General features: G+C 71.5%; 106 protein-coding genes and 3 pseudogenes. 59 read left to right on the forward strand and 50 right to left on the reverse strand.

Annotated elements, in window-relative coordinates; genetic code table 11:
- The first annotated feature begins 304 nt into the window (after positions 1-304).
- Positions 305-1177, forward strand: coding sequence for an oxidoreductase (locus ABZ470_RS16635; protein WP_362911908.1), 873 nt, complete (start codon positions 305-307; stop codon positions 1175-1177).
- 67 nt (positions 1178-1244) lie between these two features.
- Here ABZ470_RS16635 and ABZ470_RS16640 read toward each other — a convergent pair whose 3' ends face one another.
- On the reverse strand, positions 1245-1655 hold the full coding sequence (locus tag ABZ470_RS16640) for a RidA family protein (RefSeq protein ID WP_362911909.1): 411 nt from the start codon (positions 1653-1655) through the stop codon (positions 1245-1247).
- A gap of 79 nt (positions 1656-1734) precedes the next feature.
- Between ABZ470_RS16640 and ABZ470_RS16645 the strand changes: the two genes are divergently transcribed.
- The gene (locus ABZ470_RS16645; RefSeq protein WP_362911910.1) at positions 1735-2106 is read left to right on the forward strand and encodes a helix-turn-helix domain-containing protein; all 372 of its coding nucleotides are present in this window, start codon (positions 1735-1737) and stop codon (positions 2104-2106) included.
- A 426-nt stretch (positions 2107-2532) separates the two neighbouring features.
- On the opposite strand, the gene ABZ470_RS16650 is transcribed toward ABZ470_RS16645, so the two are convergent.
- Complete coding sequence (locus ABZ470_RS16650; RefSeq protein ID WP_362911911.1) at positions 2533-3144, reverse strand: deaminase; 612 nt, start codon at positions 3142-3144, stop codon at positions 2533-2535.
- An 89-nt stretch (positions 3145-3233) separates the two neighbouring features.
- Between ABZ470_RS16650 and ABZ470_RS16655 the strand changes: the two genes are divergently transcribed.
- Genes ABZ470_RS16655 through ABZ470_RS16665 form a run of 3 tightly spaced genes read left to right on the forward strand, consistent with a single transcriptional unit; the run spans position 3234 to position 4543 of the window.
- Positions 3234-3569, forward strand: a complete 336-nt coding sequence (locus ABZ470_RS16655) for a metalloregulator ArsR/SmtB family transcription factor (RefSeq protein WP_362911912.1) — start codon at positions 3234-3236, stop codon at positions 3567-3569.
- Entirely contained in the window at positions 3566-4066 is a 501-nt protein-coding gene (locus ABZ470_RS16660; RefSeq protein ID WP_362911913.1) for an SRPBCC family protein, read from the forward strand. Before ABZ470_RS16655 ends, ABZ470_RS16660 begins: the two co-directional genes overlap by 4 nt.
- A 15-nt stretch (positions 4067-4081) precedes the next feature.
- Positions 4082-4543 (forward strand): VOC family protein, encoded by a 462-nt coding sequence (locus tag ABZ470_RS16665; RefSeq protein WP_362911914.1) that lies wholly within the window; start codon positions 4082-4084, stop codon positions 4541-4543.
- Between the two features lie 91 nt (positions 4544-4634).
- Here the strand turns inward: ABZ470_RS16665 and ABZ470_RS16670 are convergent, their stop codons facing one another.
- Positions 4635-6419: a DUF4132 domain-containing protein gene (locus ABZ470_RS16670; protein WP_362911915.1), complete on the reverse strand. Its 1785-nt coding sequence runs from the start codon at positions 6417-6419 to the stop codon at positions 4635-4637.
- Between the two features lie 163 nt (positions 6420-6582).
- On the opposite strand from ABZ470_RS16670, the pseudogene ABZ470_RS16675 reads away from it, so the two are divergent.
- Positions 6583-6756: pseudogene (locus tag ABZ470_RS16675) on the forward strand (alpha/beta fold hydrolase); the annotation flags it as partial.
- Between the two features lie 144 nt (positions 6757-6900).
- Here the strand turns inward: ABZ470_RS16675 and ABZ470_RS16680 are convergent.
- A complete protein-coding gene (locus tag ABZ470_RS16680) occupies positions 6901-8700 on the reverse strand; it encodes an alpha/beta fold hydrolase (protein WP_362911916.1) in 1800 nt (599 codons plus the stop codon).
- A 120-nt stretch (positions 8701-8820) separates the two neighbouring features.
- On the opposite strand from ABZ470_RS16680, the gene ABZ470_RS16685 reads away from it, so the two are divergent.
- Positions 8821-9378 carry a helix-turn-helix domain-containing protein gene (locus tag ABZ470_RS16685; RefSeq protein WP_352013372.1) on the forward strand — a complete coding sequence of 186 codons (558 nt, stop codon included), beginning with the start codon at positions 8821-8823 and terminating at the stop codon, positions 9376-9378.
- 406 nt (positions 9379-9784) lie between these two features.
- Here the strand turns inward: ABZ470_RS16685 and ABZ470_RS16690 are convergent, their stop codons facing one another.
- Entirely contained in the window at positions 9785-10375 is a 591-nt protein-coding gene (locus tag ABZ470_RS16690) for a hypothetical protein (RefSeq protein WP_362911917.1), read from the reverse strand.
- 138 nt (positions 10376-10513) lie between these two features.
- Between ABZ470_RS16690 and ABZ470_RS16695 the strand changes: the two genes are divergently transcribed.
- Complete coding sequence (locus tag ABZ470_RS16695) at positions 10514-11257, forward strand: class I SAM-dependent methyltransferase (RefSeq protein ID WP_362911918.1); 744 nt, start codon at positions 10514-10516, stop codon at positions 11255-11257.
- A 161-nt stretch (positions 11258-11418) separates the two neighbouring features.
- On the opposite strand, the gene ABZ470_RS16700 is transcribed toward ABZ470_RS16695, so the two are convergent.
- From ABZ470_RS16700 to ABZ470_RS16720, 5 genes are all read right to left on the reverse strand, one after another.
- On the reverse strand, positions 11419-12273 hold the full coding sequence (locus ABZ470_RS16700; protein WP_362911919.1) for a serine protease: 855 nt from the start codon (positions 12271-12273) through the stop codon (positions 11419-11421).
- 32 nt (positions 12274-12305) lie between these two features.
- Entirely contained in the window at positions 12306-13790 is a 1485-nt protein-coding gene (locus ABZ470_RS16705; RefSeq protein WP_362911921.1) for an alpha/beta fold hydrolase, read from the reverse strand.
- Between the two features lie 191 nt (positions 13791-13981).
- Positions 13982-14194, reverse strand: a complete 213-nt coding sequence (locus ABZ470_RS16710) for a hypothetical protein (protein ID WP_362911922.1) — start codon at positions 14192-14194, stop codon at positions 13982-13984.
- Between the two features lie 37 nt (positions 14195-14231).
- Entirely contained in the window at positions 14232-15821 is a 1590-nt protein-coding gene (locus ABZ470_RS16715; protein ID WP_362911923.1) for a multicopper oxidase family protein, read from the reverse strand.
- Positions 15814-16227 (reverse strand): hypothetical protein, encoded by a 414-nt coding sequence (locus tag ABZ470_RS16720; RefSeq protein ID WP_362911924.1) that lies wholly within the window; start codon positions 16225-16227, stop codon positions 15814-15816. The genes ABZ470_RS16715 and ABZ470_RS16720 overlap by 8 nt, the downstream gene beginning before the upstream one ends.
- A 107-nt stretch (positions 16228-16334) precedes the next feature.
- On the opposite strand from ABZ470_RS16720, the gene ABZ470_RS16725 reads away from it, so the two are divergent.
- Positions 16335-17213 (forward strand): LysR substrate-binding domain-containing protein, encoded by an 879-nt coding sequence (locus tag ABZ470_RS16725; RefSeq protein ID WP_362911925.1) that lies wholly within the window; start codon positions 16335-16337, stop codon positions 17211-17213.
- Here ABZ470_RS16725 and ABZ470_RS16730 read toward each other — a convergent pair.
- On the reverse strand, positions 17188-17811 hold the full coding sequence (locus tag ABZ470_RS16730; protein WP_362911926.1) for an SRPBCC family protein: 624 nt from the start codon (positions 17809-17811) through the stop codon (positions 17188-17190). The two genes, ABZ470_RS16725 and ABZ470_RS16730, sit on opposite strands and share 26 nt — an antisense overlap.
- A 143-nt stretch (positions 17812-17954) precedes the next feature.
- On the opposite strand from ABZ470_RS16730, the gene ABZ470_RS16735 reads away from it, so the two are divergent.
- The gene (locus tag ABZ470_RS16735; RefSeq protein ID WP_362911927.1) at positions 17955-18602 is read left to right on the forward strand and encodes a TetR/AcrR family transcriptional regulator; all 648 of its coding nucleotides are present in this window, start codon (positions 17955-17957) and stop codon (positions 18600-18602) included.
- On the opposite strand, the gene ABZ470_RS16740 is transcribed toward ABZ470_RS16735, so the two are convergent.
- Positions 18568-19899 carry an MFS transporter gene (locus ABZ470_RS16740; protein WP_362911928.1) on the reverse strand — a complete coding sequence of 444 codons (1332 nt, stop codon included), beginning with the start codon at positions 19897-19899 and terminating at the stop codon, positions 18568-18570. The two genes, ABZ470_RS16735 and ABZ470_RS16740, sit on opposite strands and share 35 nt — an antisense overlap.
- A gap of 57 nt (positions 19900-19956) precedes the next feature.
- Here ABZ470_RS16740 and ABZ470_RS16745 point away from each other — a divergent pair, with 57 nt between their 5' ends.
- On the forward strand, positions 19957-20883 hold the full coding sequence (locus ABZ470_RS16745; protein WP_362911929.1) for a LysR family transcriptional regulator: 927 nt from the start codon (positions 19957-19959) through the stop codon (positions 20881-20883).
- On the opposite strand, the gene ABZ470_RS16750 is transcribed toward ABZ470_RS16745, so the two are convergent.
- The 4 genes from ABZ470_RS16750 to ABZ470_RS16765 all read right to left on the reverse strand — a co-directional run bounded on the left by ABZ470_RS16750 (position 20861) and on the right by ABZ470_RS16765 (position 24879).
- The gene (locus tag ABZ470_RS16750; RefSeq protein ID WP_362911930.1) at positions 20861-21700 is read right to left on the reverse strand and encodes a pentapeptide repeat-containing protein; all 840 of its coding nucleotides are present in this window, start codon (positions 21698-21700) and stop codon (positions 20861-20863) included. The genes ABZ470_RS16745 and ABZ470_RS16750 overlap by 23 nt on opposite strands.
- Before the next feature lie 76 nt (positions 21701-21776).
- Positions 21777-22946: a serine hydrolase domain-containing protein gene (locus ABZ470_RS16755; protein ID WP_362911931.1), complete on the reverse strand. Its 1170-nt coding sequence runs from the start codon at positions 22944-22946 to the stop codon at positions 21777-21779.
- Between the two features lie 203 nt (positions 22947-23149).
- Positions 23150-23536, reverse strand: a complete 387-nt coding sequence (locus ABZ470_RS16760) for a hypothetical protein (protein ID WP_352013387.1) — start codon at positions 23534-23536, stop codon at positions 23150-23152.
- Positions 23537-23679: 143 nt separating this feature from the next.
- On the reverse strand, positions 23680-24879 hold the full coding sequence (locus ABZ470_RS16765) for an alpha/beta hydrolase (RefSeq protein WP_362911932.1): 1200 nt from the start codon (positions 24877-24879) through the stop codon (positions 23680-23682).
- Between the two features lie 110 nt (positions 24880-24989).
- On the opposite strand from ABZ470_RS16765, the gene ABZ470_RS16770 reads away from it, so the two are divergent.
- Together ABZ470_RS16770 and ABZ470_RS16775 are read left to right on the forward strand one after the other, a co-directional pair.
- The gene (locus tag ABZ470_RS16770) at positions 24990-26126 is read left to right on the forward strand and encodes a histidine kinase (RefSeq protein WP_362911933.1); all 1137 of its coding nucleotides are present in this window, start codon (positions 24990-24992) and stop codon (positions 26124-26126) included.
- Positions 26123-26770, forward strand: coding sequence for a response regulator transcription factor (locus ABZ470_RS16775; RefSeq protein ID WP_352013389.1), 648 nt, complete (start codon positions 26123-26125; stop codon positions 26768-26770). Before ABZ470_RS16770 ends, ABZ470_RS16775 begins: the two co-directional genes overlap by 4 nt.
- 86 nt (positions 26771-26856) lie before the next feature.
- Here the strand turns inward: ABZ470_RS16775 and ABZ470_RS16780 are convergent, their stop codons facing one another.
- The gene (locus ABZ470_RS16780; protein ID WP_362911934.1) at positions 26857-28032 is read right to left on the reverse strand and encodes an FAD-dependent oxidoreductase; all 1176 of its coding nucleotides are present in this window, start codon (positions 28030-28032) and stop codon (positions 26857-26859) included.
- Positions 28033-28172: 140 nt separating this feature from the next.
- Between ABZ470_RS16780 and ABZ470_RS16785 the strand changes: the two genes are divergently transcribed.
- From ABZ470_RS16785 to ABZ470_RS16805, 5 genes are all read left to right on the forward strand, one after another.
- Positions 28173-28778, forward strand: coding sequence for a TetR/AcrR family transcriptional regulator (locus ABZ470_RS16785; RefSeq protein ID WP_362911935.1), 606 nt, complete (start codon positions 28173-28175; stop codon positions 28776-28778).
- A 58-nt stretch (positions 28779-28836) separates the two neighbouring features.
- The gene (locus ABZ470_RS16790; protein ID WP_362911936.1) at positions 28837-30078 is read left to right on the forward strand and encodes a GNAT family N-acetyltransferase; all 1242 of its coding nucleotides are present in this window, start codon (positions 28837-28839) and stop codon (positions 30076-30078) included.
- Between the two features lie 166 nt (positions 30079-30244).
- The gene (locus ABZ470_RS16795) at positions 30245-31078 is read left to right on the forward strand and encodes a maleylpyruvate isomerase family mycothiol-dependent enzyme (protein ID WP_362911937.1); all 834 of its coding nucleotides are present in this window, start codon (positions 30245-30247) and stop codon (positions 31076-31078) included.
- Positions 31079-31192: 114 nt separating this feature from the next.
- A complete protein-coding gene (locus ABZ470_RS16800; protein WP_352013394.1) occupies positions 31193-32059 on the forward strand; it encodes a universal stress protein in 867 nt (288 codons plus the stop codon).
- Positions 32056-32538, forward strand: a complete 483-nt coding sequence (locus tag ABZ470_RS16805) for a CBS domain-containing protein (protein WP_362911938.1) — start codon at positions 32056-32058, stop codon at positions 32536-32538. The genes ABZ470_RS16800 and ABZ470_RS16805 overlap by 4 nt, the downstream gene beginning before the upstream one ends.
- 3 nt (positions 32539-32541) lie before the next feature.
- Here the strand turns inward: ABZ470_RS16805 and ABZ470_RS16810 are convergent, their stop codons facing one another.
- Positions 32542-33012 carry a hypothetical protein gene (locus ABZ470_RS16810; RefSeq protein WP_362911939.1) on the reverse strand — a complete coding sequence of 157 codons (471 nt, stop codon included), beginning with the start codon at positions 33010-33012 and terminating at the stop codon, positions 32542-32544.
- A gap of 867 nt (positions 33013-33879) precedes the next feature.
- Between ABZ470_RS16810 and ABZ470_RS16815 the strand changes: the two genes are divergently transcribed.
- Positions 33880-36294, forward strand: a complete 2415-nt coding sequence (locus tag ABZ470_RS16815) for an ATP-binding domain-containing protein (RefSeq protein ID WP_362911940.1) — start codon at positions 33880-33882, stop codon at positions 36292-36294.
- A gap of 8 nt (positions 36295-36302) precedes the next feature.
- On the opposite strand, the gene ABZ470_RS16820 is transcribed toward ABZ470_RS16815, so the two are convergent.
- The 3 genes from ABZ470_RS16820 to ABZ470_RS16830 form a co-directional block, all read right to left on the reverse strand.
- Positions 36303-37940 (reverse strand): ABC-F family ATP-binding cassette domain-containing protein, encoded by a 1638-nt coding sequence (locus ABZ470_RS16820; protein ID WP_362911941.1) that lies wholly within the window; start codon positions 37938-37940, stop codon positions 36303-36305.
- Positions 37941-38216: 276 nt separating this feature from the next.
- Entirely contained in the window at positions 38217-39470 is a 1254-nt protein-coding gene (locus tag ABZ470_RS16825) for an FAD-dependent monooxygenase (RefSeq protein WP_362911942.1), read from the reverse strand.
- Positions 39471-39601: 131 nt separating this feature from the next.
- A complete protein-coding gene (locus ABZ470_RS16830; protein WP_362911943.1) occupies positions 39602-40489 on the reverse strand; it encodes a universal stress protein in 888 nt (295 codons plus the stop codon).
- Between the two features lie 405 nt (positions 40490-40894).
- Between ABZ470_RS16830 and ABZ470_RS16835 the strand changes: the two genes are divergently transcribed.
- The 5 genes from ABZ470_RS16835 to ABZ470_RS16855 all read left to right on the forward strand — a co-directional run bounded on the left by ABZ470_RS16835 (position 40895) and on the right by ABZ470_RS16855 (position 45108).
- Positions 40895-41545 carry a CBS domain-containing protein gene (locus tag ABZ470_RS16835; RefSeq protein ID WP_362911944.1) on the forward strand — a complete coding sequence of 217 codons (651 nt, stop codon included), beginning with the start codon at positions 40895-40897 and terminating at the stop codon, positions 41543-41545.
- A gap of 42 nt (positions 41546-41587) precedes the next feature.
- On the forward strand, positions 41588-42448 hold the full coding sequence (locus ABZ470_RS16840; RefSeq protein WP_362911945.1) for a universal stress protein: 861 nt from the start codon (positions 41588-41590) through the stop codon (positions 42446-42448).
- Between the two features lie 149 nt (positions 42449-42597).
- The gene (locus ABZ470_RS16845) at positions 42598-43467 is read left to right on the forward strand and encodes a universal stress protein (RefSeq protein ID WP_362911946.1); all 870 of its coding nucleotides are present in this window, start codon (positions 42598-42600) and stop codon (positions 43465-43467) included.
- A 46-nt stretch (positions 43468-43513) separates the two neighbouring features.
- On the forward strand, positions 43514-44419 hold the full coding sequence (locus ABZ470_RS16850; RefSeq protein ID WP_362912145.1) for a universal stress protein: 906 nt from the start codon (positions 43514-43516) through the stop codon (positions 44417-44419).
- Between the two features lie 23 nt (positions 44420-44442).
- Positions 44443-45108, forward strand: coding sequence for a DUF305 domain-containing protein (locus tag ABZ470_RS16855; protein ID WP_362911947.1), 666 nt, complete (start codon positions 44443-44445; stop codon positions 45106-45108).
- A gap of 157 nt (positions 45109-45265) precedes the next feature.
- Here the strand turns inward: ABZ470_RS16855 and ABZ470_RS16860 are convergent, their stop codons facing one another.
- The 7 genes from ABZ470_RS16860 to ABZ470_RS16890 all read right to left on the reverse strand — a co-directional run bounded on the left by ABZ470_RS16860 (position 45266) and on the right by ABZ470_RS16890 (position 52347).
- A complete protein-coding gene (locus ABZ470_RS16860; protein WP_352013405.1) occupies positions 45266-45814 on the reverse strand; it encodes a hypothetical protein in 549 nt (182 codons plus the stop codon).
- A 5-nt stretch (positions 45815-45819) separates the two neighbouring features.
- Positions 45820-46269 carry a hypothetical protein gene (locus tag ABZ470_RS16865; RefSeq protein ID WP_352013406.1) on the reverse strand — a complete coding sequence of 150 codons (450 nt, stop codon included), beginning with the start codon at positions 46267-46269 and terminating at the stop codon, positions 45820-45822.
- A gap of 40 nt (positions 46270-46309) precedes the next feature.
- Entirely contained in the window at positions 46310-47089 is a 780-nt protein-coding gene (locus ABZ470_RS16870; RefSeq protein ID WP_362911948.1) for a hypothetical protein, read from the reverse strand.
- Positions 47090-47114: 25 nt separating this feature from the next.
- Positions 47115-47606, reverse strand: coding sequence for a hypothetical protein (locus ABZ470_RS16875; RefSeq protein ID WP_352013408.1), 492 nt, complete (start codon positions 47604-47606; stop codon positions 47115-47117).
- A gap of 48 nt (positions 47607-47654) precedes the next feature.
- A complete protein-coding gene (locus ABZ470_RS16880; RefSeq protein ID WP_362911949.1) occupies positions 47655-49196 on the reverse strand; it encodes a hypothetical protein in 1542 nt (513 codons plus the stop codon).
- Positions 49193-50767, reverse strand: a complete 1575-nt coding sequence (locus ABZ470_RS16885) for a pyridoxal-dependent decarboxylase (RefSeq protein WP_362911950.1) — start codon at positions 50765-50767, stop codon at positions 49193-49195. Before ABZ470_RS16885 ends, ABZ470_RS16880 begins: the two co-directional genes overlap by 4 nt.
- Positions 50768-51762: 995 nt before the next feature.
- Entirely contained in the window at positions 51763-52347 is a 585-nt protein-coding gene (locus tag ABZ470_RS16890; RefSeq protein ID WP_352013411.1) for a TetR family transcriptional regulator, read from the reverse strand.
- A 96-nt stretch (positions 52348-52443) separates the two neighbouring features.
- Here ABZ470_RS16890 and ABZ470_RS16895 point away from each other — a divergent pair, with 96 nt between their 5' ends.
- The 3 genes from ABZ470_RS16895 to ABZ470_RS16905 all read left to right on the forward strand — a co-directional run bounded on the left by ABZ470_RS16895 (position 52444) and on the right by ABZ470_RS16905 (position 54279).
- Positions 52444-53271: an SDR family NAD(P)-dependent oxidoreductase gene (locus ABZ470_RS16895; RefSeq protein WP_362911951.1), complete on the forward strand. Its 828-nt coding sequence runs from the start codon at positions 52444-52446 to the stop codon at positions 53269-53271.
- 208 nt (positions 53272-53479) lie between these two features.
- A complete protein-coding gene (locus tag ABZ470_RS16900) occupies positions 53480-53815 on the forward strand; it encodes a metalloregulator ArsR/SmtB family transcription factor (protein WP_352013413.1) in 336 nt (111 codons plus the stop codon).
- Positions 53812-54279: an SRPBCC domain-containing protein gene (locus ABZ470_RS16905; RefSeq protein WP_362911952.1), complete on the forward strand. Its 468-nt coding sequence runs from the start codon at positions 53812-53814 to the stop codon at positions 54277-54279. The genes ABZ470_RS16900 and ABZ470_RS16905 overlap by 4 nt, the downstream gene beginning before the upstream one ends.
- Before the next feature lies 1 nt (position 54280).
- Here the strand turns inward: ABZ470_RS16905 and ABZ470_RS16910 are convergent, their stop codons facing one another.
- The 5 genes and pseudogenes from ABZ470_RS16910 to ABZ470_RS16930 all read right to left on the reverse strand — a co-directional run.
- The gene (locus tag ABZ470_RS16910) at positions 54281-54418 is read right to left on the reverse strand and encodes a hypothetical protein (RefSeq protein ID WP_362911953.1); all 138 of its coding nucleotides are present in this window, start codon (positions 54416-54418) and stop codon (positions 54281-54283) included.
- A 99-nt stretch (positions 54419-54517) separates the two neighbouring features.
- Positions 54518-54955 carry a hypothetical protein gene (locus ABZ470_RS16915; RefSeq protein WP_352013416.1) on the reverse strand — a complete coding sequence of 146 codons (438 nt, stop codon included), beginning with the start codon at positions 54953-54955 and terminating at the stop codon, positions 54518-54520.
- Between the two features lie 117 nt (positions 54956-55072).
- The gene (locus ABZ470_RS16920) at positions 55073-55894 is read right to left on the reverse strand and encodes an NAD(P)H-binding protein (protein ID WP_362911955.1); all 822 of its coding nucleotides are present in this window, start codon (positions 55892-55894) and stop codon (positions 55073-55075) included.
- A gap of 13 nt (positions 55895-55907) precedes the next feature.
- Complete coding sequence (locus ABZ470_RS16925) at positions 55908-56225, reverse strand: hypothetical protein (protein WP_362911956.1); 318 nt, start codon at positions 56223-56225, stop codon at positions 55908-55910.
- 126 nt (positions 56226-56351) lie between these two features.
- Positions 56352-56468 (reverse strand): annotated as a pseudogene (locus ABZ470_RS16930) (TetR family transcriptional regulator); the annotation flags it as partial.
- A gap of 275 nt (positions 56469-56743) precedes the next feature.
- Between ABZ470_RS16930 and ABZ470_RS16935 the strand changes: the two are divergent.
- Entirely contained in the window at positions 56744-57508 is a 765-nt protein-coding gene (locus ABZ470_RS16935) for a methyltransferase domain-containing protein (RefSeq protein ID WP_362911958.1), read from the forward strand.
- Between the two features lie 73 nt (positions 57509-57581).
- Here ABZ470_RS16935 and ABZ470_RS16940 read toward each other — a convergent pair whose 3' ends face one another.
- A complete protein-coding gene (locus tag ABZ470_RS16940) occupies positions 57582-58325 on the reverse strand; it encodes a hypothetical protein (RefSeq protein WP_362911960.1) in 744 nt (247 codons plus the stop codon).
- Positions 58325-58687, reverse strand: a complete 363-nt coding sequence (locus ABZ470_RS16945; protein ID WP_362911962.1) for a hypothetical protein — start codon at positions 58685-58687, stop codon at positions 58325-58327. Before ABZ470_RS16945 ends, ABZ470_RS16940 begins: the two co-directional genes overlap by 1 nt.
- Before the next feature lie 166 nt (positions 58688-58853).
- Here ABZ470_RS16945 and ABZ470_RS16950 point away from each other — a divergent pair, with 166 nt between their 5' ends.
- The 10 genes from ABZ470_RS16950 (at position 58854) to ABZ470_RS16995 (ending at position 69522) form a co-directional block, all read left to right on the forward strand.
- A complete protein-coding gene (locus ABZ470_RS16950; RefSeq protein ID WP_352013422.1) occupies positions 58854-58976 on the forward strand; it encodes a hypothetical protein in 123 nt (40 codons plus the stop codon).
- 320 nt (positions 58977-59296) lie between these two features.
- Positions 59297-60886, forward strand: coding sequence for a YcaO-like family protein (locus ABZ470_RS16955; protein ID WP_362911964.1), 1590 nt, complete (start codon positions 59297-59299; stop codon positions 60884-60886).
- 26 nt (positions 60887-60912) lie between these two features.
- Positions 60913-61989: a hypothetical protein gene (locus ABZ470_RS16960; RefSeq protein ID WP_362911966.1), complete on the forward strand. Its 1077-nt coding sequence runs from the start codon at positions 60913-60915 to the stop codon at positions 61987-61989.
- Positions 61986-63242, forward strand: coding sequence for a hypothetical protein (locus ABZ470_RS16965; protein ID WP_362911968.1), 1257 nt, complete (start codon positions 61986-61988; stop codon positions 63240-63242). The genes ABZ470_RS16960 and ABZ470_RS16965 overlap by 4 nt, the downstream gene beginning before the upstream one ends.
- On the forward strand, positions 63239-64222 hold the full coding sequence (locus ABZ470_RS16970) for a TylF/MycF/NovP-related O-methyltransferase (protein WP_362911970.1): 984 nt from the start codon (positions 63239-63241) through the stop codon (positions 64220-64222). The genes ABZ470_RS16965 and ABZ470_RS16970 overlap by 4 nt, the downstream gene beginning before the upstream one ends.
- A gap of 5 nt (positions 64223-64227) precedes the next feature.
- Complete coding sequence (locus tag ABZ470_RS16975; RefSeq protein WP_362778970.1) at positions 64228-65256, forward strand: hypothetical protein; 1029 nt, start codon at positions 64228-64230, stop codon at positions 65254-65256.
- 3 nt (positions 65257-65259) lie between these two features.
- Positions 65260-66000 (forward strand): class I SAM-dependent methyltransferase, encoded by a 741-nt coding sequence (locus tag ABZ470_RS16980; protein WP_362778972.1) that lies wholly within the window; start codon positions 65260-65262, stop codon positions 65998-66000.
- An 11-nt stretch (positions 66001-66011) separates the two neighbouring features.
- Positions 66012-67232 (forward strand): MFS transporter, encoded by a 1221-nt coding sequence (locus ABZ470_RS16985; protein WP_362911972.1) that lies wholly within the window; start codon positions 66012-66014, stop codon positions 67230-67232.
- Positions 67229-68359 (forward strand): hypothetical protein, encoded by a 1131-nt coding sequence (locus ABZ470_RS16990; RefSeq protein ID WP_362911974.1) that lies wholly within the window; start codon positions 67229-67231, stop codon positions 68357-68359. The genes ABZ470_RS16985 and ABZ470_RS16990 overlap by 4 nt, the downstream gene beginning before the upstream one ends.
- A complete protein-coding gene (locus tag ABZ470_RS16995; protein WP_362911976.1) occupies positions 68356-69522 on the forward strand; it encodes a hypothetical protein in 1167 nt (388 codons plus the stop codon). The genes ABZ470_RS16990 and ABZ470_RS16995 overlap by 4 nt, the downstream gene beginning before the upstream one ends.
- On the opposite strand, the gene ABZ470_RS17000 is transcribed toward ABZ470_RS16995, so the two are convergent.
- The gene (locus ABZ470_RS17000; RefSeq protein ID WP_362911978.1) at positions 69492-70724 is read right to left on the reverse strand and encodes a hypothetical protein; all 1233 of its coding nucleotides are present in this window, start codon (positions 70722-70724) and stop codon (positions 69492-69494) included. The genes ABZ470_RS16995 and ABZ470_RS17000 overlap by 31 nt on opposite strands.
- Positions 70721-71317 carry a DUF2087 domain-containing protein gene (locus tag ABZ470_RS17005; protein ID WP_352013433.1) on the reverse strand — a complete coding sequence of 199 codons (597 nt, stop codon included), beginning with the start codon at positions 71315-71317 and terminating at the stop codon, positions 70721-70723. The genes ABZ470_RS17000 and ABZ470_RS17005 overlap by 4 nt, the downstream gene beginning before the upstream one ends.
- A gap of 82 nt (positions 71318-71399) precedes the next feature.
- Between ABZ470_RS17005 and ABZ470_RS17010 the strand changes: the two genes are divergently transcribed.
- The 5 genes from ABZ470_RS17010 (at position 71400) to ABZ470_RS17030 (ending at position 75984) form a co-directional block, all read left to right on the forward strand.
- Positions 71400-72383 carry an aldo/keto reductase family protein gene (locus ABZ470_RS17010; RefSeq protein ID WP_362911980.1) on the forward strand — a complete coding sequence of 328 codons (984 nt, stop codon included), beginning with the start codon at positions 71400-71402 and terminating at the stop codon, positions 72381-72383.
- Between the two features lie 162 nt (positions 72384-72545).
- Positions 72546-72887, forward strand: coding sequence for a TetR family transcriptional regulator (locus tag ABZ470_RS17015; RefSeq protein WP_362911982.1), 342 nt, complete (start codon positions 72546-72548; stop codon positions 72885-72887).
- Between the two features lie 33 nt (positions 72888-72920).
- On the forward strand, positions 72921-73454 hold the full coding sequence (locus tag ABZ470_RS17020) for a PadR family transcriptional regulator (protein ID WP_362911984.1): 534 nt from the start codon (positions 72921-72923) through the stop codon (positions 73452-73454).
- Positions 73451-74191, forward strand: a complete 741-nt coding sequence (locus ABZ470_RS17025) for an ABC transporter ATP-binding protein (protein WP_352013437.1) — start codon at positions 73451-73453, stop codon at positions 74189-74191. The genes ABZ470_RS17020 and ABZ470_RS17025 overlap by 4 nt, the downstream gene beginning before the upstream one ends.
- A 26-nt stretch (positions 74192-74217) precedes the next feature.
- Entirely contained in the window at positions 74218-75984 is a 1767-nt protein-coding gene (locus ABZ470_RS17030; protein WP_362911986.1) for an FtsX-like permease family protein, read from the forward strand.
- Between the two features lie 13 nt (positions 75985-75997).
- Here ABZ470_RS17030 and ABZ470_RS17035 read toward each other — a convergent pair whose 3' ends face one another.
- Positions 75998-76855 (reverse strand): SDR family oxidoreductase, encoded by an 858-nt coding sequence (locus ABZ470_RS17035; protein WP_362778990.1) that lies wholly within the window; start codon positions 76853-76855, stop codon positions 75998-76000.
- A gap of 85 nt (positions 76856-76940) precedes the next feature.
- Between ABZ470_RS17035 and ABZ470_RS17040 the strand changes: the two genes are divergently transcribed.
- From ABZ470_RS17040 to ABZ470_RS17060, 5 genes are all read left to right on the forward strand, one after another.
- Complete coding sequence (locus ABZ470_RS17040; RefSeq protein WP_362911988.1) at positions 76941-77726, forward strand: helix-turn-helix transcriptional regulator; 786 nt, start codon at positions 76941-76943, stop codon at positions 77724-77726.
- Between the two features lie 65 nt (positions 77727-77791).
- Complete coding sequence (locus ABZ470_RS17045) at positions 77792-78319, forward strand: PadR family transcriptional regulator (RefSeq protein WP_352013441.1); 528 nt, start codon at positions 77792-77794, stop codon at positions 78317-78319.
- Positions 78316-79032 carry an ABC transporter ATP-binding protein gene (locus ABZ470_RS17050; RefSeq protein WP_362911990.1) on the forward strand — a complete coding sequence of 239 codons (717 nt, stop codon included), beginning with the start codon at positions 78316-78318 and terminating at the stop codon, positions 79030-79032. Before ABZ470_RS17045 ends, ABZ470_RS17050 begins: the two co-directional genes overlap by 4 nt.
- The gene (locus ABZ470_RS17055) at positions 79029-81323 is read left to right on the forward strand and encodes an FtsX-like permease family protein (RefSeq protein WP_362911992.1); all 2295 of its coding nucleotides are present in this window, start codon (positions 79029-79031) and stop codon (positions 81321-81323) included. The genes ABZ470_RS17050 and ABZ470_RS17055 overlap by 4 nt, the downstream gene beginning before the upstream one ends.
- Positions 81320-83668, forward strand: coding sequence for a penicillin acylase family protein (locus ABZ470_RS17060; RefSeq protein WP_362911994.1), 2349 nt, complete (start codon positions 81320-81322; stop codon positions 83666-83668). The genes ABZ470_RS17055 and ABZ470_RS17060 overlap by 4 nt, the downstream gene beginning before the upstream one ends.
- Here the strand turns inward: ABZ470_RS17060 and ABZ470_RS17065 are convergent.
- Positions 83628-84857, reverse strand: coding sequence for an erythromycin esterase family protein (locus tag ABZ470_RS17065; protein WP_362911996.1), 1230 nt, complete (start codon positions 84855-84857; stop codon positions 83628-83630). The two genes, ABZ470_RS17060 and ABZ470_RS17065, sit on opposite strands and share 41 nt — an antisense overlap.
- Positions 84858-84903: 46 nt before the next feature.
- Here ABZ470_RS17065 and ABZ470_RS17070 point away from each other — a divergent pair, with 46 nt between their 5' ends.
- Complete coding sequence (locus ABZ470_RS17070) at positions 84904-85278, forward strand: alpha/beta hydrolase (RefSeq protein ID WP_362911998.1); 375 nt, start codon at positions 84904-84906, stop codon at positions 85276-85278.
- Positions 85279-85350: 72 nt separating this feature from the next.
- Positions 85351-86637, forward strand: a complete 1287-nt coding sequence (locus ABZ470_RS17075) for a serine hydrolase domain-containing protein (protein ID WP_362912000.1) — start codon at positions 85351-85353, stop codon at positions 86635-86637.
- Here ABZ470_RS17075 and ABZ470_RS17080 read toward each other — a convergent pair.
- A complete protein-coding gene (locus tag ABZ470_RS17080; RefSeq protein ID WP_362912002.1) occupies positions 86625-89816 on the reverse strand; it encodes a BTAD domain-containing putative transcriptional regulator in 3192 nt (1063 codons plus the stop codon). The genes ABZ470_RS17075 and ABZ470_RS17080 overlap by 13 nt on opposite strands.
- Before the next feature lie 410 nt (positions 89817-90226).
- On the opposite strand from ABZ470_RS17080, the gene ABZ470_RS17085 reads away from it, so the two are divergent.
- The 3 genes from ABZ470_RS17085 (at position 90227) to ABZ470_RS17095 (ending at position 94478) form a co-directional block, all read left to right on the forward strand.
- Positions 90227-90385, forward strand: a complete 159-nt coding sequence (locus ABZ470_RS17085) for a hypothetical protein (protein WP_352013449.1) — start codon at positions 90227-90229, stop codon at positions 90383-90385.
- A 92-nt stretch (positions 90386-90477) separates the two neighbouring features.
- A complete protein-coding gene (locus ABZ470_RS17090) occupies positions 90478-91260 on the forward strand; it encodes a cupin-like domain-containing protein (RefSeq protein WP_362912004.1) in 783 nt (260 codons plus the stop codon).
- Positions 91257-94478 carry a lantibiotic dehydratase gene (locus tag ABZ470_RS17095; RefSeq protein ID WP_362912006.1) on the forward strand — a complete coding sequence of 1074 codons (3222 nt, stop codon included), beginning with the start codon at positions 91257-91259 and terminating at the stop codon, positions 94476-94478. Before ABZ470_RS17090 ends, ABZ470_RS17095 begins: the two co-directional genes overlap by 4 nt.
- On the opposite strand, the gene ABZ470_RS17100 is transcribed toward ABZ470_RS17095, so the two are convergent.
- On the reverse strand, positions 94414-95055 hold the full coding sequence (locus ABZ470_RS17100; protein WP_362912008.1) for a class I SAM-dependent methyltransferase: 642 nt from the start codon (positions 95053-95055) through the stop codon (positions 94414-94416). The two genes, ABZ470_RS17095 and ABZ470_RS17100, sit on opposite strands and share 65 nt — an antisense overlap.
- Before the next feature lie 501 nt (positions 95056-95556).
- Here ABZ470_RS17100 and ABZ470_RS17105 point away from each other — a divergent pair.
- Together ABZ470_RS17105 and ABZ470_RS17110 are read left to right on the forward strand one after the other, a co-directional pair.
- Positions 95557-96168, forward strand: a complete 612-nt coding sequence (locus ABZ470_RS17105) for a PDZ domain-containing protein (protein ID WP_362912010.1) — start codon at positions 95557-95559, stop codon at positions 96166-96168.
- A gap of 133 nt (positions 96169-96301) precedes the next feature.
- A pseudogene (locus tag ABZ470_RS17110) lies at positions 96302-96526 on the forward strand (Tn3 family transposase); the annotation flags it as partial.
- A gap of 181 nt (positions 96527-96707) precedes the next feature.
- Here ABZ470_RS17110 and ABZ470_RS17115 read toward each other — a convergent pair.
- The 4 genes from ABZ470_RS17115 to ABZ470_RS17130 form a co-directional block, all read right to left on the reverse strand.
- Entirely contained in the window at positions 96708-97061 is a 354-nt protein-coding gene (locus ABZ470_RS17115; RefSeq protein WP_362912012.1) for a VOC family protein, read from the reverse strand.
- A gap of 307 nt (positions 97062-97368) precedes the next feature.
- A complete protein-coding gene (locus ABZ470_RS17120; RefSeq protein ID WP_362912014.1) occupies positions 97369-98553 on the reverse strand; it encodes a hypothetical protein in 1185 nt (394 codons plus the stop codon).
- A gap of 506 nt (positions 98554-99059) precedes the next feature.
- Positions 99060-99191, reverse strand: a complete 132-nt coding sequence (locus ABZ470_RS17125) for a hypothetical protein (protein WP_362912016.1) — start codon at positions 99189-99191, stop codon at positions 99060-99062.
- Between the two features lie 265 nt (positions 99192-99456).
- The gene (locus tag ABZ470_RS17130) at positions 99457-99942 is read right to left on the reverse strand and encodes a MarR family transcriptional regulator (RefSeq protein ID WP_362912018.1); all 486 of its coding nucleotides are present in this window, start codon (positions 99940-99942) and stop codon (positions 99457-99459) included.
- Positions 99943-100182: 240 nt separating this feature from the next.
- On the opposite strand from ABZ470_RS17130, the gene ABZ470_RS17135 reads away from it, so the two are divergent.
- Positions 100183-101376, forward strand: a complete 1194-nt coding sequence (locus ABZ470_RS17135; RefSeq protein WP_362912020.1) for an MFS transporter — start codon at positions 100183-100185, stop codon at positions 101374-101376.
- A gap of 830 nt (positions 101377-102206) precedes the next feature.
- Here the strand turns inward: ABZ470_RS17135 and ABZ470_RS17140 are convergent.
- Together ABZ470_RS17140 and ABZ470_RS17145 are read right to left on the reverse strand one after the other, a co-directional pair.
- On the reverse strand, positions 102207-103472 hold the full coding sequence (locus ABZ470_RS17140) for a hypothetical protein (protein ID WP_362912022.1): 1266 nt from the start codon (positions 103470-103472) through the stop codon (positions 102207-102209).
- Between the two features lie 222 nt (positions 103473-103694).
- Positions 103695-103913: a hypothetical protein gene (locus ABZ470_RS17145; protein ID WP_362912024.1), complete on the reverse strand. Its 219-nt coding sequence runs from the start codon at positions 103911-103913 to the stop codon at positions 103695-103697.
- A 181-nt stretch (positions 103914-104094) separates the two neighbouring features.
- Between ABZ470_RS17145 and ABZ470_RS17150 the strand changes: the two genes are divergently transcribed.
- Both ABZ470_RS17150 and ABZ470_RS17155 read left to right on the forward strand, forming a co-directional pair.
- Positions 104095-104499 (forward strand): hypothetical protein, encoded by a 405-nt coding sequence (locus ABZ470_RS17150; RefSeq protein WP_362912026.1) that lies wholly within the window; start codon positions 104095-104097, stop codon positions 104497-104499.
- Positions 104500-104662: 163 nt separating this feature from the next.
- Positions 104663-107842 (forward strand): S8 family serine peptidase, encoded by a 3180-nt coding sequence (locus tag ABZ470_RS17155; protein WP_362912028.1) that lies wholly within the window; start codon positions 104663-104665, stop codon positions 107840-107842.
- A 434-nt stretch (positions 107843-108276) separates the two neighbouring features.
- On the opposite strand, the gene ABZ470_RS17160 is transcribed toward ABZ470_RS17155, so the two are convergent.
- Positions 108277-109155 (reverse strand): TIGR02569 family protein, encoded by an 879-nt coding sequence (locus ABZ470_RS17160; protein ID WP_362912030.1) that lies wholly within the window; start codon positions 109153-109155, stop codon positions 108277-108279.
- 210 nt (positions 109156-109365) lie between these two features.
- Positions 109366-110307 carry a pyridoxal-phosphate dependent enzyme gene (locus ABZ470_RS17165; protein WP_362912032.1) on the reverse strand — a complete coding sequence of 314 codons (942 nt, stop codon included), beginning with the start codon at positions 110305-110307 and terminating at the stop codon, positions 109366-109368.
- A 396-nt stretch (positions 110308-110703) separates the two neighbouring features.
- Here ABZ470_RS17165 and ABZ470_RS17170 point away from each other — a divergent pair, with 396 nt between their 5' ends.
- On the forward strand, positions 110704-110979 hold the full coding sequence (locus ABZ470_RS17170) for a hypothetical protein (protein ID WP_362912034.1): 276 nt from the start codon (positions 110704-110706) through the stop codon (positions 110977-110979).
- 138 nt (positions 110980-111117) lie between these two features.
- On the opposite strand, the gene ABZ470_RS17175 is transcribed toward ABZ470_RS17170, so the two are convergent.
- Positions 111118-111795, reverse strand: a complete 678-nt coding sequence (locus ABZ470_RS17175; protein ID WP_352013472.1) for a hypothetical protein — start codon at positions 111793-111795, stop codon at positions 111118-111120.
- Between the last annotated feature and the right edge of the window lie 305 nt (positions 111796-112100).

Consider the following 112100-nt stretch of genomic DNA (forward strand, 5'->3'; position numbering starts at 1 on the left):
TGCGGGACTGGTCGGCCCGGTAGAAGCGTAGGAACGCGCTCATTCCGGTGTCGGCGATGAGTCGGCTGCGGCCGATGACGACCGGCTGCGGCTTCTGGCCTTGGGGCGCGCGGCCAGGAACGCGTTGTACTCCATCTTGGCCCGCGCTCTCTGGGCGGCCTTCGTCGGCTTCGTCGATCTCGCCCTTTCGCCTTTGGGAGAGTTACGCACTTCAGGGTGCCTACTTTCCTATGGGAAGTAGCTCTCCAATACTCGTCCGGAGGGTTGAAAACGCCACCCACGGCGATAAGCGAAAGGCACAACGATGAACGCGGCGACCGCATCACTTCCCGGCGGCACCTGGACACTGGGCAACGCGACCATCACCCGGTTCGGTTACGGCGCGATGCAACTCGCCGGCCCGGGGGTCATGGGGCCTCCCGCCGACCACGATGGCGCCCTGGCGGTATTGCGCGCGGCCGTCGCGGCCGGTATCACCCACGTTGACACCAGCGGCGCGTACGGACCGCGCGTCACCAACGAACTGATCCGTGAGGCGCTGCATCCCTACCCGGAGTCGTTGTTCATAGCCACCAAGGTGGGGGCGAACCGAGACGCGCAAGGCGGCTGGCCCACGGCCCGGCGGCCCGAAGATCTGCGCAAGCAGGTCCATGAGAACCTCCGGTCTCTCGGGGCCGAGACCCTCGACTTGGTCAACATGCGCATGGGTGATGCCGAAGGCCCTAAGCCTGGTTCGCTCGCCGAGGCGTTCGCGACGCTCGTCGAACTCCAGCGAGAGGGTCTGATCCGTCACCTCGGGGTCAGCAACGTCACCACCGAGCAGGTCGCCGAGGCCCGCGGTATCGCTCGAATCGTCTGTGTGCAGAACATGTACAACCTCGCCCACCGCCACGACGACGACCTCATCGACAGGCTCGCCGCCGCCGGCATTGCCTACGTGCCGTTCTTCCCGCTGGGGGGCTTCACGCCGCTACAGTCCGATGCGCTCTGGAGGGTCGCGGCGCGGCTTGGGGCGACGCCGATGTCGGTCGCGTTGGCCTGGCTGTTGCAGCGCTCACCGAACATCCTGCTCATCCCCGGCACATCATCGGCAGCCCATCTGAGGGAGAACATCGTCGGTGCCGGGCTCTCCCTCTCCGGTGAGGATGTGGCGGACCTGGAGAGCATCGGCCGCTGAACGCCATGTTGACCGGTTCGTGCCGTGCGTGGCCGTGCGGTGGCCGGGCACGGCTGCGTGCGCCGGATCAGTCGAGCAGTGCGGTCGCCTCGACCTCGACGAGGACGTCCGGCTCGAAGAGGTGGTCGACGCCGATGAGGGAGGCCGGGGGCATGGGGAGCCGAAGGCCGATCTCCTCGGCGACGGTCTCGACTCCGGCCATGAGGTCGCCGATCTTCTCCGGGCTCCACCGGGTCACATAGAACGTCAGGCGCAACACGTCCGCGAACGAGGCGCCTGCGCCGGTCAGGCCGGCGGCGGTGTTGCGCAGGGCCTGTGCGACCTGTCCGGCCAGATCGCCGGGGGCCACCGGGGTTCCGTCGGCCTGTCGGGCGACCTGCCCGCTGACATGGACGTGTGTGGTGCCCGTGCCGACGGCGACATGGTGGTAGGGGGTGGGCTGGAGCAGGCCTTCTGGGGTGAAGTGCTTGATGGTCATGGCTGTTTCTCCTTGTCAATGTAGGTATCTGTAAGCTACCTAGTAGGAGAAAGGCACTTCAACGAGACCAGGTTTCACCATGGATACCGACGGCGAGCTCCGCATCGACGCCCCGCACCGCGAACTCCTCGATCAGGTGCTCGACAAGTGGTCCCTCGGTGTGCTCAACGAGCTCTGTGAACGCCCCTGCCGCTTCAACCAGCTGCGCCGGGCCATGCCCGCGGTCACGCAGAAGTCGCTGACCACGACTCTTCGCCGCCTGGAGCGTAATGGGGTGATCGAACGTGAGGTTCTCTCCACGCGGCCGGTGGCTATCGTGTATCGGATCACACCGCTCGGCAAGACCTTGCGGCAGCCCATCGACGTCCTGCTGGCCTGGGCGTCGGAGCACATGCCCGCCATCGAACACGCCCGCGACGCCTTCGACATGCGTGAGGACGCGGGCCTGTGAGACCTGTGTCCCGGCTCTGTTCGGGTCGGTGGCCGATGTCCTGGCGGGGTGGGCGGGGATCGGAGCCTTCTCTGCTGCCGGGTGGGTACTCCCGAGGGTATGGCGTATCCACGGCTCGCCTCGGCGCGGTGATCGTCGGTTCCGCGGGGTGAGATGTGCCGTCGGGTCATCGACGCCGTGACCGGCCTGCTGGAGCGGAAGGAGTTGTGCGGCGGCTGGGACGGCGTGGTGGAGTTCGGGCCGGCTGTCCCGTCCTTTGCTCGCTGGTGTGGCATGGCGCTCTGCCGCCTTGCCGGGTCAAGGCACGCATGATCGGTTGTGCGGCGTTGCTTTGCGGCTGGTGGCATGGGCCTGAGCGGGGGGCCTATGTGATCGGTCGCTGGGGCGGGTCGGTTGGCGGTCGGCGACAGAGGCGGATCTCTTGCATTACGCCGGTGTCCGGGGCGTGCGGCGATAGATCATGTGAGTCACACCGATTCCCTCGATGATCTCCGCCTGCTCGAAGCTGATCGGTGCTGTGGCGTTGAGCCCGGCCAGCACAGGCGTGCCGCCGCCGAGTACCACCGGCACGACGTCCAGCCGCAACTCGTCGAGCAGGCCGGCCTTCAGCGCGTCGGCCGCGGTGCCGCCGGGACCGACGCCGACGTCGCAACGCCCGGCCACCTCGCGGGCTCGCGCGATCGCGTTCTCCACGCCGTCGCCGACGAACGTGAACGGTGTCGTCGCCGTCCAGTTGGACGGTGGTGGGCGGTGGCTGACAACAAACACCGGTACGCCGCCCGGGTGCCGCCCGTTCCAGCCCGCGGTGAGGTCGAACAGGTTCCGGCCGATGACACAGGCTCCGAGCGTCTCCTGGAGTCGGCGCAGGTAGCGGGCCGTTGCCTCGGAGGTGCGGTAGGTCAGCCGGTCCGGATCGGCCGTTGGCGTGGCCACGGGGCCTGCCGTGCACCAGGCGAACAGCTTGTCGAAGCCCGACTGGCCGGGGCCGGAGATGTACCCGTCCAGCGAGACCGACGCCTGTGTGAAGACCTTTCCCATGGTTGCCCCCCAGAGCGTCTGCGACTTTGACAAAGCTGGACGCTAGCACATATAAAACCATCAGGTTATGGAACCGGAGGGTTATGGAAATGGTTGCAAGCGACAGGCTGGACGCGACGTTCGCGGCGCTCGCCGACCCCACCCGCCGGGCCATCCTGGCCCGGCTCGCGGCGGGTGACGCCACGGTCACCGAGCTGGCCGCGCCGTTCGCGATGAGTCAGCCCGCCGTCTCCAAACATCTGCGCGTGCTCGAACGGGCGGGCCTGATCAGCCGCGGCCGCGACGCACAACGCCGGCCATGCCGGCTGGTGGCCGAGCCGCTCAAGACGGCCACGGACTGGCTGGCCGACTACCGCGACTACTGGGAAGCGAGCTATCAGCGACTGGATGCCTTGCTGGACGACCTGCAGGACGGCAAAACGTGACCTCCCCCCACCCCGGCCTCGGGCTGCACGTCGTCGCGTCCGGGGCCACCGGCCTCGTCCTCACCCGGACCTTCGCCGCTCCCGCGCCGCTGGTCTTCGCCGCGCTCACCGAGCCGGAACTGCTCCGCCGCTGGTACGGCGCCCGCGGCTGGCAGCTCACCGTTTGCGAGGTCGACCTACGCCCAGGCGGTGTCTGGCGGTTCGTCTCAACAGGGCCGGGTGGCTCCGAGATGGAACTACACGGGCTGTTCCGTGAGGTCGTGCCGCCTGTGCGCCTCACACAGACCGAGATCCACCGTGACTGGGCCGACGGCGCGGCACTGGTCACCACCGTTCTGGACGAGACAGACGGACACACCACCATGACCGTCACCGCGCAGTACTCCTCGCCCGAAATTCGCGACATGGTCGTGCGCAGCTCCATGCAACGCGGCGCCGGCGAAGGATACGACCGCCTCGCCGCTGTACTCGCCACACTGCCACCACACCTCCCCTGACGAAAGGCACCATCCATGACCGACGCATCCGCACCAGTCACCGAGATCCCGACCGACCTCGGGGAAGTTCCCGAGGACTCCGGCAACCCGCCTGTGCCCCCTGGCACGCTGCTGCTGGAACTCGTGCCGGTGCCGACCACCGACATCGAACGGGCCAAGGCCTTCTACCAGGACCAGCTCGGGTTCCGTCTCGACGTCGACGTCAACCCCAAGCCCGGTGTCCGCGTCGTCCAGCTCACTCCTCCCGGTTCGGCATGCTCGATCACGCTCACCGAAGGCCTGTCCACACTCGACATGCCCCCAGGAACTCTGCGCGGTCTGCACCTCGTGGTGGCCGACATCGAGGCATCGCGCGCTCAACTCCTCGGGCGTGGCGTCGAGATCAGCGAGATCGAGGACTCCGGCGGCGTGCTCTACGCGTACTTCGCCGACCCGGACGGCAATACCTGGTGCCTTCAGCACATGCCCTGGCGCTAGTGGGGCGTGTGGTTGCTCGACGACTTCGACAGCCCGGGCGCCTGGCCAGGTGGCTGGACGACGTGCCCGTCGTGTTGGTGCCGCATGACTTCTAGTGCCAATATCCGTCGTAATAATCAACCAGGTGCTGGGCGTCCGGGCCGGCCGAAGCGGCGGCGACTGTGAGGTCGGCCTCCCGGAGGATCTCCGACCGCACCCGTGGCGGCACCGACGCCGCGGGCACCTTCTGGCCGTCGCGGTGGAAGGTCATCGGGTTGGTCGCGCACAGCGCGTCCAGGTCCCAGCCCTCGTCGGACATGCCCTCGACGACGCGCAGGAGCCAGCGGGCCTGCCAGCCCGCGAGGTCGCGCACCACCTCGCCCTGCCCCTCGTGACAGTCGTGCTCCCAGTAGCCGATCGACACGCCGGTCCATCCGTGCCGGATCAGTTCCGTCCGGGCCAGGTCGTAACGCACGACGTGACCGGCGACACGGTCCGGCTCTTTCACGTACACCTCGCGGAGGACTTGTTCGAACGGCTGCGCCAGACCCGTCTCGCGCCACGCACTCACCTCCTCGGCGCTTGCGTCGGCCGGGTGCCACAACGTGACAGGGCCCTCGGGGTGGTACCCGGCCAGTTCCCAGCCGTCGACGGTTCTGACGGGCAGGCCAGAGGGGCCGCCGGGGGTCCGCCACACCAGGGTGCGTGCGTCGGGGCCGGTGACGGGGTGGTCGAGGAGATGTTCACCGACCTCACGCCAGGTCCATTCACGCTGGTGGATGAGCGCCTGCTCCAGGCGGTGGCGCGCGGCCGTGTGCGCCTGCTCGACCTCTCTGGGCGTGGCGGCGGTGGCGGGCAGAGCGCGGTCGAGGAACTGGTCGCGGGTCAGCGCCGCCGCGTCGGCGAGCGCATCGAGTGCGCGAGTGGCGTTCTCCTGTACGGACGCCGCCCGCACCCGCGCCTGAATGAGCGCCAGCGGTGTGACTGTCTCGGGCCCGCCCCGGCGGGCCAGCACGCCGACAGCCCCGTTGGCGACGGTCTCGCTGCGGCAGCTGGAGCCGGGGCCGTCGTGGCCGGTGCCGCAGGTGACGGCGGCGTCGGCGAGCAGCGACGGGACCCAGGGTTCGTCAATGACCTCGCAGGTCCAGATCAGGCCGCGCGCCATCGAAACGGTCTGGCCCTTCAGGAAGCGGTCCTCGCTCCAGCTGATGTCGGCGTGATGGCAGACGAACGGGCCGCCCCGGTAGGCGGCCAGGCGGGTGACCAGCTCGTGGACCAGGGTGACGGCCTCAGGAGTGAGCAGGTCGCAGACGACCCGCAACCAGCCGTCGCCTGGGGCCGGTGTGTCAGCGGTGGCCCAGTGACGTAGCAGCGGCAGCATTCCGGCCAGGCGGAGGCCGTACTCCTCGGCCAGTATCGTGGCGAAGGGGTCGGCCTCCCCGATCACGTTCCTGACCGCACCGTCTGGGCCGTCTTCGGTGAGCAGGCTCTCCAGGAGCGGCTGGAGCTCTCCGAGGTCTGTCAGGTGGCCGAACAGGTCGCGGCGCTGTTGCGGATGGAGCAGGTGGGCGGCCGACAGCGGGATCCGATAGAGCTCCTCGTGGCGGGTGTGGCCTTGGCGGGCCCAGTATCCGGCGCGTTCGGCCAGGTTCCAGGCGTCGCCGGGAGTCCAGTCGACGGCGCGCGCGGCCACGGTGCGGACCAGGCGCAGGACGCGCTCGTCGTAGTCGTGGCCGCCCTGCGGGCTGAGCCAGAGCTTGGTGTGGGCGTAGGTGCCGTAGAGGCGCCAGTCGGTGTCAGGGCCGGGGTCGAGGCCCTGCTCGGTGAGGGCGTCGAAGCGCTGGTAGGCCTCTTTGGTAGCCGGTTCCAGATGGTCCCAATTTCCCGCGTACGTCACCTGGTGATCGTAGTCGCACGATGAAGGACCGCCGGGACGGTGGCCAGGTCGTCGCGGTCGTCCAGGAGCATCACCGTCGCACTGAGCCTGTCCCAACAGCCGGGCCGGCCCCGCAGACGCCCCCGCGATCGTCCTGCTGCACGGCTACCCTGCCAGCTCGTTCGTGTTCCGCGAACTCATCCCGCTGCTGGCCGACCGTTACCATGTCATCGCGCCGGACCACCTCGGCCTCGGCCACTCGGTCTCCCCTTTCGCGGGGGAGTTCGCCTACACCTTCGACGCCCTCGCCGAACTCACCTCCGGACTGCTCGAACATCTGGGCCTTGACCGCTACGCCCTCTATGTCCAGGACGACGGCGCCCTCATCGGATGGCGTCTCGCGCTCCGGCACCCCGATATGCTGCCCGGCCCCCGTGGCCGTGGTCTTGGGCGGCGGCTTCGTGCGTTCTTGCACCTGTCGTGGAGTGGCAGGGTGAGGGGGTTACCGGGTGGGGATTCGCACGGTGAACGGTTCGTTGTCGAGTTCGCCGTGGACTTCGGTCTGGTTTTCTGCGCGGAAGGGCCGCCAGCTCAGCGACAGGCGGTTCCCGGACGCGGTGGTGAGGGCCGCGGTTGCGGTTTTCGGGTTGAGGCGGATGGTTCCGGAGACCTGGACGTCCTTGACGTACCGGACCTGGTGGAGGGTGGTCGGCCCGCCTTCGGTTCGCAGGATGCGGCCGCCGCGCAGGCCGGGTTCGGTTTGGGGCGCAGGGGTGAGGGAGGTCGGGTTGAGGGGTGCGATCGCGTCGGCGGCTGTCGCGAAGGCCGCTGCCACGGTCCGGCGTCGCCTGTCGCTCAGTTCGTGGCCGTACGGCATGGCCAGCTCGCGTGCCTGTGTGGGGAAGTCGCCGAGCAGCCGGTAGTTCTCCGCGGTGCAGTCAGGGTGCGCCGGCGTGGTGGGGTCGGCGATGAAGGAGCGTAGGACGCCCTGCAGGCATGCGCCGAGCGGGTTGGATCCGAACAGCTGGCCGTGGCCTCCGAAGGGCACGGTGTAGGCGTGTCCCCTGGGGTGGCGGGCGGCCACGGAGGTGGCGTCGAGCGGGGAGGTGTCGGAGTCGAACTGGCCGCTGATCGCCAGGACGGGGACGTTCGGCCGGTTGCCGGTGACCGGCGGGCTCTGGCGTGGGGTGGGCCAGTGGGCGCACTGTCGCGTCCAGTCGGCGACCGGTCCGGTGACTTCGGAGGGCCGGTAGGGCGCGTAGAGGTGGTGGCGTCGCGCGTAGGCGTTGAGTTGCCGGAGGCGTTCGGCGGTGGGGGCGTCGCGGTCGAAGGGAAATCCGGTGTCGCCGCAGTAGTAGGTGAACAGGGCCGGTGCGGGGGATCTGTCGGGCGGGGGCGGTGTGGCGCGGTTCATCAGGCGGCGCAGTGGGGCCGGGTCGTCTTTGAGGTAGGCGTTCGCCGCGGCCAGGGTGGATCTGGCGTCGGGGTTGGCGGCGGCGGTGAGCAGGTGGCCGGTCTGGCCGATGGGTAGCTTCGGGTCGGGCTGGGCGCGGAGTCGTTTCAGTAGTTCGTCCCACAGGGCGGCCGGGTCGGGGTTGTGCCTGGCGCAGGCGGGTGAGCGGCGGCACGCGTTTCGCAGGGCTTTGAGGCCCAGTTTCTGCTGGTTGCGGAAGCCCTGTTCGGCGTAGCCGTCCTCGCCGGTGCCGATGACGCTTTCGAGGAACATGGCGCGCAGGTGCTTGGGGAAGCGGGTGGCGTAGGCCTGTCCGAGCAGTGTGCCGTAGGAGGATCCGACGAAGGTGACGTCGCGGACGCCGAGTGCGGCTCTGACGGCGTCGAGGTCGGCGGCGGCCTGGCCGGAGGTGAAGAATCCGCCCCTGTCGCCGATCTGGTGCGCGCACGCTTCGATCGTGTTCGGCCGGGTGATGTCGAGCCCGCGGCATGACAGCGGCGAGGATTCGCCGAATCCGCGTGGTTCGACCATGAGGATGTCGACCCGGTCGGACAGCGGTCCGAGCAGTGTCTTGGCGAGCCCGGCGTAGGAGGGGTCGAGTGGTCCGGGGCCGCCGCCGTTGGCGATCGCGGTGGTCAGGGGTGGGCGGCTGCGGTCGCCGCGGGGGATCCACAGGTAGGCGACGGAGATCTTCTCCGCGCCGGGGTTCGACCAGTCGAGGGGGACGCGGAGTTCGCCGTGGCAGGGGGTTGTCGCTTCTGCGCATGAGCGGGTGTGCGCCGCGGGGGTGGGCAGCAGGGCGGTCAGGGTCGCTCCGGCCGCAAGGAGGGCCTTCCAGGCGAGGTTCATGAGTACACAATGACTGTGCACAATGGATTGTGCAAACGGGTTGTGCACTGTTGGGGACGTCCGGCCAGGTCAGGGCGGCGAAAGTTGCACAACGGATTGTGCACAGCTAGTTTGTCGACCATGGTTGGAGAGCCCGCGCGTCATGAGGTCACCGACCTGGAGGCTCTGACGTCGCTCACGCACCCCCGGCGGCGGCGCATCCTCGACCACCTCTACAAGCACGGGCCCGCGACGTCGGCCACGCTCGCCCGCGAGCTCGACCTCAACACCGGTGCCACCAGTTACCACCTGCGTGAGCTGGCCAAACACGGCTTCGTCGAGGAGGCGCCGGCAAGGGGGCACGGGCGGGAGCGGTGGTGGCGCTTCGTCATGGCCGACTTCCGGTTCCCCCGGCGCAGCCGGCAGGACGCCAAGACGCGTGCCGTGCTGGACGAGATGAACACGCGGGCGTTCGCCGCCGACATCCAGCAGTTCCAGCAGGCTCTGGCCGACACCTCAGGCCAGGATGGCTGGGACGACGCGTTCCCTTACTCGCGGGGGAGCATCCGCGTGTCGCTGGGCCGGCTGGAGGCGTTCTTCGAGGAGTACGTGGCGCTGCTGATGAAGTACTCGGGCGAGGAGCCGGACGAGGACGCCCGCACCGTCAACACCGTGTTCATGGCCTATCCCGACGTGTGAGCGGACGCCGGGCGCCGTGAGCCCCAGGCGAGCGGCCTTGGCAGGGATCCCGGCGCGATGCGCGAGCACCCCCGATCGGTGTTCGGTGACGGGCCAGGAGAGCCCGTACGGCGGTGCGGACCGGCTCGCCTGGGGACTCGGCAGCCGGTGGCGAGAGCGCGCCCGGCGCGCTCGTCTCCAAAGGCACGGCCTCGTCCTGGCCGACGCCGAGTGCGGCGGCACGGCATCGGCGGACGATGAGATCGCTCCGGCCGTGCGGGGCGCCGGTCGGCGTGCGCCGCAGGCGAGGGGTTTCCGGTGCTCCCAGGTGCGGCTCGAACGGGGCCGGCGGATCGCGCCGGTCGGCATCGTCGTCAGGACGGCGGCCAGCGCTTCCTCCAAGCCGGCCGGTGAGCCGGTCACCGCGTCAGGGGAGGCGGACGCCGGCGACGATCTTTTTGAGGTCGGGGACGAGCGGTGTGCTGGCCATCACGGTGATGACGGTTCCTTCTCGTTCGATCCAGCCGACGTACCGCCCGTCGCCGAGCGCGCCGTCGCCTTGCTTCGTCAGTGCTCGACGGCCGCCGATCGTCGTGGTCTTCGCGTCTTCGGTGAAGGTTCCGTAGGTCACGGGGAGGCGCTTCAGGTCGGTGAGTCTCCTGGCGTCCGGCCAGCAGAGCACGCGTACCCACAGGCTGCGCTGCTTGGGGTCGGCGTTGGCCCGGTTGTCTCCCCACTGGTAGCCGTATTCGGTGACGCCGTTGTGCCTGCCGGCCACCACTCCGCCGTAGGTGAAGCCTTTGGGGATGTAGCCGATGCGCACGCCCTTGATGGCTCCCGCGCCTCTGGCGGGTTTGTCGATCCTGGAGTCGTGGGAGCGTTTGATCTCCGCCTTGCTCGGGGTGGGGCAGGCGGTGGTGTTCCCCGCGGCGGCGTGGGCGGAGGGGCCGGTGAGCAGCGTCGCGGCGGAGGTCGCGGACAGGGCGGCGATCGTGAGTGCCTTCGTGATTGTGTTCACGTACGGATTGGATGCGGCGGGCGGGCCGGAGGTTCGCGGTCTTCTGAAGTGTTTCGAGTGCCGCCTCCGGCCGGTGTCCTCCGGGGTCGGGCCGGAAATGTGTGGTCTCGTCTGTGGGGGATGGGACAGATTGGTGCCATGGAACGTCAGCTCATCAGTCATCTCGCTCATCGTGACCACCCCATCGCCGCGCCGGTCTCCGGCGCGCAGGTGACCCGGCTGTTGCGCCGGGCCCGGTTGCCCGAGGGGGCGAGGATCCTGGACCTCGGCTGCGGCGAGGCGGCGTGGACGTTGCGTGCGCTCGCACTCTACGAGGACGCGACCGCCGACGGCGTCGACATCTCCGCCGACGCGCTCAAGGCGGCCGAGGGGCACGCCGAGGTCCAGGGCGTCTGGGAGCGTGTCCGGCTGCACGAGAGGCCGGCTGCGGATTTCCCGGTGGCCGAGCGCTACGACCTGGTGATCTGCGTCGGGGCGACGCACGCGTTCGGGGGTCTTGGCCCGGCCGTCGAACGTGTTCGGCGCTATCTGCGGCCGAACGGGCTGGCGCTCGTCGGTGAGGGGTTCTGGGAGTGCGCGCCGACGCCGGAGGCGCTCGCCCGGCTGGGTGCGGAGCCGTCGGAGTATTTCGACCTGCCGGGTACGGTCGCCGCCGCCGAGTCCGCTGGTTTCGACACGGTTTACGCGTACACCAGCGACCTGTCGGAATGGGATGACTACGAGTGGTCCTGGACGGGGACGTTGCTGCGCTGGGCCAATGAGAACCCCGGCCCGGACGCCGAAGCGGTCCGGGCGGCCGCCCTGGAGCATCGCGCCATGTGGCTGCACGGTTACCGGGGGGTTCTGGGCTTCGTCACTCTCCTGCTTCAGCGAACAGGCTGACCGCCGGGCCTGACCGGTTTCTTCCGGCGCCGCCGTCGTCGTCTCTGCGCGCTTCGGGTGCGCGGCCCTTGGCCGTCCGGCCGGCCAAGGGCCGCATCAGGGCCGCATCAGGGCCGCGCCAGGGCCACGTCGTGGGTCGCTCGTGGCCGCTCCGCGGCCCGTCAGGCGTCCGGAGCCGTGTGGGGATCCGCGGATCGCGTGCCCGGCCTGGGCAGCGTGCAGCCGGGGCGTTCCAGGTCGAGTTCGTTGCCCGCTGCCACGCAGGCGGCGAGCTGGTAGGTCTGGGTTCCGTAGGAGGCGCCCTTGCGCACGCTGACGGCGCCGTCGCGGTTCATCTCGCAGGGGTTGTCCAGCGTGCATCGGCGGCCGTCGCGGTTGCTGGTGTTGTTGATGCCGACGACCTTGCCGCTTCCGGCGTCGACGATCGGGGATCCGGAGGTGCCGGGGCCGGTGTCGCACCGCGGGGTGTAACGGATGACGTCCTTGGTCATGTAGCCCACCTCCAGCACCCGGTAGACCAGCGTGTCGATTTTGCACGAGAAGATCTTCTTCGTGCCTGCGGAGATCACCCGGATGTCCGTGCCCGGTGCGGGACGGTCCGTCGACATCGTGAGCGGCCGGAGGCGGTGGTCGCGTTCCAGTTGCCGGTAGGTGGTCTCCAGCCGGTACAGCGCGATGTCGGTGCCGGTCATGGTCACGTAGACGGCTCTGGCCGCGTGCAGGGTGACCGCCGGTTCGCCTTCGCGGCCGAGCAGGTCGATCAGGAGATGGGACGGCTGGTCCACCAGGGCCTCGTCCGGCACCGGCCACGCGCCCTCGTAGCAGTGCCCGTTGGTCAGGACGAGGGCTTTGTCGTCGGCCGTGGTGGCCGGGGCCCGTACCAGTGATCCCGAGCAGCCGCCTGCGACGGCGGTGCCGGTGAAGTCCGTGGCCGCCGCCTGGGCGGAGGGCGTCGGCAGGGTGAGGCTGAGGAGGATGGCGCTCAGTGTCGCGCCGATTCGCCGGAACGTGCGCATCGTGGGTCCGTTCGTGGGAGGGGTCGCGGTCGTCACGCGCCGGGACAGGTGCCCGTGGCGGTGCGGCCGGTGCGGAAGAAGTCGATCACCTTCGAGGCGCAGGGCAGCCGGCGCAGTGAGGCGTGCGCGCCGTCCTGGACGGTCAGCAGTGTCCCGCCGACGGCTTTCCACGCCTCAACCGCCCACGCGTACGGTGTGACGTCCTCGTCGAGGTGGCCGGACAGTTGCAGCGGGCTGGTTCCCCTGACGGGTTTCCACGGGCGTGCGGGCCATGGCCACTGCCCGCACCAGCCGCTGCGTTCGAAGTAGCCGCCGGTCGCGGGGAAGGTGGTCTTCCTGGCCTGCGCGGCCGCCCACATCTGTTCGAAGTCGCGGCCGCCGACGCCTTCGTTGCAGAAGATCGCCTGGTACTGGATGAGGTTCAGGCCCAGGGAGGTGTCGTCGAAGCCGAACGTCTTCGCGGGTCCCGGGCCGGGGGACGCGGACAGCGGGACGCCGCCTTCACGGACGGTGGCCAGGTCTCTGGCGGAGGAGACCCAGCTTCCCGGTCCTCCTCCGAGGAGTTGGCTGACCCATTCACCGTTGATCACGGTGTTTTCATCTATTTTGCGGGGTTTGCGGTGGAGTTTGTCACGCAGCGTGAATATGGTCTTGCGGACCATGGCGTCGGTCGTCCCGAAGTGGTACTCGGTGTCGTGCCGGGCCAGCCACGGGACGAACGCGGTGAAGCGTCTCTCGTTGAGCGCGTCCGCCGAGGCGTCCATGGCGGCCAGGTCGATGACGGGCGGCATCACCGAGTCCACCCACATCGCGTTCACCCTGTCGTCGAACAGTGACCGGTAGTTCAGGCCCACCGCGGTGCCGAAGGACACCCCGTAGAAGTTGATCTTCGATTCGCCGAGGGCCGCGCGGATCGCGTCGACGTCGCGCGCTATGTTCGTGGTGGTCAGCTGCCGGACGAAGCCGGGGTCCTTGGCGGCGCACCGCTTGTTGTACGCGGCGTCCTGGTCGAACGCGGCCCTCGCCTGCGCCTTGGGGGAGGTGGCGGACGTGGCGGACGGCGGGTCCCCCCAGTCACATTTGATCTTGTCGCTGTAGCCGACGCCTCTGGGGTCGAACCCGATCAGGTCGTGGTCGGCGGCCAGCGTGCCGAGCCCGCCGGCGGCGTACGTCGCCGGCGCGTCGATGTTGGTGACGCCGGGGCCGCCGGGACTGATGACCAGCACACCGCGGCGCCTGCCCGGGTCGGTGGCCTTGATCCTGCTCACGGCGATCTTTATCTTCCGGCCCTGCGGGTTGGCGTAGTCCATGGGAACCGTCAGCGTGGAGCATTCGGTCCTGGTGTCGCCGGCGACGGGCCAGTTCTTGGCCGCCTGGGCGCATTTCCGCCAGGTCAGAGGTCCTTCGGCGGCGTGGGCGCCGGCCGCGCCGGCGGTTGCGAGGCTCGCCAGGCCGGTCAGGCACGCGATCGCCACGGGTGTCAGGCGTTTGCCCGGTAGTGCACGGATGCTGAACACGGTCGAACCTTTCGACGGTCCTGCCCGCGCCTCCGAACGCGCGGGGCACGCCTTCGGGCGCACGCCGCCCACCCTGGGGGGCGAAGATCTCCACGCCGCAGCGGCCTCGTATCGGTGACCGCGCGGCCGTGTATCGGCCGTGTATCCGCGCAGGGCGTCGTCCCCCGCGGTGAGCCGGTGAGGCTCGATTCCTAGGGGAGAGTCACCTGGTGGAGGACGTGGTCGCCGGCGGCGGCCCGGCGGCGCGGCAGCCGTACGGACAGGCCCTCCCCGAGGCGGTAGACGACGTTGTCCCAGCCGTTGGCGACGAGGGTCAGCGGGCCCTCCAGGTCCGGGTGCTGCAGGCGGATCAGGCGGCGGACCAGGTCGTCGTCGACGTCGGTCTCGGCCGCGGGGGTGTTCACCTCGCAACGATAGTCACGCCCGCGGCCTGCGCGCGGGTCAGACGATTTCGAGGTTGGCCATCATCGCCATGTCCTCGTGTTCGGCGTTGTGGCAGTGGAAGAGGTAGCGGCCCCGGTAGCCGTCGAAGCGGGTGATGATCTCCACCGCCTCGCCGGGGCGCAGGGAGACGGTGTCCTTGAGGCCCGCGTCGTGGGGCAGCGGCGGGCGGCCGTTGCGTGAGAGCACCCGGAAGCCGACCAGGTGGAGGTGGACGGGGTGGTGGACATCGGCGATCAGCCGCCAGATCTCGACGTCGCCGAGGCGGACGGTGACGTCGGAGCGGGCGGGGTCGAAGGGGAGGCCGCCGATGAGCCACCCGTGCCCGCCGTGCGTCCGCCCGGCGCGGAAGGAGAACTCGCGGGTCACGGCGGCGTCCGAGGGGCGCCAGGACGGCAGGTCGGTGGACAGGACCGGGGGGAGGCGGCTGTCGTCGGTCGTGGCGCGGGTGATGTGGAAGGCCATGACGTCGCGGGTGCGGCCGGTGCCGAGGCGGTTGAGAAGTCTGACGCGGCTGCCGACCGGCAGGCCGGTGAAGTCGACGACGACGTCGTAGCGTTCGGCCGGGGCGACGGGAAGGGCGTGATGGGTGACGGGGGCGGCGAGCAGTCCCTGGTCGGCGCCGATCTGGACGAGGGGGAGGCGGCGCCCGGTGTCGGTGACGGCTTCGAGTTCGTAGTGGCGGGCGTTGGAGGCGTTCAGGACGCGCAGGCGGTGGCGGGCGGTGTCGGTTTCGTGGACGGGCCAGGGGGCGCCGTTGACAAGGATGACGTCGCCGAGGACTCCGGCGAGATAGGGGTCCCGTACGCCGGGCCGCAGGCGGAGGGTGGGATCGAGGGAGGGGTAGGTGAGGGTGCCGTCGGCGGAGAAGGCGCGGTCGGTGATCATGAGGGGGAGTTCGCGGGCTCCGGAGGGCAGGCCGAGGTCGTCCTCGGCGTCGTCGCGGATGATGTGCAGCCCGGCGAGGCCGCGCCAGATGGCCGGGGCGGTGAAGTCCATGCGGTGGTCGTGGTACCACAGGAGGGCGGGGCGCTGGTCGAGGGGGAAGGTGTAGTCCCGGCTCAGCCTGGTGACGGCCGCCCGCGGGTCGTGCATGGTGTGGGCGCCCGCGTCGTGCGCGGCGTGCGTGGTCTGCGGCCAGTGCGCCGGCAGGACGAGGTCGGTGGGGTATCCGTCGGACTCCGGGGCGGTCCGCCCGCCGTGGAGGTGGACGACGGTCGGTACGGGCAGGGCGTTGTGGTGGGTCACGGTGACGGGGCGGCCGCGGCGTGACTCGATGGTGGGGCCGGGGAAGGTGCCCTCGTAGGTCCACAGCGGGGTCCTGACGCCGGGGAGGATCTCCGCGGTCGTCTCGCGCTGGGTGATCTCGTAATGGTCGGTGCCGCCGGAGGCGCCTGCCGGGGCCAGCGTGGCGGGGACGGGCAGGGGCACCCGGAAGGGCGGCGGCAGCGGCAGGGCGCTGCGCAGTTCGGTGCCGGTGACGGCGGGGCGGCGGGCGAGGGCGGCCGAGGTCGCCAGTCCGGCGGCGGCGGCGAGGCCGAGGGTCCCGCCGATGCCCAGGAGCCGCCGCCGGGTGATGTCGTCAGGCATGGCGGACGGTCCGTGGCCGGGGGCCGGTGAGGGGGCGCAGCCACAGGGCGACGAACAGGACGGTGAGCGCGGTGACGGTGATGACCCCCAGGGGGATGTGGAGCCACAGCGCGCCGTCGAGCCCGGCGAGGTACTGGACGGTTTCGGCGGCGACCACCGCCGTGGTGGCGAGGAAGGGCCAGGCCCGGCGCAGCCGTATCCAGGCCGTGAGCGCGGCGATCATCTGCAGGTAGCCGATGGAGGTGACGACGTCGGCGCCGATGGCGTGCAGGTGGAGGCTGTCGTAGTCGCCGGTGAGGTAGGTTCCGGCGAACACCGGCTGGCCGATGATCGCCACGGTGTGCGCGCCGGCGAGGACGCGCAGTGCCCACCCCGTGGGGGTCGTCCGAGGCACGGTTTCGGTCATGGGGTTTTTCTCGTTCTGTTCGCGGGGGTCTTGGCGCCCCCGAAACTATGGGCTGCGGGTTATCCTGTCCAAGATCAATATTGCTATGGTGTTATGCCTTGGGGGGCATGATGGAGCTGAACGCGCTCAGGCAGTTCCTGGTGGTGGCGCGGCTTGAGCACCTGAGCCGGGCGGCGGAGGAGCTCCGCGTCGCCCAGCCGTCGCTGAGCCGGACGATCGCCCGGCTGGAGGGAGAGCTGGGCGCGTCGTTGTTCGATCGCAGCGGCAGGCTCCGGCTGAACGACGCGGGCAGGCTTTTCCGCGGGTACGCCGAGCGGTGCCTGGGCGAGCTGGAGGCGGGCAGGCGGGCGGTGGCCGAGGCGGCCGGTGAGGGTCTGGGCGCCGTACGGCTGGCGTCGGAGACGTTCCTGACCCTCACCGGTCCGCTGGCGGCCTACAAGCGGGCCCATCCTCGCGTCGAGACCGAGCTTCGCTGGATGCCGGCCGAGGACATGGGGCGCCATCTGCGGGCCCGGGAGGTCGACCTGTGTGTGGCCTCGCAGCCGATCCACGCCGACGGGCTGGAGTCGGCCCGTCTGCTGGAGGAGGAGGTCGGGCTGGCGGTGCCGTCCGGCCATCGGCTGGCGGGGCGCGCCTCGGTCGGGATCGAGGAGCTCGCCGGGGAGTCCTTCGTGGCCGCCCGCGGTGGGCACTGGCAGCGGCGGCTGCTGGAGCGGCTCTTCGCGGCCAGGGGGCTCACGCCGAGGGTGGCCTGTGAGGCGGACGAGTCCGGCGCGATCGCGGATCTGATCGGCGCGGGGCTCGGCGTGGGGCTCGTCCCGGCTTTCGCGCGGAGGGCCGTGTGGAGTGTGCCGCTGGTGTGGATCGCGGTCGACAGCCCCGACTGCCGCCGCACGCTCACGTTGTTCTGGGCGGCCGACGGTCATCTGTCGGGCGCGGCGCGCCTGATGCGTTCGGCGATCACCGGATGGGACTGGGCGGGGTGACCCGGTGCCTCTCCGCGGTGGTCTTCAGGTCGCGCAGCCAGGCTTGCAGGCCCGCGCCGAGGATCGCGGTCGAGGTGGGGACGTCGGCTTCGACCTGGGGGCCGGTCCAGGTCTCCTCGGTGTGGACGCGGACGCCTCCCTTGACCCTGGTGAAGGTCCACAGGTGGGTGCCGCGGTCGATGCGCACGCCGTCGCCGACGGCGGGCCCGCTCCACAGGATGCAGGTGTCGCGCTGGATCCGCCGGACGGTGGAGGTGATGCGCAGGACGGTGGCCGGGGTCGAGGCGGTGGCGGGGGCCGGGGTGGTCCACCGGAAACGCGAGCCCGCGCGCAGGGGGCCGGGGTCGAGGCGTTCGGCGGTGAGGACGGGGGCCTGCCAGCCGGGCCAGCGCTCCACGTCGGCCTGGAGGGCGAAGACCCTGCTCAGGGGTGCCTTGATGAGGATGTCGGCCTGGTGGCGGATGCGGGCGGCGGGGTCGAGGCCCTCTCCCCGGCAGTGGGGGGCGGGGCCTGGCTGGGCGGCCACGGCGGGGGCGCCGCCCGCCAGCAGGAAGGTGACGGTGAGCGGGACGGCGAGGACGGCGAGAGCGCGGGACACGGGTTCCTCCGAACCGGATAGAGGTACGTGCTTTCGTTAGAAGTTATAACCAAGCCGCGAGGAGGGTGTCAACGGGATTCGTGATAAGTTCTAACTATCCCTTGATGGTGTAGCCCTGTCGGTGGGGCGGAAAGGCGGAGGCCTTGGCGGAGACGGACGCGAAGAGCCCCAGGGAGCGCTACCGCGCCCAGGTGCGCGCGGAGATCAAGGAGTGCGCGTGGGAGCAGATCGCCACGGCGGGGGCCTCCGCGCTCTCGCTCAACGCCATCGCCAAACGGATGGGCATGAGCGGGCCCGCCCTCTACCGCTACTACGCCGGCCGTGACGAGCTGATCACCGAGCTCGTCGGCGACGCCTACCGGAGCCTGGCCGACACCCTGCGCCCGCTCTCCGAGGCGGGGGCCGGGCTGGAGGCGCTGGCGCACGCCGTCCGCGGCTGGGCGCTCGCCGACCCCCAGCGTTACCTGCTCATCTACGGCACCCCCGTGCCCGGCTACCACGCGCCCGGCGACATCACGGTCATCTCATCGCAGATCATGGGAATGCTGCTCGACGCCTGCGCGGAGTCCGTGCCGGACGGCCCGGCGGCGCCGTTGGAGGAGCACCTGGCCGGCCACCGCGGATGGGCCGGTGCTCACCCCGCCCCGCCCGCCGTCCTGCACCGGGCCTTGGTCCTGTGGACCCGGCTGCACGGCGTCCTGTCCCTGGAACTGGCCGGGCACTTCGCGGGGATGGGGTTCGATCCCGGCCTGCTCTTCACCGCCGAAGTGGACCACCTGCTGGGGCGCTGAGCGCGCGCGTGCCCGCCCTGAGCCAGCCCACCACGGGCGCCGCGCCCGCCGCGACGCACAGTGCCACGGTCACCAGGCCCGCCCGCAGGCCCGAGGTGGCCAGCGCGGTGCCCATGACCGCCACGCCCACGGCGCTGCCGAGTTCACGCGCCGCGCTGTTGAGCCCGGAGCCGAGCCCGGCCCGCCCCGCGGGCAGCCCGGCCATGATCTGGGTGGACAGCGCGGGCAGGGCCAGCCCCATGCCCGCGCCCACCAGGACCAGCCCGGCGGCGTAGAGGGGGTAGGGCAGGGTCGTCGCCCAGGCCAGCCACCCCAGCCCGGCCACCACGGACGCCAGGCCGCCGGCCACGGCGGGCAGCGTCGGCGCCCGCCGCCCGGACAGCGCGACCATGGGGATCACGAGGGGCAGGATGGCCAGGCCCGTCACCATCGGTGACAGGCCGCGCTCCTCCTGCAGGAAGCGGGCGTTGACGAAGAACAGGGCGAAGAGCCCGAAGAACAGCACACTCACGCCGAGGGCCCCGGCCCGCAGCTCGCGCCGGGCGAAGAGCCGGGGGTCCAGCAGCGGGCGGGGGATCCGCAGCTGGTGCAGGACGAATCCCGTGAGCACGACGGCGGCGGTCGCGAAGGCGCCCAGGACGACGGCGGACGTCCAGCCCGCCTCCGGGCCCTCGATGATGGCGAAGACCAGGGCCAGGCAGCCCAGGACGAGCAGGCCGGTGCCCACCGGGTCGACGGCGGCCGCACGGCGGGGCTGACGCGGGACGAGCAGGCCGGTGACCCCGGCCAGCAGCAGCGCGAGCAGGGCGGGGACGGCGAAGAGAGCCTGCCAGGGCAGGTATTGGATGATCAGCCCGCCACCGACGTTGCCGACGACCCCGGCGGCGCCGCTCGCGGCGCTCCAGAGGCCGACGGCGTGGGCCCGCCGCTGCGGCGGGTGGGAGGCCACGGTGATGGACAACGAGGCGGGCATGATCATGGCGGCGCCCGCTCCGCTGAGCGCGCGGGCGGCGATCAGGGCACCGGTGTGCGGGGCGAGGGCGGCGGCGAGGCTCCCGGCGGCGAAGACGGCCAGGCCCGTCAGCAGCACGCCCTTGCCGCCGAGACGGTCCCCGGCCGCCCCCATCGGGATCAGTAAGCAGGCGAAGACCAGGACGTAGGCGTCGACGATCCAGACGAGCTGACTCTCGGTGGGGTGCAGGGCACCGGTCAGGGCGGGCAGGGCGAGATTCACCGCGGCGACGAGGGAGACCACGAGGACCGACGCGGCGCACATCACGATGGAGGTTCGATTCACGAGGCCACGGTAAAAAGACCCATACCTAACCTCAAATGCATATTTATCATGAGATATATGCGCCAAACGCAACCAAGTCTGGACCTTCTCATCGCCCTGGACGCCCTGCTTGAGGAGTGCAGCGTCTCCGGGGCCGCCCTGCGGCTGGGACTGTCCGAACCGGCCATGAGCCGCACCCTGGGCCGGATCCGCCAGGCGATGGGCGACCCCGTCCTGGTCAGGTCCGGTCAGCGGATGGTTCCCACACCGCGCGCGCTGGCCGTGCGGGCCGAGGTGCGCGGCCTCGTCGAGGGGGCGCGGCGGGTGTTCACACCCGCCGTCTTCGAACCGGCCACCCTCAGGCGCGACTTCGTCGTCCTGCTGTCGGACGCGGTGGCCACCACCGTCTGCGCCCCCCTGCTGGCCTGCGTCGGCGCCGCCGCGCCGGGGATCCGGCTGCGGTTCGTCCCGGAGGGGCACGGCGACCAGCGGGCGCTGCGCGAGGGGACGGCCGACCTGGAGATCGCGGTGATCTCCGACCCCTCACCGGAGACGCGTGTCGAGCCGCTGGTCGACGACCACGGGGTGGGCGTCGTACGGCCGGGCCACCGGCTGCTCGGCTCCCCGGTGACCCCGGAGCGCTTCGCCGCCGCCGAGCACGTCGTCTCCTCCCGCCGGGGCCGTACGGCGGGGCCCGTCGACACGGCGCTGGCCGAGCGGGGGCTGCGGCGGCGGATCGTCGGGTCGGTGCCGACGTTCACCGCCGTCCTGCTGGCCGTACGCGGGTCCGACCTGGTCGGCATGGCGCCCGCCCGCATGTCGGCGCCCATGATCGACGCCCTGGGGCTGGTCACCTTCCCGATCCCGCTCGACCTGCCGGAGATGGCCGTCTCACAGGCCTGGCACCGGCGTCACGACGCCGATCCGGCGCACGCCTGGCTGCGCGGGCAGGTACGGGCGCTGTTCCCCCGGGGGGAGGTCCTCACCAGTGGGCGGGACGGGTGAGGGAGGCGGGGACGCCGGTGGCCGCGTCGCCCTTGGCGGCGTCGAGCTGGGCCTGGGTGAGGAAGATGCTCCCGGCGAGGTCGGCGCCGCGCAGGTCGGCGCCGCGAGTGTCGGCCCCGGTGAGGTCGGCCATGGTCAGGTTCGCGCCGCGCAGGTCGGCGCCGATGAGGTAGGCGCCGCGCAGGTTGGCGCCCCTGAGGTCGGCCCCTTTGAGTTTCGCGCCGATGAGGTCGGCGCCCCTGCGGTCCCTGCGGGGGCCGGGGACGTTCGCGCGGGCGAGCTCACTGGCCCGCTGCAGGAGGGGGTTGACCTGCGTGCGCCGCGCCATGACGTCGGTCCGCGCGAGGACCTCCGGAGACTCCCGGGTGAGCGCTTCGAGGGCGGCCCGCGCCTCGGTGAGCGCGTCGCGGACGGGGGCGGTGCCGGGGAGCGCGAGGGCCTGCGTCAGGTACCACAGCAGTTCGTGCAGGTCACGCATGACGGGGAAGACCTCGAACATCCGCCTGGCCGTACCGGGGGAGGAACGCCAGTCACGCCCGCCGAAGGTCACCTGGGAGACCCGCTGCCCGGCGCCGAAGCAGTCGTAGACCGTGCAGCCCGCGAAACCCCGCCGGCGCAGGGAGGAGTGGATGCCGCAGCGGAAGTCGGCGCCGAGGTTGGGGCAGGGCTGGTGCGCGGGCTTGTCGATGGCGAAGTCGGAGGAGGCGGAGAAGGCCGGGACGGTGCAGCACAGGGCGAAACAGCTCGCGCAGTCGGCGCGCAGATCACGCGGGTCGGTCGGGGTCGTAGGGCTGGGATGAGCGTGGTCGCCGGACAACGTGCTGTGTTCTCCCCTGTGAGATGTCGCCTCAGGGCACCTTAGCCGACCCGGCGAAGGGCCCGGGCCGGGCCGCTCAACGACCGGCGGGATCGGCGGGGGAGTTCGCGGCGGCGTGCAGGGCGTCGAGCAGCCGCAGCGGACGCCGGTCGGGGCTGGGCGCCGACCGGAGCTGGTTGGTGGCGTAGGAGAACCCGACGCGTTCGGCCGGCCAGGCGGCGTGGCGCGAGCCCCCCATGCCGGCGTGCCCGAAGGCGTCCGGTGCCGGGCCGAAGATCGCCGCTGCGGTCTGCAGCTCGAAGCCGGTCCCGTAGGCCATGGGGCTGTTCCAGAGGGGCTCGATGCCGTGCCTGAGCAGCCTGCGGCCGTTTTTGAGGGTGGTCTCCTTCAGGACGCGGATGCCGTCCAGTTCGCCGCCGCGCGCCATACAGGCGTAGAAGCGGGCGAGGGAACGGGCGGTGCCGTGGGCGCCCGCCCCGGGCAGCTCGGCGGCCCGGAAGCCGGCACTGTTCCACAGGGCGGGGGCGTCGGGAACGGAGATGGGGTTGCGGGCCAGGTCGCGCAGCGGGTCTCCGGTCGGGGGCGCGTCGGGGTCGGCGAAGACGAAGCCGGGGGCGACGTGCGTGGTGGCCACCCGGTGGTGGTGCTCGCGGGGCACGCCGATCCAGACGTCGAGGTCCAGGGGGCGGGCGAACTCCTCGGCGAAGAAGGTGCCCGCGCTGCGGCCGTCGACGCGGCGGATGAGCTCGGCGGCGAGCCAGCCGTAGGTCAGGGGGTGGTAGACGAAGGCGGCACGGGGGTCGGTGAGCGGCTCCTGGGCGGCCAGCAGGGAGGCCATGAAGACCGGGTCCAGGAACTGGCCGGTGGTGAAGCTCTCCCGGACGCCGGGGAGCCTGGCCTGGTGCGACATGATCTGGGTGACCGTGATGGCGGCCTTGCCCGCGGCGGCGAACTCGGGCCAGTAGCGGGCGGCGGGGGCGTCGAGGTCGAGCCGCCCGCGCTCGGCCAGCAGGAGCACGCAGGCGGCGATGAGCCCCTTGGCTCCGGAGAACACCAGCTGCAGGGTGTCGCGCCGCCAGGGGGCGCCGCTGTCCGGGTCGGCGCTGCCGCCCCACAGGTCGGCGACGAGCCGCCCGTCGTGGTAGGCGGCGAACGCGGCGCCCACCTCGGCGGAACCGGTGAAGTTACGGGTGAAGGCCTCGGCGACGCCTTCGTAGCCGGGGGCCGTGAAGCCGTTGACGTTCATGGGTGCGCTCGCTTTCCCGGGCATGTGCCGGTGGAGTCTCTCGCCCAGGCGGCACGCATAGATTGCGGTGATCAGTGCATTTCGCCCGTTATGTTATTAGATCGGTTGATCTCGCCCCGCTCGACGGAGACGCTGACCGCCGACCGGCCAGGTTGCGCCCCCGGGGCTCGGCCATGTGATCCGAGCCCCGGACGGCTTGTGGCTCAGCAGAGGACGTTGACGCCCGTGACGAGGTTGCCGGGGTCCAGTGGCCGGCTGGACCAGGGCTGCACGCGGTCCCATCTCTGGTCCGCGTAGATGACGTCGAAACCGTTTCCGTGGGCGCTGCCCCGCCTGTAGTGGTCATTGATCGTGTGATAGCCGCAGCCGTCCACGTTCCACCACGACCCGCCCGCGCCCTGGCGTCCGCCCGAGAGCTCGATGCACGCTCGTCCCGCGTCGCATCCGCGTGCCCAGTACCCGCCGCCGACGGCGGCCTGAGTGTGGGGGGCGGGGGCGGCCAGGGCCGGGGTGGTCAGGGCGGCCAGGGTCAGGCCGCCGGTGCTGACGACGGTGACCGTGAAGGTGACGATCCTGCTGCCGATGCGCATGTGAACCGCTTTCCTTGAGATGTTCCCGGTGGGGCTGGTGTTGCCGCTTGGGATCCTGCAGTAAACGGCTGTTCGCCGTCTGTATCCGACCGGCTACTTTCGGCTATCGGCCCGTCCGGTGTGGTCTCGGGGCACCGGGCCGTCTACCAGATCCTCACCTCGGGAAAATCTCCCGACGGCCTGTCCAGCAAGGGCTGGCGCCTGCCCTTGAGGTGCAGGTCGAGGAAGGCGGTGACGTACCTCCGGGTGATCGTGACGGCGCGTTCGCCGTCGAGGGCGGCCCCGGGCAGCCCGAGCTGCGGCTGGAGCACCGCGTAGTCGGCGAAGCTCATGTGCTCGGCGCCGGTCACGGTCAGCCAGCGCTTCCAGCCGCCGGTCACGTGCGGCCAGAACTCCTCCCATGAGGAGTCCCGGCCGCCCGCTCGCGGCTGGTGCCTCGGGTTGCCGACCATCATGAAGGGCTTGTCCAGCGGCCGGGCCGGCGTCCTGGGGTTGTAGGTGCCGTCGAGGTTGACCGCGGCCTTGATCCGCCTGGAGACGGCAAGCAGGTGGGCGGCGCTCTGGCCGCCGGCCGAGTGCCCCACCATCGCGATGTTCCGCTCGTCGATCAGCCGGTTCCAGCGTTTGCTCCTGCTCAGCCGGTCCAGGACGAACTCGGTGTCGGCGGCCCTGACCCGGGCCACCTTGGCGCCGGTCTCGGCGGTCTGCCCGGCCTTGCCGGCCTCGAAGGTGACGGTCCGCCCGTCGGGGAACGTGGTGGCCACCGACTCGTAGGTGTGCTCGATCCCGGCCACCAGGTAGCCACGGCTGGCGAACTCCTCTGCCAGCGACGTCATCGTCGCGCGGGGCAGCGACATGCCGGGCGACAGGACCACCAGAGGCCATCCGCTCTTGCGTCTCAGCGCCGGGGCGTCGGCGCGGGCGTGTGTGGTGGTCCTGGCGAGGGTGTCGGCCGGTACGCCGTCGAGCTGCGGCACCGCCCTGATGATCAGTTCCGATTCCCGCGGCGTGACGTAGGGGGCGAGCCTGCCGCCGCCCCTGCGCGCCGGGTACCAGACGGAGACCATCAGTTCGCGTACGTCCCGGCCGGTGACCCAGGGGTCGGGGCGGCTGGAGTCGATCAGGTGCAGGTTCGTCTCGCCCACCGGATAGGCGCCGGTCGGCGCCGGGAGAGCGGGCACCGGGGAGGCGGGCACCGGGGAGGCGGGCACCGGGGAGGCGGGCACCGGGGAGGCGGCCGAGGGCGGGGCCGTCACGGGCGTGGGAGCCCCGGCCGGGGGCGCGCTCAGGGGCGCCGGTGAAACGGAGAACGCGAGCACGCTCGCGGCCAGCATCTTCTTCATGCGGTCAACCGTGCCGCGCGGCCCCGCCGTACGGTCCCCGGCGAACGTCACACGGCGTCTGCGACTTTCGTAGGGGGTGTCCCGTCCGGGCGGGCTTGTAGCCTCTCACCATGATTGACCGGGCATCGAGGATCGTCGACCGGGCCGCGCCCTGGGCGCTCGGCGTGGCGGTGTTCCTGCTGTCCATGGCGGCGACGGCCGGTTCGATGGGGGTGCGCTCGGCGCTTCCCGTGCCGGTGCTCACGGCCGTGGCGGCGTGCTGCGGTGTGGCCGCGGCCTTCGCCAGGCGGTGGCTGTGGCCGCTGGCCGCGGCGGGCGCGCTGTCCTACGCGTGGCTGGTGATGTGGCCCGCCGCCGTCGCCGCCTCGTACTACGCGGGCACGCGGCTCGGCCGCCGCGGCCTGTGGCTCTACGCCGGTGGCGCGGTCGCACTGCAGGCGCTGGGCGGGTTCGTGTCGCACCGGAGCGAGGGGTATCGGGCGCTGGTCGCGGGCACGGTCGTCAACGTGCTGGTCCTGGGCGGCGCCATGGTGGGGCTGCCGCTGTTCGCCGGGCTGTGGGTGCGCGCCAGGCGGCAGGTGTTCGACGCGATGCGTGAGCAGTCCGAGCAACTGCTGCGCGAGCAGGTGCTCCGCGCCGGCCAGGCACGCGACCAGGAGCGGGCCCGCATCGCGCGGGAGATGCACGACGTGGTCGCCCACCGGGTCTCCCTGATGGTCCTGCACGCGGGCGCGCTGGAGGTCAACGCCCCGGACGCCCGTACGGCGGAGGCCGCCGCGCTGATCGGCGGAGTGGGCAGGCAGGCGCTGACGAACCTGCGGGAGGTGCTCGGCGTGCTGCGCTCATCCGATCCGGTACGCGGCCCGCAGCCCACGCTGGCCGACCTGGACCGGCTGCTCGACCAGTCGCGGGCCCTGGGCATCGTGGTCAGCCGCCACGACGAGGGCGAGGCACGCCCGCTTGCGCCGACCGCCGAGCGCACCGCCTACCGGGTGGTCCAGGAGGCGCTGACCAACGTGCACAAGCACGCGGGCGGCGCCGAGACCGAGGTTCACCTCCACTACCGGGCCACCGAGCTGGAGGTCCTCGTCCGCAACCGGCCCTCCACGGCGGACGGCGGCCTGCCCGGCTCCGGATGGGGCCTGGTCGGGCTGCGTGAACGCGTCGAACTGGTCGGCGGCAGGCTGGAGGCGGGGCCGCGGGCGCAGGGCGGCTTCCAGGTGCTGGCCGGGATCCCCACGGCATGATCCGCGTGCTGATCGCCGACGACGAGGCACTGGTCAGGGCCGGGCTGCGGATGATACTTGAGGCGGCGGGCGACATGGCGGTCGTCGGCGAGGCCTGTGACGGTGACGAGGCCGTGGGCGCCGCGGCCCGGCTCAGGCCGCACGTCGTCCTGATGGACGTGCGCATGCCGGGCACCGACGGGCTGAGCGCCGCCGCCCGTGTGCTCGCCGCCCCCGAGGCGCCCAAGGTGATCATGCTCACCACGTTCGACCTGGACGACCACGTCCACGAGGCGCTTCGGCTGGGCGCCGTCGGCTTCCTGCTCAAGGACACCCCGCCGCGTGATCTGGCGGCCGCCGTCCGTACGGTCGCGGCGGGGCAGGCCATGTTGTCCCCCACGGTCATCAAGCGGCTGATCGGCTCGTTCGTCGACAGGGCTCCCTCGCGGGCCGAGTCCGCGCGCGGGCGGCTCGCGGCGTTGACCGCCAGGGAGGAGGACGTGATCAGGGCGGTGGCGCGCGGCCTGTCGAACGCCGAGATCGGGCGGGAGCTACGGCTGACGGAGGCGACGGTGAAGGCGCACGTCAGCCGGGTGCTGGCCAAGCTGGGCCTGGCCAACCGGGTGCAGGCGGCCATCCTCGTCCACGACGCCGGCCTCGGCTGACCGGCGCGGCATCCGAAGACGAACCCCCGGTCGCCGGTTCCGCGAGACGACCCTCGGCACCGTCCTTCCCCGTCCTGACGCGGCGTTCACCCGACGACGACGGCGGGGTCGTGGCCGTGGAGCCAGGCGGTGCTCCTGTCGTAGAACAGCGGCAGGAACAGGCGCATGGCGGCGGCCTGCGCCCGGCGGGCCACGGGGCCGGCCTTCTTGGCCTCGCGGTTGTCCTTGGCCGCGCCCAGGAGCCTGGTGACGCGGGGCCTGCGGGCGGCGTCGTAGCGGGCCAGGGCCCCGGGAACGTCCGACGGGGCCCGGCCGCGCAGCGCGGCGGCCAGGACCAGGGCGTCCTCGACGGCCATGGAGGCCCCCTGGCCCGCGCCCACCGGGTGGGCGGCGTCGCCGATGAGGACGCTGCGGCCGCCGTGCCAGGTGGGGACCGGGCCGAGGGCGTGCATGAGCACGGTGGGGTGGGTGCCGACGGCGGCGGCCAGGACCGCCGAGGGGACCGGCTCGCGCCGGTACAGCGCGGCGGTCTCACGTAGCCATCCGGCGCCGGCTTCGGCGGCGTCGTCGAGGCGGGGCTGTCGCGGGTCGGCGATCTGGGCCGACCACCACACCGTGCCGTCGCCCGCGGCCAGGTGGATGAAGGCCCCGTTGCGGGCGAAGGTCATGTTGAAGACGCCGGGCTCGACACCCAGGCCCCGCGCGTCGGCGGAGACACCGGACACGCAGTACAGGCCGGCGTAGCGCGGGCGCGGCGCGGCCGGGTCCAGGACGCCGCGCACGAGCGACCAGATGCCGTCGGCGGCCACGAGCAGGTCGGCGCTGTCGCGGCGGCCGTCGAGGAAACCGGCGGTGACGGCCCCGGGGGCCTCGGTGACGCCGGTCAGGCGCTCCCCGGTGACGATCTCCGCGCCCGCCTCGGCGGCCGCGGCGCGCAGGGCCTCCACCAGGGCGCCGCGCATCAGGGTGACGCTGTGCAGCGGGTCGTCGCCGCGACGGCCCCGGGGGACGTCGCCGAGGAGCCTGCCCGAGGCCGACCACATGCGCTGGCGGGGCAGGGCGACACCCAGGCGCTGGACCCGGGGCAGGCAGCCGAGGGCCTCCAGGCCGCGCAGCCCGTTGGCGGCCAGGCTGATGAAGGAGCCGACGTCGCCCGCGGGGTCGGCGTAGGCCTCGTACACGGTCACCTCGGCGCCGATGTGACGCAGGGCCAGGGCGGCGGCGGAGCCCGCGACGCCCGCTCCGATCACGATGACACGCATCGTCAACCTCCGAATGCTCATTCACTGAACTTTGATTCACTGAATCTGAATTTGGTGAAAGTGTGTTCGGTAGGATGACCGCTGTCAACCCCGCCCGGAGAGGGCGGGCGGGAAGACGGCGGAGCGTGACGGTGGCGGGTGTGCGCAAGGCGAAGGCGGCCGAGACGAGGGCGGCGCTGCTTGAGGCCGCCAGGAGACTGTTCGCCGAGCGCGGCTTCCTCAACACCAAGATCACCGACATCGCGGCGGCGGCGGGACGCTCGGCCGGCTCCTTCTACGAGCACTTCGCCGACCGGGAGGAGTTGCTCGGGGCACTGCTGGCCGAGATGGAGGACAGCGCCGACCGGGAGGTGGCGCGCGCCGGCCATCCGCGCGAGCACGACCTGACCGACCGCGACCAGCTGCGCGAGCACCTGCGGATCGCCTGGAGCGTCTTCCGCGAGCATCGGGCCGTCATGGTGGCCCTGTTCCAGTCCCGCGTCGGCGCGGGTCCCGGCGACGGCCGGGCATGGGACGACCTGATCTCCGAGACGGCTGTCTTCCGCCACCACCTGGAGTATCTGCGCGAACGCGGCCACCGGCTGCCCGGCGACCCCGAGCTGGTCGCGGCGGCGATGGGCGCCATGCTCGGCATGCTCGGATACTCGATGCTCACCCGCGCCGAGCCCGTCGGCGACGACACGGTCGTCGACACCCTCACCGACCTGCTGCTGTACGGCCTGGCCGGCCCCGCCGGGACACCCTGAGGCCGTACCCCGGGAAAAGCGGTCGCGCCGCGGCGCCCCGATCCGTTAGACAGGTCCGGTGTCCGACACCTACCCGATCCGTCCCGTCACCGGCGAGGAGTTCGAGACCTGGGCCCGGGTCGTCTCCGACACCTACGGTGAGGACCGGACCGAGGAGGACCTCGCCGTCGAACGGTCCGCGACCGAGCTGGAACGCACCCTCGCCGCCTTCGACGAGGGCCGGATCATCGGCGGCACCGCGGCCTGCACCCGTGTGCTGACCGTTCCCGGAGCCGTGCTGCCGACGGCCGGGATCACCTGGGTCGGCGTGACCCCCACCCACCGCAGGCGCGGCGTCCTGACCTGCCTGATGCGCAGGCAGCTCACCGACCTGTACGAGGGCGGCGGCGAGCCGATCGCCGCGCTGCGCCCCTCGGAGGCCCCGATCTACGGCCGGTACGGCTACGGCCCGGCCTCACGCGGAGCCCTGCTGCGCTGCGAGAAACGCTCCATGGCCTTCCTGCCGGGCACCGACTTCGGGGACGGGCGGATCCGGCTGCTGGAACGGGACGAGGCGCGGCCCCTGGTCGAGGAGGTCTACGAGCGCGTCCGCCCCGGCGCCGTCGGCTGGCCCGACCGCCCCGGCAACTGCTGGGACATACGGCTGGCGGACGGCCCGCAGGACCGGGAGGGCGCCACCGCCCTGCGTCACGCCGTGCACCGCGAAAGCGGCGGCCGGGCCGACGGATACGCCCTCTACCGGATCAAGGACGGGCACGGCGACGGCGGGCGCGCCGTACAGGTCGTGGAACTCGCCGCGGTCACCCGCCAGGCCTACGCCGCGCTGTGGCGTTTCCTGGCCGGGATCGACCTGGTGCCGTGGATCGAGTACGAGGGGGCGGCCGACGAGGCCCTGCCGTACCTGCTGGCCGACCCCCGCGCCGTGCGCGCGCACGAGGTGGACCGGCTCTGGGTGCGGCTCGTCGACGTCGCCCGGGCGCTGGCCGGACGGCGTTACGCCCTGCCGCTTGAGGTGGTGCTGGACGTGCGCGACGACTTCTGCCCGTGGAACACAGGCCGTCTGCGGCTGTGGGCCGAGACCGGGACGGCGGGCTGCGAGCGTACGGCCGCCGCCCCCGACCTGCGCCTCACCCCCGCCGAGCTGGGCGCGGCCTTCCTCGGCGGGACGACCCTGGAGACACTGGCCCGCGCCGGGCGCGTCGAGGAGTTGCGGCCCGGTGCGCTGGCCCGCGCGTCGGCGGCCTTCCGGGGCGCCGGGGAGCCGTTCTGTCCCGGGGGCCCGGCCTTCCCTGCTTTCTGAGCACCACCGTCGCGACGGCCGCGCCGCGCCGCCGTGACGTGGGTGCGGGCCGTCATGGCGGCACGGTCGATAGCTTTGCGTCACCGAACGGACGCACAGAGTGCCGATAAGGATCGCGGCACGGGCGTCCGGACGGCCCACCGCAGGCGACCAGAAAGCGACACCCATGAACAAGCCGACCCCCTTGGGCGGCACCGCCGTCCACGAACCGGTCCCGCTGGGCCACGACCGCCACTGCGCCGAGATCGTCGCGCAGACCGACCAGCTCAGGGCGGTCGTGGCGGGGGCGGACCTGGCGGCCGCCGTGCCCTCCTGTCCCGACTGGAACCTCGCCCAGCTGCTGCGGCACGTCGGGTACGGCCACCGCTGGGCCGAGACGATCGTGCGCACCAGGGCCACCACGCCACCTCCGGACACGGAGCTGCGTGACCTGCCCGCCGACACCGGACAGGACCCCGCGGAGATCGACGCCTGGCTCGCCGAGGGCGCGCGGCTGCTGGCCGACACCCTGCGCGAGGCCGGGCCCGACGCGCGGACATGGGTGCCCGTAGAGATGGAGACCTCGGGATTCTGGGCCCGCCGCTTCGCTCACGAGACCCTCGTGCACCGGGCCGACGCCGCCCTGGCCGCCGGGCGGGACTTCACCGCCGGGCGGGAGGTCGTCGTCGACGCCCTCGACGAGTGGATGGAACTGGCGTCCCTGCCGCAGATGCTCGACGTCAACCCCAGGCAGCGCGAACTGCTCGGCCCCGGCCGCACCATCGGCCTGCACGCCACCGACACCGGGCCGTCTGCCGGGACGGAGTGGCTGGTCGACCTCACCGGCGACACCGTCACCTGCCGCAGGGGTCGCGGGGCGGCGGCCGTCACCCTGCACGGCCCGCTGACCGCCCTGCTGCTGGTCGTCTACCGCCGCCGCCCCGCCCGAGGCGGCGGCGTCGAGATCCTCGGCGACGAGCGGCTGCTCGACTTCTGGCTGGACCGCGTCGGCTTCGGGTGAGCCGCGGGGCCCTGCGGCGCCGGCGGGCCGGAAGTCCCTCACGGTCGGGTCTTTCGGCCGCTGCGCCCACCGGGGCCGAAGCGGTCGGATGGAGGAGGGAACCGAGGAGGAGACATGACAGCACATGTAGTGGTGGGCGTGGACGGCTCGCCCGCCTCACAGGCCGCGGTCGAGTGGGCCGCCGACGACGCCGTGCGCCGCGGACGCCCGCTGCGGATCGTTCACGTGTGCGCGCCCTGGATCTACGACATCCCGCTGCAGACCCCGCCCGGATTCCGCGACTCGATGACCGAGTACTGCCAGGAGATCCTCGACACGGCGCTCGCCCAGGCCCGCTCGCACGCCCCCGGCCTGCAGATCGAGACCGTGCGCGAGCGGGGCAAGGCCGGCGAGGTCCTGCGGCGCGAGGCCGAGGACGCCGAGGAGGTCGTGGTGGGCAGCCGGGGACTCGGCGGGTTCACCGGACTGCTGCTCGGGTCGGTCTCGCTCGCCCTGGCCGGTCACGTCGCCGCCCCGGTCGTCGTGGTCAGGAAACCCCGCAGGCACGTCCACGACGAGATCGTCGTCGGCCTCGACGGCCCCCCGGCGCCGGAGGCGGTCTTCCGGTACGCCTTCGAGGAGGCCGTGATGCGCAAGGCCGTCCTGCACGTCGTCCACACGGTCCAGACCCCCGTCCTGGGGCCGTACGCCGAGGCCTACACCTCGCTGATCGACGACGCCTTCGTCACCGAGAAACGCGTGGCCGCCGAGACGCTGGAACCGTGGCGGGAACGCTACCCGCAGGTCGAGGTCAGGCGGACGGTGGTCATCGGGCACCCGGTCGCCGTCCTGTGCGAGGCGTCGCAGACGGCCGACCTGCTCGTCGTCGGCTCACGCGGGCTGGGCAGGGTCGGCGCGGCCGTGCTGGGCTCGGTCAGCCACGGCGTGCTGCACCACGCCCGCTGCCCCGTCGCCGTCGTACGTCCCAGGGGTGAGGCATGAACGACATCGCCGTCCTGACCGTCGCGCAGATCATGAGCCGCACGCTCGTCGCCGTCCCGCCGGACGAGTCGCCCCTGCTGGCCTGGGAGATCATGCGCCGCGCCGACGTCCACCACCTGCCGGTCGTCGACGACACCGGCCGCCTGTACGGCGTGCTGACCCGCGAGGACCTGGCCGCCCACTGGTCCGGCGGCCCGATGGAGCAGTCACACGTCCACGTCCGCGCCCTGGTGGCCGGGCGCCGCTGCCCGCGCACCACACTCGGCGCGAGCCTGGCCGACGCCGCCGCGGCCATGGTCGGCGCCGGGGTGAACGCGATCCCGGTCCTGAACGACTCGGCCAGGCTCGCGGGGATGGTGACCGTCACCGACGTGCTGCGGGCCGTGGCGGGACTCCTCCCCGAGCACCAGGAGCCACCGGAGCTCATGACGGGCATGTTCCGCCTGGTACCGGTGCTTCCCCGGGTCCCGGCCCGCTGACGTCTATCCGCCGGAGGTCACGGTCGCTCCGGGCAGTGACTCCTTCCTGACCTCCGGCGGGCCGACGACGGCGTTGAGGCCGCCGCCGTAGATCTGCGCGGACGCGTTGCCCTCGACGGAGGGTTTCGACGTCTGCCCCTTGACGGTGATCAGCATCCTGGTGGGGGTGCAGACCAGGATGAAGGTGCTCTCGGTGGAGACGGTCGTCGCAGGTTCAAGCGGCCCGGAGAATCCCTCCTCCCGCATCAGATCCCTGGAGGACCTGGTCATGTCGCTGCTCATGCTCCAGTCGGCTTCCATGTCCTTGCTGGAGCCGGCCAGCCCGCACTGGCCTGAGGGATGGATCCACGCGGTCAGCTTGTGGGAGCCGACCTTGATCCGCGCCAGTACCCGGTCCGCCCCCTCGGGCAGTTCCCCGTCGTCGGGCAGGCGCTTCAGCTTGGCCAGCGGCCACTGGGCCGGGTCCTTCAGCACCGGGTCCGCAACCGGTGCCGAGCACGCTCCGAGGGCCGATAACACCAAAAACCCCGCTAAAGCACGCGAAAGACGATCGATCACTGCGATTCCCCGTTCGTAATGACTCAGTCGATTTTGAGTCTAGGGATCTCGCCTGACACGTGAGCGTCACGCGCCCCGTGAGAGGTCTCCGGCGGTCACCGTGGCAATCGGATCAGCCCAGCGGGGCCGGGGCGGGACCTCCCCGGTGGCCACCCGCGTGTCCGCTGGAGGGCCATGGTCAGCGCGGGGCCGGCAGGGGAGCCCGGCGGGCGTGGGTGGCCTGCGGGACGGCCAGGCAGGTTCCGGTGAGCGCGAGGGCCGCGGCCGTACGGCGCAACGGGGCCAACGGGGCCATGGAAGACAAGAGAGGCACGACTCTTCCTCGTCGTAACGGTACGGAGGTGGCCTGGCGGCCACGGTCGGAACCGTACGAGCGCACCGGCCGCCGGGACGACGACGCGGACCCCCCCAACCGTTGGCAGGGTCCGCGCCGCCGCCGGCGGTCGCGTTCGGGGAGCGGCTGGGAATTCGAAAAGCGGCAATGTGTTCTGCGCTTTTCCTGGAAGCGCAAAAACCGTAAGCGGTGTTAATTGCGTGGTATAATGTTAACCGGCCTTTTCTGGGTGGCTTTGAATTGCGTTTTCCCTGCTTTTGGCGCGGGAAGCGGAACCTCCGCCACGGACGTCGCCGCCCAGGCCACAGCCGCCTCCCTCTCAAGGCGATCGACGGGGTTCCCCGCGGCTCGCATTTATGGCTGAAGCGTGCGAACCTGTGGGGCGCACCCCGAGGATTCCCCGGTGCCGAACCCCGTCCCCTGGCCTTGGAGCAGTCTTGTCCTCTTCCGTGCCGGTGCAGTCAGAGCAGTCAGAGATCGAACGCGAGCAGGCCTACCTGGCCATGCTGCACTCCCAGGTCGACATCCACCGTGAGAAACTCGCGCGGGAACTGGCCGAGGTGCTGCGCGAACCGGCGGAGACGGCCCAGGCCCAGGCCGAACGCGGCGCGGCGGTCGGCCGTCTGAACCGGAGGCTGGCCGCCTTCGACGCGGCCGAGCACGGACTGTGCTTCGGCAGGCTCGACTCGGTCGACGGCGGCCGCCGCTACCTGGGCCGCATCGGGGTGCGCGGCGCCGAGGAAGACGAGGAGCCGCTCCTGATCGACTGGCGGGCGCCCGCCGCGCGCGCCTTCTACACCGCGACCGCCGCCGCCCCCCAGGGTGTACGGCTGCGCCGCCACCTGCACACCCGGGAGCGCAGGGTGGTCCGGGTCGACGACGAGCTGCTGGACGGCACCGCCCCCGCCCCGGCGGACATGGAGCTGTGCGGGGAGGCCGCGCTGCTGGCGGCGCTGCGGGCCGAACGGACCGGCCGCATGCGCGACGTCGTGGCCACCCTCCAGACCGAGCAGGACCGGATCATCCGCTCCCCGCACGCCGGGGTGATGGTCGTGCAGGGAGGCCCCGGCACCGGCAAGACCGTCGTCGCCCTGCACCGCGCCGCCTACCTGCTCTACAGCCACCCCCGGCTGGACGAGCGCGGAGTGCTGGTGGTCGGCCCGAACCCGGTGTTCCTCAGCTACATCAGCCAGGTCCTGCCCGGCCTGGGGGAGACCAGTGTGCTGCTGTCCACGGTGGGGGAGCTGTTCCCCGGCGTCACGGCCCTCGAACGGGAGGACGCCGCGGTCGCCGAGGTCAAGGGACGGCTGGTGATGGCCGAGGTGCTGGCCGCCGCCGTACGGGCACGCCAGGCGGAGGTGGGCGGGCCCGTCGAGGTGATCGTCGAGGGCGAGCCGCTGAGCCTGGAGCCGGAGCTGCTGATCGACGCGGCCGAACGGGCCCGTGCCGACGGGCTGCCGCACAACCTCGCCAGGCCCGTCTTCTGCCGGATCGTCATCGAGGAGCTGGCCCGCCGCATGGCGGGCGTGGTCGCCGGGATGGAGGAGCAGATCGAGGCCGACCTGGCGGGCCGGATCGACTCCGCCGCGCTGGAACAGGCCGTGGCCAAGGACCTGGCCGGGCTCTTCGGGCAGGACGCGCCGCCGGTCGACCGGCACGAGCGGGAGCACGCCGAGTTCGAGGAGGCGGAACGGGCCTGGCTGAAGGCGCTGCCGTACGATCCGCAGGTGCGCGCGCTGCTGGAGTGGCTGTGGCCCGCGCTGACCCCGCAGCGGCTGCTTGAGGAACTGTTCGCCGACCCCAGGGGGCTGGCCGAGGCCGCGCCGCAGCTGACGCCCGCCGAACGGGAACTGCTGCTGCGCGAACCCGGCGGCGGCTGGACCCCGGCCGACGTGCCGCTGCTCGACGAGGCGGCCGAACTGCTCGGTGAGGACCGCCGCGCCGAACGGGCCAGGCAGGCCAGGGAGCGCGCCAGGCAGATCGAGTACGCCCAGGGCGTCCTGGACATCGCGCGCGGCTCGCGCTCCGGCGAGGACGAGAACGACGACGAGGCCGAACTCCTCAGTGCCGCCGACCTGCTGGACGCCGAGTTGTTCGCCGGCCGCCATGAAGGACAGGATCTGCGCACGGTCGCCGAACGGGCCGCCGCCGACCGGACGTGGGCCTTCGGCCACGTGATCGTCGACGAGGCCCAGGAGGTCCCGCCCATGGCCTGGCGCCTGCTGGTACGGCGCTGCCCGACCCGTTCGTTCACTGTGGTCGGCGACATGGCCCAGAGCGGTCAGACGGCGGGCGCGCGCTCCTGGACGCAGGCGCTGGAGCCGTTCTTCGGGACGCGCTGGCGGCTTGAGCGGCTCACCGTCAACTACCGGACCTCGGCCGAGGTCATGTCCGCCTCGGACCGGGTGCTCACGGCGATCCATCCCGATCTCGAACCGGCGCGCGCCGTACGCGCGGGCGGTGTCCGGCCGTGGCGCGCCCGGGCCGAGGCGGCCGACCTGCCCGCCAGGCTGGCCGGCCTGGCGGCGCGGGAGGCGGCGGCAGGGACGGGGAGCGTCGCGGTGATCACGCCACGCGAGGACCTGGCACGGCTGGCCGAGGCCGTCCGCGCCGCCGTCCCCGACGCCTCCTGGGGGCGTGAGCCCGACCTGGAACGACGCGTCGTGGTGCTGACGGCCCGCCAGTCCAAGGGGCTTGAGTTCGACTCGGTGGTGCTGGCCGACCCGCAGGCCGTGCTCGACGGCTCCTCGCACGGTCTCAACGACCTGTACGTGGCGCTGACCCGCGCCACCGAACGCCTGGCCGTGCTGCACCCCGGGCCGGTTCCCCCGGTGCTTGAGCACCTGGAGGAACGCGAGCCCTGAGGCGGTGCTCACACCGCCGGTGGGGCCGTCTCGGTCAGCCGCCCCTCGGACAGGCGCAGCCAGCGGCCGACCCCGACCTCGGCCAGGAACCGTTCGTCGTGGCTGACCACCACGAACGCCCCCCGGTAGGCGTTGAGCGCAGCCTCAAGCTGACCGACGCTGACCAGGTCGAGGTTGTTGGTCGGCTCGTCCAGCAGCAACAACTGGGGGGCCGGTTCGGCGTACAGGACGCAGGCCAGGGTGGCGCGCAGCAGCTCACCGCCGGACAGCACCCCGGCGGGCAGGTGGGCGCGGGCACCGCGGAACAGGAAGCGGGCCAGCAGGTTCATCCGCTCGGCCTGCGGCATGCCGGGCGCGGAGGCGGCCAGGTTCTCGGCCACGGTCAGGTCCGGGTCCAGCAGGTCGAGCCGCTGGGACAGGTAGGCGATGCGGCCCTCGGCCCGCCTGACCGTGCCGCCCTCCGGCTCCAGGTCGCCGTTGACCACACGTAGCAGGGTGGACTTTCCGGTGCCGTTGGGGCCGGTCAGGGCGATCCGCTCCGGGCCGCGGACGGTCAGGTCCAGGCCGTGGCCGGCGAACACGGGGCGCTCGCCGTAACGGACCTGCATCCGCTCGCCGAGGAAGACGGTGCGGCCCGCCGGGACGTCGGTCCCGGGCAGCTCCAGTGTGATCCTCTGCTCGTCGCGCAGGGCACGGCCCGCCTCGTCCAGGCGGGCCTTGGCGTCGCCGACCCGCGCGGCGTGCGTCTCCTGGGAGCGTGCCGCCGACTCCTGGGCGTTACGCTTCATCGTCCCGGCGAAGATCTTCGGCAGCCCGGCGCTCTTGAGGTTGCGGGCGGCGTTGCCCGCCCGGCGTTCGGCCCGCTCCCTGGCCTGCTGCATCTCCCGCTTCTCCCGCTTGACCTCCTGCTCGGCGGTGCGGATGTTCTTCTCCGCGACCTGCTGGGCGGCCCGTACGGCCTCCTCGTAGGCGGTGAAGTCGCCGCCGTAGAAGCGGATCTCGCCCCGGTCGAGTTCGGCGATGCGGTCCATGCGGTCCAGCAGCGCCCGGTCGTGGCTGACCAGCAGCAGGCAGCCGTTCCAGTTCTCGATCACGCCGTAGAGCCGGTGGCGCGTGTCGAGGTCGAGGTTGTTGGTCGGCTCGTCCAGCAGCAGGACGTCCGGCTGCCTGAGCAGCTGCGCCGCCAGGCCCAGGGAGACGATCTGGCCACCGCTGAGGGTGCCCAGGCGCCGGGTGAAGGGGATGTCGCCGAGACCGAGCCGGTCGAGCTGGGCGCGGGTGCGTTCCTCGATGTCCCAGTCGTTGCCGACGGTGGTGAAGTGCTCCTCGCTCGTGTCGCCGGACTCGATGGCGTCCAGCGCCCTGATCACCGGGGCGATGCCCAGGACCTCGGCCACGGTAAGGCCGCCGGTCAGGGGCAGGTTCTGCGGGAGGTAGCCGAGCACGCCCTCGACGGACACGCTGCCGCGGGCCGGCCGGTGCTCACCCGCGACGAGCTTGAGCAGCGTGCTCTTGCCCGCGCCGTTGGGCGCGACGAGTCCCGTACGGCCGCCGCCCACGGTGAAGGACAGGTCCTCGAAGAGCGGGGTGTCGTCGGGCCAGGAGAAGGAGACGCTGGAAAAGACGATGAACGACGCGTCGGACATGACGAAGACCTCAGATGTGCGCAGGGCGTACCGTGCCGCCCTGTGGCGGGAGAAAAGGGGAACGAAGGAAACGACGGCACGACCACGGCGGCGCATCACGCGCTCCTGCTCGCGGCCTGCCATCCCGGGTATCACCCGGAGATGTCGTCGTCCCCTGCCATGTCCACTCTTTCGGTCTTTGTCACGGAATTCGCGAAACCTCGCGTCCGGCCATGGTAGCCGGGCTTCCCCGGGGACGCGAACGGTTAACGCGTCCCCGGGCGTACGGGAGGCGCCTCAGCGGTGTGGATGCCCGGCGTCGTCTCCCGGGCCGTGCGCCAGGTCACGCGCCGGGCTGTGTGGCAGGCCGGACTCCTCGGCGGGCTCCGGCCGTACCCGCGCGAGGGCCCGGCCGGCCAGTTCGGCCAGATGGCCGACCCGGTAGTACAGCCGGGGCGGGACGTACGGGAGCAGCGCGGACTGCCGCTGGCACAGCAGCGTGAACGCCTGCTCCGGGGGCAGGCCGATGTAGCGCGGCAGGTTCTCGTACCACCGGGCGCTGCGGCGGGCCGTGCGCTGGGCGGGGAGGATCACGGCCTTGCGCTCACGTTCGTAGCGGACCAGGGCGGGCTGCAGCGGCAACCCGCTGTGCAACGCCCTGACCAGGAAGGCGGCGTCCCCCAGCGCCAGGGCGGTGCCCGCGCCGATGGAGTAGTGCGTGGTGTGCGCGGCGTCCCCGACCAGGACGAGGTTGCCGCGCTGCCACCTCCTGTTGGTCAGGGTGCGGAAGTTCAGCCAGTGCGCGGTGCCGCCTGGCTGGGAACGGCCGACCAGCGGGTGCCCGTCCAGGGTGTCGGCGAACAGCTTCTCCAGTACGGCGAGGCTGTCGGCCTCGTTCGTCTGGTCGAGGCCGAGCCCCCGCCAGGTCTCGGGGGAGCACTCCACGACGCAGGTGCTGTGGCCGCGGTCGAACCGGTAGCCGTAGCACCAGATCCAGCCGTGCGCGGTCTCCACGAAGGCGAAGACGAAGGTCTCGAAGACCTTGGTCGTGCCGAGCCACATGTAGACGTTGCGTCCCGTCTCGACCTTGGTGCCGAAGTGGTCGGCGTGGCGTTCACGCATCACGCTGTTGACGCCGTCGCCCGCCACGACCAGGTCGGCGTCGGCGACCTCCTCCTCGGCGGCGATCTCCCGTTCGAACTCGACGTGGACGCCGAGGGAGCAGGCGCGTTCGGTGAGGATGTCGAGCATCCGCTGCCTGCCGATGCCGTAGCCGTTGGTCCCGGGCTGCGACGCCACCGTCGTGTGGCCGTCGAAGTACGCGACCTCGGTGTCCCAGCGGACGGAGTTCTCACCGATGACGCGCGCCGACTCGGGGTCCACGTTGTGCAGGTCGCCGAAGAGCTCGTCCAGGTAGGTCACGCCCCAGCCGTGCGTCGAACCGGCGGGGTTGCGCTCGTAGATGGTGATGTCGTGAGACGGGTCAACCAGCTTCATCAGGATCGAGAAGTACAGGCTGGCGGGTCCACCGCCGACGCAGGCGACCTTCACATGGACTCCCGTTGCACCGCAAGGTAATCAGATCGTGACAGAGAGTAACATGTGCGGTGTGTGGGGCGGCCATCTCATCCGGCCGAGTCCCGGTCATGAGATGGCCAATTATCGGGAAGATCCCAAACCGGTCATGCCGGCGGCGCCGTACCAGGCGGCCGGTGGCCTGGCGGACGGGGGACGACGGCCACGGGCCCGCGGGCGTGGCCGAGCAGGGAGTGGACGGTCGAGCCGAGGAGCGCGACCCGCCCCGGGGCGCCCACGACGACCAGCTCCGCGGTGGCCGAGGCCTCGGCGAGCACTCCGGCCGGGTGCCCGTGCACCACCTGTTCGACGAGGGGGACGTCGGGGAACCTCTCCCGCCAGCCCGCCAGCGACTCGGCCAGCAGCCGTTCCTCCTCGCGGCCGACGCCCTCGACGTCGTAGACCAGCGGCTGCATGTCACCGGGGAACGCGGCCACCGGGTGGGTCCAGGCGTGTACGGCCCGCAGCGGCAGGCGGCGCAGCAGCGCCTCCTCGAAGGCGAAGCGCAGGATGTGCTCCTGCCCGGGTTCCCCGGTCGCGCCGACGACGACCTCCCCTCCTCCCTCCTCGCGCGGGCGCACGACCACCAGCGGGCAGGGGCAGCGGACGGCGAGGTCACGGCTGACCGAGCCGAGCAGCAGCCCGGTGAACCCGCCGCGTCCCCGGCCGCCGACCACGACGAGCTGCGCGGTCCCGGCGGCGGCGGCGATCGCCTCCGCGGCGGCGCCGTCGAGGACCTCGGTGGTGATCTCGGTGGAGGGAGCCTCGGCGCGCGCCCGTTCGGCGGCCCGGGCGAGCAGTTCACGGCAGGCGGCCCGCGACGCGGGCCCCCAGTGCGCGGGCTGCGGGACGAGCGGGACGTCGTAGGCCCAGCGCAGGGTGACGTGCACCAGGCGCAACGGCGCCCGCCGCAACGCGGCCGCCGTGGCCGCCCAGGCCGTCGCGTCGAGAGAGGCCTCGGAACCGTCGACGCCGGCGACGACGGGCTCTGTCATGGTCATTACCTTGCTCCGTCCGTGCCACGCTCGCGTGTTCCCCTTCCTAGATGCTCCCCGGTCCTCCGACCTGCGGGGTAGGGGCGAACGTCCCACGGGAACCGGCGGCGGGGGCCGGGAGCCGGGCAAGCAGGCGGAAGGTCCCGGCGGGGTGGGACTTTCCGCCCTGCCGCTTCCCACGGTCCTGCGCCGACCATGAAGAGGGAGGTGACCACGATGGCCGGAGACCACGATGTCGTCGTCGGCACCGGCCTCTCCGGGACGGACGGGGCGCTCCCGCGGCACGGCGCCGAGCCCTGTCGCGGTCGTCCCGGCCCTGGTGAGGCCGGGGAGACCGGGGAAGGAACACACGTGCCCGGCCGTTCCCTGGGTACGGGGGAGCATGGCAGGAAGGGGAGACAGGTCATGACGGTGCGGGTGATGGACGTCATGGGGCTGGTGGCCATCGCGGTCCGCCCCGAGGCGACGTTCGCCGAGCTGGTCGCGACGATGCGCCGCTTCAAGGTGGGGGCCGTCGCGGTGATCGACGCCGAGGGGCGCCCCGTCGGGGTGGTGTCCGAGGCCGATCTGCTGCTGAAGGAGATCGCCGCCCAGAGCGGGCCGCCGAGCGGGGAGGACGTTCGCGAGAAGCCGGGCAGGACCGCAGGGGAGCTCATGAGCAGGCCCGCGCTGACCGTCACCCGCCAGACCCCGGTGCGGGAGGCGGCCCGGCTGATGCACGCCAACCGGATCAAGCAGCTGCCGGTGGTCGACGCCGCCAGCGGGAAGATCGCCGGGACCGTGCACCAGGCCGACCTGCTGAAGGTCTTCATCAGGCCCGCCGCCGACATCCTGACGGAGATGGCCGACGCCGTCGCCGATCTGGGGCTGAACACGGGTGGCCTGACGATCACGATCGAGGGGTCCGTGGTCCGCGTCGAGGGACGTGTGGCCAGACGCTCGCAGATCGCCGCGCTCGTGGAGGCGGGCCGCAGGATCGAGGGGGTCGTCGACGTCGAGGCCGACATCGCCTACGACCGCGACGACGTGCTGAGCGCCTCCTCGGCCCGCCTCTGAGCGGCACCCGGGGCGGACCGGCCCGCACGAAGGGGGAAGAGCATGCCCGAACCCACCGCACCCGTCGTCGTCGCGACCGACGGCTCACCGTCGGCCACGGCCGCCGTGCGATGGGCCGCCGCCGACGCGGCCCGCAGGGCGCTGCCCGTGCTGATCGTGCACGTCGTCGAACGCTGGCCGTACGGGATCTCGGCGTTTCCCCCGCAGGGGTGGCAGGACGCGATGGCCGAGGCCGGTGACCGGGTGCTCACCGAGGCGGCGCAGGCCGCGACGGAACGCACGCCGGGCATCGACGTGACCACCGAGCTGGCCGGGGGAACGCCCGCCGACGTCCTGCGTGAGCGGGCCGCCACCGCGACCGAGCTCGTCATCGGCGGCCGGGGGACGGGCGGTTTCGCCGGCGCGCTGCTCGGCTCGACGGTCCTGCGGCTGGCCGGGCACGTCAGGGGCGCCGTCGTGGTCGTCAGGGCCGGGCAGGACGGCCCCGGCGAGGAGGTCGTCGTCGGCGTCGACGGCTCAACCGACGGCGCGGCGGCCCTCGGATTCGCCTTCGAGCAGGCCCGGCTGCGCGGCGCCGTCCTGCGGGCGCTGTGCGCCTGGCACGTGCCGCTGCGCACCGTCATGCCGGACAGCGCCCACGACGTCACCGGGATCCAGCGGGAACAGCAGCGGGTGGTCGCGGAACGGCTGGCCCCGTGGCGGGAGATGTATCCCGGGATCGAGGTCGTCGAGGAGGTGACCTACGGCCATCCGGTCTCGGCCCTGACGGACGTCTCCGGCCAGGCGGCCCTGCTGGTCGTCGGCTCCCGGGGACTGGGCGCGGTCGGCTCGGTGGTGCTGGGATCCGTCAGCCGGGACGTGCTCCAGCACGCCCGCTGCCCGGTCGCCGTGGTCCGCCCCTGAGGCCGTCGCCTCCCCACGTGCCCACCCGCCGAAGGCCCGGCCGGGTCCAAAGTCCCGGGACGGACGGGTCCGCCGCCTCTGGGGGGTCCCGTTCCCCCGGCAGAGACTTGACCTGAGGCAGGGATCCGCACGCCCATGAGGAGGACGAGATGACAGACTTCCCGGCCAGGGGTATCCGTGACGTCGTCGTCGCGGCCGACGGCTCGGCGGGGGCGAAGGACGCGGTCGCATGGGCCGCCGACGACGCCTTCCGCAGGCACGTGCCGCTGCGGATCGTGCACGTCGTGGAACGCGGCCCCTATGACATCCCCCGTTTCTCCACCCTCGAATGGCCGGGACCCCTGGTCCTGAGCGGCAGGAAGATCCTGGAGGAGGCCGAACGGGAGGCGCGCGAACGCCAGCCGTCGGTGGAGGTGGGCACCGAGCTGATCGAGGGTGACCTCGTCCGGTCCCTGACGGAACAGGCCGCGGGCGCGGTGGAGATCGTGCTCGGCAGCAGGGGGCTCGGCGGTTTCACCGGGGCCCTGCTCGGTTCGGTGAGCACCCGGGTGGCCGTGCACGCCCACGGCCCGGTGGTCGTCGTCCACCCCGGCGGTGGGGCGCGCCGCGAGGTCGTCGTCGGCGTCGACGACGATCCGCACTGCGAGCCCGCGCTGGCCTTCGCCTTCGAGCAGGCCGCGCTGCGCGGTGGCCCGCTGCGCGCCGTACACGCCTGGCAGCTTCCGGTGCACGCCTTCGCGCCGGAGATCGTCTACGACATGGATGAGATCCGCCGCGCGCAGTTCCGGGTCGTCAAGGACCGGGTCGGCGCCTGGCAGGAGAAGTTCCCCGAGGTGACCGTGCTGGAGGACGTCCAGAGCGCCCACCCCGTCGACGCCCTCGTCGACGCCTCGGCCACGGCGGACCTGGTCGTGGTCGGCTCGCACGGCAGGAGGGCCGTCGCCGCCGCGCTGCTGGGATCGGTCAGCAGGGGAGTGCTGCACCACGCGCGCTGCCCGGTCGCGGTCGTCCGTTCCTGAACCCCGAAGACCCATCCGCACGTGTGAGGAGAGACCATTGATCCTGGTGGGAGTCGACGGGTCACGATCCGCGCTCGAAGCCGTGAGCTGGGCCGTACGGGAGGCCGGGCTGCGCCGTACCGGCCTGCGGGTCGTGCACGTCATGCCCTCCTGGCCCTTGGAGGCGGGTGAGGGCACCCCGCACGCCGAGGTCGGCCGGTGGATGCGCGAGGGCGCCGAGTCCACGCTGGAAGACGCGCTCGGCCGGATCCGCGAGGCGGGCGGCGACGTGGAGGTGACGTCGGAGCTGCTGCCCGGTGGCGACCCCAGACGGGCCCTGATCGAGGCGGCGGCGGACGCCGGGCTGCTGGTCGTCGGCAGCCACGGGCTCGGCGGATTCGAGGGCATGCTGCTGGGCTCGGTCGCGCTGGGGGTCGCCGGGCACGCGCCCTGCCCCGTGGCCGTCGTACGGCGTGCGCCCGTCCAGCCGCGCGGACGGGTGGTCGTCGGCGTCGACGGCTCCCCGGCGGGGGCGGACGCCGTGGCCTTCGCCTTCGCCGAGGCCGAGACCAGGGGCGCGGAGCTGCATGCGGTGCACGCCTGGAGCCGGCCCATCGTGGGCTGCGGGCCGTTCGCGCTCGCCGACGCCGAGGAGGCGGCCCAGCGGGAACGGCGCGCGCTGGCCGAGGCCCTGGCGGGCCAGGGCGAACGTCACCCGGACGTCAAGGTTGTCGAGTGGCTGGAGTACGGCCATCCGGTCGAGGCGCTGCGGGAGGCGTCACTGGAGGCCGACCTGCTGGTGGTCGGATCACGCGGACGCGGCGACCTGAAGGGGTTGCTGCTCGGCTCGGTGAGCCACTCGCTGCTGCACCACGCCGCCTGCCCGGTGGTCGTGACCCCCTTCCCGGGAAGGGCTCCCGGAAGGGCCGGAGATCGCGAGTCCGCCCCACGTGCGGCTTCGCACAGGACGTGAGAACCCTCGCAGGGGGATATGCCATGGGTACACGAAGAACTCCCGACCGCCGGGTGGCCCTCGTGGCCGCGGCCCTGGGCGCCGGGACCGTCCTGACGGCCTGCGCCCCCGGTGTCGTCCTCACCGTGGGGCCGCCTGCGGGCGCGCCCGCCCTCGTGTTCACCGATGTCCTTGAGGAGCACAACGCCCAGGACGTGTTCTTCGCCCAGCGGATGATCCAGCACCACCGGCAGACGCTGATCATGACCGAGATGGCCGCGGCACGCGCGGCGGACCCCGAGGTCAGGGCGACGGCCGAACGGATCGGACGGGCCCAGAAGGCCGAGATCGACCAGCTGACCGCCTGGCTGAAAGGCTGGGGGGACCAGGTCCCGCCCCCCGATCCGTGCATGAGCCCGGGCAACGGCGACGTGAGGTGCCGTGGAGACGAGGACGTCGGACCCGGCGCGGACCGGGGACCGTACGTGATGGACCCCTCCGACCTGGAGGCGCTGAGCAGGACGTCCGGGGCGGACTTCGACCGGATGTTCCTGAACCTGATGATCCGCCACCACAGCGATGAGATCGCCCTGGCCGGGATCGAGCAGCGGGACGGGTTGTCGCCGAAGGCCAAGGCCCTGGCCTCCTCGATCACCACGGCCAGAACCGCCGAGATCGTTCACATGCGGTCGATGCTCGTGCGGTTCTGAACGGGTTCTCCGGCTCCGCCACGCCGTTGTGGAGGAGCCGCCCGGGCGGTCTGGGGATGAGTCCGCCCGGGCTCGAAGGGCGCGCCCCCGCCGAGGGCGCACCCCCGATGCTCCGTGCCGGCCGGGGCCGGCACGGTCTCACGGTCCCGGAGGGCCGTCAGACGGGCAGCACCCGCAGGGCGGGGTAGTTGACCGAGTTCAGGTACAGCTTGTCGGTGCCGTGTTCCTTCTCCAGCTCCAGGACGAACCGGTAGCGGTAGAGCCCCGGCTTGGCGTCGCTCATCACCGCCCCGGCCCAGTAGTAGTAGACGGCGGTGTACTCGTCGCGCATCCGGTCGGGACCGCCGTAGACCTTCAGCTCGGTCATGATCCGGCGTTCGGCGACGTCGTCCTCGTCACCCTTCTCGACGTCGAGGAAGACCAGGTTGTTGATCTTCGGCATCGGGGGCCAGGTGCCGTCGGGACGGCGGTGCATGTCGATCGGGCGGATGATCCAGTTGATCACCTGGCCCTGCTTGCAGATGGTCTCCAGGTGGTCACCACCCTGGCCGACGCCGCCGACGCTGTTGTCCATCATGTAGAGGCAGCCGTCCAGGGACTTCGTCGCGGCGGCCCTCTCCATGTCGACGAGGGTCACCACGTTCAGCTGGACGGAGTTGAGCTGGCCGCGGTCGGCGAAGTCCGTGGCCGCGTACGCCTGGGTCATCGGCCTTACCTTCCCTCTGGGGCGGGACCGGCCAGGACGGGCCTGGCGGTCGGAGTGAACGGCGTGCTGACGGTGCCGAGCAGGAAGGAGAGCCGGTAGGGGACCGGTTCGGTGATGTCCTGCTTGACCTCGGCGGTCCAGAACACGATGTCGGTTCCGGGGTACACCTTCCGCACGGGCTCGGCGATCCGCGGGTCGATCTCGATGTCGGTGAGGGACACGTAGGTCTCGCACTCAAGCGGGAGCACGTTCCACAACAGGGTGTCACCCTTGTGCACCAGGCTGCGCAGCCCGGGGGTGCCGAACCCGGTCGACCCGGCGGCCCTGTTGGTGTCGTAGAGGTAGAGGTTGTCGTCCAGGTTCTCCGACGCGAGCGCGGCCACGGGGTCGACCACCGCGGTGATCGTCACGGGCCGGGCGGGCCGGCGCTGGGACTGTCTGGTTCTCGGGGGCATGCGGCTCCTCCGTTTCGAAGACGTTCCGGCTCGGTCCGGGTCAGCCGACGGCCGGGACGGGCGGCAGCGGAAGCACGCCCAGTCCGGCGCCGGTGAACCCGTTGCGCTTCGGATCGCTGATGATCTTCAGGCTTGACGTGCAGGTCAGGTCGACGGACTCCCAGACCAGCTCGTCGTTGCGCTCGACCAGCTCGTGCAGCTGGACGTGCACGGTGTACGAGTAGACGCCGGGCCTGCTCGTGTCCACGGTCGCGGCCCAGTACCAGCCGTCGTAGACCATGTCGGGCGAGCCGTACTGGGCCGGGTAGATGATCTTCTCGGTGACGGCCGGGCCGGTGATGTCGGTGATCACCGGGGCCGGGTAGTTGTAGGCGTCGGCGCCGCTGGTGGTCTTGCCGGTGACGTCCAGCAGCTTGGCCGCGGTGAGCCCGCGCCCGCTTTGCCGGCCTGCGCGCTTGCCGACCCGCTGCTGCAGCCGCTTGAGGTCGGCCTCGCTCACGCCGCCCTCGCCGCTGAGCGCGGCGAGCTCCTCCAGCGTGCGCCGGTCGTCGGCGCGCTCCTGCTCGGCCAGGTAGTTGCGCGGCACCGTCGGGGGGATCGCCCCCAGCGCCGCGGGCAGCCAGTTCAGCACCTGCTCGGTCGCCTGCGACCCGTCGAGGAAGTAGGTGCCGGGCACGATCGTTTCAAGCTGTTCGGTTCCCACTCCGGTGGAACCGATGAACTTCATGTTGTCGAACCAGTACGTGTTCCCGTCGAGCGAGCGCGTCTTCAGCGCGTTCTCGACATCGAAGAGCACGATGATCCCGTGTTGCTGGGCCATGAGACCGCCTTTCGCGGAACAGGGTTCACACGCGCAGCAGCGCGGGTGAGTCGACGTACAGCACGCTGTTGGGTCCTTCGTGGAGCTTGAGGGAGAGCCGGTACCGGTAGGGCACACCGGGCACCATGTCGTAGGGCACGACGCCCTCCCACACCAGCAGGTCGTGGTTGTCGTGCCCGTTGGAGGCCGTGGCGTCGACGCCCAGGGCGGGCACGACGGCGGACTCCACCGGGTACGGCTGCGCGGCCTGACCGGTCGTTTCGTCCGGGAGCGGGGCGACCGCGCCGGACAGGAACTCGATGGACTGGATCTCGACCGGGGTCTGCACGTCCACGTGGATGGGCGTCCAGTGGACGACCTGTCCCGGGACCACCGCCGTGACGAGGTCGGGAGTCCCCTGGTGCTGGCTCCCGGCCGTACTGTCGTCGACCAGCGAGAGATTGCCGTTGTGCAGCGTCCGGTCGGACAACGCCCCGACGGCGTCGACCATCACGACGATGTTGACCTTTTCCTTCATCTGTCCTCCCGTGTCGGGTGTCATTCGGGCACCTGGACGGCCAGGCGCTCAGCCCCGGTCTCTGACCAGGGGCGTCTTGCCGACGGTGGTCCGTTCGATCTGCGGCGACGCGGGCGGTACGAACACCAGGCGGAAGCCGTAGCCGGTCTGCTCGATGGCCGCCGCGTTGGCCTCCCGGTCGTTGAAGAGCGACAGGGAGGCGGGCAGCGCCTGGAGGAACAGCCGCCGCGTCCCGCTCGCGCCCAGCGCCCGCTCGACGGCCGCGGTCGTACCGTCGGGGTCGTCCACCGCCGCGAGCAGGGTGAGGGTCCGGTCCTCACGGTGGTTGTGGAACTGGAGCTCGTGCGCGATCAGGTCCAGGTCGACGCCGGTCGCCGAGCGCAGCCGCGTGCGCAGGGCCGCGTAGGCCAGCGTCGCCGAGTACTGGCTGTCGTTGAGGTGCAGCACGTCGGCGGTGCGTCCGGCGAACTCGAACCTCTCGGTGCGCAGCCCGGGGCCGTCCAGGGCGGGTCGGCGGATCATCCGGTCCCCGAGCTTGAGACGCAGCAGCGGCGCCTCGTCGGCGTGCAGCCGGGTGACGACCAGCTCGCCCTCCTCGCCCTCGGCGACGGCGCGGCCGTGCTCGTCCACGATCTCCACCAGGTGCAGCCCGGGTACGGCGGACAGCGCGGGCGAGGTGTGGTCGAGCTGGAGCCCGATGCACTCGGCCTGGGTCGCGGCGAAGTAGCTGAGGATCGACACGTTGGGGAAGAACGCCTGCAACTCGTCACGCTTGCGCTGCGGCAGGGAGCCGCTGCCGTACATGGCGACCCGGAAGTCGGCCCTGGCCTGCGGGGACAGGCCCGCGCCCAGTTCGGGCAGGAGCGCGATGCCGGCGGTGATGCCCATCAGGGCCTTGTGGCCGGGGTAGGAGAACATGTGCTCCAGCACCGGCGCGCTGACCGGTCCCGCGCCGATGTAGTTGACCCCGGGGACGCTCGCCAGGACGCCGCCGACCATGGTCCCGCTGCTCCACATCTGGTAGTCGGCCAGGGTGGTGAACAGCCAGCGCGGCGCGGGACCGCGCAGGTAGCGGTTGAGCTGGTAGGCGCCCATGAACGCCCCGGAGATGCGGTAGGTGTCGCGCAGCTCCCGCAGGGAGTACACGATCTCCAGGGGCGTGCCGTCGCCGGTGCCGCCGCTGGCCACGACCTCGAACCCGCCCCGGTCGAGCGGCACGACCATCCCGGCCCGCGGGCCCATGAACATGTCCCGCTGCACGATCTTGTCCGACAGGGGGATCCGCTCCCACTCGGTCATGTCGGCGGGGACGTCGCGGATGCCGAAGTAGTGCAGCCGCTCGCGCCACAGCGGGTTGAGCAGGCTGATGCCGACGAGCTGCTGCAGGCGGCGGAACACCAGCGCGTTCTGCAGGTCGAGCGGGGACTCGCAGTACGGGACGCCGGTGAGCCGCCCGCACTCGTCCAGCCTCTCCGCGAACGACGTCAGCCGGGTGACGTCATCGACCGAGCGGGGCCGTAGCTCCTCCTCGGGGATCAGCTGTGCCGCCAGCCGTGCCGAGGCGGCGATGTCAAAATCCGTAATTGTCATGATTGACTCCCGTTCCGCTGGTCGTGCCGGGCCGTGGCGCTCGCGCGCAGCACCCGTTGCCCGATGTCCCTGATCTCGGCGATGAGCATGGCCAGGTGATCGGCGTCGATCAGGTGGTTCATCACCACCACCCGCAGCGCCGCCGTCCCCTGGATGTCGACCTTGGAGATGAAGAAGCGCCCGCCGCCCCGTATCCGGTTGCGGATCTCCAGCTGCAACCGGTGCGCGGCCGCCGGTTCCATCCCGTCCGGCAGATACCGGAAGCACAGGATGTTGGACTCCGGCTCGTGCGCCACGGCGAAGTCCGGCTCGGCGGCGATCATCCGGTGCGCCTGCCGGGTCACCTCGCACAGCCGGTCGATCTTCTGCTCGAACAGCGCCGGGCCGTAGACCGACCAGACCGTCCAGAGCGGCATGATCATCGGGCGCTTGGTGCACTCGAAGTTCTTGTCCGCGCTGTCGTAGGCGCTGTATATGTCCGGTTCCTCGTCGAAGACATAGCTGGCGCGCTGCTGGAACGCTCCGCGCGCCGCCGTACGGTCCCGGTAGAACAGCAGCGTGCACGGCGCCGGCATGAACAGCATCTTGTGGGCGTCCCAGGTCAGGGAGTCGGCCAGTTCGATGCCGCGCAGCTTGTCCCGGTGCTGCTCCGACAGCAACAGGCTCGCCCCGTGCGCCCCGTCCACGTGGAGCCAGAGCCCGTGGCGGCGCGCCAGGGCGGCGAGGTCCTCCAGCGGGTCGAAGGCGCCGAGCGACGTGGTTCCGGCCGAGGCCACCAGGCAGAACGGCCGCAGGCCGCGTCGTTTCGCCTCGTCCAGCACCGACCCCGCCAGGTCGGGGCGGATTCGTCCCGCCTGGTCGACCGGCAGCCGGATGATCTGTCCTTCACCGATGCCCAGCACCCCGGCCGCCCGGGTCACGCTGTAGTGGGCCTCCTCGCTGATCGCGATGGCCGGCAGGCCCGGCGCGCCACCGGCGCCGCGCGTCCAGATCTGCGGGAAGGCGTGGTTGCGGGCGGCCAGCAGCGCGGTCAGGTTGGCCAGGGAGCCCCCCGACGTCGTCACCATGGCGAACCGGTCGCGGTCCCAGCCGATGAACCGGTTGAGCTCCTCGGCCATGAGCCGCTCGGCGACGTTGGGGAGCTGCCCGGCCTCGTAGAAGGAGGAGGGCTGGTTGACCACCGAGCCGACCAGGTCGATGAGACCGGCCAGCGGCACCACGCCGGAGAACTGCCGCCCCATGTAGCCGGGGGAGTGGACCGGGATCCCGGTCTCGGTGTACAGGTCGACGATCTGCTTCACCCGGTCGGCGTCGAAGTCGGCGACGCGCTGCCGTTCGGGGGTCATCAGTTCCCGTGCGGCCTTGAGCAGCACCTGCGGGTCGATGAGGTCGAGTCCCCGGACCGACCGGTCGCCCAGATAGGCCGTCAGGCGGTCGACGATGTCCAGAGCGCCTTCGTGGAAACGTCCCGGGTCGAAGGCCGCGGTGAGGCCCGATGCGGAGTGCCAGAGGTCCTCACCGGTCGTCGGCTCGGGAAAGGAACTCTGGACATCGGAAAGTGAACTCGTCACGAATGATGCTCCAAATGATCCGGCGTCGAGAACTCTTACATCTCGATAGGAATTCGAAAATGGCGGCTCGAACTCTTCTTCGGACGCGTGGGATTCTCGCGGAAAATGCGTTTTCTACGGTGGTGCATCGAGCAGCAAAGGAACTCCGGTGCCCGAGGGCGCGCGGAGTCATTCATGTCTTCGCAGGTCCGTCCCGGGGGTAGAACGGTCCAACGCGGAGGGAGAACCCCAATCGACGGCATGGGAGAACCCGAAAAACTTTCGCTTTCCCCTGTTTTACCCGTTCGACCGGTACTGGTCGGTCCGGCGGTTCCGCCGGTTCTCAGGACCTGGTGAGGTCCTGTAGCCGGCGCAAAAGCAATCCGTCCCGAATTCCGTCCGCCGCACACGTTGGCACGCCCTTCATGCAGCAGACCTAATCATTAATGGCGGGAGTGATGCAAGTCGAGCGATAGGCGCGGATGGTGCGGTTACACATTGTGACCGAGGCGGGATAATGTTCTGGAAGTTATTACCGTTCGGTAAATGTGAGTTTTTCTCGCGAACCTTGATCAAGCTCGGGTTTTGAAATCCACACCCTTGGTGGCCCGCTCTTTCAACGGGACGTTTCTCCTGTATGCGGCAGCTTTCCCGAAACACGCTAGAAGCCTTAAGTGGGCTACATGTCAGCCTTCTTCGGCGTGTCGGTCATAAAAGTGGACACTTCTTATGTTTCTGGGTGGTGTCATGTCAACGGCATCCTGCGCGTGCCACCTTGGGCCGGACGGTGCCGTTTCACCGGACGCGGCGAGCCGTGATCGCCGATCTCACGCGCCCTGCCGCCGAGCACCGGGAGCCTATGGAACGCGAGCCGGTCCGGGTGCCCGGCGTGCCCTACGGGGACGTCATGCCGACGGCGTCCGTCGCGCAGGCCGTCGCCGCTGCCGGGGATTTCAGGCCCGCTCTCCCCGTTCCGTGCGAGGGGGTCCTGCGCCGGGACCGGCGATGGGCCCGCGTCAGGCCTCCGGCCGGTCCACGGCTCCGGACATGGGACGGCCCAGCAGGCCCGTGGCGACGGCCGCGACGTGCGGGGCCAGGTCGGCGGTCCGCGCCCTGGCCAGGGCGGGGGTGGCCACGACCGAGCGCAGGATGCCGATGCCGACCAGCCAGGCGCTGAGCAGTTCGGCCCGCAACTCGGCGTCGTCGCCCTCGGCCAGGTCCCGCAGGGCGTTGACGTAGGTGTGGCAGACCTCCTCGCGGAGGTGCCGCCGGGTGTCCTCGTGGGCGGAGGAGCGCAGCAGGGCGACCAGGGGGTGCTCGCCGCCGTACTCCGTCCAGTCCTGGTCGACGACCGTGCGCACCATGCGGGCGACCAGTTCCTCGTTCGGCCCGTCGAGCAGGTCGGCGGCGAGGTCGGCGGCGGTGGCCTCCTCGAAGAGCCGCTTCTTCGAGCCGAAGTAGCGGAAGATCAGGGTGGCGTCGACGTCGGAGTCTCCGGCGATGTCACGGACGCTGGTGGCGTCGTAGCCGTCGCGGGCGAAACGCAGTCTGGCGGCCTCCAGCAGACGTGCCCGGGTGGCCTCCCTGTCTCTCTTCCGCAACGCGGGCCCCTCCCTGTGTCATCGACCGTTGACATTCTACGTGGGGCCCGTGCTACGTTCCCTCAAGTCAGCGTTCGATGACTTGAGGGGGGAAATATGCGGACATATGTGGTTGCGGGGGGAACGAGCGGGATGGGGAGAGGACTGGCCTTACACTTCCTGCGCCGGGGCGACCGGGTGACGGCCGTGGGCAGCGATCCGGCCAGGGGGCGGCGTTTCCTCGAAGAGGCCGCCGGGCTGGGCGCGGGAGAACGGGCGACCTTCCTGCGGGCCGACCTGACCTCGGTCGCGGAGAACGCCCGGGTGATCAAGGAGGTCGGGGAGCGGTACGACGTACTGGACGGTCTGGTGTCCACCGCGATCCGTCACTTCCCCCGGAGGACCGAGACCGCCGACGGCTACGAGTCCACCTTCGCCCTCTACTACGTCAGCCGCTTCCTGCTCGCCTACGGCCTGACCGGCCTGCTCGAACGTGGCGAGAGCCCGATGATCGTGAACGTCTGCGGGGTCGGTATCACCAAGGGACAGGTCCACTGGGACGACCTGTCGCTCCGGCGTGGCTACGGCGGAATCAGGGCCCTGCTGCAGGGCGGGCGGGCCACGGACCTCCTGGGTGTCGCCTACGCCGCCAACCACCCGGACGGCCGCGTCCGCTATCTGCTGCACCATCCGGGCTTCACCGACAGCGGCACCGACAGCCTCGGGCAGCCGGCCAAGGCGGCCGTCAAACTGCTGGCCAGGATCGCCGCCCAGCCGGTCGAGAAGGCCATCGCGCCGATCATCGAGCTGATGGACGACCCGCCGGGCGGAGGTGGGCTGCTGGCCTACGACCGCCGCCGCCCGCTCGATCCCGCGCTACCTTCGCTCGACCCGGACGCCGCCCGCCGCCTGTACGACCTGACCGCTCACCTGCTGAACCTCTAGCCGTACGGCCAGAGCACCGGGAAACAGGAGCGGCCTCATGACCGGCGGCGACGCCGTGTCGACCTGCCTGCTGAAGCGGTCGCGGCACCGTCGGGACGGGCCGGTGCCCGGAGGGGCGGCGGCTGATGAACCGCCGGCCCGGATGTACAAGGCGTGGTTCCGCGCCAGACGTTGAACCATGTGGTTCATTGATGGTATGGTGAACCACATGGTTCAGCGAGAGGTTCTCGACCAGGTGTTCGCGGCGCTCTCCGACGGGACGCGCCGCGACATCCTCGTCCGGCTCGGCGAGGGACCCGCCACGGTCTCCGAACTGGCCGAACGCGCGGGGATCACGGTCACCGGGCTGGCCAAACACGTCAAGGTCCTCGAAGAGGCGGGCCTGGTCGCCACCGAGAAGGTCGGCAGAGTACGGCAGTGCCGCCTCGGACCGGAGCGCCTCACCGACGTGACGGCCTGGATCGGCCGCTACCAGCGGCTCTGGGAACGCCGCATGGACGGCCTGGACATCTATTTCACCCTGAGGAAAGGCACCGAGCGATGAACGACGCCTCCCAGCTCCGGATCACCCGGGTGCTCCCCGCCACCCCCGAGGAGGTCTTCGACGCCTACACCGACGCGGACAAGCAGAAGATCTGGTTCTCCATCCTCGACGAGCGCCCCGGCGTCGTCGAGATCGAGGTGGACCTGCGCGTCGGCGGCGTGCAGACCGCCGCGTGGGGGCCGGACGAGGACAACCTGTTCCGCGAACGGCAGACCTTCCTGGTGGTCGAGCGTCCGAACCGGCTGGTGTCGGAGGTGACCGGCAGCTCGCCCGACGGCGCGACCCTGACGACGCACGTCGAGGTCACCTTCGCCGAGCAGGCGGACGGCCAGACCTTGATGACCGTCGTCCAGTCCGGCTTCCCGACCGAGGAGACCCGTGACTTCTTCGCCAGAGAGGCGTGGGCGGGCGCGCTCGACCGGATCGAGACGTTCCTGCGGCGCGCGCCCCAGGACGCCCGGTGAGTCACGGGGAACGAGGAGCGAGCGTTCTGCGCAGGCCGTACACGACGGCCCCCGCGGCCAGCACCGCGCAACCGGCGACGACCACCGCGTCGGCCGGTCCCAGGCGCCGCGCCAGCCGTTGCTGTCCGGTGCGAGCCATGGGAGACCTCCGGCGGGATCGGACGTACGGGGGCCTCGCGCTCCGACCGTAGTGGCCGCAGTCCGCCGATCCCAGCCGGGACGTTCTCTCAGCGGGGTGTCACCCGGGCGTGTTCGTGCACCGCAGGTTGAAGGACGCCCAGTTGGAATAGGAGTGGGTGGGGGAGAGGATCTCGATCGCCTCCGAGTGGGTCCCCGGCGCGCCGATCAGCCAGGTCGTGCTGACCGACCTGGTCGTCTGGCCGAGGCCGAAGTACACCTCCTGTATCGGAGCGGAGGCGTTGTCGCTGCGGATCCAGCGGTAACGGACCGTTTCCGGGGTGAGCAGCACCGAGATCTGGCCGGTGAAGGTGAAGGTGTGCCCGCGTGAGCAGTCACCGCTCCAGCTTGTGGGGCTGACCCACACGTTGGCGGTGGGGTAGGCCAGGGCGCCGGAGGCCCCGGCCGGGGGCGGGCCGGTGACGGCTCCCGCCGGTGTCGCCGGAATCGCTGCCGCCACGCTCAACGCGGCGATCGCCGCCATTCGCGTCCAGTGCATCGTTGTTCCTCTCGTGAGGCCGGTGCGCTCAGTGAACAACGGCTCACAGAACCGGTCCATGACCGTCGGCGCCGAGGACGTTCACACCGCGACCGACGCCCCGCCCCGTCGGCCCCGTCAAGGACGGAAGTCGTCGGCGTGCTCCCGGGCCCACTCGGCGAACGTCTGGGCGGGCCTCCCGGTGAGTCTCTCGACGATGATCGAGGTCTCCGGGACGGCCCTGGTGCCCGCCTCCCAGGCACGCATGATCGCCTCGACCCCCATCCGGGGGATCTTCTCGCTCAGATCGGCCCGCGCCTCCTCGGGCGTCACCACCTCGACCGGGATCTCCCTGCCGATGGCCGCGCCGATGTGCCCGACCTGTTCGCGCAGGGTGAGCGCCTGCGGGCCGTACAGCGTGTAGGCCTGCCGCCCGTGCCCCTGCTCGGTCAGCGCCCGTACCGCGACCGCCGCCATGTCCCGTTCACCGACCGGGGCGATCATCGAGTCCGGGTACGGCAGCCGCACGGCCTCGCCCTTCTTGATCGGCTCCGTCCACCACCAGCGGGTGTTGGTCGCGAACATCCCCGGGCGGACGAAGGTCCACGAGATCCCGGACTCCTCAAGGGCCGACTCCACGGCCCGGTGCTCGCGAGCTATCGGGTTGTGGGCGGAACCGGGTTGCACGACCGCGGCGGAGGAGAGCAGCACCACGTGCCGCACCCCGGCCGAACGCGCGGCCGTCACGAACCCGTCGACGCCCTCTGACCTGGCGTAGAGGAAGACCTGCGAGGCGCCCTCCAGCGCGGTGGGCAGGGTGTGCGGCGCGTCCAGATCCGCCGCCACGTGGGAGCCGTCCGGGGTTCTGCTCGTCAGCCGGACCGGCACGTCCAACGCGGCCAGACCCGCGGCGACGTGGCGGCCGACACTTCCCCTGGCGCCGAAGACAACGGTGACCATCGTGTGGGTTCTCCTATTCGTCTTCCTCGGTCTGCTCATCGGTGAGCAGCCTGACGAGCTGGGTACGAAGGATCCGCCGGGTCTCCGGCGACAGCGGGTCGCCACCGAGGACGTCCTCGACGAGCTGCGGCATCGTGACGGGCGCGAGCGTGATCGCGTAGGCGGCCAGGAGCGCGAACGCCGGGTCGGTCCCGGCGCGGACCTCACCGTTCTCCTGCCGTCTTCTGGCCTCGGCCACCGCCGTGACCGTCTTCTCCCGCTGCTGTTCCGCCCGCAGCCGTTCCTCCTCGGCGTCGGCGAACGGGCAGTCGCCCAGCGCCTGCCAGGCCACGAACCTGGCCCAGTCGGGCCGGTCGAACGTCGCGTCGAGGTAGGCGCGGATCCGTCCGGCGAACGAGGCCCCCGGCGGGACGATCGTCGCCTGGATCTCCTCCCTCCGGCACCGGAGCTCGTCGAGCAGCCCCTGCTTGCCGCCGAAGTGGTAGGAGATGAGTTGCTGGTTGACCCCGGCCCGCGCGGCGATGCACGCCGTACGGGCTCCGGCGTAGCCCTTGGCGCCGAACTCGGCGACGGCCGCGGCGAGGAGGCGTTCTCATGTCTCCTCCGCCGTCCGCGCGCGCCCGTCCGGAGAGGGCTTCCTCGACGAGGCCATGTGGATCACGATAGTCAACCATTTGATTGAACGAGGACTTCTCCGGGGCCGCCGTGCGGCGGCGGGGCGGCGGATGCGATGCTCCTCGAAGAGAGTGCCCGGCGCCGGTCCTCACGTGGCGAAACCACCCCCCCCGGGGCGTGTCAGGGGCCGTGCTCCGTCCGGGCCGTCGTCACCCGCTCCTCACAGGAGGTCTCTTGACCACCATTCCCGCCGGGGACTTCGACTACGAGCGTCACGGCCACGGCTACGCCGGGCAGCGCCGTACGGACCCCCGTATCGCCGCCCACGTCCACGCCGCGCTCGGGCAGGCCAGGACCGTCGTCAACGTCGGCGCGGGCGCCGGCTCCTACGAGCCGCCGGACCGGCACGTCGTGGCGGTCGAGCCGTCGGCCATGATGCGCGCCCAGCGGCCCCGCCACCTGGCCCCCGCGGTGAACGCCGCGGCCGAGCGACTGCCCTTCGACGACGGCGCCTTCGACGCGGCCATGGCCACCGTCACCGTTCACCAGTGGAGCGACCTCGGGCAGGGCCTGCGCGAGCTGCGCCGGGTCAGCCGGGGCCCGGTCGTCGTCCTGACCTTCGACCGCGACCTTCTCGGCCTGTACTGGCTCGCCGAGTACGCCCCCGAGATCATCGCCGTGGAGCACCGGCGTTACCCGCCGATCGACCTGATCGCCTCCCACATCGGGAGCCGTGCCGAGGTGCTGCCGGTCGCGATCCCGCTCGACTGCGTCGACGGTTTCGCCGAGGCCTACTACGCCCGCCCCGAACGCTTCCTCGACGCCGAGGTCCGGGCTTCGCAGTCGGCGTGGGGCTTCGTCGACGACGCCGTTCAGGCCCGTACCGTCGATCGGCTGCGGCGCGACCTCGAAAGCGGCGCCTGGGACGAGCGCTTCGGCCACCTGCGTGAGCAGCGCGAGTTCCTCGGCTCCCTCAAGCTCGTCGTCGGGCGTCCATGACCTCGTGGAACGGGATTCGTTCCACGGAACCTCCGCCTTCGCCGGCGACGGCTTCTGGGCGACGGCGGGCCGTTCAGGCCTGAGGCTCGGCCTTCCACGCGGGCCAGCGCTGCTCGACCGGGCGGGGAAGATCCGCGGCGTACCACGTGCGCAGCGGCACCCGCACCGGTTTCGACGGCTCAGCCGGCATCGGCGCGTCGGTCAGCCGTGCCAGGGCCTCGTGGTCGGAGGCCTCGGTCGCCAGCCGCTCGTTGCCGACCATCGGAGCTGACCACCAGTTGATCGGCACGCTGGTGCGGACCCGCTGCGCGTGGTCGCGGCTGGGCAGCACCGCGTGGACGGCGTCGCCCCGGGCGACCACGAACCGGTTGCGGCGTGGCGCGATGGTCCACGCGCGTTCGAGGCGGCGCGGGACGAGGGCCGTGCCCTCCTGGTCGCAGACCTGGGAGGAGAAGATGGTCGCACCGCCCGCGTCGCCGAGGTAGAAGACACTGGCTGCCGTCGGCGGCCGGACGACGCCGTCGCGCATGAACAGAGCCTCGTCCTTGTCCACGTGCCAGGGCTGGAAGTGATAGGCGGGGGCTCGGCGGACCCACCACTCGACCCCGGCGCCGGACCGGTCGAGCTGCGGGAGCCCGACCAGTGCCTTCAGGTGGCGCAGGACGGCCGCGATCAGCGGTGGCCCGGGCGCGTCGAGGCCGGTCCAGAAGGACAGCGTGCGGTTGGGCAACGCGGCGGCCGCGGCGCTGAGCGCTTCGAGCAGTGCCGGGGGCAGCACGTCGTCGAAGACCCGCGGCGCGAACGGATCGACATCCATCAGGCACCTCCCCGGGAGCAGCGTTCGGCCAGCGCGGTGCGTACGACGCCGAACCGTTCCAGTGTCATGAGCGCATCGGCCAGCTGGGGGAAGGGGATGGACAGTTTCCGTGCCAGGTCGCCCGCAGTGAGCGGCGGCCGCGCGGCGAGGTACTCGGCGAACGCGGCCGACCATGACACGCCCCGGATCCGGCCGGCGACGGCCCCGGCGCGGACGATCTCGACGCCGTCGGCTTCGGCCCTCAGCACGACGTTCTCGGACAGGACCGGCTCATCCTGCGGCACCCAGTCGTGATAGGGCGACGCGACCTCTTCGATCCGGTCCAATGCCCAGAGATCCGGCACGCTGGCGTGAGTGACCATGCAACGACCCCTCAGAAGACATGTCAACGTCCGGGCGCTTGATTTGCCGCCGCCGAAATCCGACCATAACAGCGGCCGTCCATTCCCGCCACCCGCACCATTGATTATGTTGTCTGCGCCTGTTAACTTTTGTCAGAATCGTCGTCGACCCTCGAAAGAGGTACGCATGGCTGAGAACCTGGCTTCCGAGTCTGAGCTCCCCGCCGCAGGCGAGGAGCACGTCCAGTTCACTGTCGAAATGATGGAACTCGACAGCAACCCGATCATTCTGCAGCCGAAGTCCTACTGACGTCGCGCATGGCGAATTCGTATCCGGCTGCCTCTGGATCACATTCTGTGGCGTCCGAAAGCAGCGATTTCGCCTATGGTCTCGCCCCTTGGGTGGTCACCGCCGCCCAAGGGGCGAGTGCATTCCTCCTGGGACCGAAACTTTCATTGGTCCGCCTTGCGACCGATATGATCGACGCGTCCACAATTGCGCAGGCCATGGGTGTGGACAATGCGGTGGAAGCTGGTTTCATCGAGCCTCTCGCGCTTTCCGGTGATTTGGAAGCGGGCGATTTCGGCCCGGACGTTTCCGGGCCCGGCGCACCGGTGACGGGAGTGCTCGTGCGCGGCGCCGACGTGCCGGCCCGCGCGTGCGCGGAGCTGGCCCGCCGTCTGACCGCCGCCGGTCAGGCCCGGTGGGTGATCGGGCGTCCGTCGCTCCCCGAGACGCTCGTCCTGATCGTCACGCATCGCCAGGCCGACCACGACGCACTGGCCCGCACGCTGCGCGCGGGTCGGCTCCTGCGCGTGGGCGAGTCCTTCGAGGGCCTGTACGTGACCGGCCCCGGGCCGCTGTCGGGGCCGCTGTCCGGGTCGCTGTCCGGGCCGGGACCGGACCGGCGCTGGGCCTTCGAGCACCGGCTCGCCGAACTCGGCCTGCACGACCGGCCCTCCACGACGCTGTGGCGGTTGCGCGTCGACCCGGACGGCCTGGTCCGCGCCGTGCTGGCCGCGACCCGCCACACCGCGGACGACGCCGTCCTCGCCGACTCCGGGAGGCGGGTCTCCTTCGCCACCCCCGCCGCCCTGCGCCGTACCGCGTTCCGCAACGTGCCGGACACACAGGCGTGGACGTTCGGGATGGTGCGCGGGCTGAAGAGCGGGCCAGGAGCGGTCGCGGGCAGCCGCATCGCCACCTGCCGGACCCCCGCCTCCGGTCAGGACCACCTGGAGGGAAACAGCGGCAAGGGAACCGATCCACAGGCCGCGGTGACCGGCGCGGTAGGGGAGGCCGTCGAACGCTACACGGCCTACGAGGCCAACTGGAGCCTGCCACCGGCGGCCAAGACGTCACGCAGGGTCGACCTGGCGCAGTTCCATCCGTACGGCGACGTCTGGGACCGCGGTCCGGCGCCCACGGCCGACTACGTCGACGGCACGGATCTGACCGACCACACCACCGTCGCGGTGCCCAAGGCCCTGGTCACGTTCCCCTACGTCGGTGCCGACCGGCCCACCTACGGCGGCACGACCGGTCTCGCGGCGGCACCGGACGTCGCGGACGCGACCCTGCGCGGCCTGCGCGAGGTGCTTGAGCGCGACAGCCTCTACCACCACTTCACCGGGCTGCGGCCCGCGTACCGGCTGGACACCGCGGCCTCCCTGCGCCGCCTCCGCCTGACCGGCGCCTTCCGCGGCGACCTCTGGGTCCTGCACTGGCCGAACCGGGAATACCTCATGCCCGACGTGCACGCCTTCCACCACGATCCGCACACCGGGCTGCTCGTGCGCTCCAGCGGATCCGGCCTGACGTTCGACGAGGCCGTCGACTCGGCGATGCTGGAGCTCTGCCAGGTGTACCACGAGGGCGTGCGCGCGCATCGCGCGGGCGCCGCGACGAGCACCGTGCACGCGCGGTGGCGGCGCCCGTCCGTCATCGACGAGTGCCGCCGGTACCTGGACTCCCAGCGCCCGCACGCCGTACCCGAGATGCCGTACCACGACGCGCCCGGACAGCTGGAGCACCTGGTGCGCCGGCTCGCCGCCGCGGACCGCGGACCGATCGTCGTCCGGCTGCCGCTGCGCGGCCCCGACTGGACCGTGGTGCGGGTGCTGGTACCGGGGGCGGCGACCGTGCCGTACGCCTCGGCCAGCCGCGGCGGGGCCCGGTTGCCCACCGACGCGCCGTGGCGGCACGGCATACCGACCTGACCGGCCGACGACGACAAGGAGCCGAAGTGAGCACCATCGACGCGTTCCGTGAACTTCAGGACGCTCTGACCGCCGTCGAGGAACAGACGGAAACGGCCGACGACGACCGTTCTGCGCACGCGCTGGCCGCCGCCCTCGCGGGCTCGACGGCACTCGCCCGGGTGGACCCGGGCCTGCTCCTCGCGGAACTGCTGGCGGACCCGCGAGGCTGGCCGGACCAGTCATGGGAGAACTACTTCGGCAACGCCTGCATCACCGTGGTCAGGACCGAGACGATCCGGGTCGACGTCCTGTACTGGCTGCAGAACTCCTCCACCCTGCACAAGCACGTGTCGTCCGGCGCGTTCCTGGCGCTCAGCGGCCGCCGTGTCCACCTTGAGTACGACTTCTCCGCACTCGACGCGCTCGGTGACGGTGTCACGTCCGCGACACTGTCGGCGACCAGCCGCACCATGATGCGCGCCGCGTCGGTCTCGCCGATCCTGCCGACCCTCGTCCACGAGCTCTACTGGATCGAGAAGCCGTCGGTGACGGTGGCGGTGCGACGCGCGCCCGCCCAACCCGAGGCGGGCGGTCCCGCGCACCGGCCGCACGAGTTCGTCGGTCCCGGCATCGGATACCTGCCCGCCGCCTTCCACCGCACGTCCAACGTCCAGCGATGGATCGACGGGCTCGGCATGCTGCGCCGCGCGAACCGGCGGCTGTACCTGCGAACGCTGGAACAGGCGATGACCGTGGTGGACCCGATCCATCTCATCCACGTGCTCGACGAGCTGAGCGACAACCCGCCCGACGAGGTGTCGGCGCTGCTGGAACGGGCCGCCGCGGCCCGCGCCGACGACGACCTCGCCAGGCTCGCCCCGACGGTGCCCGAGTTCCGCCGCCGGAAGATCTTCTCCCGTTTGTTCGCCCCCGGTGTCGACGCGCAGCTGCTGGCCGGCCTGCTGTGGGCGGGCGCAGAGGGCGGAGAACTGGCCGCCTTCCTCAAGGACGAGGGCGTCACCGATCCCGACCGGTTCGTCCGCGACCACGGCGAGTCGCTCAGCGCCCGGGACCCCCGCGTCGCCCCCTACATCGAGCACGCCCGGCGGTCGCTGCGATGAGCGGGCGACCGGACATCACCACGTTGTGGGAGAGCGGGCCCGGCGTGATCGACCCGCCCTGGGACACCGGCGCCTTCACCGAGGAGCGGCTGTTCACACTCGCGTGCACCGCCGCCGCCACCCGTACGACGCTGCCCGACCCGCAGGACGTACGGCTCTTCACCGACGACAACATCGTCAACCCCACCCAGCTCGACCCGTACCTGCCCGGCCGCGGGCTGGACAGCGGCTTCGCCGGATACGCCGACCGTCTCCGCGGTCAGGTGCGGTCCTTCGCGTTGACCGTCAACTCGCTCCAGCAGTTCGACTGGGACTTCTGGCGCGTCCTGCGCCGCCAGGCCGACGCCGTCATCGCCGCGACCGGTTCGGAGGTGGCCGGTGGGGTCGACTGCCACCTCATCGCCTCCGCGTACGGCACCGCGCCGACACTGATCCACAAGGACACCGCAGGCGTCTTCACCCACGTCATCAGCGGCACCAAGCGCTACTACACATGGCCCTTCGAGGTGTTCGGCCACGCCGCGGGTGCCGAGGCGACCCAGCGTCAGGTGAACCTGCCCGCGTCGGTGCGCGTCGAGGACCATCGCGACACGGCCACCGTGGTCGAGGGCGGCGCGGGCACCGTCATGTACTGGCCGTCGGACCGCTGGCACTGCGCGACCTCCGACGGGGAGGCGACGGTGTCCCTGCACATGGCGTACTACCAGTGGGACGACCGGCTCGCCACGGTGCTGCGGCGGCTGCGCAAGCAGGCCGAGGCCGACCTGGGCGTCGCCCGGTTCCTGGGCGGCACACCGGGGGAGGAGGGCACCGACCGGGCCGACGCCGTCGAGGCGGCCGTGCGCAAGGCCCTGACCCGCGTCCTCGAAGGCACCGGCCTGGACCTGCAGACGCGCCTCAGCCGGTTGCGGCGCAGGACCGCGTCGAACTTCGAGGTGGTGCCGCCGCCGCGGCCGTGCCCCGGCCTCGCGGCCGCCGACCTGCTCACGGTCCCGGACGTGTCGGCCGTGGCGACGCTGGTCGTCGACGACACGACCTATCTGGCGGCCAACGGGCACGTCATGCGTGTGCGCGGCGGCGGATGGCTCGACGGATTCCTGGCCACGCTGGAGCCGGGTACGACGCGGACCCTCGCCGGATGGAGCGAGACGATGCGCGCCTCCGGTGGCCCGCCGGGCCTCGCCGAAGCCGCGACGCTCATGCGGGAACTGGTCCGGCGCGGCGCACTGGACCAGGAAAGGACGACGTCATGAAGCTGACAGACGGGGCGTTCGTGGCCGTCAAGGACGGCCGGCTCGTCCTCGGCCACGTCGACCGGCCGTTCACCCTCTGGCAGGTCGATCCGGGTGTCCTCGTCGTGCTGGCGGAGATCGCGCGCGGCACGGCGGCGCAGGACCTGCCCGAGGCGCTCGCCCCTCTGACCGGGCTCGACCGGCACTCGGCCGCCGCCCTGCTCGGGCATCTGCGCGGGGCCCGTGTCGTGGCCGACGAACCGGGCGTCGCCCTGCGTGACGTACACGCCGAAATCGCGAAGGTCGTGTCCGCCGCTCCCGACCTCGACCACGACCACGACTTCCTCCAGGCCGCCCGGCAGTGTGAGGACCTCACCCTCACCTCGGCCGCCGCGCAGTACGCCCTGTGGTCGGCGGTGGGACACATCGCCGGCAACGCCATCCCGGGCGCCGTGGTGGAGTGCGGCGTCTGGCGGGGCGGCAGCATGCTGCTGGCCGCGCTGGCCCTGCTCAACCACCACGTCGAGGACCGCGACCTGTACCTGTTCGACACCTTCGACTGGGCCTGGGAACCGGCCGGTGGGCACGACGGCATGGTCGGGGCGGGGGATCAGACGGCCGGCGCCGAGGCCGCGACGCCGGAGCACATGTCATCCGGCACCTCCGCCGCCGAGATCCACAAACGGATCACCACGGCGGGGTACCCGGGCGAGCGTGTGCACTGTGTGACCGGGTTCGTCCAGGACACCGTCCCCGGGCACGCGCCGGACCGCATCGCGCTGCTGCGCCTGGACACGGACCAGTACGAGTCGACCCTGCACGAGCTGCGTGAGCTGTACCCGAGAGTGGTACCCCACGGGGTGGTCATCGTCGACGACTACGGCAAGTTGAGCGGCGCCACGCGAGCCACCGATGAGTACCTCGCCGGGCTGGACCATCGGGTGCTGCTGCACCGCATCGACACCCAGGGCCGTGTCTTCGTGAAACCCGCTGAAAGGTAGGACCGATGCCAGACGTCATTGATTTCGCGGTACGCCCGCGGTTCAGCGACCGCGCGTCCCTGACCGTCGACGACGGCGTGGTGCGCATCGAGGACGGCACGTACCGCGCCGAGTTCCCGGCGCGCACCGCCGAAACCCCGGACCTTACGCGGCTGGCGCACGGCGTGCCGCCGCAGCAGCTGCTGTCCGAGGTGGGCGGCTGGCTCGGATGCGGCGAACGTGAGGCGCGCGCGGCCGTCCAGCGGCTGTTCAGCACCGGCCTGCTGGTCGACCCCGACGCCGCCCGGCAGGAGCACGTGCCCGGGACGTACGTGGCGTGCAGGCTGCTCGACGTGTTCCGCCGCCGGTTCCCGGCCGCGGTCCGCGACGCGCCCCTGCTGCGCGCCCTGGCCGAGGGCCCGAACCCGGGGCTCGCGCTCGGATTCCTCGTGGAGACCTACTTCGTCGTGCGGAGCGCCCGCTGGTCCAGCGAGCCGGTGTTCCGGCACGACATGACCGGCGCCCAGCGCGCGGCGCTGGAGGATTTCCGCGACTCGGAGTCCGGTCACGGCGAGCTGCTGCTGAGCGGCTTCGCATTCGCCGGTCTCGACGTCGACGTCCTGCGCCGGGCTCCGGAGGCCGTCGAGACGATGGCCTACAGCCACGCCTACGGCGCCTTCGCCTGGCAGGGCGTGGCGCAGTTCGCGGCCGCGCTCGTCCTGCCCGAGGTTCCGGCGCCGCGGTCCGGCGGGACGCGGTCGGGCGACGACGTGCTGGACCTGCTCGCCCGTGACCACGGCGTGCCGGACCGCCTGATCAAGGTGTTCCGCGCGCACGAGGACGACGACGTCGAGGGCGACCACGCCGGGCTGCCCGCGTTGCTGCTGTCGGAGGAGCGTCACCTCACACCGGCCGTCGTTGAGCATCTGTTCGTCATCCTGCGGCAGATGATCGACCTGTACCGGGGGCATCTCGACGCGGTGCACCGGCGGTACGCGCGGTGGACACCCGACGCGGCGGCGGCACGGCTGCCCGACAACGCGTTCCGGATCTGAGCCATGACGACGACGAGCTTCTACGATGGCCTCCTCGGGACCGTGTACGCCAACGCCATCGCCGACCAACGCTTTGTCGAGGACGACGTGTTCACCCAACTGGTCGCCGGCGCCGACGGCCCGGCCCTGGAGCTGGGCAGCGGCACCGGACGCCTGATGCTGCGCCTGCTCGCCGCCGGGCACGACGTCGAGGGGCTGGAGATCTCCGACGAGATGACCGACGTGTGCGTCACCGAGGCGGGCCGCCTCGGGCTGCGCCCGGTGGTGCATCGCGGCAGCTTCGCGCCGCTCGACGCGTCGCTGCGCGGGTACGCGGTGATCTTCTGCCCGCTCAACGCGTTCAGCTTCATCGTGGACGACGCCCTCGCCATGACCGCGGTGCGCAGCTACGCCGCCGCGCTCAAGCCCGGCGGCGTCCTCGCGCTCGCCGGTTCGGCCGGTGAGGACGCGCTGCGCGACGGCACCGGCTGGATCCGGCGCCCCGACGTGCCGGTCGCCGAGGCCACACTCGCGCAGGTCGAGGAGCGACGGACGCCCGACGCCGACGGCCGGTGCCTGCGGATCGAACGGGTCATCCGGATCGTCGGCCCCGACGGAACCGTACGGCGGACACAACACGGGACACAGCTGCGGCGGTTGCGCCCGATCGCCGCGCTCGCCGAGATGTTCGCGGACGCGGGGCTCGACACGCTGCACGCCCACGGCACCGACGCCGACTACATTCTCACCGGCCGCAAGGGATGAACCACACCACCATGTCCACCGATGTCACTCAGGTCCGCCGAGGGGCCGCCGCTGTCTTCCTCGTCGCGGTGTTCGTCTCGGCCGTCGGCGACGAGATCGCCGCCATCGCGGTCATGTTCCACCTCGCCGAGACCGGGCGGTCCTTCCTCGTCGCCGCGCTGCTGGTGCTGCAACTGGTGCCCGCCGTACTGCTCGCGCCGCTGGCCGGCCAGCTGCTCGACCGGCGTGACGCCGGGCGGATGCTCGCCCTGGTGTCCGGGATTCAGGCCGTCGTCGTGCTGGCCATGAGCGCCTGGCCGAACACGGCCGTCCTGCTCGGTGGCTCGACGCTGGTCGGCCTGTGCGCGGCCGTTTCCACCCCGGCGGCGATCGTGCTGATCCCGCTGCTGGCCGGCGAGGCCTTCCCGACCCGGGCGAACGGGCTGCTGGAGGTCAGCCGCTCGGCGTCCACGCTCGCCGGGCCGGTCGTCGGTGGTGTGCTGGTGGCGAGCATCGGGCTCCGTCCGGCGCTGCTGGTCGACGCCGTGTCCTTCGCCCTCGCCGCGGCCGCGATCGTGCTCATCAAGGTGCGCCGCCCGGTCGACGACGACGGCCGGGTGTGGTGGACGGGCGCGACCGACGGCATCAGGTTCCTGGCCCGCCAGAGCGACCTGCGCACCATCCTGCCCATCGTGGTCATCACCGTTTCGGCCAGCTCGATGGTCAACGTGGCGCTGGTGTTCCTCGTCAAGGGCCCCCTGCACTCGGGCGCCACGGCCCTGGGTGTGCTGACCGCGGCGTGGGGCGTCGGCGCCCTGGTCGGCGCGGCCCTCGGGTCCCGTCGCGAGTTCCGGACTCCCGAACGTGTCGTGCTGGTCGGCGCCGCCGCCATGGGCGTGGCGATCCTCGCGTACGGACTCGTCAACGCCGTCGTGCTCGCGGTCGTCGCGGCGCTCGCGGCGGGCGCGGCCAACGCCTACCAGAACATGGGCATGCGTACGGCGGTGCAGATCCGCACCCCGAACGAGCTGCTGGGCCGCGCGCACGCCGCGGCGGGTTCTATCGTCAACTCGTTCTTCCTGGTCGGTTTCGTGCTCGGCGGCGTCTTCGCCGCGGGCAACCCCCGCGCCACGTTCATCGTCTCCGGCGTGGTCACGGTCGCGGCGGCCGCCGTCGGCCTCGTGCTCATGGCCGCCCGGCGCGCGACCGTGCCGCAGGACGGCGCCGCCGCGCTCCCGGGAGATCTCAATTGATCTCCTCCTCGCGCCGTGGCGACGTCGGCGCCGCGGTGCGCGTGGTCCCCGACAGCCCGTACAGCGCGATCTGCGTGGTGGTAGCCCGCGGTTACCTCGACGACCCGGTGTCCGGTGCGGGCCTCGCCCACCTCTTCGAACACGTGTGGTTCGCGCACGAGCTCGATGCGCCGACCGTCGAGTGGGGGGAGACCCGTGAGCACGCCGTCGTGCTGCACCACGTGTGCCCGCCGGAGGAGGTTCCGGCGGTCGTCTCCGCCCTGGCGCAACGGCTGTTGCACTGCCGCGCCGCACTGCCCGACGCGATGGCGCCGCGCGTCGCGGCCTCGCTGAGGCTCATCGCGCTGGAGCGGCGCACCGGACGGGAACGGCGGGTCTTCGGGTTTCCGCGCCGCGACATCGCCCGGGCGTTGCGCGGCGACCCCGGCTTCGATCCTGTCGCCGTCGACACCGACGGCCTGCGGTTCGACGACATCACCTCCTTCCTGACCGGGCGCCGCCTCGCCGTGTGCGTCGCGGGACCGCAGGCGTCGCCCCTGCCGTCGCCCGAGGACCTGCTGGCCGCCTTCGTCGTACCGCCTGACCAGGACGGAACGGTGTCGGCGCCGGCGCCGGCACTGGCCGGCGGCTGGACCGCCGCCACCGACGACGTCGAGGCGAGCGCCACCGCCTGGCTTCTTCCGCCCACCGTGGACGTCGCGGCGGCGGCCTGGCTCGCCATCGGCCTGATCGAGCGATGCCCGCCACCGGCCGGACTGCGATGGGTGTCGGGACGGGTCGTCTCCCCGTTCGGCGCGGCGGCGGTGCGCGGCGGCCACCTGTTCGCGGTAGCCGCCGGCCTGGCGGACGGACCCGCTCCGGATCTCGTCCACGATCACCTGCTCCCGTTGCTGCGCGGCGACCTGGCACAGTTCGACGCGGTGCGCGCCACCACCGACGCGACCCGGATCGAGGCCGCCGACCAGGCCGCCATCGACGCGATCGACCTGATCGGCCCGGCGACCGGTCACGACGCGGTACGGCACGCGGTCCGCGAGGCGTCCACGGACACGATGCGGGACTTCGCCGAGCTGCTCGCCGAAAGCCCGCACGCGGACTTCCGCGCGCGCGCCGGGTCGCGGCGGTGACGGCCTGGGAGCGCCGCGACGGCGACCGCAGCGTGCGGTACGTGCACACCGGCGACCCGCAGCCACGCCTGCACCTGCGCGCAGACGGCCCCCCACCGGACGAGCCCGTGGTCCAGCTCGTCCACGACGCGCTGACCCTCCCACGGGTCTGGGCCTTCGGCGCCCGCCTCGGTGAGGCCGCCCCGCTCGTCGATCACGGCCGTGTCATCGGCGTGGACGTGACGATGCCGAAGCTCGACCCGGCATGTGTCTGGGAACAGGCGGCGCGCCTGCACGACGTCGTGCGGGCGGCCCCGGTGTTCGACGAGCGGGCCGGGCGTGCGCTGGAGCGGGCCGCCGCAGCGTTCGTCGAAACGTCGCACCGCCTCGCCACCTTGGCCACGCTCTTCGCCCGGCCGGGAAACCCCGACCGGATCCACGCCGGGCGGCTCGTCGCCGACGTCGTGCGCGCCGCCCGGCGGCTGCTTGAGGAGCCCGCGGAGGTTGTGCCGGTCGGCGTGGCCGTCACCGCGGCGCTCGGGCCGGGCACCCTGGCGTCGGGCGAGGACCCGGCGCTCGGCCTGCACCGGCCCCGCAGGCCACCGGCGTGGCTTGAGGTCGGTTCACCACGCGCGGATCTGGCCTATCTGCAGGTCCGGCGTGCGATTCCGCCGGTCCGCACGGTACGGGAGCTCGCCGCGACCCTCATCGCCAACCAGGCGGCGTTCGGGCCGTACCACTCGGAGCTCGACGACGTCATACGGTCCCGTGCGGCGGTGAGCTACCTGTGGGACTGCGTGACGGACCTCACCCGCGGCGAGTTCGTCATGCTCGCCGCACCGGACGCGGCGACGGCCGACCGCGTGGTGTCACTGATTCACGCGGCGCACGCGGACGCGGCGCGTTCCTCGGCACGCCCGGTCGAGGACGCCAGGCGCATCGTACGGACCCAGGTGCTGCGCCGTCTCGCGTCGACGAACTCCCTGCTGCTCGCGCACGGAGAGGCGCAACGTTCCGGCCTGCCGGTGGATCTGTGGACGGCCCTGTCGGCGGCGCTGCGGGATGTGACCTTCACTGAGGTGGATGCGGCGGTGCCCGGCGTGTACGCCGAGCCGCTCGCCACCACCCTGGTCGTGCCGGTGCGGCCGGACGTTCAGCAGGCGTCCACCGCCCCGGCGGCGTAGGCGACGTCGAGCACCGCGACCACGTCGGCCGGCAGCCCGTCCTTCCCCCGCCACGCGTCGAGGCTCAGGGCCGCGCCCACGGCCAGGTCGCCCAGCGCGGTGAGCAGGGAAACCAACGGCTGTCGCGGCGGGATGCGGAACGAGCGGCCGTTGACCGCCACGATCACCGTTCTCTGGTCCGCGGCGTCGGTCGCCCAGGAGACGGGTGTACGCTGCGCCGCGCGCACGCCCGTCGCGCGCCGCCAGTCGGGCGGTGTGCGCTGAGGGAGGTCGGGGAGGATCTCGAAGTTGGCCGTGCTGTGCCGCGTCAGGCCCCACTGGTGCACGGCGGAGGTGGCGGCCGCGGCGGCGGCGTGCCCGAACGTCAGCGCTTCCGCGGCCAGTTCGTGTTCCGTGGTGCTCCATCGCGGTGTCGGCGCGCCGAGCCCGGCGCGGGCGAAGGCGCCGGCCCACACCGGCCCCATGTCGCGGAAGTTGTGCGTCGCGAGATGCAGGCTCAGCGACGGCCGTCCGTCGGACTCGCCGCAGTGCCAGTAGGACGCCGGCCAGTAGAGCACGTCGCCCGGTACGCCGGTCAGCCGCAGCGGCGGCGTGCCGACGGCCTCGGGCCCGATGCCGAGCGCGACGTACTCGTGCTCCGGGTCGCAACCGTCCGGCGCGTGGCCGACGAGCGTCTCGAACGGCCACAGCAACATCGTCTTGACGCCTTCGGCCACGTACAGGAAGACGTCGGCGGTGTCCTTGTGGATGCGGGTCGGCCCCGACGCGTACGAGCCGGCGACGATGAAACAGTCCGAGACGCCCGCGGGAAGTCCGCGCTCGGTGCCGCGCAGCCGGACGAACACGTCACGGGCGAACCGGTACAGGCCGGTGGAGTGCGACTGTGCCGAGTTGGCCACCACGCTCCAGCCGACGTTCAACGACTGTGACACCCGTCGCGCGTAGGGGCCGAACTCGGACTCGCCGGGACCGGGGAGGCAGTCGCCGAGCTCCGCCGCCACCCGCGGCACGGTGAAGACCTTGACGTCGTCGGGCCGGCGGTGGGTCCCGGCGCGCACGGCGGTGCCGATGCCGCGCAGGATGCCGTAGGTGTCGACCGCGTCGATGCCGTCGAGGCCACGCAGGACGCACGGGTCGTGCCCCCAGCCCGGTGGTAGCCGATCGAAGTCGAAGACCGGGACGGAGGCGGTGCGCCCGGTCACAACGCCCTGGCCGGCGCCGCGGCGGGGCGCCGGTACTCCGCCGATCCGGACCGCTCGACGAGGCCGAGATCCGCCAGCAGCCGCCGCAGCCGCGCGACGTCGTCGCCCGCGTGGGAGAGGATCGCGTTGACCTCGCCCTCGGTCAGGGTCTGGTCCTCGGGCAGGAGGCCGGCGAGGACCCTGGCGATCACATCGAGGTCTTCGGAGCGCTTCGGCAGGTCGACGATGCGGCCGTGGGCGAGGTAGCGGCGCAGCGGCGACTCCGGTGGGATCGCCTGGCACAGCGCGGTCATCTCCACCACCGAGTCGCCGACCCGCCCCAGCGAGGCGATGTCGGCGATCAGCGCGTCACCCTCGCGACGCAGCACGCCGGCCTCGACCAGCCGCATCACGTCGCGGGACAGGCTCCTGACGTCCAGCTCCAGAGCGCGGGCCAGCTCCGCCAGCCGCACCGCACCGGACTCCTTGTTCATCGTCACGACCGTGTTGACGATGGCCAACCGCCGGTCGTTGGACAACGCCAGCAGAATTTCAGAGGCGTCACTGAGGATGGCGGAAGTGGCGCGGGACCCCGATTTCGCTGCGGCAGACATGGGTCGACAGTTTACCAGTTGCCGAATATCTTTCAACGAAAGATGATTCATAAATGGTTAACCTCAGCGGGCGGTCGTCGGCGTGAAATTCCGGCGGCTTGGGCGCAGCGGCCTCGTGGTCAGTGAAATCGCCTACGGCAACTTCCTCACCCATGGCTCACAGGTCGATGAGGAAACGGCGATCGCCTGCGTGCGCGCCGCGCTGGACGTCGGCGTCACCACCTTCGACACCGCCGACGCGTATGCCGGCGGACGTGCGGAAACGGTGCTGGGACGGGCCTTGGCCGGTGAACGTCGTGAAGGACTCGAAATATTCACCAAGGTCTACTTCCCGACCGGGCGCGGCGCCAACGACAGAGGCCTGAGCCGTAAACACATCATCACGTCGGTCGAACGGTCGCTGCGCCGTCTGCGAACGGATCACATCGACCTCTACCAGGCGCACCGTTTCGACCACCACACTCCATTACGGGAGACCATGAAGGCGTTCGCCGATGTGGTTCGGTCCGGCAAAGCACTATATATAGGCGTATCCGAATGGACGGCCGATCAGATCCGGGCCGCGCATGTCCACGCCCGCGAACTCGGTGTGCCGCTGGTGGCCAACCAGCCCGAGTACTCGGCGCTGTGGCGGGTCGTCGAGGCCGAGGTCCTGCCGGTCTGCCGCGAGCTCGGTATGGGGCAGGTGGTCTGGTCGCCGATCGCCCAGGGCGTGCTGACCGGCAAGTACGCACCCGGTGGCGTGGCTCCCCACGGAAGCCGGGCGTCCGACCACACCGGTGGCGGCGCCCTGAACATCCAGGGCTACCTGCGCGACGACGTCCTGGAGCGGGTGCGGTTGCTTCGCCCGCTCGCGCGCGAGGCCGGGCTCACCATGGCGCAGCTGGCGGTGGCGTGGGTGCTGCGCAACCGCGACGTCGCCGCCGCGATCGTCGGCGCATCCCGTCCCGACCAGCTCATCGAGAACGCGGCGGCGTCCGGCGTCACCCTGGACTCCGGCCTCGTCGCCCGGATGGACGCCGTGCTCGCCCCGGTCACCACCGTCCACCTCGACCGTCGCCCCTGAGGACACGGGGCTCCGGTAAGAGGCCGCCAGACAGTTGGTCGTGGTTCCGGGGCCGCGGAGATCCGCGCCCGGCGCGGGCAGGCCCACGGGGCCGAGTCCTCGCTCGACGGATAGTTTTGGATCGGGTTCATCTATGGACGCGGTCCATGTGCCCTGTCCGCTGTGATCGCAGAGGAGAAACGAGCCCGGCGCAGGGCCCACATCGCGGACGCGGCGATGCGGCTGTTCGCCGAGCGGGGGTTCGACGAGGTAACCGTCAACGAGGCCGCCGAGGCGGCCGGGGTCGTCAAGGCGACGCTGTTCGACTACTTCCCGACCAAGGAGTCCCTGGTCCTGCGCGCACTCGACGACGACCTCGCCCGGGTCGTCACCGACGGCACGCCGGAACGGCTCTCACTCGCCGCCGAACTCGCCGTTCCCCACCATGGCCGCCCGCTACGCGAACCCCTGACGGTGCCCGCACGCCCCGCCCGTGCAGGGGCTTTTGACATCTTCTATAGGTAACCGCTATCTATTTGCCAACCGTCAGGGGGTGGAGTGCAGGACGCGGTGCTGGCGATGCTCGCCAAGGAACCATCACACGGGTACCACCTGCGTGCCCGGCTGCGGCAGTGTCTCGGCCCGCTGGGCGAGTCGATGAACTCCGGTCAGATCTACGTGACCCTGACCAGGCTGGAGAAGGCGGGACTCGTCGTCTGCGAGCGGGCGGCTGGGCTTCCCGAACGGCCCGAGCGCAAGGTCTACGCGCTGACACCGGCCGGGCAGCGGCGGGTGGCCGCCTGGCTGACCGAGGTGGGCTGGCCGAAACCCGACCTGGCGGAGTTCCACCTCAAGCTCGCCGCCGCCGCGGCGGCCCGGCTGGCCGACCCGGTCGAGCTGGTGGCGGCGCAGCGCCGCGAGTTGCTGCGCCGTCTGCGTGAGGTGCAACAGGCGACGCTGGCCGAACCGGCGGGATCGGGTGCCGGCCTGCTGCTGGAGGGGGTCGTGCTGCGGTTACGGGCCGACCTGCGCTGGCTGGACGCCTGCGAACGGGCCTGGTCCGGGGCCGATGACGAAGCCGAGGGTGGATGAACGTGTCAGACGTCGTGGTCCGGGCCCGTGGCCTGGTGAAGACCCACGGTCAGGGGCAGAGCCGGGTCCGCGCGGTGGACGAGGTCGACCTGGAGGTGCCCCAGGGGCAGACGCTCACGGTGATGGGGCCGAGCGGCTGTGGCAAGTCCACTCTTCTTCACCTGCTGGGAGGCCTGGAACGGCCCACCGGCGGAGAGGTGTGGGTGGCCGGGCGACGCGTCGACACGCTGAGCGAGCGAGCGCTGGCGCGCATGCGGCGCCGTTCTGTGGGGTTCGTCTTCCAGGCCTTCCACCTGGTGGAGGAGTTGTCCGCGGCCGAGAACGTGGAGCTGCCCGCGCTATTGGCCGGACGCTCACGCCGCCAGGCCAGGCGGTGCGCGAACCTGCTGCTGGAACGGGTCGGGCTCGCCGACCGCGCCCGGCACCTGCCGTCCCAGCTGTCGGGCGGGCAGCGTCAGCGGGTCGCCATCGCCCGCGCGCTGGCCAACGAGCCGTTGGTCGTCCTGGCCGACGAGCCGACCGGCAACCTCGACACCGCGGCGACCCTCGACGTGCTGAGAATCTTCGAGGAGCTGCGTTCCGCGGGACAGACCCTCGTGATCGTCACCCATGACGAACGGGTCGCGGCCACGGCGGACCGGCTGGTCTCGATGCGCGACGGGATGTTCGTCGACGACACCCGGCTGGCCGCCTCCCACCCGCGCGGACTCGGCGGGCTGATCGGACTGGGGGACTGAACGTCGTGGGCTCCGCCGTACTCGTCGTGCGTCTGGTGTTGGCCGACCTGCGCAGGCACAGGGTTCAGGCCGCGATGCTCCTGCTCGCGGTCACGGTGGCCACCGCCACGATGGCGCTTGGCCTGTCCCTGCGCGAGGTGAGCGACGCGCTGTACGAGCAGACCCGGGAGGCCAGCGCGGGACCGGACGTGGTGGCGCTCTCCGGTGAGACGGGCCCCGAGGTGACCTCGGCCCTGACCTCGTTGGCGGAGGCTCCGGAAGTCGTCGCCCACCACGGCCCCTACCGCATCGTCTACGCCGACCTCACCGTGCGCGGCTCCACGTCGTCCCCGGTGGTGGTGCACGGCTTCGCCGAGACCCCCGGGGCACTCGACCGGCCGCTGGTGACCTCGGGGCGGTGGGTACGCCCGGGCGGCACGGTCCTGGAACGCGGCTTCGCCACCGCGCTCGGCGTCGGCGTCGGCGACCGCGTCACCATCGCGGGCCGGCCGTACCCCGTTGTCGGGATCGCCGTGACCTCGGCCACCTCCATCTACCCCTGGGCCGCGCAGATCGGCCCGTACGGCGGCCCCAGCGACTACAGCGGCCTGGCCTGGATGACCCGCTCCGACGCCCGGGCGCTGGCGTCGTCCCACGATCTCCCGGTGACCCTGGCCCTGGACCTCAAACTTCGTGACCCCGCCGCGACCGAGGCCTTCCGCGACGCTCACTCCGTCTCCACCGCCAGGGTCAACTTCCACTCCTGGCAGTTCAAAGCCGAACAGGACATGGTGATCCTCAGGAACAGCCAGCCGATCCTGGTTTTCGGCGGCTGGCTGCTCAGCTTCCTGGCCGTCACCGGGGTGGCGGCGCTGGCCGCGGGACGCGCCGTCGAGCAGACACGCCGGGCGGGGCTGCTCAAGGCCGTCGGCGCCACCCCGGGACTGATCGCGACCGTCCTGCTCACCGAGTATCTGGTGCTGGCGCTGGCCGGTGACACGCTGGGGCTGGCGATCGCCCGCCTGACGGTGCCCGCCGTCGCCAGTCCCACCGCCAGCAGGATCGGCACCGCCGGGCTGACCGGCGGCACCGTCGCCACGGCGACGGTCCTCGCCGTGGTGGTGGCGGTGCTGTCCACGCTGGGCCCCACACTGCGGGCCATGCGCACGGCGACGGTCACGGCGCTGTCCGCCACCGCGCACCAGCCCCGCCGCCGCCCCTGGATCACCGCGTTGTCGGCGCTGCTGCCCACCCCGCTGCTGCTCGGGGTACGGCTGACCGCCCGCAGGCCTGGCCGTGCCGTGCTGCAGGCGTGCTCGACCGCCACCACGGTGATCGCGATCGTCGCCGTGCTGACCCTCAACGCCCAGCCGGAGAGGGGCTACGGCCTGGACGGCTCCTCCGTCCTGCCCAACCTGCGGGGCGAGCACGACCGCAGGCTGATGCTCCTCGTCACCACCCTGCTGATCACCCTCGCCGTCGTGAACACCATCACGTTCACTTGGACCACCGCCCTGGAGGCCCGGGCGAACATGGCCGTCGCACGCACACTCGGCGCCACCCCGGGGCAGATCTCCATGGGGTTGTCCGCCGCCCAGCTCCTGCCCGGCCTGCCCGGTGCCGTCGTCGGCGTTCCCCTGAGCATCGGCATGCTCTCCCTCTTCACCGCCAGGAACGCGGTGGAGACCCCCTTCCTCTGGATGGTGGGCGCCGCGCTCGCGACCCTCCTGGCGACGGCGGCGCTCACCGCGCTGCCCGCGCGCCTGGCGGCCCGCAGGCCCGTGGCGCCGACCCTCAGCGCCGAGACGGCGTGACCGGACCCCGGGTTCAGCCGGAGACGAAGGCGGCCCGGTGGTCGGCCGCCCAGGTGGCGAACGTGCGGGGCGCGCGGCCCAGCACCCGCTCGACGTCACCGGTGAGCCGGGCGTTGCCGCCCCGCGCCACCGTCCGGGAGCCGTCGACCGCGATGTCCGCGAACCCGGGATCCACTCCGGCGGCGATCAGGCTCTCGCGGTAGACCTCCAGCGGCACCTCGACCGTCTCGACGGTCCGCCCGAGCGTCTCGCCCAGTACCTTCGCCATGTCCGGGACGCTGAGCAGTTCCGGCCCGGTCAGTGTGAGGACGGCCCGTACGTGCTCCTCGGACGTCAGCGCCGTCACCGCCACCTCGGCCACGTCCCGCGGGTCGACGACCCCCTGCCTGCCGTCGCCCATCGTGTTCGGCACCGGCTGCCCCCGCAGGACCTGGGGAGCCCAGCCCAGGGCGTTGGAGGCGAAGCTCGACGGCCGCAGGATCGTCCAGTCCAGCTCACCCGAGCGCAGCGCCCGCTCCCCGGCCAGATGCCAGTCTCCTACCGTGACACCTTCGCGTTCCTCTCCCGTGCCGATGGCCGAGACCTTCACCACCTTCCGCACCCCCTCGGCCCGCGCCGCCGCGACCATCGCCTCGTCGTGCCGGGCGACCCACGGGCCGGGGGCGCTGAGCAGGAACAACGCGTCGGCACCGCGCGCCGCCCCGGCCAGTGACGCCGGATCGTCGAAATCCCCCCGGACGACCTCCACCCCTGGCGACTCCTCGACCTTCGCCGGTTCCCGCGTCATCGCCAGGACGCGTTCTCCCCGGCCCGCCAGCAACCGGACCACCTCACCGCCGACCGTGCCCGTGGCACCCGTGACAAGAATCATGCGCCAACCCTGGCGCCCCGCCCACCAGCCCTTATAGGAATTTTCGGCACGCCTGCCCGCCCTGCGCCCCGGCTAGCGTGAGGTGGTGAGCATCGAGGTCCCGATGGCCGTGCCGTACGGCCTGCGGTCGCTGGTCAGGGCGGTGAGCGCGCTGCGGGCGGGCGATTCCGTACGGGGAGGGCGGCTTCCGCTCGTGCACGTCCCCGAAACCGACACCTCCCTGGTCTTCCGGACGACCCCGGCGGGGCGCGGCGACCTGCTCGTGGTCGGCCCGCGTACCCGCGCCTCGTATCACGCGGGCAAGGACATCCCGTACGGCCTGCGGTTGCGGCTGCGTCCCGGTGCCGCCCGGCCGTTGCTCGGCGTCCCGGTGAGCGAGGTCGTGGACCGGGTGGTCGGCCTCGGGGAACTGTGGGGCGCCTCCGCCGACCGGCTGCAGGAGGCGCTGACGGAGGCGGCCGGTGACGACGGCCTCGTGCTCGGGCATCTGGAGGCGGCGCTGTCCGCCCGGGCACCGGGGGACGGGGCGCGGGGCGCGCTGGTCCGGGCCGCGGCCCGGGCGCTGCGCGGCCGCAGGGGTGGACGGCACGAACCGCTGCCCGTCATCGCCCGTCACCTCGCCGTCAGCGAACGGCACCTGCGCGACCTGTTCGCCGACGCGGTCGGCCTGTCACCCAAACACTTCGAACGCATCGAACGCCTCCGTGCGGCCCTCTCCCTGGCCTGTGCCGACGGTCCCCGCTGGGCCCGCCTGGCCGCGGCCACCGGTTACTACGACCAGTCCCACATGACGGCCGAGTTCCGTACGTTGATGGGCGTCACCCCGGCCGCCTTCTTCGAGGGCCGCCTCCCCGCCCTCCAGTCCTGCTGACCTGTCGACCCCGCCCGCGTTTCCTTATGCACCGCGTATATACCCCCGGTATATAGTCAGGCTCCATGACAGTCCCCCTGGCCCTCCTGGGCCTGCTGGATCGTGAGCCCAGCTACGGATACGACCTGAAACGCGCCTACGACACCTACTTCGGCAGGGGCAAGCCGTTGCCCTTCGGGCAGGTCTACTCGACGCTCGGCCGCCTGGCCAGGGACGGCAAGGTCACGGCCGGTCAGAGCGAGCCGGGTGACGGCCCCGACCGCAAGCGTTACGCGATCACCCCGCTCGGCAGCCAGGAGGTGGCGGTGTGGCTCGCCGAACCGGTGGCGGCCGAGCCGTTCCTGCAGACCGTCCTGTTCACGAAGGTCGTGCTGGCCCTGCTGCTCGGCCAGGACGCGCAGGGCTACCTCGACGCCCAGCGCGCCACGCACATGCGGCGCATGCGCGAACTGTCGGAGATCAAACGCGGTGACGCCCTCGTGGACACCCTGCTGGCCGACCACGCCCTGTTCCACCTTGAGGCCGACCTGCGCTGGATCGACGTGACCACGGCCCGGCTCGGCGCGCTGGCGGAAACGGTGCGCAACGCATGACCGCCGTCATCGACGCCGTTCCCGTTCCAGGCCCACTGCTCGAAGCCCGTTCCGTGGACCGTGCCCACGGCCGGACACCGGCGCTGCGCGCGGCGAGCCTGTCCGTGGCGGAGGGGGAGATCCTGGCGATCATGGGACCGAGCGGTTCTGGAAAATCCACCCTTCTACACTGCCTGGCGGGCATCCTCACCCCCGACACGGGAGAGGTCTGGTTCGACGGGCGGAGGCTGGACCTCCTCAACGACGCCAGACGTTCCGAGCTGCGCCGTACGGCGTTCGGCTTCGTCTTCCAGTTCGGCCAGCTCGTGCCGGAGCTCACGGTGGCCGACAACGTCGCGCTGCCGCTGCTGCTCGGCGGAACCCGGCGCAAACAGGCCTACCGGCGGGCGGGGGAGGCGCTGCTGCGGCTGAAACTGGACGACCTGGGGGAGCGGCGCACCGGTGAACTGTCCGGAGGGCAGGCACAACGGGTGGCGATCGCCAGGGCCCTGGTGACGCGGCCCAAGGTGATCTTCGCGGACGAGCCGACCGGCGCGCTCGACTCCCTCTCCGGCGAGCAGGTCATGGAACTGCTCGTCGGCCTGGCCCGTGAGGAGGGCGTGACCGTGATCGTGGTCACCCACGACGCCCGGGTCGCCGCCTGCGCGGACCGGGAGGTCGTGGTGCGCGACGGCAAGGTCACCGACCCCTACGCGAGCGAGGCCGTCCGATGACGTTCCTGCTCGGCCTGCGGCTGTCGCTGCGCGGCGGCGGGCAGGCCGCCGTCAGGCTGGCGCTCGTCACCGTCGCCGTCGCGATGGGGGTGACGGTGCTGCTGGGCACAGTGGCGCTGTTCAACGCCTTCAGGACCACCGCGAACCGCCCGTGCTGGGAGTGCACGACCGGCTCTGCGCCAGGCGGCTGGGCGCTGGGCGCCACCCCGGGCGCCGTGCTGTGGAACCACCGCCGGGACGTCTACGCGGGCCGCCCGATCAAACGGCTCGACGTCGCCGTCCTCGACCGGGGAACGGCCACGCCGACCGTGCCCGGCCTCACCGCCCTGCCCGCAGCCGGGCGGTACCACCTCTCACCCGCGCTCGCCGAACTGGTCGACGCCGTACCGCGCGAGCAGCTCGCCGACCGCTTCCCGGGCGCCCGAGCGGGCCTGATCGGACCGGCGGCGCTGTCCGGCCCCGACGACCTGGTCGTCGTCGTGGGCCGTACCCCGGCGGAACTGGCCGCCATGGCCGGAACCACGGCCGTCGACACCGTCGCCACCACCCCCGCCGACGACGAGACCACCGCCCTGTACGAGCACGGCTTCGGCATCGCCGCGGTCGGCCTGATCCTCCCGCTGCTCGTCCTCATCGGCACCGCCACCCGCCTGGCCGCGGCCCGTCGTGAGGCGCGTTTCGCGGCGATCAGGCTGGCGGGCGCCACCGCGCGGCAGATCAACGCGATCGCGTCGGCGGACGCGGCGCTCGGCGCGGCGGCGGGTGCGATCGCCGGCGTCCTTCTCTTCCAGGTGGTGCGGCCGGTCCTGGCGGGCGTCACGGTCACCGGTTCCCGTTTCTTCCCCGAAACGGTCGCGCCGACCGGGCCGCAGTACGCCGCCGTGCTCGTCGGTGTGCCGCTCGCCGCCGTCGGCGCCGCCCTGTGGTCGCTGCGCCGGGTGCGGATCACCCCGCTCGGTACGGCGCGCCGGGTGCGGGCCTCCGCCCCGGGATGGTGGCGGACGCTTCCGCTGCCGGCCGGGCTGGGGCTGTTCGCGGGCCCGGTGTTCGCCAAGGGCGGGGACCCGGACACGGTGCTCGTCGACGTGGGCCTGGCGCTGACCATGGTCGGCCTCGTGGTCGCCGGGCCGTGGCTGACGCTGCTGGCCGCGCGACTGACCGCCCGTGTCACCTCGGGAGCGGCGACACTGCTGGCCGCGCGACGACTGGCGGCCGACCCGAAGGGGGCCTTCCGGTCGGTGAACGGCATCGTGCTGGCTGTCTTCATCGGCACGGCCGTCGCCGGTGTCGTCCCCGCGGTCGTCTCCGGCCAGAAGGCGGCGGGAGGCGGCACGCTGAACGAGGTCATGCGGGCCTCCTTCGGGTACGGCGAGGCCGCCGACGGCCTGCCGCTGCCGCCGGACACGGCGGCCGGGCTGCTGGCCGGGATACGCGCCCAGCCCGGCGTCACCGTGCTGCCGGTCTACCGCAGGACCGACGCGCCGCCCGGACCGGACGGGCCGCCGCCGTGCGACCCGGGGCCCGGTTGCCGGCCCGACTTCCTGCTCGGGCACGTGGTCGGCTGCGACGCCCTGACCGCTTTCCCGGCGCTCGGCCGGTGCGCCCCCGGCGTCCGCGAGGTGAAGGCCGACTTCAACCGGCTGCTGACCGGCGACAACATGCTCGCCGTCGATCGTCACCTGCCGATCGTGGACACCGACAACCCCGACACCTCCGCCGCCTCCGCGGGCCTTCCCCTGGCGGCGGTACTGGTCCGCGTGGAGGACCCGGCCGTCCGTGAACGAGTCCGCACGCTGCTCACCCCGTACGTCGCCGCCTCCGGCAGTACCGAGACGCCGCAGACGTTCGCCGAGGTCGCCCAGGCCCGCGCGGTGCTGCTGGAACAGGCGGAACGCGCCGCGCTGGCCGTCGTCTCGCTGACCCTGCTGGTGGCGGGATGCGGTCTGCTGGTCTCGGTCGCGGGAGGGGTGGTCGAGCGCAGGCAGCCGTTCACCCTGCTGCGGCTGGGCGGCACGCCGACACGGACCCTGTCCAGGGTGGTGCTGCTGGAGACGGCGGCCCCCGTGGTACTGGCCGCCCTGGTGGCCGCCGCCGCGGGCCTCGGTGTGGCCAAGCCGTTGATCGACCGGCTGGCGATCAGGAACGTGTCGGTGGCGCTGCCGGGCCCCGCCTACTTCCTGACCGTCGGCGGCGGTCTGCTGGCCGCCCTGCTGGTGATCCTCGCCGGCCTGCCACTGCTCAAGCGTGTGACCGCGCCCGACAACGCCCACTTCGAACAGGACCCCCGATGATCATCACACGTGTCCGGCGGCTGGCCGTACCGCTCCTGGCAGCGCTGACCGGTGCGCTTCTCGTGGCGGTGCCCGCGCCGGTGCGGGCGGAGGAGGGCCGCTACTCCGCCGACATCAGGCGTACCGAGTACGGCATCCCGCACATCCAGGCGAATGACCACGGCGGTCTCGGCTACGGCCACGGCTACGCCTTCGCGCAGGACAACCTGTGCGTCATGGCCTCGTGGGTGCTCACCCTGCGCGGCGAACGCTCGCGGTACTTCGGCGCGGAGGCGATGTCCGACGACCCGATCGACCCGGTCTCCAACCTGGCCAGCGACGTGTACTACAAGGGGATCCAGGCGTCGGGCACGTTACGCCGGATACTCGCCCGGCCCGCGCCGCACGGCCCCGGAGCCGAGCTGCGCGCCCTCGTGGACGGTTACGTCGCCGGGTTCAACCGGTACCTGGGCGAGACGGGTGTGGACCGGCTGCCCGACCCCACCTGCCGGGGCAAGGAATGGGTCGGGCCCATCACGGCCACAGATGTCTGGACGAACCTGCTCGACCTCGCCCGGCTGGGCGGCGGCTCCTCGTTCAAGGAGGCCATCGCCGCCTCGGGACGGACGTCGGAGCAGGGAGAGGACCGGCCGGTCAGGAGAGGGCCGTCCGCCCCCGGCAGCAACGCCTACGCCATCGGGCGCGAGGCCACCCGTGACGGCGTCGGCATGCTGCTGGGCGACCCCCACTTCCCGTGGAACGGCAGCCGCCGTTTCTACCAGGTCCACCTGACCATCCCGGGTGTGCTCGACGTGTCGGGCGGCAGCCTGTACGGCACGCCCATGGTCCAGATCGGCCACAACGCCACCGTGGCCTGGACGCACACCGTCTCCCACGCCCAGCGGTTCACGCTGTACCGGCTCGAACTGGCTCCGGGCCTGCGCACCTCCTACCTGGTCGACGGGCGGCCGGAGCCGATGGGCAGGCAGGAGGTGTCGGTCACCGTCCGGGACGCCCGGGGCGGGACCCGCGCCGTCACCACCACCCTGTACACCTCCAGGTACGGCCCGGTGCTGGCCACCGGCTGGACCGGGAAGGAGGCTCTCGCCCTGGCCGACGTCAACGCCGCCAACCTGCGCTTCGCCGACGAGTGGCTGGCCATGGGCGCCGCCCGCGACCTCACCGAACTGCGCCGGGCACAGGACACCTACCAGGGCATGCCCTTCGTCTACACGCTCGCCGCCGACTCCAGGGGTGAGACGTACTTCGCCGACGCCTCGGTCGTGCCGCACGTCACCGACGAACAGGCCGAACGCTGTCGCGCCGGGGACGACCCCGAGGCGTTCGTCCTGGACGGCTCCACATCGGCGTGTCTGTGGGGCCGGGACGCGGACGCGATCGAACCGGGCGTCTTCGGCCCCGCCGCCCAGCCCAGGCTGACCCGCGCCGACTACGTGACCAACGCCAACGCCAGCCCCTGGCTGACCAATCCGAAGGCCCCGCTCACCGGCTATCCGCGCGTCTACGGTGACGTCCGTACCGAACGGGACCTGCGCACCCGGGTCGGCCTCGACATGGTCGCCCAGCGGCTTTCTGGCGGCGACGGGCTCGGCGCCCCCGGCTTCACGCTGGAGACCCTGCAGCGGACGGCCGTCGGCAAGCGCAACCTGAGCGCCGAACTGCTCCGCCCGGACCTGCGCGCACTGTGCCGGGTCAGGCCGGTGATGACCGCGAGCGACGGTGGGAAGGTCGACGTCCGCCGGGCCTGCGCCACGCTGGCGGCCTGGGACGGACGGGCCCGCCTCGACAGCCGTGGTGCCGTCCTGTGGCGTGAGTTCCTGCAGAACCTGAACCGCCCGCACAGACGGTCAGAGGCGGCTGACCCACGGAAGAGCTGGTGGAAGGTGCCGTTCGACCCCGCGCACCCGCTCACCACGCCACGCGGACTCGACGTCGCCGACCCGCTGGTGGCGACCGCGCTGGCCGACGCCGTACGGTTCTTCACCGCCAACGACCTCCCGCTGACGCTCACGCCGGGTCAGGCCCAGCGCTACGGCGCCGTCCCGGTGCCGGGCTGTACGGAGGGGGAGGGGTGCTTCGACCGGATTCGCACCGGCGGCCCGCTGGGTGAGCAAGGGCGTTACCCGGACGTGAACACCGGCTCCAGCTTCCTGATCGCCGTGGAGCTGACGCCGGCCGGGCCGCGCACCCGTACCGTGCTGACGTACTCGCTGTCGGCCAACCCGGCCTCGCCGCACCACACCGACCAGACCGAGCTGTTCTCCCGTGGCCTGTGGGTGACGGAACGGTTCACCGAGGCCGAGATCAGGGCGTGTCCGGAGCTGACGACGACGTCGTTGCGGTAGGTCCCAGGTCCCTGACGAACACGATCCCGTCGTTGTCCGCCAGATGGGCCGGATCCAGGGGGAAATAACCGAAATATGGGGACACGCGGGGGGTGAGCCGTGTGTCCCCGAGGGCGGAGACCAGGTCACGGGCGCCGACGACGGACCGCTCTTCGGAGAGCCCGTACAGCAGGCCCTCGACGGTCTCCGGAGGAGGGGTGCCCACCCCCCGGTGCCGGAGCGTGCCGAGAGCCGTCGCGAGGAAGGCGTACTCCTCTCCCAGGCGCGCGCTCACGAGGGCGCCCGCGCTCCACCACTCCAGGTTCAGGGCACCCAGTCGCATCGTGCTCCGCTCCCGCTGGAGATGACGGTTGTGGGCGTGGACCAGTACCGGCCCCCGTTCGGCGAGAGCGAGGAGGTTGGCGGCCATCATCGCGTCGCGCAGGCCGATCAGCCTCGTCATCCGGCCCGGCGAGGTGTCGGCCATCCAGGAGTGGTAGAGCAGCAGGCCGGTCGCGGTGCGCCCGTACAGACGCGCCCGCTCCCACTCCTCCCGCGATGACGTCGCGATCAGGTCCGGCGTCTGCGCGTCGAGCAGCGCGACCAGGTCGTCGGCGAGCAGCCGCAGCCGTACGGCCTCCTCGGACCGTCCGACCGAGTGGGACGGGTCCATCATCGCGGCGGGGTCGGTCCACCGTTCGTCGGCGCCGAGCAACCGGTCGAGGGTCTCCCCGGTGCAGGCGAGCAGGCAGGCGTCCACCCGGGCCGCGAGGTAGGTGTGGAGCGCGGTGAGGGCGGGCCGGGGGCTCGCGGCGCCACTGATCTCCAGCGGGCCGTCGAACCCGGCGAAACGCAGTCGTTCGGCGGCGGGCCTGTCTTCGTTGTGGGCGCGCATCCGGCGCACGAGTTCGCGGTTGGCCGGGGACGCGCCGAAGCCGTGGCTGAATCCGCGTTCCATGACCTCGTCGAGAGTGCCCGCGCCCCCGGTGACGTAGTCGTCGACGACCAGCCCCGCCAGGCAGTCGCTCTCGATCGCGATCGTCCGGTAACCCTCCTGTTCGACGAGCCGCTCGAAGAGGTCGTTGCGCAGATCGAGCAGGACATCCTCGCCGTGGGTCGGCTCCCCGAGGGCGAGCAGCCGTGGCGGGGAGGGGAACAGCCCCATGACGGACTCCACGGGACGCACGACGCCCCTGACATCAGCAACCATGCCTTAAACGGTATCGTTTATCACTATTTTGAGACTTTTCACGACAATGGCAGGGCTTCTGGAGGGAAACCCTCAAAGCGGGCTCAAGGCCCCTTCCCTGCGCGGGGCGTGGCCCGGCCGGTACCCGACCGGTCGCCTCATCACGGAGTTCAGGACCCCGCAACCCCTCTGGTGGGAAAAGCTGAAGGCCGTCAGCGCGTCCACGCCGCTGGTCGGCGGCGGGCCGAGCAGCCACGTCTCGCCGGACGCGCTGGCCGGGGTGTGCGAGACCATCGGCGACTGCCGCCTGGTGATCGTCGAGGACGCCGGGCACCGCGTGCACAGCCTCAAACCGGAGGAGTTCTGGTCGGTCACGGCTCCCTTCCTCCTGACGGACAACCCGGGGGACGGCCTGGAGGAAGGCGGCGTGACAGACGGCTGACAGCGCACTGAGTGCGGTCTGTGCGCGGAGGGGCCGAGGGTGGGGACGTCCATCCTCGAAAGGAACAGTCCGATGCCCCGTAATCTCCTCCCGCACGACCGTGCCGTACGGCGCCGCCGCCCGCGCGTGGCCGCCGCGCTCGCGCTGGCGGCGAGCCTGTTCGTGAACTCCGTGGCCCTGGCGTCCCCGGCCGCCGCGACCCAGAGCAGCGCCTCCCAGACCGGTGACGAGGCGCGAAGCGCCCAGCTGAGGCGGCTGGCACGCGAACTGGTCGCCACCGGAGCGCCCGGCGTGATCGCACGGATCGACGACGGCGACGGCCGACCGGTCGAGATCGCCGAACAGGCCTCCTGGACGAGGAAGGACCACCTGCTCAAGGCGGGGGACGAGGTCCGGATGGGGTCCAACACCAAGACCATGATGGCCACACTCGTGCTGCAGCTGGTCGCCGAGGGCAGGGTCGCCCTGTCCGACCCGGTGGAGAAGTGGCTGCCGGGCAGGGTGCCCAACGGCAGGACGATCACGCTGCGCATGCTGCTGAACCACACCGCCGGCCTGTTCGACTACACCGAGGACCCCGCGCTCCGGCCGTCGATCCTCGGCAGGGACCGGCGGCGATGGACCCCGGAGAAGCTGCTCGCCGTGGGCGTGAAGCACGACCCGCTGTTCGCGCCCGGCACGAAATGGTCATACAGCAACACCAACTACGCCGCGATCGGCGCCGTTCTCGAACGGGTCACCGGGACGAGCCTGGCGAACCTTGTCCGGGACCGGATCGCCCGGCCGCTCGGCCTCAGGCACACCTACTACGCCACGGACTCCACCTGGCGCGGGCCGTACGCCCGCGGCTACGAACCGGACGCCGCCCACATGCCGCCGACGGTGCCCGCCGGGCTCAGGAACTTCGCCGGGACCCGTCACGACGGGCACGTGGACGTCTCGGGCAACGACCCCGGGTGGGGAGGACCGGCCGGGGCGATGGTCTCGACCGCACAGGACTGGGCCCGCTTCTCCACCGCGCTGATGTCCGGCAAGCTGCTGCCCGCCGCCCAGCTCGCGCAGTTGCGCGCCACCGTGCCGGTCGACCCCCGGGAACCGGACGGTGCCGGCTACGGGCTCGGCGTCCAGACCAGCGCCACTCCGTGCGGCACGTTCTGGGGCCACGACGGCGGCATCCCCGGCTACCTCACCACCAACGTCACCGACCGCTCCGGTGGCCGTACGGCGACCCTCATCGTCCTGGCGGAGTCCTGGGCCGAGTACGGGAGCGACCCGAAGCTCGCCAAGGCGGCCCAGGCGTTCCAGCTCGCAGCGATCTGCGCCATGTTCGGCAAAGCCGCCCCGGCTCACACCGGCTGACCCGCACGGCCGACTCCGGCGGAGGTGACGACCGAGGACACCAGCCGCTCGGCCTCGGCGCGTGAGGCCGCCGCGCCCACGGCGTAGGCGGCCGTGAACCCGGCGGCTCCCAGAACGGCGGTGACCCGCCGCTCGACCGTCCGCACGTCCGCGTCACCGGGATCGTCCCGCCCCCGCAGTACGGCGGCGGCCCCGAGCAGCCGTCCGGCCCGCTCCGCCCGGTTCCGGCACAGCTCGATCGCGGCGGTCGCGACCGCGATCGAGGCCGCGACCGGTGTGTGCCAGGCCAGCGTCAGGCGCACCGCCGGGTGGTCGAGCCGGCGCGCCGCCTCGTCGGGCGCCCCCTCCGCGACGTCCACCTGGGCGAGTACGGCCAGCAGTAACGCGGTCAGGTGCGGGGTCGCCCGGCCGGGCGGAGCCTCGGTCAGACCGGCCTCGGCGTGTTCGCGGGCGGCCCCCGGCCGTCCGGCCTGCCACTCCAGCCGGGCCAGGCCGAGACACACCTGGGCCTGTGACTCCGCGGACCCGGCCCGGCCCGCCTGGGCGAGCAGGTCCGTCAGCAGCCGTCGCCCGCCGTCCGCGTCACCGGTCTGGGCGAGACGCAGCGCGGTGGCGACCTCACTCTCCATCGTGTGCTCGGGCATGCCGAGCTCCCGGAAGTGCCGGGTGGCCCGCTCGGCCAGCACGGGCGAGGCCGGTTCGCCGGCCCGCTGCGCCGCCGAGTTCAGGGTGCTCATCGTGGTCGCCAGCCCCCACCGCTCACCGAGCTCCTCGAAACCGGTCAGCGCGTGCGACAACAGATGTCTCGCCTCCACGGCCCGCCCGGTGTTCATGGCCAGCACGCCCCGGACCAGCAGGGTCAGCGACCGGCTCCACGGATCGGTCTCCTCGTCGGGGGAGCCGGGGATGTCCGGTGCGCCCGCGCCTATGGCGAGCACCAGCCGGGCCATCCTCAGGACGGGGTGGGTGCCGGAGGCCTCTTCGAGCGCCTTCCCGATCCGGTCGAAGGCCTCCTTCGCCTCCTCCGGCTCGCCGACGGCCTCGACGGTGGCCAGCGCGTGCGCGACGACCACCAGCGCGCGGGCCTGTGGCTCCGCCGGACCACGAACCTGAAGCGCCCGGTCGAGCAGGTCGAGCGACTCCGGTGGGTGGTCCCGAAGGAACCAGAACCAGCACAGCGCGACGCCGAACCGGACCGCCAGACCGGCGTCGCCCGACTCGGCCGCCCAGCGGATCGCGGCCGACAGGTTGTCCCGCTCCGCGGACAGCCGTACCAGCCAGCGAAGCTGCTCTGAGGTGCGCAGATGTGGGTCGGCGGACTCGGCCGTCCGCAGGAGGAAGGCGACGTGCCGCCCCCGTATGGCCTCCACCTCGCCCCGCTCCGCCAGACGCGCCAGGCCGTACTCCCTGATGGTCTCCAGCACGCGGTAGCGCGGCTCGACCGGGTCGGCGGACTCCACCGGGTGCAGCAGGGACTTGTCGACCAGCGCCGCCAGCGACTCCCGCGCCTCACCCAGCCCGCCGACGGCCTCCGCCGTGTCCTCGGCGAAGGTGCCGGGCACGACCGACAACCGTTCCAGCAGCGTCCGCTCGTCGGAGCCGAGCAGATCCCAGCTCCAGGCCACCGCCGCGCCAAGCGTCCTGTGCCGTGGCAACGCCGTACGGCTGCCGCCGGTGAGCAGCCGGAAGCGGTCGTCCAGCCGCGCCGCGACCGCCTCGACCGGCAGGGCGCGCAACCGCGCCGCGGCCAGTTCGATCGCCAGCGGGAGGCCGTCCAAGCGGCGGCAGATCTCGGTCACCGCGGTCAGCGCGCCACCCTCGGGGGCGAAGTCCGGCCGGACCGCGGCGGCCCGGTCGTGGAACAGGCGGACCGCCGCGCAGGCACGGGCCCGCTCGGGGCTCGCCCCAGGTTCGGGGAGTTCCAGCGGGAGCACCGGATGCAGGGTCTCACCGTCGATCCGCAGGGGCTGCCTGCCGGTGGCCAGCACCCGCAGGCCCGGACAGCGGGCGAGCAGGGTCCCGGCGAGCGTCGCGACGGCCTCGATCACGTGCTCGCAGTTGTCCAGCACCAGCACCAGGTCGTCGTCCGCGAGCGTCTCGGCCAGGTGGTCCGGGACGTCCTCCCGGGCGACGGGCCGGGACGGCACACCCTCCCGGCGGCTCCGCAGCAGGTCGAGCACCACGCGGGGCACGTCGTCCGCGGCGACCGGGGCCAGCGGGACGAACCACACCCCGCCGGGCGGCGAGAGCCGTCGGCCGACGGCGTTGGCCAGCCGGGTCTTCCCCGCTCCGCCGGGGCCGACCAGGGTGACCAGCCGGACGCGGCCGAGCAACCCGACCACCCGGCGGACGTCCTCGTCGCGGCCGACGAAGCTGGTGAGCGGGACGTCCAGGTTTCCGTGCGACCGGCGGGGGCCGGGAGACGTGCCGCGCAGCACCGCCAGGTGGGCCTGCTGAAGGTGCGGTCCCGGATCACCGCCGAAACCGTCCGCGAGCAGGTCACGGATCCGCTGGTAGGTGGCAAGGGCCTCGGCGCCCCGGCCGTTCAGCGCCAGGGCCCGGATCAGCTGGGCGTGCAGCCGTTCCCGCAACGGGTGCGCGGCGGTCAGCGACTCAAGCTCGGCGACAAGGCCGGGCTCCGCACCCAGCGCGAGGTCGGCCTCGATCCGGTCCTCCAGGACGGACAGCCTGGCCCGTTCGAACCGCTCCGCCTCGGCGTCGGCGAACGGCGCCTCACGCACGTCCACCAGAGCGGGACCGCGCCACAGTTCCAGGGCCTCGCGCAGGGTCGCGGCGGCCTCGGCGGGTCGGGACCGCGCGTACGAGTCGCGCCCCTCGCGGGCCAGCCGTTCGAACCGGACGGCGTCGACCGCCTCCGGCTCGACGGCCAGCCGATATCCGGCGGGCCCCAGGGTGAGCAGCCCGGGGTCGCCCAGGACACGGCGCAGCCGGGAGACCAGCGACTGCAGCGCACGCTGGGGGTCCTCCGGCGCCTCCGCACCCCACGGTTCGCCCCACAGCGCCTCGGTCAGGGTCGCGGGCCGTACGGCACGCCCGGCGTCCAGCGCCAGCCGGGCCAGCAACGCCCGAAGCCGCGCGCCTCCCACCTGCGCGGGACCGGAGGGGGTGCCCAGCACCAGGGGGCCGAGGACACCGACGCGCACCCGTTCACTCGCCATGACCAGCAGTCTGCCGAACCGGCACATCACGACCGACCCCTGAGGCGTACGCCGATGACGGTAAACCGGACCGTGCGTCGGCGATGCTCGCGCAGGTCGTCGTCGTACGGCTCCGCGTCGGGTCCCTCGGCGAAGACGCCGGTCGGCCTCCCGCTCCTCCGCCTGGCTCCGGCGAACAACCGCCTGCCGTCGGGTGCCCGACGGGAACGGCCTCCCTTCGAGGGCTCCCGGGGCCGGTGACCGTTTGCGAACGCCGCCCGTTTGTTTACCGGTCACCACAATTAACACGAGGAAATGAAGGGCATAAGGAAAACCGCACCGGCGGAGCCGGTAAGCAATTGACACGGAGCCGGACGCCCGGATTTTCCCGGGACGGGCTCCGGTCGTCGTAACAAGAAAGGATGATATTCATGGAAGAAACAGCGGAAAAGCCGCGGAAGAAACTCTCACTGGACCGGGAGACGGTGCGCAACCTCAATGACCCCATCCTGAGCACGCAGGGATGGAGTCTGTGGACGTGCGACGACGCCGGCTCCGAGCATGAGATTCAGGGCGAGCGGGTCAAGTAGACGAAAACGGTGGGTCGGCGTTGAATCTGAAACCGGTTCCACGTGTCTCACGTGGTGACTTCCGGCCGGCACGCCTCGCCGGCCTTCCTCAGGTGGTCGTGGACAATGTTTCCGGATGGCGGGCCGTCAAGAGCTGGAACAGCGCCTACCTCAAGTCCGTGGCAGGTCACCGTGAGGTCGCCGTGCGAGAGACGAACGGCCCACCCAGCAATATTTTCCAGAATCTGGCCCGCGGCGGGCGCACGTCTTTCGGTGATTATCTGGACTGGGTGGTGGAAACCGCGCACGACCTACGGCCTGTCACCGAAAGACACGCCGACGTCGGCGCCATCACCAAGGCGGTCGCCGCCAGCGGCTTCGAGGACTCCTATTACCTCGACGCGAAGCTGATCCAGTTGTCAGAGAGGCTCGCCGCCGACGCGCCGGCCCCGGACTGGTTCCGCGCCTCCCCGGTGGACACCAATCTGTGGTGCGGCGTCCTGGGCACCTCCTCCGGACTGCACTGCGATGTGACTCCCAACTGCAACGTCCAGGTGATCGGTCGCAAGCATTTCGTTCTGTTCCCGCCCTCGCAGTCGCGGCTGGTGTACCGCATTCCCCGGATCACCCACTGCCGCTTCGACCCCAACGTTCCGGACTTCGACAGGTTCCCGCTCGCACGGCGGGCGTCTGGCTGGCAGTGCACTCTGCGGCCGGGGGAGTCGCTCTACATCCCGGTCGGCTGGTATCACCAGGTGACGGTGGTGACGCCGTGGGCGCTGAACGTCAACTTCTTCTGGCCGCGTCCGTTTCCGCAGGGCGTCATGACGCCGTCGCTGTGGCGGTTCCTGCTCCGGCGGGGGTCGGCCCGGATGAGGCGGCTGCTGCGGGGATGACGGATGCAGAGGAGGAGCCGGCCTGGCGGCCTGCGGAGTTCTTCGTGCTCCGCACACCGTACCTTCCGCTGGACGCGTTGTCCGCGCTGGGCGGTGACGGCCTGGTGGAGACGGGTTTCTCGCACGAGCGTGCGACGGCGGAACACGCGCGTGCCCTCGACCGGCTGCGGGCGCTGTGCCTGCGGCCCGATGTGCGCGAGGCCCTGTGGGTGGCCTCGCCGTCGCTGGAGGGGCGGCTGGACGGCTGGGCGCGTGACCCGCGGGGCGGGCTCAGGATCGGCCATGGTCTTCTTCGGTATGTCGCGCGCATGGCGGGGCGCCCGACGCCGTTCGGGCTTTTCGCCGGGTGCTCGCTCGGGACGGTCGGTGAGGAGACCCGGCTGCGCCTCGCGAGCCGGGAGGCCTACCGCCGCCACACGAGTTTGGACGCCCGATATCTCGCTGCCCTGGCGGAGTCCCTGCAGCGGGATCCGGCCCTGCGGCCGAGGCTCAGGTATCTGCCGAACTCCAGCGTCTACCGGGCGGCCGGGCGTCTGAGGTACACCGAGACGCGCCCTGCCGGTGCCGGGACGTCGTACCATCTGGTGGCCGTCGAACCGACGGCCCATCTGGAGGCCGTGCTTGAGCGGGCCGCGGGCGGGGCCCTGCCCGGAGAGCTGGCCTGCGCCGTCGGCGCCGTCGACCCCGAGGTCGGCCGGGACGAGGCGCTCGACTTCGTGGACCGGCTGATCGACGCGCAGCTCCTGGTCTGCGAACTCGGTCCCACGGTGAGCGGGCCCGAGCCGGTCGACGACCTCCTTGACCGGCTGGACCGGGCGGGCGGAGAGCGCGCCCGGCCGGTCGTCTCGGCCCTGCGCCGGGCCCGGACCATGCTCGCGGGTTTGGACGAGTCGTCGCCGGGGGCCGATCCGGAGCGTTACCGCGAAGTCGCCGCGGCGCTTCCGGCCCTGGCCGAGGTCCCGGTCTCCTTCCACGTCGATCTCACGAAGCCCGCCAGGGCGACACTGGGACGAGACGTGCTCGCGGAGATCGAACGCGGGGTGCGTCTGTTGCGCCGCGTCGGCGCGGGGCGGCGCGGCGACCCTCTGGGCCGCTTCCGTGAGGCGTTCCTCAACCGGTACGACCGGCGCGAGGTGCCGCTGTGCGAGGCCTTGGACGACGAGATCGGTGTCGGATTCCCCGCTGACGGCCCGTTCGGGGCGGCACCGGCCCCGCTGCTGGACGATCTGGCGTTCCCGGCTCCTCCCCGGGCCGAGGACACTCGGCTCAGCAGGCGGGACGCGCTTGTCACGCGCTGGCTGACCGAAGCCGCGTGCGCGGGCGTGGCGGAGCTGTCGCTGGGCGAGGCCGAGGTGCGGGCCCTTGAGGAGGCGGGCGAGGCAGCCTCGCTGCCGGACTCCTTCGGGGTCGTCGCCACGATCATCGCGGCCGACGAGGACGAGGTGGCCGCGGGACGCTATCGCATCATGTTGTCCGCGGTGGGCGGTCTGTCCGGAACAACGCTGATGGGCCGGTTCTGCCGGCGTGACGACCGGTTGCTCCGCCATCTGCAGCGGCACCTACGGGCCGAAGAAGCACTACGACCGGAGGCGGTCTACGCGGAGATCGTGCATCCCGTGCCGGGCAAGGTGGGCAACGTCCTGGTCCGGCCGCGCCTTCGCGAGTACGAGATCGTCTATCTCGGCCGACCGGCCGCGCCGGAGCGGCGAATGCCCCTCGACGACCTCACGGTCTCCGTCACCGGCGAGCGGGTGGTGCTTCGCTCGCGTTCGCTCGGCCGCGAGGTTCTGCCCCGGCTCACGGTCGCGCACCGCTTCGACGGAGCCGGCAGCCCGGCCTTGTATCGCTTCCTGTGCCACCTGCAGCGCCAGGGGAGGGCGGGCGGGCTGTCCTTCTCGTTCGGAGGCCTGGACGACGCGCCCTATCTGCCGAGGGTCACCGCCGACCGGCTGGTGCTGTCCCGGGCCCGCTGGCGTCTGTCGGACGCGCAACTGGCGTCCCTGGAGGGCCCGACGGCCGCCGCCCGCTTCGCCGCGGTGCAGGATCTGCGACGCCTGCTTCGCCTGCCGCGATGGGTCGCGGTCGTGGACGCGGATCGGAGACTGCCCATCGACCTGGACAACCCGCTCTTCGCCGACATGGCCGTCCATCTGTTCCGTGAGCACCGGCCGGTGCGGCTTGAGGAAGTGTTCTTCGGGCCGGACGAGGTGCCCGCCACGGGACCGGAGGGTCGTTTCGCGCACGAGATCATCGTGCCGTTCCTGCGCACGAGCGCTCCCGAGCCCACTGCCGGTGCCCCGGCGCGCCAGGAGAGGCCCCTCACGCGAAGTTTCCCGCCCGGATCGCCCTGGCTCTACGCCAAGCTGTACAGCGGCCCGGTCGGTGCCGACACCATACTCCAGCAGGTCGTGCGGTCCCTGGTGCGCGCGGCGGTGTCCGACGCCTCAGTCGACCGCTGGTTCTTCGTCCGGTACGCCGATCCCGACCCGCATCTGCGGCTGCGGCTGCACGGCGATCCCGGCCGCCTGATGAACGAGGTGCTGCCCGCGCTGCTCGCCGCCTGCGCGCCGTTCCACGCCGAGGGCACGCTCTGGCGGATCCAACTGGACACCTACGAACGCGAGGTCGAACGCTACGGCGGAGCCGACGGGATCGTTCTGGCCGAGCGGCTGTTCCACGCCGACAGCGACGCCGCGCTCAAGGTGATCGGGGAGACTCCCCGCGACATGGACGCACGCTGGCGGCTGGCGCTGGTCGGTCTCGACCGGCTGCTCGACGATCTGGGCCTGGACCTGGCCGGGCGGCTCTCCGTCAGTACGGCGGCGCGTGATCGTTTCAGCCGCGAATTCGGTGCCGACACCGCCTTCGCCCACCGGCTCGGCGCCCGCTACCGGCGGGAGCGGACACGACTGGAGTCGCTCCTGGCCGCACCGGATCATCTGTACCGGGCACGCTCCGAGGCGTTGCGTCCCATCGCCGGCGACCTGGCGGCGCGCGCGGGGGCCGGCCGGCTCACCCGTCATACGACCGCCCTCGTCGGCAGCTTCCTGCACATGCACGCGAACCGGATGCTGCCCGCCGCCGCGCGCGCCCAGGAACTTGTCCTCTACGACTTCCTCAGCCGCTGGTACCGCTCGCGCGTGGCCCGGACTCTCATCGAGGCCGCGAAAGAAGCACCGCGTCGTGCCACCGGCCGGTCTCATCGAATCCAGCGGTGACGAACATGTCGGCGTACCGCGGGTTGAGGTACATGACGTAGAAGTCCCGGGGAGCCTCGGCGAGCGATTCGAGAATGCGCTCCACGACCGCGCGCATGGTCTCGGCACCGAACGGATGGAAGAAGTAGGCGACGGTCACGGACGTCGGGACGGCGAAGGACCCGGCGTCCGCGCACGTGACGCTCAACGCGCAGGGGCGGCGGCGGCCGAACCTGGCGATGTTCGCGTTCGCGATCGCGCACAGCTCCGGCGACCATTCCACCCCGATCGCCGCGGCGAAACCGTGTCTCGCGGCGAGCATGAGCACCCGTCCTTTTCCCGCCCCGAAATCCACGAACACCCGCCCGTCGGTGGCCAACGGGGTGTTTCGCAGCATCTCCGCGAAGAGCAGCGGATTGGTGCCCTCGTGCGCGGTCGCGCAGCCGGGCGGCTCCAGAGAGGTGTCGGTCCTGTGCCGGACGTCGAACAGAAGCTCATGCGAGACCAGCCGCATCGTCCGGACGACACCGTATCTCCGTCGCGCGGCGGGAAACGAACGCGTGATGAGCCGGAACTGCCCGGCGAGCCGACCCAGCATCGCGCGCCCAGCCCTCCCGCCGCGACCGTGAACGTCACCTCATCCTGTCAGGGGCGTCGAGACGAGTCCCGGGGAAACGCCGAGACGCCGCTCACGGCCCGGCGGCCCGTTCCCTGCCCTGCGCACGTGTGGCGGGAGGCAGCCGCGAGTCGGTCGGCCTGCCGTCCGATTCCCTGTAGTAAGGTCCGACTCTGTCGGACACTCCCAGCCATGAGATGACTACTCACTGTATTGGACGCTGTGTTCCGCGCGTATGGACAGCCCCGGCGCCCATCGACGGTCACCGCTGCCCGGCCGCCTTCAGGAAGGACGTTCCCTGTGAACCTCAGCAACCCCGTCGGTGCCCACCGGCCGCGTGTCCGGCGCACCGCGGTCACCGCGTGCCTTATGCCGGCCGTCCTGACCGCCACGGTCTTCGCCCCCGTCTCGTCCGCGTTTCCGGTCACCGGACCGGCAGCGGCCTCGGCAGTACTTTCCGCGCAGGTCGAACCACAGCAAGAGGTGCCTGAACTCGATGCCCCGGGCGCCGCCGAACCCGTGACGTATCCGCCGGACCATCGCACCCGCCCCACATCGGGCACCTTCGTCTTCACCGCCCCTCCGCACACCCGCATCACGCGCCTGGAGATGAACTGCCGCCCCCGGCCCTGCGCGGAGGCGATCGCCACCGACGGCTCCACCGCCACCGCCCGCACGGGCCCCGGGCGCTGGCGCTGGAACGTGCCGGTACGGGTCTGGCTTCAGGCCGCCGCCAACGCCCCCATGCAGCGGGCCCGTTACAGCGGAACCCTGAGCGTCGACGGTGAGCGGCAACCACTCGACGTGGTCATCACCGAGGGGAAGCAGGGCCTGTTCGGCGTCGTCCGTGAGGACGCCCCCAACAACAGCGGTGCGCTGGTGTCCGACGTGGTGCCGGGCAGCCCTGCCGACAAGGCCGGGATCCGGCCCGGTGACGTCATCGTCTCCTTCGACGGCAGGGTCATCACCAATGCCAGGGAGCAGAGTGCCGCCCGTGTCGGAGTGTTGCGCGCGGGAGCCGTCGTCCCCGTCACCTACCGCAGGCCCGACGGCGGCGTCAGAACCACCGAAGTCACCCTGGTCGACACCCTTTGAAATTCTTCGAGGTGGATGCCCGGTTCCCCGAGGCCGCCAAGATGGAAAGCCCGTGGGCGGAGGCGAACAAGCTTCTGAGGGTGCGGAAGCTTACAACCGGCTGAAGTCCTGTTCGGCCTCCGAGGTCGCCTCGATGATCGAGGGCGTGTTGCGGCGGTACACCGACACGCACGGCGCCTTGATCGTCGGGTTCGCCTTCGCGTACATGCTGGACTTCAAGCTGAGGCCGAAGAACATCGGCTCGGCGAAGCCGTACCGGCCGACGGCCGGCAAGGACAGGAACTGGCCCCACCTGGCGCCGACGCTGTCCACCAAGACGATCAACTGGGACCTGATCCGCCAGCAGTACGACCAGATCGTGAAGGACGCCACCGCCCTGCACGCTGGGCATCGCCGAGGCCGAGAGGTCCTGCGCCGCCCCACCCGCGGCGTACCGGATGGTCAGCACGTCGGCGATCTGTGCCGGAGACCACTTCCGTGTCAATTCTGTCCGTGTTGCTGCGCGGGATGCGCGGCCCGGACAGCCGCCCGGCCTCCGCTCAGCCCTTCCGGTCGCTCAGGACGCAGAACTCGTTGCCCTCCGGGTCGAGGAGGGTCACCCAGTGCTGCTCCTCCTGCCCGGTGTTGGCGCGCCGGGCACCGAGCGAGAGCAGCCGGGCGACCTCGGCCTCCTGGTCGTCAGGGCGGAAGTCGGGATGGAGCCGGTTCTTCGACGTCTTGCCCTCGGGGACGGGTACGAAGAGCAGCCCCGGCATCCGGTCCGGCTCAGGCCGGATCTCGATGATCTCCTCGGATTCGTCGACCACCACCCAGCCGAGAGCCTCTGCCCACCAGCGCCCGAGAGCGACGGGGTCGGCGGAGTCGACGATGATCTGTTCCCATTCCAGTGCCATGGGCCTGAGCATAGACAGGACCGGCGGCCGTCCCTCCGTGAAGGAGCGGGCCGACTCGTGTACTCCTGTGAGAACCAGGTGGAGCACGGGCCGTCCGGAGACTCGGCAACCGCGGCGTCCGACCGTTCCGGTTATGGCCTCCGAGGATCTGGGACGGCCGTGTCGCGGGGTCTTGGGAAGACGCGGACGAATCTTCGTCAGCTCTCGGAGATGGTGCCTCTCCACTTCCAGCCTGGTTTCGGGCCGACATGGACACGTCAGTACCTGGAGGCCCGCGTAGCGGACTGATGACGTCAGGTCGCGACGCCTATGGAGCCGGTTCCGGGGGAGTGACGGGGGCGCGGAGTTCCGCTGTCACCGCGCGTTCCCTGAGCTGGGCGGCCTCCAGGCGCAGAGCCTCCATCTGCTCCCGCAGGTCGGAAAGCCTCACCTGCTCCATGGCCAGTTGCATGAGCGCCCTGTCCCGCTCCGCCTGTGCCTCGGCGATCCGCGCGGCGGCGCGTTCCTCCGCCTCCGCGACCTTCGCCATGGCCCTTTCCTCCGCCTCGGTGACCTGGCGCGCCGCCCGTTTGTCCGCCTGGGCCGACTGCCGGTCGGCGCGGGCCGCCTGCGCCCGGGCCTCGGCGGCTTCGGCCAGCGCCTGTGCCCGGCCCTGAGCCTCGGCGTCCGCCCGGGCCTGGGCCCTGTCCCGTTCGGCTTCGGCCGCTCTGGCCTGGGCCTCGGAGGCGACGGCGGCCCGCTCGGCCTCCGCCCTCGCCCGCTGCGCGGCCTTCGCCGCCCGTTCCGCCTGGTCACGCTCGGCGCGGGCCTGTTCCGCCCGCTCTCGTTCCTGTACGGCCAGCGCCTGGGCCTGCTCGGCGGCGGTCTCGGCCGTCTCGATCCGCTCGGCCGTCTCCCTCAACGTGGCGTCCCTGGCCGCCTCGGCGTGGTCGGCCCGTCGTCTGGCCTCCTGTTCGGCGTGCTTGGCGAGCCGTTCGGTGGCCGCTGCCTCGTGCAGGGCGGCCAGCGCCTGTTCCCTGGCGGTCTCGGCGTCGGCCAAGGCGATGTCCCGTTCGGCGTTCGCCTCCTCGACCTGGCGGGCCATGGTGTCCCGCTCCCTGCGGGCGTGTCCGGTGGCCTCGCGGGCCAGCCGTACCTGCTCGAAGGCCTGTTCCCGCTCGGTGCGCGCGATCGCCACCCGGGTGTGGGCCTCGGCCTGCACCGCGCTCAGTTTCGCCTCGACCCCGGCGGGACTCAGCTCGTCGGCCAGGATCTGCGCCAGCGGCGCGATCGCCGCCGCCATGCCCTTCTCCATCCGCTCGTAGAACTCCTCCGCGCGGGCGAGCGCGCCCTCAAGGCCGGGGGTCGCGCGTTTCAGCTCCCGTTCGCGCTTGGCCGCCGCCTGGCAGTCACCCTGCGGGCAGTAGGCCTTGGGCCGTCCTCTTCCCTGGCGCTGCTCGATCGGCATCCCACAGTGCTTGCACGGCGTCACCGCGCCGGCTCTCTCGCTCACCCCTCCAGGCTAGCATTTTCTGTTTTCCAGAAATTCAAAATCAATAATCACACTTCGTTGCGTTGACGGTACAGATCGACTACTACCGGGAATGACAATTCCCGCAAGTAGGCGGATCGGAGGTCTTCTGCGGCGCGGATTGTCCGTTTGTGCGAATCCGCACGAGGTGTCAGTGCGCAGCTCAGAGGCATTTTTGAAGGCTCGGTGGCCGCCTGGCGCCCTCACCGCACCGCGCTGCGTCCCAGAGGACGGATGAGAAAGTGTCACGGAGCCTGAGGCCCTGCAGGACTGTGGGGCCTTGCGGATCGTGACCAACGGCGCCTCGGTGACCCGCGACGTCTCATTGATGGCCAGCCCCATGGGAGTGCTTCCGGCTCAGAGATGTGACACGTTCCTCAGCCCACAAACGAATGGCCATGCCCCGACCTTCGATGTCTCGCCGACAGCCAGACCGTGTTCGTGGCCAATGAGAATCGGCCACGAGCGGTGAAGCCCTATAGGACGAGTCACAGGCCGACGTTGCGCATGGCGTTGTCGCGCCGGCGGTCGACGGCACGGATGTAGCGCAGCACGGCCGGGGTGGCCGGAGCCCAGCGGCCGTGCTTGGCGATGAGGCTCGGCGCCCGGGTTGGTGTCACCAGACGCAAAGTGGAGTGTCCGAGCTGGTCAGAGGGCTCGGACGGCGGGTGGCCGCCGGGGTGGTTACGGCTGTGAGCAACCGGGGCGGGGCAGCGGCCGGATCGTAGTGTTCGGGAGTCCTAGAGTGCTGATCTGGTCGGATGTGATTCGGAAGGTCCGACAGAGCTACGTTCTGTCTGGTCAGACCTCACGCTGAGCTACTTTGCCCCTGGTGACACCGACCCAGGCCCCGAGCCTTGTCGAGGTCCCGGGGCTTCGTCGTGCTCAGCGTGCGGCAGCGGGCTCCGGGAGCCGTCGCGACATGTTCATCTCCTCGACGGTGGCGACCAACGGGGCCAGCTCGGGGTTCTTGGCGGCCTCGTCCAGCGCCTCCCGGAGGGCGGCCTCGTTGGTCGGCCTGGCCGCTTCCAGGAGTTCCAGGCCGGACCCGGTCACGTCGGTGTAGATGCCGCGGCGGTCGGTCGCGCAGAGGTAGCGCGAGAGCAGGCCGCGGTCCTCCAGCCGGGTGACGAGGCGGGTGGTGGCGCTCTGGCTAAGCACGACCGCGTCGGCGACCTGCTTCATCTGCAGGTGCCCGCCCTCGCCGTCGTGCTGGCGGCTGAGCACGTCGAGCAGCGAGTACTCACGCACGCTCAGGTCGTGCTTGGCCTGAAGGGCACGCTCGATGTGCGCCTCGATCCGGCCGGCCAGGAGGTAGAGGGCGGCCCAGCCGTTGGCGAGGGCGGTCAGCGCGGGGTCCGTGGCGGTCATGGGTGCGACTCTCCTTCCATGGTGCTTGCTCTCCAAGGTAAACCCTTGCACGCAATATCGGCTAACACGTGTATCCCGCTCATGCAAGTATCACCCTCATCGCACCCGGACGCGCGTTCCGCCGCCGCCGTCGCCCACCGTCGTTGACGAGCAAATACCCGCATTTGCACTTAGCCCGCGTATGCAATTATTGTCTAAGCGCGTAAGGCGCAACAGCAATCGTATGGAGGGCGGCACACCATGCCTCTCGCGCTCCTAGCCCTGGCCATCGGGGCCTTCGGGATCGGTACGACCGAGTTCGTGGTCATGGGCCTGCTGCCCGAGATCGCCGACGACTACGGGGTGTCCATCCCCTCCGCCGGACTCCTGGTCACCGGTTACGCGATCGGCGTCGTCATCGGCGCCCCGCTGATGACGGCGCTCGGCACCCGGATCAGCCGCAAGACGATGCTCATGATCCTCATGGGCCTGTTCGTGGTGGGGAACCTGCTCTCCGCCGTGGCACCGACCATGGGCGTGATGCTCGCCGGCCGCATTGTGGCCTCCCTCGCCCACGGCGCGTTTTTCGGCATCGGCTCGGTGGTCGCCGCCGACCTCGTGGCCCCGGACAAGAAGGCCGGCGCCATCGCCACGATGTTCACCGGCCTCACCGTCGCCAACATCGCCGGCGTTCCGCTGGGCACCTTCATCGGCCAGGCCGTCGGCTGGCGCGTCACCTTCGCCGTCGTCGCCGCGCTCGGCGTGGTCGGACTGTTCGGCATCGCCAAGCTCGTCCCCGCTCTGCCCCGCCCCGAGGGCGCCCACCTGCGCCGCGAGCTCACGGCGTTCCGCAACCCCCAGGTCCTGCTCGCCATGGCAATGACCGTCCTCGGCTTCGGCGGTGTCTTCGCGGCGATCACCTACATCGCCCCGATGATGACCCACGTCGCCGGGTACTCCGACGGCGCGGTGACCTGGCTGCTGGTCCTGTTCGGCGTCGGGATGTTCCTCGGCAACCTGCTCGGCGGCAGATTCGCCGACCGCAAGCTGATGCCGATGCTCTACGCCTCCCTCGGCGGACTCGCCGTCGTCCTGGCCCTGTTCACCCTCACCGCACACAACAAGATCCTCGCCGCGGTCTCCATCCTGCTCGTCGGGGGGCTCGGCTTCGCCACCGTCCCACCGCTGCAGAAGCGCGTGCTCGACCAGGCGCACGGCGCGCCCACCCTGGCCTCCGCCGTCAACATCGGCGCCTTCAACCTCGGCAACGCCCTCGCCGCGTGGCTCGGCGGCCAGGTCATCGCCGCCGGCCTCGGCTACACCGCCCCAAACTGGGTCGGCGCGCTGCTCGCCGGGTCCGCCCTCCTGCTGGCCGTCTGGTCCGCCGTCCTGGAGCACCGCGCCCCCGTGCGGGAGGGCGCCGTCACCGCCGCTCCCGTTCCCGCTCACCACTGACCGTCCTCCTCCCCGTTCCTTCCGGCCCAGGGCTCCCGAAGCTGCGACGAGCCGCAAAGCAGGCGGATCAGTCCGACTCAGCGCGGGTTTTCATTACCGCCCGCCGGGGCCGGGTTTCGGCGGCCCGTCCCGGGGCGGCATGGGGGGACCGGATTGGCGGGGCGCTCGGAGTCAGAGCCGTGCCCTGGGACGATGTGGTTCCGCTGACCGGACAGAGTCGTAGTCCTGTCCGGTCAGCCTCCTCCTTTGCCCCTGGCCGTAGCTTCGGGAGTCCTGGGCCGAATACGGCGGAAACGAGTCACTCCGGGACTCTGACCGGACAGAACCTGCGTTCTGTCCCGTTCCTGAAACGGCGTCTGACCAGCTCAGCGGGGTGAGGCCGCACCGGGAACCAATCCGGTCCCACACCGGGCACCGCCATCCACAGCCGAAACCCGGTGTACGCTCCCACCGCCTGACCTGCGGTCTCCGGCGGACACAGCCCGTTTCCGCCGTATTCCGGGACCGCCGCGTATCGCATCAGATGCGAATTGGCGACCCCTCGCGCCCGACGGCTCGGACTCGACGAAGGGGCTGCTGTGCGCGCCGTTTCGGCCGACTGCACTCTACCTATCCGAGCGCGGTTTGAGACAGGCGAGAAGGTAGGGATCCATACGCTGACCTGGGGCGCTGGACAGCCTTCGCATTGGATGCGAACGACGGAGAGTGACGGTGTCCAGGACGAACGACCGGCTTCCAGGTACCGCTCGACTGCAGCACCCGATCTTGGTAGTGCTTCCCCGCAGGTCGACGCCGGTTTCTGGTCGGGTGATGCTGCGCGGTTGAGAAGCTCAGGGATCAATGGCCAGGAACTGCAGTTTCGTGTTCGCGGCCTCATGAACCTCAGGTGCCAGGGGATCGGCAGTCAACTCCCGCAGACGCGAGCGGACTGCGGCCGTATCTGGCGCCGCCTCACACGCGCGCTGCTGAACCGTTGGCTCGCAATCATCAAATCCCTCGACCGTGACGGCTTCGGCTTCATGCGGCGCACATCCCCGAAGCCCGTCCAGGAACGCTTCTCGGGCAAGTGAATGAACTGTGCCTTCCCATGCGGCCATGAGCTCGCTCGCGGCTTCATGGATCCCCAACCGGCCCAGGCCTCGTGCTGGAACCTCGGCAGCGCACCATTCCCCGGCGACGACCGTGCGGTGCAACGCGGCCAGCAACACCGGCGCATCACCCCGGTCGCCGACCTCTGCCACCACACGCTCCCCGAACGCGACGAGTGTGTCGTCGCCGCTGCCGATCCACGTGCGGGCGCGTGGCAGCGCGTCTGGCCCAAGGTGGTGGAGCGCCTGTGGGATACCCGGCAGCCACCCGGCCGCGTTGCGTAGGCCGGAGTCTTCGGCGAAGTCGAAGACGATGCGATCGCCGCGCCTGCCCAGTTCCTCCAGCGCCCGCGGCTGCTCGAAGCCGCCGGCAGCGACAAGCCCGATCAGGTCTTCGTTGTCGATGGCGACGATTTCGGGTCGTGTGTCGCGCCTGGCCGGTCCGGGTGAACGGGAGGCCCTGAGTTCGTCGATGATTCGCCGGACCCGTGGCTGGGACTGCGCGAACGTTGTCCACGGCTCCGTGTCGCACCAGATCGCCTGTGCAAGCTGGGCATCGTCGCGGTTGGCGATGATGTCGTCAGCGAGCCCGTCCCAGATGGTGGGAAGCTTCATCGCCCCGCTGTCGACGATCGCCTCCAGCGCCGTGGACCAATGCGGCCCGTCGGTCGCGTACCCGCGCAGCACGGCCGCCGCGTCGAGTCGACCGACCATCGGAAGCAGGGCAAGGACCTGCAAGGCAAGCTCAACCGGTTCAGCGTCCTCGCCGTCGTACGTGAGCAGGTGCTGTTGGATCGGTGCCAGCGGCAGGTCGAGCCGAGCGATGAGACCGGCGAGGTAGCTGTCGCGTTGATCAACTTGTCGGTCCCAGCGCGTGTCCGTAATCACGCACTCATACACCGTGTCGGCGGCGCCGGGGGCGGTCGACGTACGATGCACTGCGGCACCGCGTCCCCGTTGGAGCTGACCGCGGAACGAGACCGGACTGTCGTATTCGATCATCGACATGCAGTATCCCCGTGGTGGAGGCGCCGAGCGAGCGAATAGGGGTCCTGTCGGTCGTATCTTTGAGGTGCGGGTGACGTCGATCGATCACACCGCCTACCCGACGTTCAAGCGGATGGGCGTCGCGTGATCTGTCCGACGCGTTCACCCCGTCGGACGACGAGATCGAGTGGGCGCGGGACAAGTCCTCGACCGACGCGCATCTGCTGGCCCTGATGGTGTGGCTCAAAAGCCACCGACGCCTGGCCACTCGAAGGCGTCCTCCGCGCCGTTGCCGAGCACGGCCCACACGACGCGCAGCTCGGCGTGCGACCGGGTACGGCTGCCGTCGAGGCGTTCGCACGCCAGGTCGCCGACGCGGTCACCCCGCCGTGGTCTGCCGCCCCGCCCGCCCAGCGAGCCGCGCCGACGCCCCGGCGCAGCACCCGATTCACTGAACGGCACATGCTCCTGGCCGCTCGACTGACGTTTCCGCCATCTGGTGGCGAACCCGGATTCCCCCGTCCGCGGGCATCGCCCTGGTGGAGACTTTCGCCCAGACGCTGGTAGCCCCCGCCAGTATCCGCCCCCCGCCGTAGGAGACGACCGGTGCCCCCCCACTACCCCCCGCCCCAGCGCGGCGCTTTTGACCGCGCTGCCCGACCTGGAGCGGCTGCTGGAGCAGACCCGTACGACGCTGGGCCCGGCGATGAACCAAAGCCGCAAGGCCCGCGACGCCCACGGCTACACCGAGGCGATGCGGACGCTGCTCAAAGGCATGTCCTTCATGGTCGAGGCCACCCGCGCCGGACACGTCGGCGACGTGGCCGCCGTGCACGGGGCGCTGCGTGAGGCCGACGGCGTCGCCCAAGTCGCCACGGCGGCTGGGCTGATGGCTCCCGCGCCCTGCTTGGGATATCTGGAGGACGCCGATATCCCGACGTTCACCCCGATCTTCGTGATGGCCCACATCGACGAGCAGCTGGCAGCCGACTGTCTGATCCGGCCGCTCAGCTCCTACGCGGGAGCGGCGGAACGGCACCTCGCGTGACCCCCTGTCCCACCACGGGATCCGGCGCCGTGGGCGCGCCGGGTGCGGACGTGCTCGGCGGCGGCCGGGGGGCCTGTAACCAAATGCGGCCAACTGCCCAAGGGAAGCGGATGATCCATTTCCTTTGAATCGAGAGGTGCGCATGAGCTTGGGCAGTGGCTTGATGGCCGCGATTCTGACCGTGGCGGTCGGCGTCACGGTTGTCCAGGATCCCGTTCCCCAAGGGGAGAACGTCGTAGGAGAAGGGCGGACGACACAGGAGACGCGGGGGACGGCACAGCAGACCGGCAGCGTGACCCTGGTGACCGGCGACCGCGTCGTCGTGACCGGCAGGAGTCACCGGGTGGAGCCGGGGCTCGGCAGGAAGGTGCGCTACGCCGTACAGCGCCGCGGCGGCCATCTCTTCGTCCTCCCCTCAGACGCGATGCCGCTGGTGGCCGAGGGAGTGCTGGACGAACGGCTGTTCGACGTCACCCAGCTTCTTGAATGGCGGTACGGCGACGCGGACAGGGCCGACATCCCGGTGATCGCGCAGTCGGCCCAGGGACTCGCGCCCGCCCCGCGAGCCGCGCGGCAGACCAGGCAGCTGGCCGATCTCGGCATGACGGCCCTGCGCCTCCCCAAGGCACACGCCGGCGAGACCTGGAAGGACCTGATCGGCGGCCCCCGGGCCCTGGCCGCGGGCAGGACCAGACTCTGGCTCGACGGCCGCCGCTCGTTCAGCCTTGACCGGAGCGTCAAGCAGATCGGCGCCCCGGAGGCGTGGAAGCAGGGCCTGACCGGCAAGGGCGTCACGGTGGCCGTACTCGACAGCGGCTACGACACCGACCATCCGGACCTGAAGGGCGTGGTCACCCAGGCGCGGAACTTCAGCGACGCCCCCGACATGCGAGACGGCGAGGGCCACGGCACGCACGTCGCCTCGATCATCGCGGGGGCGGGCGAGAAGTACCGGGGTGTGGCGCCGGATGCCAAGATCGCCCTCGGAAAGGTGGGGGACGAGAACGGGGTGACCGACTCCGCCCTGCTGGCGGGCATGGAATGGGCCGCCTCCGAGGTCAAGGCCAAGATCATCAACGTGAGCATCGGCGGGCAGGACACACCGGACATCGACGTCCTGGAGCAGGCGGTGAACACGCTGTCGGCCCGGACCGGCGCGCTGTTCGTCATGTCCGCGGGGAACGAAGGCAGGCTCGGCAAGGTGAGCAGCCCGGGCAGTGCTGAGGCGGCCCTGACCGTCGGGGCCGTCGATCGGGCGGACCAGATCGCCGAGTTCTCCAGCCGCGGCCCCCGGGTGGGCGACCACGCGATCAAGCCGGACCTCACCGCCCCCGGCGTCGACATCGTGGCCGCGGCGGCCGAGGGCACCGCCGAGGGCCCCTACGCCGCGCACAGCGGCACCTCAATGGCCGCCCCGCACGTGGCGGGGGCCGCCGCGATCCTCGCCCAGCGCCACCCCGACTGGAACGGCGAACGGCTCAAGGCGGCGCTGACCGGCACTGCCGCGCCCACCGCGGGCGCCACGCCGTATGAGCAGGGCACCGGGCGGGTGGACCTGGTCCGCGCGCTGGCGCAGCCGGTCGTGTCGCCATCGGCCGATCTCTGGGTGGTCTTCCCCTGGCAGGAGTCCGGCAGCCGGAAGACGACCAGGACCCTCACCTACGCCAACTCCGGCGACGTCCCGGTCACCCTGGACCTCACCACCGACGTCGACGTACTGAAGCTGCCGGTCCAGCGGCTTGAGGTGCCCGCCGGAGGAGAGTCCTCGCTCACCCTCACAATCGACGCCGAGGGGAAGGCGCCGGGAGACTACCCCGGAATCATCACGGCCACATCGGGCGGCACCGTCCTGCGCACCCTGGCGGGCGCGTACGTGGAGCCGAAGTCCCACGACGTGACCATCACCGCGACCGGTCTCGACGGCGGCTCCGCCGTCGTCCAGGGGCACATGTACAACCTCAAGACCGGCGCCCAGGAGTATCTGCCCTTCAGGGACGGGGCGGCCAAGGTCCGGCTACCCGAAGGGGAGTGGAATCTCTACGCGGAGGTGGTGACCGAGTCCACGATCGCGATCACGACCGCGCACGTGCCGGTGAAGGTCGACGGCGACCGGCGGATCGCACTGGACGCGCGCCAGGGCAAGCAGGTCCGGTTCTCGCTGGACGAGCCGACCGCCGTACCCGACCAGGTCCTGGAGTTCGCCCTGGCCAACGGGTCCTGGAACTTCGCGTGGATCGCCTGGGCCGACCCCAACCGGTCCTTCTTCGTGCTTCCGAGCCGCCAGGCCGGACTGAGCTACAGGACCAGGACCGTATGGCACAGGAAGGACACCGTTCCCAGTCCGTACCGCTACGACCTCGTCGACCATCGCACCGGCGGCATCCCGGACGATCCCTCCTACACCGCGCGCACGAGTGACCTCGTCAAGGTGACCGCGACCTACCGGGCGTCCGGTGTGGCCGCCAAGGGAGAGATCGCCCTGGGCCCCCTCTTCCCCGAGTCCGGCTCATCGATCGTGTATCCGACGCGTGACGTCAACCTGCCCGGCACCATGACCCACTACCGCACCCCCGGGTTCGTCTGGGACTCTCAGTTGCGGTCCGGCACCCTCTCGACGACGGGCACCGACCGGTACCCGGCGGGCGGACCTCACCGCGAGCTGTGGAATCCCGCGGTGACCGGTCCCGCGTTCGCGACCTCCGGCGGCGCCCGGACGGGCGATGAGCTGACCTTCTTCCCCGGCGGTCTGTTCACCGACGGCGTGGCCGGGCGGACCGGCACCGACGCCTCCATCACCGGCGACGTCACCCTGACCCGGGACACCAAGGTGGTCGCCAGGGCCGACCTGGCGGACTGCGCGGTTCGGGTGAGGAACTGCCTGACGGCGAAGCTCCCCCCGGACGCCGCCGCCTACACCCTCACCGCCGCGGCACGCAGGCAGGTGCCGAACGCGACGCTGTCCACCGCGGTGGACGCGGTCTGGACCTTCCACTCGGCCGGTACGGCCACGCCGCGACCGCTGCCCCTGATGGCCGTACGCTACGCGCCGGCCGGCCTCGACGACCTCAACCGGGCCAGGCCGCGGTCGCTGACCCGGTTGCCCGTCTGGGTCGAGAGGAACCCCGGAGCTCCCGGGGCCGAGGTGAGGTCGATCAAGCTGGAGGCGTCCTTCGACGACGGCGCGACCTGGCGTCCGGTTCCCGCGATCCCCTCCCGGGCGGGGTGGACGGCCCTTCTGACGAACCCCGGCACGCCGGGATTCGTCTCGCTGCGCGCCACGGTGACAGACTCCGCCGGCGATGGCGTCACGCAGACGATCACCCGCGCCTACGCCGTCGGCTGAGCCCCCTGAAAACGGCGTGCCCGGGACTCGGATGTGCGGAGTCCCGGGCACGCCGTTCTCTCCCTCCGCGGACGGCCACAGGATGCCGGGCGGACACTTCTCCGGGCCAGGTCTCGTACTCGGCCCCGGCGCCCGGGGCGGTCGCCGAGACGGGCCGTACCCCGTCGGTTCCCCCGGCGCGGACTCACCCGTCCAGGCCCGGCGCTCGGATCGGTGTCACCAGACGCAAAGTAGAGCGTCCGAGCTGGTCAGAGGGCCCGGGCTGCGGGTGGCCGCCGGAGTGGTTACGGCTGTGGACGACCAGGGTGGGGCAGTGGCCGAATCATGGCGTTCGGACGTCCCAGAGCATTGACCTGGACGGATGTGATTTGAAAGACCGGACAGAGTTAACGTTCCGTCTGGTCATGATCACACGTTTCCGCAGGTGGCAGCCTCTACCGCTGATTTCTGTACTCAGGCTCCCGAAGGCCGATGCCGAAGTGATGATCTGTGTGAATCCGTTCCGCCACCAGGCGGGTCACACGTGCGAAGCGTGCCAATTCCTCTTGAGGGAGCGTCCCGCTCGGGCCTTCGAAGAGGGCCGCGGTGGCCAACCGGAAGGTCAGAGCCCTGACAAGCATCTGGAGCCCATCGCGGCCGGGAAGCACCCTGTCGACGAGTTCAGGCTCCGCACGGTGATAGAGGAGGCCGTCGGCGACGACGATGGCCTCGGCATACCCAGCCGGCCGCCAATACGGCGAGAAGTCGATCACAGCAGGCGGTCGCCCGGACATCAACAGCACATTCCCCGTAAGGTCCCCGTGCACGAGTTGGCTGGGCGCGTCCACGGGACGCTGGAGATCCTGCAACGTCGCCAGCAGCCCGTTGGTGTGAGCCGATGTCACCGAACTGATCTCGCCCCACGCGATGCGGTCGGCTACCGCCCAGGGATGCTGGCGCCGGTCAAGCAGGCCGGGCCGGGGCAGATGACGCAAGGCCCGGTGAAAGGCCCTGCCGGCGGTTATCAGCGTCGCCCACTCGCCGGCCGGCCCCGCTTGGCCGTCCACGAACTCGAAGGCCGCCCACCCGGCTACGACGTAGCTTCCGTCATCTGCACGACAGGGCCGGGGAACTCGAAACTCAGACGAGGAAGCCAGGCCCGCGAACACCTCTGCGCACCATTCGGCCTCCTCCGTGGTGTCCACCGGCTTCAAGACCGCGTTCCCGACGCGGAAGCTCTGCCCCTGGCCACCAGCAAGCGGGCGGGGTGCTCCCGCCAGACGGAAGGCTGCGAGCACGCCTGCGGGGGGTTCGGTCGTCGTTCTCAAGGTCATAGCGGGCAGAGTGCCGGATCGCCAACTCGTCGGGCACCTGGATTTCGGCGTACGCCGTGAGGCGTCCGGTTGATCAGTTGGGCGGAGTGCGGAGGAACTTCGGCAGGCGCAAGGCCGATCGGTCAAGTTCAGCTCGCACCTCCGGTCACAGCAGGTACCCGGGGCGACGCCGGTGGCTACGCGAGGCCGTAGACCCCGTACGTCGAGGCGTCACAAGCTGGTGCGCCGCCTCAGGGTGCCCATGTGCTGTCCGACGTCCAGCCCTTTCCCGGCGGCCCACCCGTCGTCATGACAGGTCGCCAGATGCCGATCGGCCGCGTCGCCGATCAGCGACACCACCGTGCCGGTCTCGCCCCTGGCCCGCATGCGCTCCACCAGTTCCAGCGCCGCCCACAACGCGGTGCCCGAGGAGGCGCCAACCGGCAGCCCGGTCACCTCGCGGATGTGCCGGGCCGCCGCCAGACCGGCCGCGTCGGGCACGGGGACGACCAGGTCCACGAGGTCGGGCCGGAAGCCGGGCTCGACGCGTGGGCGTCCGATGCCCTCGATCCGCGAGGGCATCCCGGTGCCGTAGTCGGGCACGTCGAGGGTCCATCCTGGGAAGTAGGCCGAATTCTCGGGATCCGCCACCGCGACCCGGCAGTCCGCACCGTGGGCCCGGATCCATTGGCCGAGGGTGGCCGAGGTCGCTCCGGTGCTCGCACCCGTCACCACCCAGTCCGGCCGCACCTGTCCGAACAGCTCCTCCGCCAGGTCGTGCGGCGCGGCCCGCCCGAACTGGTCCAGGAAGTGCCCGTCGATCTCCCGGGCGGCCTCGTAGATCGCCGGCGGCGGCGTCACGAATCGGCATTCCCCGCCCAGTTCCTCCACCGCCCGCGCCCGCGCCTGGCTGCGCTCGCCCGGCATGACCACGATGTACGGCAGCCCGAGCCGCCGCGCGAACCACGCCTGGGCCACGGCCGCGTTGCCGCCGGTCGCCTCCACCACGGTCACGCCCTCGGTGACCGAACCGTCGAGCACGGCCCGGCGGAACAGCGCCCTGGCGTGCCGGTACCGCAGGCTCCCCGTCGGTTGCGCGGACTCGTCCTTCAGCAGCAGCCTGATCCCGGGCGCCGATATCGGCAAGTCGATCAGCGGGGTGGGTTCACCCACCGCCAGCACATCGAGCGCTCGCGTGTTCCAATTCACCACCCCACCATGTCAGGCGCGGTTCGGAAGACCGCGCCTGTTCGCCACCGGCGAGCGGGTCAGGGGATCCGTGCGCTCCACCCTGAAATGACAGTCGCGGTTGCCCGTTCGGCCCAGATGCAGATGAACGTCCGACTCACCACATAGGACACGGTCTTAACGAGGGGTCGATCACGCTACGGCTTGACGAGTGCCGGAGTCGACGCGGCCCCGACCAGGTTCTCTGGTTCCTGGCCGAGGCCGATCGTCGTCGTGGTCAGTCGGTCGCGTTCTTCATGTGTGGGAACCGCGCCACGGCGGCGGCGTCGACCAGGGTGATGCGGTGGTCGCCGACGCGCTGCTGGATGAGGAAGGCCAGCGTTGCTGGGCGGTATGGCCGCCCAGGAGCAAGCAGTCCGGGACGGGATGCTCCAGTTGCCGCGCCGGTGGACCAAGACGACGCGCAGGGCAGGGGTGAACAGGTATCCGCTCGGCCACGCGCACGCCCTGCTGCAGGGACTGCTGGAGACGGCCGTCGACGCCGAGACCAGCGCCGCACCGGCGGGCGAGGATTGGGTGACGGTGCGGCTGGAGGAGCTGTTCCAGCTCACCTTCGATGAAGCCCTGCTCACCGTGCAGGCGCCGGTTCACCGGTAGCCGCATCCGTTCGCCGCCGTTCCTGCGCTCGCCCCGGCCCGGGGACACAGGCAAGCCGTCGGTGCCGCCCGCGGGCAAGTCCCTCGTGCGGTGCCCGCACCGCATCGGCGGCCGCAGGCGACCGGGACCGTCGTGGGCTCAAGCCCGGTCAGGGCTGAGCGTGAGAGCCTGGTCGAGAGCGCGGGTGTGCTCGGGCCCGGCCAGGATGGCCATGGCAGCCTGCTGACGCCGGTGCAGGGCCTTTGCCTGAGCGCGCAGGGCGCGCAACCGGGCGCGCATGCGCAGCCGGCTCCGCCATGGGTGCCAGAGCGCCTGCAGGAGCAGCTGGGTGGTCGCCTCCAGGTAGTCATCGCCAGCAGTGACAAGCGCATCAAGGCTCGCCTCATCCAGGGCGCCGCCGAGGCGAGAGTCGATGAGGCGTAAGACCTCGCCCTGGAACGCCTGTTCCTCACCGCCGCCCGCGAAATCCAGAACTCTGCGGGGCACACCTGCCGACAGCGCGCTCACGACGAGGCCATCGAGTGCTTCGCGCAGCGCGCGTTCGGCGTCCATGCCGTCCTCAAGGAGCACCGACAGCCTGAAGTGGTCTGAGACGAGCAGGCGTTTGCCCGCCACGTACCGACCCCCTCGCCCGTTCCCAGCCCCCCTCGGTGCGATGTCGCGGACGCCGGCCCGTACCGCGGCGACGCGCTGCAGCCGCTGCTGCACTTCGGCGCGCAGATGGCGCCGCTCATGGTTACGCGACAGATACGTGGTCACCGCGGCGCCCACGATGCCGCCGGCAGTGGTGTACACCAGATCGATCAACTCAGCCATCGCCACCACCTTCCGGCGCGCCGGACACGCGGCTTTGCGCGAGTGGTTGTCTCCTGCCGCGCGCGCAGAGATCGGGCGCAAGATCCATTCCCGCATTCTCACTGAAACGCCTCACGGAACGCCAATCCGCAGGGATCTGCGCTCCGGCTCGCCTTCGACGAGGGGCTGCTCACCCTGCAGACGCCGGTCGGCCGGTAGGGGCTCGCGCGCCCGTGCGTAAAGCGCTGCGAAACTCAGGAAAACCCCTCTGCGCGGTCGGCAGCGGGCGTTTGCTGTTGGGGTGGTGTCGTAGGCGCATCTCGACA

The sequence above is a fragment of the Streptosporangium sp. NPDC020072 genome, assembly GCF_040631445.1.
Classification (GTDB): domain Bacteria; phylum Actinomycetota; class Actinomycetes; order Streptosporangiales; family Streptosporangiaceae; genus Streptosporangium.

Bases quoted from the DNA above. Each gene is read 5' to 3' on its own strand.
- ABZ470_RS17155 (WP_362912028.1), top strand. From the start codon at position 104,663: ATGGCCGCGATTCTGACCGTGGCGGTCGGCGTCACGGTTGTCCAGGAT.
- ABZ470_RS16765 (WP_362911932.1), bottom strand. From the start codon at position 24,879: ATGAAGAAGATGCTGGCCGCGAGCGTGCTCGCGTTCTCCGTTTCACCG.
- ABZ470_RS17070 (WP_362911998.1), top strand. From the start codon at position 84,904: ATGGCAGGGCTTCTGGAGGGAAACCCTCAAAGCGGGCTCAAGGCCCCT.
- ABZ470_RS17160 (WP_362912030.1), bottom strand. From the start codon at position 109,155: ATGACCTTGAGAACGACGACCGAACCCCCCGCAGGCGTGCTCGCAGCC.
- ABZ470_RS17130 (WP_362912018.1), bottom strand. From the start codon at position 99,942: ATGACCGCCACGGACCCCGCGCTGACCGCCCTCGCCAACGGCTGGGCC.
- ABZ470_RS16860 (WP_352013405.1), bottom strand. From the start codon at position 45,814: ATGACCCAGGCGTACGCGGCCACGGACTTCGCCGACCGCGGCCAGCTC.
- ABZ470_RS17035 (WP_362778990.1), bottom strand. From the start codon at position 76,855: ATGATTCTTGTCACGGGTGCCACGGGCACGGTCGGCGGTGAGGTGGTC.
- ABZ470_RS16985 (WP_362911972.1), top strand. From the start codon at position 66,012: ATGTCCACCGATGTCACTCAGGTCCGCCGAGGGGCCGCCGCTGTCTTC.
- ABZ470_RS16835 (WP_362911944.1), top strand. From the start codon at position 40,895: ATGACGGTGCGGGTGATGGACGTCATGGGGCTGGTGGCCATCGCGGTC.
- ABZ470_RS17075 (WP_362912000.1), top strand. From the start codon at position 85,351: ATGCCCCGTAATCTCCTCCCGCACGACCGTGCCGTACGGCGCCGCCGC.
- ABZ470_RS16685 (WP_352013372.1), top strand. From the start codon at position 8,821: ATGGTTGGAGAGCCCGCGCGTCATGAGGTCACCGACCTGGAGGCTCTG.
- ABZ470_RS16840 (WP_362911945.1), top strand. From the start codon at position 41,588: ATGCCCGAACCCACCGCACCCGTCGTCGTCGCGACCGACGGCTCACCG.
- ABZ470_RS16975 (WP_362778970.1), top strand. From the start codon at position 64,228: ATGCCAGACGTCATTGATTTCGCGGTACGCCCGCGGTTCAGCGACCGC.
- ABZ470_RS16940 (WP_362911960.1), bottom strand. From the start codon at position 58,325: ATGGATGTCGATCCGTTCGCGCCGCGGGTCTTCGACGACGTGCTGCCC.
- ABZ470_RS17025 (WP_352013437.1), top strand. From the start codon at position 73,451: ATGAACGTGTCAGACGTCGTGGTCCGGGCCCGTGGCCTGGTGAAGACC.
- ABZ470_RS16920 (WP_362911955.1), bottom strand. From the start codon at position 55,894: ATGGTCACCGTTGTCTTCGGCGCCAGGGGAAGTGTCGGCCGCCACGTC.
- ABZ470_RS16830 (WP_362911943.1), bottom strand. From the start codon at position 40,489: ATGACAGAGCCCGTCGTCGCCGGCGTCGACGGTTCCGAGGCCTCTCTC.
- ABZ470_RS16640 (WP_362911909.1), bottom strand. From the start codon at position 1,655: ATGACCATCAAGCACTTCACCCCAGAAGGCCTGCTCCAGCCCACCCCC.
- ABZ470_RS16895 (WP_362911951.1), top strand. From the start codon at position 52,444: ATGCGGACATATGTGGTTGCGGGGGGAACGAGCGGGATGGGGAGAGGA.
- ABZ470_RS16795 (WP_362911937.1), top strand. From the start codon at position 30,245: ATGAACAAGCCGACCCCCTTGGGCGGCACCGCCGTCCACGAACCGGTC.
- ABZ470_RS16855 (WP_362911947.1), top strand. From the start codon at position 44,443: ATGGGTACACGAAGAACTCCCGACCGCCGGGTGGCCCTCGTGGCCGCG.
- ABZ470_RS16965 (WP_362911968.1), top strand. From the start codon at position 61,986: ATGAGCGGGCGACCGGACATCACCACGTTGTGGGAGAGCGGGCCCGGC.
- ABZ470_RS16755 (WP_362911931.1), bottom strand. From the start codon at position 22,946: ATGAACGTCAACGGCTTCACGGCCCCCGGCTACGAAGGCGTCGCCGAG.
- ABZ470_RS16945 (WP_362911962.1), bottom strand. From the start codon at position 58,687: ATGGTCACTCACGCCAGCGTGCCGGATCTCTGGGCATTGGACCGGATC.
- ABZ470_RS17005 (WP_352013433.1), bottom strand. From the start codon at position 71,317: ATGTCTGCCGCAGCGAAATCGGGGTCCCGCGCCACTTCCGCCATCCTC.
- ABZ470_RS17080 (WP_362912002.1), bottom strand. From the start codon at position 89,816: ATGGCGAGTGAACGGGTGCGCGTCGGTGTCCTCGGCCCCCTGGTGCTG.
- ABZ470_RS16820 (WP_362911941.1), bottom strand. From the start codon at position 37,940: ATGTCCGACGCGTCGTTCATCGTCTTTTCCAGCGTCTCCTTCTCCTGG.
- ABZ470_RS16870 (WP_362911948.1), bottom strand. From the start codon at position 47,089: ATGGCCCAGCAACACGGGATCATCGTGCTCTTCGATGTCGAGAACGCG.
- ABZ470_RS17045 (WP_352013441.1), top strand. From the start codon at position 77,792: ATGACAGTCCCCCTGGCCCTCCTGGGCCTGCTGGATCGTGAGCCCAGC.
- ABZ470_RS16680 (WP_362911916.1), bottom strand. From the start codon at position 8,700: ATGAACCTCGCCTGGAAGGCCCTCCTTGCGGCCGGAGCGACCCTGACC.
- ABZ470_RS17100 (WP_362912008.1), bottom strand. From the start codon at position 95,055: ATGCTGGGTCGGCTCGCCGGGCAGTTCCGGCTCATCACGCGTTCGTTT.
- ABZ470_RS16865 (WP_352013406.1), bottom strand. From the start codon at position 46,269: ATGCCCCCGAGAACCAGACAGTCCCAGCGCCGGCCCGCCCGGCCCGTG.
- ABZ470_RS16905 (WP_362911952.1), top strand. From the start codon at position 53,812: ATGAACGACGCCTCCCAGCTCCGGATCACCCGGGTGCTCCCCGCCACC.
- ABZ470_RS17065 (WP_362911996.1), bottom strand. From the start codon at position 84,857: ATGGTTGCTGATGTCAGGGGCGTCGTGCGTCCCGTGGAGTCCGTCATG.
- ABZ470_RS16915 (WP_352013416.1), bottom strand. From the start codon at position 54,955: ATGCACTGGACGCGAATGGCGGCGATCGCCGCGTTGAGCGTGGCGGCA.
- ABZ470_RS16775 (WP_352013389.1), top strand. From the start codon at position 26,123: ATGATCCGCGTGCTGATCGCCGACGACGAGGCACTGGTCAGGGCCGGG.
- ABZ470_RS16970 (WP_362911970.1), top strand. From the start codon at position 63,239: ATGAAGCTGACAGACGGGGCGTTCGTGGCCGTCAAGGACGGCCGGCTC.
- ABZ470_RS16805 (WP_362911938.1), top strand. From the start codon at position 32,056: ATGAACGACATCGCCGTCCTGACCGTCGCGCAGATCATGAGCCGCACG.
- ABZ470_RS16760 (WP_352013387.1), bottom strand. From the start codon at position 23,536: ATGCGCATCGGCAGCAGGATCGTCACCTTCACGGTCACCGTCGTCAGC.
- ABZ470_RS17140 (WP_362912022.1), bottom strand. From the start codon at position 103,472: ATGTCGATGATCGAATACGACAGTCCGGTCTCGTTCCGCGGTCAGCTC.
- ABZ470_RS17135 (WP_362912020.1), top strand. From the start codon at position 100,183: ATGCCTCTCGCGCTCCTAGCCCTGGCCATCGGGGCCTTCGGGATCGGT.
- ABZ470_RS16880 (WP_362911949.1), bottom strand. From the start codon at position 49,196: ATGACAATTACGGATTTTGACATCGCCGCCTCGGCACGGCTGGCGGCA.
- ABZ470_RS17095 (WP_362912006.1), top strand. From the start codon at position 91,257: ATGACGGATGCAGAGGAGGAGCCGGCCTGGCGGCCTGCGGAGTTCTTC.
- ABZ470_RS16745 (WP_362911929.1), top strand. From the start codon at position 19,957: ATGCGCCAAACGCAACCAAGTCTGGACCTTCTCATCGCCCTGGACGCC.
- ABZ470_RS16875 (WP_352013408.1), bottom strand. From the start codon at position 47,606: ATGAAGGAAAAGGTCAACATCGTCGTGATGGTCGACGCCGTCGGGGCG.
- ABZ470_RS16800 (WP_352013394.1), top strand. From the start codon at position 31,193: ATGACAGCACATGTAGTGGTGGGCGTGGACGGCTCGCCCGCCTCACAG.
- ABZ470_RS16950 (WP_352013422.1), top strand. From the start codon at position 58,854: ATGGCTGAGAACCTGGCTTCCGAGTCTGAGCTCCCCGCCGCAGGCGAG.
- ABZ470_RS17060 (WP_362911994.1), top strand. From the start codon at position 81,320: ATGATCATCACACGTGTCCGGCGGCTGGCCGTACCGCTCCTGGCAGCG.
- ABZ470_RS16655 (WP_362911912.1), top strand. From the start codon at position 3,234: ATGGTTGCAAGCGACAGGCTGGACGCGACGTTCGCGGCGCTCGCCGAC.
- ABZ470_RS17055 (WP_362911992.1), top strand. From the start codon at position 79,029: ATGACGTTCCTGCTCGGCCTGCGGCTGTCGCTGCGCGGCGGCGGGCAG.
- ABZ470_RS16770 (WP_362911933.1), top strand. From the start codon at position 24,990: ATGATTGACCGGGCATCGAGGATCGTCGACCGGGCCGCGCCCTGGGCG.
- ABZ470_RS16725 (WP_362911925.1), top strand. From the start codon at position 16,335: ATGATGGAGCTGAACGCGCTCAGGCAGTTCCTGGTGGTGGCGCGGCTT.
- ABZ470_RS16845 (WP_362911946.1), top strand. From the start codon at position 42,598: ATGACAGACTTCCCGGCCAGGGGTATCCGTGACGTCGTCGTCGCGGCC.
- ABZ470_RS16910 (WP_362911953.1), bottom strand. From the start codon at position 54,418: ATGGCTCGCACCGGACAGCAACGGCTGGCGCGGCGCCTGGGACCGGCC.
- ABZ470_RS16700 (WP_362911919.1), bottom strand. From the start codon at position 12,273: ATGCGCACGTTCCGGCGAATCGGCGCGACACTGAGCGCCATCCTCCTC.
- ABZ470_RS16780 (WP_362911934.1), bottom strand. From the start codon at position 28,032: ATGCGTGTCATCGTGATCGGAGCGGGCGTCGCGGGCTCCGCCGCCGCC.
- ABZ470_RS16665 (WP_362911914.1), top strand. From the start codon at position 4,082: ATGACCGACGCATCCGCACCAGTCACCGAGATCCCGACCGACCTCGGG.
- ABZ470_RS17115 (WP_362912012.1), bottom strand. From the start codon at position 97,061: ATGGCACTGGAATGGGAACAGATCATCGTCGACTCCGCCGACCCCGTC.
- ABZ470_RS17050 (WP_362911990.1), top strand. From the start codon at position 78,316: ATGACCGCCGTCATCGACGCCGTTCCCGTTCCAGGCCCACTGCTCGAA.
- ABZ470_RS16720 (WP_362911924.1), bottom strand. From the start codon at position 16,227: ATGACCGAAACCGTGCCTCGGACGACCCCCACGGGGTGGGCACTGCGC.
- ABZ470_RS16900 (WP_352013413.1), top strand. From the start codon at position 53,480: ATGGTTCAGCGAGAGGTTCTCGACCAGGTGTTCGCGGCGCTCTCCGAC.
- ABZ470_RS16980 (WP_362778972.1), top strand. From the start codon at position 65,260: ATGACGACGACGAGCTTCTACGATGGCCTCCTCGGGACCGTGTACGCC.
- ABZ470_RS17175 (WP_352013472.1), bottom strand. From the start codon at position 111,795: ATGGCTGAGTTGATCGATCTGGTGTACACCACTGCCGGCGGCATCGTG.
- ABZ470_RS16650 (WP_362911911.1), bottom strand. From the start codon at position 3,144: ATGGGAAAGGTCTTCACACAGGCGTCGGTCTCGCTGGACGGGTACATC.
- ABZ470_RS16635 (WP_362911908.1), top strand. From the start codon at position 305: ATGAACGCGGCGACCGCATCACTTCCCGGCGGCACCTGGACACTGGGC.
- ABZ470_RS16645 (WP_362911910.1), top strand. From the start codon at position 1,735: ATGGATACCGACGGCGAGCTCCGCATCGACGCCCCGCACCGCGAACTC.
- ABZ470_RS16695 (WP_362911918.1), top strand. From the start codon at position 10,514: ATGGAACGTCAGCTCATCAGTCATCTCGCTCATCGTGACCACCCCATC.
- ABZ470_RS17085 (WP_352013449.1), top strand. From the start codon at position 90,227: ATGGAAGAAACAGCGGAAAAGCCGCGGAAGAAACTCTCACTGGACCGG.
- ABZ470_RS16715 (WP_362911923.1), bottom strand. From the start codon at position 15,821: ATGCCTGACGACATCACCCGGCGGCGGCTCCTGGGCATCGGCGGGACC.